The sequence below is a fragment of the Flagellimonas marina genome (assembly GCF_042651185.1).
Taxonomy (GTDB): Bacteria; Bacteroidota; Bacteroidia; order Flavobacteriales; family Flavobacteriaceae; genus Flagellimonas; species Flagellimonas marina.
Genome location: NZ_JBHSCL010000009.1, coordinates 517,604 through 628,481, shown reverse-complemented (window position 1 = coordinate 628,481; position 110,878 = coordinate 517,604). Strand labels below are relative to the sequence as shown.

Here is a 110,878-nt window from a genome sequence, read left to right as displayed (position 1 = left end):
CATCGATGAGCGTCAATATTCCGTCACGCTCAATCAAGACACAATGGCCTATTGCCGGACCAAACGGTGATTCAATTTGGATACAATTTAAATGAAATGCTTTCATTGTTTGATGTTTATAGTTGGAAACAAAATACTCGGGCAAAATGTTAGAGTTCACCCTTCAGAAATGACTCCGCAGTTTTTAAAAAAGTATCCGCCCACCGCTCATCCCATATGGGCAAATGTCCACCATTCGGGATAATCCATAACGATGATTTTGGAATTGCTCTTGACATTTCAAAAGGAATCTCCAAAGGGAAAAATTCGTCAAGCTCCCCATGAACGATCAAGGTGGGGCATTTAATCTGAGAAAGGTAGGGCGCTGTAAAGTTCATGTCGTCATAGGAATGTTGCATACCGTTAAATTGTTGTAGCAATTTTTTGATTTGTTCATCGCCACCGGGTTGATGGTTTCTCATATCCAACATCCAGTCTTCCGGTACTGTCTCGAAAGTGGAATTTCGCATGATTTCCCTACAGGGCACCCCAAAACGTGATGTTGCACCTACCAATATCATGGCTTCGATTCTGGTAGAATCCATGGTCGCCATGTGAATCAAGGTCATGCCGCCGGAACTGGCGCCGATTGCCTTGAACTTTTTAATTTCCAATGCATCCATAAGTCCATAGATATCCTTGGCAGAGGTGCTATGTGTAAATACATTCTCAGGATTGGTGGATTTGCCATGTCCCCTCAAATCAGGTACAATTAGTTTGTGGTTTTTTGAAAGCCTTTCAATAAAAGGCTCCCAGAGCTTGTGACTGGATGTAAAACTATGCAATAAGACAAGGGGATCCCCTTTACCATAAATTTCATAATAGATTTCAACTCCATTGACTTGGGCGTGGTTTTGCTTTTGAGCAAATACTCCATAATGCAGGCAGATAAAAACTGCGATAATCGCTGCTCGATTCATTTTAAATTGTGTTTTTAATTTTCATTTGATATGTCCCTAAAAAGAAGCATGTCTTTAACCTTATTCGATGCATCCAGATAGAACCCTGTTTCATATTCAAGCTTAGGATTCTTGAAAGTTCCAAAAAGGATGTCAAACAACACTTAAAGAGGTATAGGTAAGTTTTCAATGATCTCTTTCATGTCATTTTTTCTATAAAACTTATTGCTAAATTTTTGCGCTTTCTAACAAGTCAAGATGCATACTTCGAATTGGGTGCCAATCATATCGTCTTAATTTTTGAATTAAGGTAAATCTGTGAATTCTTATTATAGTAGTGCTTTTGTGGAACCATAATTTTAAGGAAAGACCGTACTTCCTAACTATAGGTTGACTGAATAACGGTCGTAATGCTCTTTCAGAAATTTTATACAAAATTAGGATTGCGACAATAGCCAGAATAGAACTCTAGCGACATTTGGTTTTAACATTCAAGTAGTCGTACTGGAGTAAAAAAATCTTCTTTGTCGAAGGATATATGTTTGTTTAGTAACCCGTTCTTGAGAAATCTATTTGGGGTTAACCCCGAAAAATATTTAAAATCCCTTATGAAGTGTGACTGGTCTGAATAACATAGCTGATAAGCGACATCACTTAGCTTTTTGAAATCACCTCTAAGAAGTAAATGAATGGCTTTTTGAAATCTGAGAATTCTATAATAGGTCTCAGGATCTACACCTACATGCTCTTTAAATTTTCGCTGGAACTGTCTTCGTGAGATTCCTAAATCTGAGAATATTTGATTGGCTGAAAGGTTTCTGATACCTCTCACAGAATGATTGAGGTACTTGTCAAAGAAGCCCGTATTTTCTGGTCTAGATTTTAAATTTAAAAATCTCTTACTGAATAGCTCAATGATATGAATAGGAGATTTAGCATTTAACAAGATATCCTCAATGTCCGAAGAAAAGAAATGCTGAGAGTCTATTAGTTGATTACTTATCATTGTGGCATCCATACCAAACAATGATTTAAATGCCGTGGGACGTAAACTTACTCCAAATATGAAGGGTTCTCCCGTAATCAGGTTGGTACAATGGCTGGTATTCTGACCATATAAAAATGTTATTGGCAGTTGCACTCCATTTACATTTGAAACCGCAGAATTTCCATTGGAATGTTGAAAAATGATTCCGGGCAAACCATCAGCTAAAATTCTATATGTTTTGGCAGAGTTATCTGGATTTTTGAAATCGGAATACCAAAAAAAGCTCACCAAGTCTTTCAGATGTTTTGGTGGTTTGACCTTTACCGCATTCATTTTTTAATTGAGATTAGTGGTTTGTTTTTTTGATTGATGGAAGTACTTAATAACTATTACCCAAATTTGGTTGCACGCCAGAACTCTCAGGTGCTTCGGAACCATTATTAAAAGTAAAATTAATAAAACATTCACCACCCTTTTTGGCAAAATACTATGCATCATAGAAAGGGTACGAATTATAAGTAAAAATTGATGACCAAGACTATTGATTGAGAACTGTCCCTTTTCCTGTTCCTTATTAAAAAACAAATCCCTCTAAATCAATGACTTAGAAGGATTTTACGTGGTCCCACCTGGGATTGAACTATTTGCATATTTGACTCATTTTCAGATGATTATAAATCAATAAATCTGATTACTCACCGAAAAACTCACCAAAACTATGTCGGATTTTAAATGAACGTGTTCACTATCAAATATCTTGAAATTATATGAGATATTAATCATTTCTGTCATAGTTCCTTAAAAAATATTGTACATCCATAATGGTATTATTCGTTACGCCAAGCAGGAAAACTTTGTCTCCATATAAGCCGTTTGGTAAGAAAACCATTAGTTGAAAAAAATTGTATAGATAATTAAATTTGGGGGTTGAATCTAGATACACATCTATTATTTTAGACCTTGTTCAAACTTTATTTCCTTAAATGATTAGTAATAAATTAAGAGTTGTTGAATTATTTGCCGGAGTTGGTGGATTCCGGCTCGGGCTTGAGAAAAGCAACTACAAAGTTATTTGGAGTAACCAATGGGAACCTTCCACAAAAACACAGCATGCCTCCAAGGTATATGAAGCAAGATTTGGCAAGGAGAACCACTCAAACCAAGATATTTCAACTGTACCGACTAATGATATTCCGGACCATGATTTGTTATGTGGTGGTTTCCCTTGCCAAGATTATTCTGTGGCAACCACTCTTAACAATTCAAGAGGGTTAAAAGGAAAGAAAGGGGTTCTTTGGTGGTCAATTCATAGAATATTGGAAGAAAAGAAAAACAAGCCTAAATATCTTTTCTTAGAAAATGTTGATAGACTTTTAAAATCCCCAGCCTCTCAAAGAGGGAGAGATTTTGCAGTTATGTTACAAAGTTTAAACCAACTAGGGTATGCTGTTGAATGGAGAGTGATTAATGCTGCAGAATATGGAATGCCGCAGAGACGAAGAAGGGTCTTTTTCATTGGGTACCACAAATCAACAGAGCTTTATTCAAGACTTAACAAGTCAAGTAAGCACGACTGGATTTTGGAAAATGGAACAATTGTAGATGCTTTTCCCGTAAAAGAGAAAATATCCCCTTCTTTCAACGAATTTGAATTGAAAGGTGACTTAGTAAAAATCACGAACAATTTCAATAAAAAAGGTGGTCTCACTCCATTTGAAAACACTGGTGTGATGATTAATGGGATGGTTTATACCGTTAAAACCACTCCCAGTTATAATGGTCCTTATAAAGTATTGGGAGATGTTTTACAAAATGGAGAGGTTACATCAGATTTTTTCATAAGTGATGATGATAAACCTAAATGGAAGTACTTAAAAGGGCCTAAAAAGCAAAAACGAACGACTAAAGATGGTTATGAATATAACTATAGTGAAGGTGGAATGATTTATCCTGATGCATTAGATAATGCCTCAAGAACAATTATAACTGGAGAAGGTGGAAAATCTCCGTCAAGATTTAAACATGTAGTTGAGTCAGAAAGAGGGTTAAGGAGATTGACGCCAATAGAATTGGAAAGATTGAATATGTTTCCAGAAGATCATACCAAGCTTGAAGGCATTTCAGATTCTAAAAGAGCTTTTTTTATGGGAAATGCTTTAGTGGTGGGAATTATTGAAAAAATAGGAGAATCACTTTATAACAAAATTAAAAGTGAATGGCCGGCTACCTGTTCAGCATAGGGAAAAAGAACAATAAACCAGATTTTGATACTCTCTACGAGTTCATAAATAGGGGTGTCTATTCAACTAATATTTCCAATCCTCACCGGATATGGAAACCGCATCAGGAAGGTACATTTGCCGATTACTTTTCTATGAATGAAGGAGATAATATCTATTTCTTTATTGATAGAAAAATTTATGGTATTGGTCGACTAATCAATATTAATGGTCATTGTAAATTTTTGAATTATCCAAATTCCAATCAGCCAACCATTCAAAGGTATCAGGAGATTCGTCCTTTATTATTGTATGATAACGGGGTGAGGGCAATTAATAATAGGTTTTTGTGCACATTTGAAGCCTCACCACATTTCTTTCAAAATGGAATCGATATGGATGAGGTTCTATCTTCTGCTCCTGAAAAATTTAAAATATTACGAGCTTTTCAAAACTTAAGTTTTATTAAATTTTCAGACACTGAAAATCAAGGGTTTAAAGACATAATTCTTAGAAGGAATATTGCTGCTATTAACACTCCAAATGAAGACAACATATTCAACCAAAATATTGAAGAATCACACAGTGAAATTAGAGAAAAAACAAATGGGAACGATCATTATGTTGTAGAAATTGCCCCATTTCTAAATACTATAAATAATCCAAATGGAAGTTTAAAACATGAAATGGCCATTGAAGCAGCATTAATATTTCAGTTAAATTATAACAAATCTAACGCTAGGGAAATTTTTGGGGCTTGGGATTATCTTTCACATCAAGTTATTGCCTCTCCATTTAAACCCCTTCACTATGTAGATAAAATGGATGTTTTTGGATACAATTTTATACCAAATCAAAAACCAACCATTTGTGATTTTCTTGTTGTCGAAATCAAACGAGGAGAAATATCCTCTCAAGATATTTTGCAACTTATGAAATATGTTGATTGGATAAAAAATGAATATGCATATAGTGACTATAGCATGATTAAAGCCTTTATGCTTGGGTATAGTTATACCCAAGAAGCCCTTGAAAATTTTGCTGAGAATATTGAAAGAAAATTCATTAAGGGTGTGCGACCCTCTGTATCAACAGAGTGGAACAATGTAACGCTTGTTCAATATAGGTTTAATGAGGATACTCAATTGTTAGACTTTACTAATGTCACTCCTAATGGGTAAAAAACCAGAATTTGATCCAAAATCTGCAGATTCAATTCTTGAATTCGCCCAGAAACTAAAGAACAAAACTTTACGGCAAGCTTGTGAATCTGAAATTGAAAAGCATGGGTACAAAGGAAAAGGAAACTTTGGGCAGATTCTTGAAAAATTCTATTTTGGTTACAGCCCGAATTCCGATACAGAACCTGACTTTATAGAGGCTGGTCTCGAATTAAAATCTAGCCCTCTAAAACTTCTTAAAAAAGGTCAAATCCGTTCCAAAGAAAGACTTGTACTTAATATTATAAACTACTTAGAAGTACATAAAGAAAGTTTTGAAACCAGTTCTTTCTGGAAAAAAAATGCTCACTTACTTCTGGTTTTCTATCTACATGAGGTTGATGCCGATTTATTGGATTATACGATTCTCTTAGTAGGTAATTGGAGATATCCAGACCAAGACCTAAAAATCATAAAACGAGATTGGGAAACAATTAACCAAAAAATCAAAGATGGAATAGCTCATGAATTATCTGAAGGTGATACTTTTTACCTAGGTGCTTGTACCAAAGGTTCAACCGCTGCTAAATCTTTGCGTAATCAACCATTTAATAAGGAAAAAGCCAAGCAAAGGGCATATTCTCTGAAACAAGGTTACCTAAATCATATCATTGCCAATATTGCTGATGTGAAACAAGGGGCTTACGGAAAAATAATTACGGCTCCTGAGATTCTTGATAAGGCAGATACTATTGAAAACATTGTTATTAGCAAATTTCAACTGCATTATGGAAAATCTGCTGATCAGATTGTAAATGAACTTGGTCTTAAGGTGAACAAAAATGCCAAAAGCTATTTTGCCAATTTGACCAATGCAATACTTGGGATTGAATTGGACAGAAAAATTGAAGAGTTTGAAAAAGCCGATATTCAAGTAAAGACAGTAAGGTTAAAAGAAAATGATTTGCCAAAAGAAAATATTTCCTTTCCCACCTTCAAATACACCGAATTAGTCGAATTAGATTGGGAAGATTGTGCCTTTAAAAACATATTAGAAAGCAAGTTCTTCTTCGTATTTTATCAGTTCGATAATGACAAATTAATATTAAGAAGAGTGAGATTTTGGAACATGCCTTACTCTGACATCCTTGAAGCAAAGGAGGTGTGGGATAAAATGAAGGATACTATTTCAAAAGGAGAAATAGTAAAGGAAGTAACTGCTAAGGGAAAGAGAATGACCTTTTTTCCGAAGAAATCGGAGAACAGAATAAGCCATGTAAGACCGCATGCCAAAGATGCTAAAGACACTTATACTTTGCCTCTTGCAGATAAGCTAACTGGCTTAACGGAATATACAAAACATTGCTTTTGGTTAAATGCTAATTATGTAAAAGACGAAATTTACCTCGGCTGACTTATTTAATTTACAGCCTTTTTTATTTTGAATCTAGAGAGGCAATCTCTTTCTCAATCATTTTGAACTTATCCTTAATTTCCTCTCCCATATAAAAATCCAACAAATCTTTTTTTGTAAGTGTCCCTGTTTCCAAAAATTGACTCAAATACTTCTGGTTGAATTCCATCATTAGAATGGACTTTTCAATTTGTTTTAAGATTTCATTATTGGTTTCGATATTCCTGTCTACTAAGGATTTAATTGATTTTATTTCTTCAACATCTTTGATAATACGAGTTATTATAATCGAGAGTATTTCTTTATCTATTTCTAGCGTTTTTGCATTAAGGGCTATATCCCTGGCCAGCATATATGCGATTATCAAATTACCATAATCTCCCCTTTGTGAGTCAATTATGGCTATAAAACCGATATTGGGTATATAGCCAACATTTTCACTAAATCTCAAAATAGAATTATCCACTAAGGAAATATCAAATACTATTAGGCTTACTCTTGAATTTCTATTTGCATCCGCTTCGATAAGTTGGCTCCAAGCTGTGTCGCTTCTTCGAGTAAATATGTCTTTATCCTCAATATCTCCAAGTTTGATGCTTTTATCAAATTTACATTCTATTGTAATTTTCAAATCTTCGTTTCCGTTAACTCTACAGACAATGTCTCCAGTTTTGTTTCGGGGTAATGTTCCAGCGGCATTACCTGTAAGTGTCGCCCTGTCATTGATTTTTTTACTTTTAAAATACTCGTTCAAATAGTCAGCAATCTCATCTTCTGCTAAAGAACCCTTAATGGTAGATTTGTAAAAAAGCTCCTTCTTCATATCAAAAATCATTTTCAGACTTTCCAATTCTGTCCCCAACTCATTAGATGTTTTTGATAAAAAAGAAGATATACGGTCTTCCATTAAGGCTAATACCCCGATGTAAATAGCTCTAATTAATTTTTCGTCTCGTTCAGCAGCTGGGAGATTGTCGAAATAATTGAAAACGATTTCGTTGTCCAATTCGAATCTTTGAATTTCGACACGTTTTAATTTTTGATTTAGTTTGATATTGCCCATCTCAGAATACTTCCTTTAGAATTTTGTTTTCAATCAATTTTTTCCAATTTTCTCCAACCCCATTCCAACCATTTTCTTCTTTCCAATTTTCTTGTATGAATTGAAATGCAGTGTAAGGTTTATTATTAGATGGGGCCTCGTATCCAAGAACATCCTCTAAACAATTTTCAAGCATAATTCGAGATTCTTCATTCCCTAAAGCCTCTAGAATGGGCTGATTAAATTTGGTTGCTCCTTCGCTCTCATCTTTGTCATGTACCACAAAAGGTTGAAAGCCCATCGCTTTGAGATACTTCACTAAAGATATTATTGTGGCTTTTCCTCGAGCTTGAACAAATTGGTATTCTGATTGAACTTTCTTACGTTGAATTTCTGGTAATCTCCTAACGGTTTCACGGAAAACAACCTCTTCTGTGTTCCCCTCAACAATAACAATATTTTTGACAAAGAAAATTCGAGCTACATAATCATCAATTTTTAAAAGAAATTTAATTTTATCTCTTTCATCGTTAATTAAGCTCTCGTATGCTTCTGTAGAATTGAAAGGAATTGAATTAGTATAAGCTATTCCTTGTTCATTAAAGTTAAGTCGCAATAGATTTAATATCTGCTTCGGAAATTTTGGTTTGTCGATATCTTTCCCTAAATCTATCATATAAGGTGAATGCGTAGTGCAAATTATTTGTGATGTGCTTGAAACCGCAAGATTATAGATTTCATCTCTCATATTATTTGCGGCATTGGGATGAAGATAAATTTCCGGTTCCTCAAAGCCAATAATTAGATTTCTCTTAGTCATAGCTTTTCGCTCAAGGAAGTTTTCCCTGTATCGGAGTAAGGCAAATGCAGCCGATCTAACGGAACCCGTACCTTGCCTTTCAGGGTCAGTTCGTATATTACTTGACATTTCGATGTTAAAATGTGGGTGTAGTATTTTATTAGCATCACTAAGTTCGGTTTGAACATGCAATCCTGTTTCGGGAAATACGTTACCTACAATCGAATTAATTTCTCCTAGCATTTTACCAAAATCTCTCGTTGGGTCCTCTGGATCTAATTCTTTAGATAATTCATTTAGGTACTTTTGGGCGTTCGCAAAATTTTCTGAAGCATCTCTTACATCTTCAAATAGGGTTTTCATAATATTTTGAAGAGCGCCTGTCTTACCATCGATATCATTTTTACGGTCTTCAGCAGGAATAAATAAAAACCTTGGCAGCCTTGAGGTTATGTTTCCAACAATTCCTCCAGGGCTTTGAAACCACTCACTATTTTCGTAATCAAAATCCCAAATTGATAGAAGTTCTTCCAAGTCTGATTCATACTTTTTTACAGTAATGTTTGTATCCAAAGAAATATCACCGAATACATCTATTATTTCTTCTTTTTTTATTCCCTTTTCAATGAATTCTTGCGCTTTTTTGCATCCATCATATTCTGCTTTTCGGCTCTTTTGATATTGTTTTAAATAATGTAATCCTTTGCCATCTTTTGGAAATTCCTTTTTGAAAAGGATATATTTTTCTTCATTACCTTCTGCATTTTTTCTTTTTAGAACTCTGCCCTTAAATCCTTTCCAGCTTTCTGCTTCTTCAGGAAGGTCAACATATTCCGCTTCCATAACTACTTTTTCCGATGTAAAATCAGATTTCTCGTCATGAAAAAAGTCTAAATCTTCCAGTTTAGGATCTCCAGAATGAAATATTTGCAAAGCATTTAGAATAGCACTTTTGCCAATATTATTTTCTCCGATAAGAAACGATGCGTCTCCAATAAGAAATGACGCATCAAGAATTCTCCGAAAACCTTTAATATCAAATCGTTTTAATTTCATACTTATCAAATTTCGTTGACAGGTTTTATAATTCTTGATACCTATAATCATTTCTGATATTGGCGGAAAAATATACTCCATGAGAAGGTGCGTCCATTAATTCGTCGTATACTCCTTCTGGCACACCAAAATATTGGTAAACTCCACCATTTTTAAATTCTATTTCTAAAATTTCATTATCTGCATCATATCCAATTGATGCTAAGTTTGATGAACTTACTTTTTGTCGTTCCATGATTGTATTTCTAGTTTTAATCAAATATTTAATCTCTTTTTTTGCCTTATTTCTAGGTCCTCTTCACTAAAGTTTAGTATTCGCGCCTATAATGATTCAATTCCCTGCCTTCAGATTTTAACCTTTGACATAAGTAATTCAAACTTCCAATGTTGGGGGGAAACGGATTCGTAAGATAATTCCTAAGATAGGGATATTCTTTTAATGAAAAATGTGGAAATCCGTAATCGTTTCTTAAATATATTAGCTACGGGATGTTGGACTCCAATTCCGTTAGGCTTTATTAAAGACTATCATTGTGATTTAATGGGATTGGAAGTTTGAAAATGTACTCTTATGAATTAAGAATCAAAAAAGCAAGCGAAACTTGGTTTCGCGCTGCAAGCGTCCCAAATACTTACACAAACTAATACTACTGAGCGAGGCAAAAGTTCCATTTTAAATTGAAAATGGGTCAACTTTTTTCTCTGTTTATAGGACTTTTGAGAGGATTTGACCCATTTTGCCCTAATATTCCATCAATAAACCCGGGGATTTATCTGGAAAAATAAAAATGAGATAAGAGTTATAAAAATTCAAAACTCTTATACTGATTGTGACAATTCTTTACAATGTTTATAGGGGGTTCAAGCGGATTTGTCACAATTTACTTTTAGTTAAGTGCTGTTGCAAACCCACACAAAAGTACTAGGTTTACTGGTCTTTTAGCCAGAATTTGGACAACGTAGCACCGCTTTAGCGTGCTACCCTCTCGCTGTACAAAATTGGCCTACTTCGTATCCCAATTTCGCACACTGCCAGACCAACTATCCAGATTCAAAAAATAGGTTGTGCGCCCTATTCCAATTTTACTTTACGCTTATCTTTCCGAATGCTATAAAATTGGAACAGGATCCATGCGCAAAGTTTTTGGGTAAGATTTGGGGGTTAAAAACAAGTAGATAATTTTTTTAGAGATTAATCCCCACATTTAAACGGCTGCATATTTCATCCTGACCAATTCCATGTCCTCCATAAGTTTTTTGTCAAGCACCTTGGCGTATATCTGTGTGGTCTTTATGGACTGGTGCCCGAGCATCTTGCTCACCGATTCGATGGGCACTCCATTTGATAGGGTAACCGTAGTGGCAAAGGTATGTCGGGAAAGGTGAAAAGTTATCCGCTTTTTTATCTTACATAACTGTGAAATCTCTTTTAGGTACTGATTTGTTTTTTGGTTACTCAATACGGGAAGCAACAATATGTTTTCAGCTTTTGGCGAGTTCTTTTTATACTTCTCCAATATTCTTTCCGCCATTGGTAAAACCGGGACGGTGCTCTTGACCTTGGTCTTTGTCCGCAAGATCTTTATCCATCGCCTACCATCTATTCCTATTGCAATATCGTCTCTTGTCAATTTTTTGACATCAACATAGGAAAGACCTGTAAAGCAGCAAAAAATAAAGACATCCCTTGCCCTTTCCAAACGCTTCGATTTGAATTCCTTCTCTATCAACGTTTGTAGTTCGGTCTCGGTCAGTACCTCCCGTTCGGTTTTCTGCCATTTGGCCTTCCAATGGAAGAAAGGGTCAGAGACAACCCAATTGTTGGCAAATGCCATTCGCACTATCTTCTTGAAATTGGTCACATATTTGGTAATCGTATTGTGGCCTCCTGCACCGATCATATGTAGATAATGCTCAAACCGGGTAATAAACCCTAGATCTACATCCTTGATAAAAAAATCCTTCTGTCCATACTCTTTTCGGATGAATCCCTCCAAATGGTTTCGTGTTCGTACGTGCCGTCTATAGGTGCTATAAGTATAATCCTTTCCCATCAAGCTTTTCATCTTGGCATTGTGGCCATCATAAATGGACAGTACCGTTTTGAGTTCATTGCCCTTATTCAACAACCGTTCTTTAAGCATCGATGCCGTATAGGGCTTTTCCTGTGCTACAAACTCCCCTTGGATGCGTCGGATTCGTGTTCTCAGTTCATCCAGATAGCCATTAATCTCTTCTGGTGTCTGTCCCCTTCCCTTGACCTTGCCCGAATTTGGGCACCAATCATTTGGATCCACTTTTCTTTTTAAGCTGAGTTCCACCCTTTTTCCATCAACTGTAATGCGAAGAAAAAGAGGGGACATTCCGTTCTTGTCAGAGTCTCTGGTTTTTGGGTAAAAAAGGATGGAAAATGTGTTGCTTGCCTCCATAACTTTGTTTTTTGGATTTTTAATTTCGATTACAAATCCGAATAAAGAATTGACAATCAATTCTTTAACATAGTTTTGGAAGCATTTTTATGAATAAAAAAGTACTCACCGATTTACTCACCAGAAGGGTTGATTTCATATGGTTTTATATGAAATCAATGAAAATGAAAAAGCCTGAAAACAGTTCATTTTCAGGCTTTTATAGAAATTTTGAAATCTCCCGGTGGTCCCACCTGGGCTCGAACCAGGGACCACCTGATTATGAGTCAGGTGCTCTAACCAACTGAGCTATAGGACCAAATTTTTGCGGATGCAATATTAGTGTTTATTTTGCTTTACCGCAAGGTTTTAACGCAGCTACCCCGCTTTTATTTCCTGACAAAGCTCCACCAACACCCCGTTTGTACCCTTGGGATGCAGGAAGGCCACCAGTTTGTTATCCGCCCCTTTTTTGGGTGTTTCGTTCAAAACCATAAACCCCTCTTCTTTCAATCGAGTGATTTCAGCAACAATGTCATCCACCGCAAAAGCAATATGGTGAATGCCCTCGCCTTTCTTTTCCAGGAACTTGGCAATAGGGCTTTCTGGGTTTGTGGCCTCCAGCAGTTCCACTTTATTGGGTCCCGATTTAAAGAACGAGGTCTTTACCCCTTCCGAAGCCACTTCTTCCATTTTATAATGTGGAACACCCAAAAGTTTGGCGAACAAACTATTCGATGCTTCCAAATCCTTCACGGCAATACCGATGTGTTCAATTTTGTCCATGGCCTTTATGTTTTGTTGTTTCTAGTTGCTTTCAATCACGGCACCGTCTTCCCGATACAAATCCACTTCCCCATCCAAAAGAAGGGCAAGCACCGTCATGTTTTCATCCAAAACATGATCAGGTACTTTAATATACTTGATTCCTGGATATTGACTCCAATAAACCTTTCCCACCACCTGATGTTCCAATTTGGCACCCTGACCCACTACCCAAATCCGGTTAATGTTGTTTTTAAGTCCCCGGAGTACCACTTCACCATTAGGGTTTCCTTTTACAAAAAGATACAAAATCTGTTTGTCCTTGGACAAAGTTGATGGACCATAAAAATGTTCTTTGGGAATGCCGGACACGGTTTCATAAATAGCTTCGTGATGTTTGTGCACCCATCGGCCCAACCCCTTCAGTAAGCTTGCTTGTTCTTCGGGAATGCTCCCATCGGCCTTTGGGCCAATATCCAACAACAAATTGCCACCATTTGATATGACGTCCGAAAAAACACCAATGATTTGGTCTACTGTTTTGTAGTTCTGGTCCGTTTTCTGATACCCCCACGAATCGTTCATGGTCATACAAAGCTCCCAATACTTGTTTTTGGGCCGTGTTATGGGCATTCCTTGTTCGGGGGTCGCGTAATCACCATGTCCTTTTAGCCTTGAATTAAGGATGGTATTTGAATTTTTCTCCAAGAGCATCTCCCTAACTTTTTGGGCTTGCCACTCCTCCGCACTGTGTTCCCAATCTCCATCGAACCAGTATAAATCGGGATTGTATTGCTCCGAAAGTTCCTTAAGCTGACCATGATAGTACTTTAAAAAGGTGTCCCACCGTTTGGGTTCGTCGGAGATTTTATATCGAATTGAATCACGGGTAAAATGGGTATAGTCCAAATACGACCAATCTGGCAGCGAATAGTAAATCCCCACTTTTAGTTCATTGTCCCGAAGCTTTTCAACAAAAGGTGTGAGTACATCTTTTTTGGATGCTGCGCTTTTTACGGCATTTAGGTTTCCATATTTAGTGTTCCACAGCGCAAAACCATCATGGTGCTTGGCCGTAATCACCGCATATTTGGCACCACTCTCTTTAATCAAGTCCACCCATTGGTTTGGATCATACTTTTTAGCAGTAAAGCCTTGGATTTGCTTTAGGTAATCCTCATGCGAAATGTATCCGTTGAAAAAAGACCATGATTCATCTATCCCATCCACAGCATACAACCCCCAATGAATAAAAATACCCAACTTAGCATCCTTGAACCATTGCATTTTTTGTTCTTGGACCAAAATTGAATCATTGGTCTGTGCATTTGTTGTTACTGTCACGAGGACCGTTAACATCGTGAGGAAAGTCTTGATCATCTTGTTTGTTTTGTGCACCAAGGTATTTTCACTTCAAAAAAGACCTGCTAGAGCAAAAATAGTATTGTAGGCAAAATGGCAAAGGTTTTGGAAAGTTTCAATTACTTTCGACGGGCAACCCTTAAAAAACCATGAAAATAGGTATCTTGAGTTAACAAAGCTATGGGATTGGGGCTGAATTCGGTAATTTTGCGTCATGGAGGAAACACAACGGCAAAAGAAAATAGCGGGAATCATTCAGAAAGACTTGGCAGATATCTTGCAACGGGCCGCCACGGACGGTGGATTAAAAGGAACTTTGATTTCAGTTACCAAAGTGTCCGTGACCACGGATTTGTCCATCGCCAAAGTGTATGTGAGCATTTTTCCCAATAAAAATGCCAAGGAATTGCTGGACGGTATCAAGGAAAATCAGGTTGCCATTCGATATGATTTGGCCCAACGCACCAAGCACCAATTGCGCCGTGTGCCAGAACTCAATTTTTATTTGGACGATTCCTTGGAATACATTGACAAGATTGAAAAATCGCTAAAAGGTGAAGGGAATCCCATTGAGAATCGAGATTTGCTTGATAAACGAAAGAAATCCTGATTTTGAATTTTCCGCTGTATATCGCTAAACGTTATCTGCGCTCAAAGAGCACCCAAAATGCGGTAAACATCATTAATTTCATCACTTTTCTGGTGATTGTCATCGGGTCTGCTGCCTTATTTATTGTGCTTTCGGCCTTTGCGGGATTAAAAACCTTCAGCCTCTCTTTTTCCAACACCTTCGACCCAGATTTAAAGGCTCAACCCACCACAGGGAAGTATTTTTCCATCACAAGGGATGAAGAAAGTGCATTGAAAAAGGTGCCCGGCTTAGCCAATTATTCCAAAGAACTTGAGGAGCGGGCCTATCTCACCTTCAAAGAGAAAAGTTGTATCGCCTACATCAAAGGAATAGATGAAAATTATAGGGCCGTAACCGGAGTGGACAGCACCCTTTACTTTGGTACTTGGGGTGAGATGGAATACAATGGTGTTATGGGGATTGGAATCTACAACCAACTTGGTGTTCCCATTGACAATTACCGAAGTCCCATGACCGTTTTAGTGCCAAAACCGGGTAAGGGTTCACTGGCCCCGCAGGGGCTTAATGCCTCCAAGCCTTACAACCAGCTTTCTTTGGTGCTAAGCGGAGTGTATGCCGTGGAGGAAAATCTGGATAAAAAATATGTGTTTGCGCAACTCCCACTGGTTCAAGAATTATTGGAGCGCGACAGTACTGAAATTTCAGGTATCAATTTTAAATTGGATAGCGAAGCGTCTGTTGATGAAGTGAAAAATTCCATCAACGCCATTTTAGGGGATAAAGTTTTCGTCCTTACCCGACAAGAGCAGAACAGTACGTTGCACCGCATGCTGAAAACCGAGAATCTTGCCACCTACCTCATTTTTACGCTGGTTTTGATCATTGCGCTTTTTAACGTGGTGGGGGCCATCATCATGATGATTTTGGACAAGCAACAGAATTCAAAAACGTTGTTCAGCCTAGGAACTACCCTAAAAGAATTGAGAAGGATTTATTTTATCCAAGGACTTTTGGTTACCTCTTTGGGTGGACTTATTGGCGTTTTGATTGGGTCTTTATTGATTGCTTCCCAATTGGCGTTCAGTTGGTTGAAAATTACGCCTTCTTTAGCATATCCAGTGGAATTTAATATTATGAATGTGCTATTGGTATTGGCCACCATTGTGGTTTTGGGCTTTATCTCATCCAAAATTGCGAGCAGCCGAATTACCAAAAAGTTGATTATGGATTAGGCAAATTGGAAATCGCCAAACTTTTCCAACACCTCATCAAAAGCGGCAAAAACATCAGCAGAATCATCACTGGTCACCATTTTCATCCGATATTCCTTAAAGTGGGGAATCCCCTTAAAATAGTTGGTGTAATGCCTTCTGGTTTCAAAAACCCCTAGTTTTTCACCCTTCCAATCGATGGACATTTGCAGGTGTCTACGGGCAGCTTCCACACGTTCTTCCATGGTAGGTGGAGCCAAATGTTCGCCTGTTTTAATATAGTGTTTTACCTCCTTGAAAAACCAAGGATATCCAATACTGGCACGGCCAATCATGGCGCCATCCAGACCATACTCATCCCGCATTTTTACGGCGGCTTCGGGGGTGTCCACATCACCATTCCCAAAAACAGGGATGCGCATTCTTTGGTTGTTCTTTACTTCAGCAATGGGTCTCCAATCAGCTTCACCTTTGTACATCTGTACCCGGGTTCGGCCATGGATGGAAATAGCCTCAATCCCCACATCTTGCAGTCGTTCAGCGACCTCAACAATTTTAATTGAATCAGAATCCCAGCCCAATCGGGTCTTAACGGTAACGGGAAGTTTGGTCCGCTTTACGATTTCTTCGGTCAGTTTAACCATCAAGGGAATATCCCGTAAAATTCCAGCTCCGGCATTTTTACAGACCACTTTTTTTACGGGGCAGCCAAAATTGATGTCAATGATATCCGGGTTGGATTTTTCAACGATGTCCACCGCTTGAAGCATGGAATCCAACTCCGCACCGAAAATTTGGATGCCCACGGGGCGCTCCTTTTCATAAATATCCAGTTTGATGACACTTTTGGCGGCATCCCTGATCAATCCTTCTGAAGAAATGAACTCTGTGTACACCACATCTGCCCCTTGTTCCTTGCACAAAGCACGAAAAGGAGGGTCGCTCACATCTTCCATGGGCGCAAGCAACAAAGGAAAATCAGGAAGCTCTATGTTTCCAATTTTTGGCAATTCTTTTGTTTTTTGGACTGCAAAAGTACAAAATACCCCAAAATCAACACATTACTCTTCGCGTGCAAGTCGATCTCGTTCTTTTTTCTCGATGGCTCTTTGATTGTCCTGCAGTTTGAAGTTTCCAAAATTATAGGTAAAGCCCACCCGAATAAATTGGTACTCCGCCCTTCTTCGATAGAAGTTGTCCTGATTCAGATAGTCAGAGCGGTAGGTGGCGACCCATCTTTCCAAAAGGTCTTCCGCAGCAATTGAAATAACCGCCCTGTTGTTGAACAACGACTTTCGCAAGCCAAGGGTGAGGTTCAATTGTTCATCCGAAATATAAGATCCATATAAAAAATTGGAGATGTAGGTCATAGTGACCTCTCCGGTGAGGCTTCCATCCTTGGAAAGCGTTACATAATTGGCCAAATAGCCATAGACCCCATTCACCTCATTGGTGTACTCCACATCGCCACTTTCAACGGCCAAAAAGGTTTCTTCTTCATGAAATAGTGAAGTGTATGCGTACACAAACCAAGAGGGTAAAATGGTCTTGCTCAAGGTAAAGTCCAATCCGTAGGATTTGCTTTCCAACACATTTTGCTTGAGCTCCACCAAGGTTTGATTATCGTTGTCCTGAAACACCAGATAAGCAATATTGGCTCCGTTGTCCCGGTAATACACGTCGAAGAAATACTCACTGTTAAGGGTATAGTTCAGGTTAAAGTTGTTGCTAAAGCTTGGCCTTAACCGTGGATTCCCCTCTTCATAATCATTCTCATTGAAGAAAAACCGAAATGGGTTGAGGTCATTGTATTTGGGTCGGTCCACATTTCGTCCATAATCAAAGGAAAAGCTATGCTTATCCGATGGTGAATAGAGCAGATACAAAGAGGGAAAAGGTTCAAAAAAATCTTGGGTGTTGATCTCGTTCAGGGTCAATGAAACCCCTTCCGCTTGGGTAAGTTCGCCCCGCAAGCCCAATTTCATGGACCACTTATCCCAGTTTTTCACAAAGCTGAAATAGGCAGCGTATACATTTTCATCATACGTGTAGTCATCAGAAAGAGATGCATCAACCGTATTGCTGGAGCCATTAAAATTGAAAAAATCCACATTGCTTTCTGAATTGATTGAGGAAATCTTTGCGCCAGTTTCTATGGAGGCATTGCCCATGGGCGTTGAAAAATCCACCTGCCCCGTGTAAATCTGAATGTCCTGTTGTGAATCGGAATCAAAACCAAAATCCCTCAGAAAACTACCATTGGCATCAAAATACTCAGATGCCAAATTTTGAAAAGAACCTCCATCGAAATAGGTGTAATGGCCGTTGAAGCTCAATCGCGCTCCCGGCTTTTTCAACTTATGTACGTAGCTCAGGTCAAACGCCAAATTGGTGTTGTCCATGGTGGCATTGTTCACTGTGGTAAAGGTTGAATCCAACTGAAATTGGGCGTTGCGCATATCATTGCTCAATTGGGTCTGCTGCTCCTGATTGGGATTGAACAATAGGTTGGAGGTTACATTTATGCTGTTGTTATCATCAAAATCATAGTCCATGATCAGGTTGGCGGAATGCGATTGCGTTCTTGTGACCTGATTGTATTGTGTGTCCCAGCGTGAAAATATGGAATTGGTATTATCTATAAAATTGATGCCTTTGTCGGTTTTTCGCAACTCCTTTTGGGGATTAATGGTGTAGTTGGCAAAGAGATTAAGCTTATCCGTTTTGTAATAATGGCTGGTCCCAAAATTGAACTTTGGAAAAACAGCTTGGGTATAGGTTCCGTTGATACTGCCTTTATACCCGGGAATGATATTTTTGCTCGTTATAATGTTGAGAATGGGGCCACCTTCGGCATCGAACTGTGCAGGTGGATTGATCATAACCTCCACCGATTTAATGTTCACCCCGGAAAGCCCCTGCAACAAATCTTGCACCTCCTGACCGGAGAGTTGCACCGCTCTTCCATTCAGGTAGACTCGCGCACTTTCTCCCCTGACCAACAATCGGTCATCATTTACAATGACCCCTGGCGTGCTTCTTAGGATATCCCAAGAGGTGCCTTGGGAAACAATCGTATTTTCAACTGAAAAGACCAGTCTGTCTGGCAATCTTTGAAGCTTTGGGCGTTGCGCCGTAACCACTACCTCGTCCAGCTCATTGGTTTCAAGTGGAATGATCAACGCCCCTAAGGAAACGTCTTGTGCAATATCCAATGCTCTAGGTTCGGAACCACGGCCTACATAACTTGCTTGCAAAAGATATAAATTGGCATCAACTTCCGTAAGTCTAAAAAAACCATTGTCGTCTGCAGAGGTGCCTTTTACAAAAGTGGTATCAGATGCTTGTAACAACAAAATGTTGGCAAAAGGAATTACCTGATTTTGTTCATCCACAACCTTTCCCGTAATCTGAAAGGTCTGCCCACTCAGGTGGTTGACCATAAAAAACACCAATAAAACAGTGTAGGTGAGGTTTTTCATTTGAGGCAAGGTTGAACATCAAATCTAATAAAATATTTTAGAGCGGTGTAAACCCATTCTCTTATTTGCAAAAAAGCATTCGCAGGTATATAAAACAATTATATTTGCAGTTGCTAAGTAGTCCACTATTGTTGACCAGCTGTTGATATGGAGAAGATTAGGAATTTTTGCATCATTGCGCACATTGACCACGGAAAAAGTACGTTGGCAGACCGATTGTTGGATTTTACCGGCTCTGTGACCGAGCGTGAAAAACAAGATCAGTTGTTGGACAACATGGACTTGGAACGCGAACGCGGGATCACCATTAAGAGCCATGCCATTCAAATGGAATATGTGCACGAAGGTGAAACCTATATTCTCAACTTGATTGACACTCCCGGCCACGTGGACTTTTCCTATGAGGTATCTCGGTCTATTGCCGCCTGCGAGGGTGCCCTTTTGGTAGTGGACGCCGCACAAAGTATTCAAGCACAGACTATTTCCAACCTGTATTTAGCTCTGGAGAACGATTTGGAAATCATTCCCGTACTCAATAAGGTGGACTTGCCCAGCGCCAATCCAGAAGAGGTTACGGACGACATTGTGGACCTTTTGGGATGCAAACCCGAAGAGGTGATTCCAGCCAGTGCCAAAACCGGAATTGGTATCCAAGATATTCTCACTGCTATAATTGAACGCATTCCTGCTCCAAAAGGAAACGTGAACGAGCCCTTGCAAGCTTTGGTTTTTGACTCGGTCTACAATCCATTCCGAGGGGTGGAGACTTATTTTAGGGTCATCAATGGAGAAATAAAAAAAGGACAAAAGATAAAATTCGTCGCCACCAAAAAGGCCTATGATGCCGATGAAATTGGAACGTTGAAGCTAAAGCAGGTTCCAAAAAACAAAATATCCGCCGGAGATGTGGGGTATTTGATCACTGGAATCAAAGATGCCCGCGAGGTAAAGGTGGGGGATACCATTACTGATGCTGCCAATCCCACTAAAAATCCTATTGAGGGATTTGAATATGTAAAACCCATGGTTTTTGCCGGAATCTATCCTGTGGATACCGAAGATTTTGAAGAACTGCGTTCCTCCATGGAAAAACTGCAGCTCAATGATGCTTCCTTGGTCTTTACGCCAGAGAGCAGTGCCGCTTTGGGCTTTGGTTTCCGTTGTGGGTTTTTGGGTATGCTCCATATGGAAATCATCCAAGAACGGTTGGAGCGCGAGTTTGATATGACGGTAATCACTACGGTGCCCAACGTTAGCTACCACGCTTTTACCACCAAGGACACCGAAACCCCGGTCATTGTTAACAATCCTTCGGATTTACCCGACCCTTCCACTTTGGATAGGGTTGAAGAACCTTATATTAAGGCAACAATTATCACCAAATCCGATTTTGTGGGGAACGTAATGTCGCTTTGTATTGACAAACGTGGACAAATCGTGAACCAGACGTATTTGACCACGGAGCGGGTGGAGCTTATTTTCGATATGCCCTTGGCTGAAATCGTTTTTGATTTTTACGACCGATTGAAAACCATTTCAAAAGGATACGCCTCTTTTGACTATTCGCCAATAGGTATGCGAGTATCCAAACTGGTCCGAGTGGATATACTTTTAAATGCCCAGCCCGTCGACGCTTTATCTGCATTGGTCCATTTTGATAATGCACACAACATTGGGAAACGGATGTGCGAAAAATTGAAGGAACTCATCCCCAGACAACAGTTTGATATTCCCATCCAAGCTGCCATTGGTTCCAAAATCATTTCCCGAGAAACCATTAAGGCCTTGCGAAAAGATGTTACCGCCAAATGTTATGGTGGGGATATTTCGCGTAAACGAAAACTGCTCGAAAAGCAGAAAAAGGGTAAGAAGCGTATGCGCCAAGTGGGCAATGTGGAAATTCCGCAGCAAGCATTTATGGCTGTTCTTAAATTGAATGACTAGGAAATTCCACGTCAACACTCCAAACCGAATAAACATTCTCTTGTAACAATTAGGGTTTATTATTCCCTAAAAGTATTGTGCAGCAATCCCTGCTGTGCTGGAAATTGACGAATGCACCGATTCAATTGATACATCGATGAAAAGCGTGTCCGGGTTCGGATAGGTTTTAAGCTGGTTCTTTCTCCTCGGCAAATCGTTTGCCCAAATAAACGAGTTTAAAGCCTTCTCCCTTAGGCTGAAAATCCTTGCTGTTGGCAGGAATGATTTCTATGCTTCCATTGGGGTGTTTGGTGAAAACAGGAATGATATCGCCTTCTTCTTGACTAGTATCTATAAGTTTATCGTAGTGTTCCTTGTCCTTTAGGTCAATCTCATGGATGGCAGGATATTTTCTAACCGTATCCATAAGTTTGATGAAATCATCCGTATGTGAAAAGAGTCCTTCCTTTGGATTGTTCTGTGGGTCATTGACCTCCTCGGTATTTACCAATCGGAAAGCCCCGTTTTCCCCAAACTGTTTTTGAAATTTATCAATGGCAAATTTATTGATGTCCGAGTTTCCGGTGAGTGCCATAAGATAACCCATGTCGTTCAGTTCAATATTATCAGCCAAAGTATCAGAAAATATATTGGCCGTAATGGCTTCCAGTCCCAATTTCTTAGCCTTATCCACATTGGTTTGGTTGTTGTCAATTAAAACCACGTGTCTGTTGTTCTTTCGTAAATAATTTGCAATTAAGCGCGATAGCTTAGACGCTCCAATAATCAAAATACCTTCGGACTTCTTCAAGAAAACACCCACCAATTTTGCGAAGATTCTAGCCGTTGTGGCATTCAACAACACCGTTCCCAAAACAATCATAAAGACCAAAGGGGTAATATATTCCGCTCCGGGTTCTCCTCGTAATATCAATTTGGAGCCAAAAAGCGAAGCAATACCCGCAGCAACAATACCACGGGGCCCGACCCAGCCGATAAAAAGTTTTTCATTGAACTTTAAGTTAGAGCCATGCGCACTTAAAAACACGCCCAGTGGTCTAATTATAAAAACGATAACGGCAAATAGGGCCACAGTGTCCCAGTTGTAGATTAGCTCCATATCGCTGATATTGATATTGGCCGCCAAAAGAATGAAAAGGATGGATATGAGAAGCACGCTCAACGATTCCTTGAAGTACAACAGTTCCTTTAAATTAGGGAGGTTCATATTACCCAAAACCATTCCCATGACCACAACAGCCAAAAGTCCTGACTCATGGGCGAACAAGTCTGACTCCACATAAACCAGAAGTACGGTTGAAAGCGAAACCACATTCAATAGGTAATGCGGAATAAAATCGCGTTTTATGGCAAAGGCCAGCGCATGGGCGAATGTAAACCCGAAGGTAGTACCAAAAAGTATGATTTTTCCAAATTCCACCAGGGCTGTTTGCGTAAAGGCCTGCCCTTCACCAACACTGATGAACTCAAACACCAAAACCGCTACCAATGCACCAATGGGATCAATAAGGATTCCTTCCCATTTTAAAACTGTGGAAACATCTTTTTTGAGTGGTATATTTCGTAAAATAGGGGTTATTACCGTTGGCCCGGTAACTATGATCAATCCAGAAAAAAGGAAAGATATCTGCCAAGACAGCCCAAAGATATAATGGGCGGCTACGCCTGCCCCAAAAAATGTCACAACAGTGCCAATTGTAATCAGTTTTGTGATTACAGGGCCCACGTTTGATATTTCGGCCCGTTTTAAGGTAAGTCCTCCCTCAAAAAGAATAACACTAATGGCCAAGGAAACAAAATAATAAAGTCCCTCCCCCGGAAACAACCCTTTATCTCCGTTCCAAATAGGTTCAATAAGTTTTGACCCATCTTCTGTGTACAAAGTGGATATGGGCCCAACCAAAAGACCAATCAATATTAAAGGTAAAATGGCCGGCAATTTAAAGCGCCAAGCCACCCATTGTGCAATAATGCCAAGAATGATTATTCCTGCAAGTTCGAGCATCCGTCAAGTTTTGTTGAAATTTACAGTTTTTCTTTTAGATTGTCCCCAATCCAAAAACTTAGAGTTTTCAAGGATTGGTGTACTAGGTTTCCCCAAGTACGTTTCCCCTTATCAATTTTGTTAAAATAGGGCCAATAAATTCCTATTTTTTAGCCATTTGCATTGTGCTTTTCTTATTTTGCATGCCATTTGCTTTCTAAATGACGATTTATCCTGTAGAGACTGGTAATTTTAAGTTGGATGGTGGTGCCATGTTTGGTGTAGTTCCAAAATCGATATGGAATCGTACCAATCCCGCTGATACCAATAATATGATTGATTTGGGCGCCCGATGTCTTCTGATCGAGGACGGAAATCGACTTATTTTGGTTGATAACGGTCTGGGCAACAAACAATCCGAAAAATTTTTCAGTTACTACTATCTCTGGGGAAATCATTCGTTGGACGGATCTTTGGAAACGTTGGGGTTTCATAGGGATGATATTACCGATGTTTTTTTGACCCACTTGCATTTTGACCATTGTGGTGGTAGCATTCAATGGAACAAGGACCGAACGGGCTACGAACCTGCTTTTAAAAATGCCAAATTTTGGACCAATAAAGACCATTGGGAGTGGGCCACTAAACCCAATCCACGCGAGAAAGCCTCTTTTTTAAAGGAAAATCTGTTGCCCATGCAGGAGAGCGGACAGCTTCACTTTGTGGAGCAACACAAAGATGCCTTTGTTGAAAATTCTGAATTGGGCTTCGGAGTGCATTTTGTTAACGGGCATACAGACAAGCAAATGCTCCCACATTTGACCTACAAAGGCAAGACTATGGTTTTTGTGGCTGACTTAATTCCCACTGTGGGGCACATACCGTTGCCTTATGTGATGGGATACGACACCCGACCTTTGCTTACCATGGAAGAAAAAGCAACATTTCTCAATAAAGCTGCTGATAATGATTGGCTTCTGTTCTTTGAACATGATGCCCACAATGAACTCTGCACCTTAGAGCATACGGAAAAAGGGGTGCGCCTTAACGATACGTTCTCTTTCAATGAAATATTCAATTCGCAATAAAGTTTTACATTCTATATCTTATTATTTATGAATCGCACATATAGCAAACTATCTTTCCTGTCTCTTTCCGCTTCACTTTTCCTGATGGGATGTGGAGCCACGTCTTTGGTTTCAACGCCAGTTGAAAATATTGATGCGGTACCGCTCAAGATTACCGATCTCACCGAAACTGAGAGAAAAAACTGGGGGCATGCCGACCTAATTATGGACACCATACCCGGAATGAGTGTGGATAGGGCGTATAAGGAAATCATCAAAAATAAAAAAGGAAAAACCGTCATTGTTGCCGTAGTCGATTCTGGAATTGATTTGGAGCATGAGGATTTAAATGACGTATTATGGACCAATACCGATGAAATTCCGAACAATGGAAAAGATGATGATGGCAATGGTTATGTTGATGATATTCACGGCTACAATTTCTTGGGTGATTCGTATAATGAACAGTTGGAATATGTGCGAATGCTTCGCCTAAACATTGGAGACGCCTCGGAAAGGGCCCAAGCAAGACTTTTATTGGACAAGGAGTACCCAGAGGCACTTCAAAACAAACAGCAATACGAACAAATTTATCAAGTGGTCAAAGGAGCCGATGCCGCAGTTAAAGAAAAGTTGGGGAAGGAAACCTATACCAAGGAAGATTTAAAATCCATTGAGGCCAAAACTCCGCAAATGGAACAAAGCGTTGCGGTGCTGACCCAAATGTTCACGTATGGCGATGATATTCCAAGCGTTTTGGATGAGCTCAATGAAGGTATTACCTATTTCGCCGACCAAGTCAATTACAACCTCAACAAAGACTTTAATGGGCGAACCCCTGTTGGTGATGACCCTTATGATATTACCGATGTTCCCTACGGGAACGGCAACCCAAAAAACCAAGTTGAGTCTGAAAGTCATGGTACCCACGTGGCTGGAATTATCGCCGCAGAGCGAAACAATGGTTTGGGAATGAACGGTGTGGCCCAAAATGTGGAGATCATGAGCATCCGTGCCGTACCCAATGGCGATGAATACGACAAAGACATTGCTTTGGGCATACGATATGCTGTGGATAATGGGGCTAAAATCATCAATTGTAGTTTTGGAAAGGCATTTTCTCCCGAAGCTGAATGGGTTTACGAGGCCATTCAATATGCGGCTTCACGGGATGTGCTGATTGTGCATGCCGCTGGAAATGACGGCCATGATCTAGACGACCCGGAGAACCCAAACTTCCCCAACGATGCCAAACTAGGCCAAACCAACGAGTTTGTGGACAACCTTATAACGGTAGGTGCACTTACCAGTAGCTATGGCTCAGATATGGTGGCCACTTTTTCAAATTACGGCAAACAAAATGTGGACGTTTTTGCGCCCGGCGATGATATTTACTCCACCCTTCCCAACAATACCTACGATTTTCAAGGAGGTACATCAATGGCAGCACCGGCGGTTGCTGGGGTTTCGGCTTTGGTAAGGTCTTATTACCCAGACTTGTCCGCCGCCCAGGTAAAAAGCATCATCATGCAATCGGGATTGTATTCCAAGGCCTCCGTTATTGTGGCTGGCGATGAAACCAAACCCACAACCTTTGATAAAATCTCAAAATCAGGAAAAATGGTCAATGCCTATAATGCATTAATTTTGGCAGATAATATTTCAAAAGGTAAAATGACCTTGAACAGCAATTCTAAATAAAATATGAAGCGTTTACTATCATTCTTTTTCACGGCAGTATCGGGAATTTCCCTTCTCTTCGCGCAGAACAATTCGTATTGGCAACAGCATGTGGATTATACCATGGATGTTGAAATGGATGTAAAGACCCATCAATATACCGGAACCCAAAAGTTGGTCTATACCAATAACTCACCTGATGTTTTGGACCGGGTTTTTTATCATTTGTATTACAACGCCTTTCAACCTGGAAGCGAGATGGATATTCGTTTGCAGAACATCAAAGATCCTGATAATAGAATGATGGAAAACGGCGTGAGCAGAATTTCAACCCTTTCCGAAAGTGAGATGGGTTACCTTCACGTGGAAACCCTCACCCAAGATGGCCAGGCCGTAACATTCACAGAAGAAGGTACCATCCTTGTGGTGGATTTGGCCAAGCCCATTCCCTCTGGCGGAAAAACGACTTTGGAGATGACCTTCAAGGGTCAGGTCCCTTTGCAGATTCGTCGTTCTGGGCGAAACAGTAGCGAGGGCGTGGCACTATCCATGAGCCAATGGTATCCCAAACTTTCTGAATATGATTTTGAAGGTTGGCATCCTACCCCTTATATCGCTCGGGAATTCCACGGCGTATGGGGTAATTTTGATGTGAAACTTACCTTGGACAAAGAGTACACCGTTGGTGGAACGGGCTATTTGCAAAACCCAGATGAAATTGGGCATGGGTACGAAACTCCTGGAACAAAAGTGAAAACCAAGGGCAAAACCCTTACTTGGCATTTTGTGGCCCCCAATGTCCATGATTTTATGTGGGCTGCGGACCCAGAATACATCCATGATACGGTTAAAATGGCAGATGGGCCAACCCTTCATTTTTACTACAAGAACAATCCAGAAATCATCGAAAATTGGAAAAAATTACAGCCCAAAACAGAGGCTGCCATGCGGTTTTTCAGCAAGAACATTGGCAAATATCCATATGATCAATACTCCGTTGTCCAAGGTGGCGATGGCGGTATGGAATATGCAATGAGTACTTTAATTACTGGAAATCGTGAATTTAGTAGTTTGGTTGGAGTTATGGTACACGAAATGGCGCACTCTTGGTTTCAACATGTACTGGCCACCAATGAGTCTGAACACGAATGGATGGATGAAGGTTTTACCACCTTTATAAGCAGTCTTTGCATGAATGAAATTATGGAACAAAACAAGCAAAATCCGTTTGAAGGTTCTTATAAAGGGTACTACGCCTTGGTAAATTCTGGTTTGGAGATGCCACAAGCCACCCATGCAGATCGCTACACCACCAATTTTGCCTATGGTATTTCAGCCTACAGCAAAGGCGCCATTTTTCTATCGCAATTGGGTTATGTCATCGGTCAGGATAAGTTGATGGAAACCATCAGAACGTATTTTAATGAATTCAAATTCAAGCACCCTGTGCCCAACGATGTTATAAGAACTGCGGAAAAAGTTTCTGGAATGCAGTTGGGTTGGTACTTGACCGATTGGACAAAGACCACCAACACCATAGACTATGGTATTCAAAATGTAGCGGGTGATGGTGATAAAACCAAGGTTACATTGAATCGGATTGGTGAAATGCCCATGCCATTGGATATTTTGGTTGTAGGTGCTGATGGTACCCAAAGCACTTATTACATTCCCCTGCGAATGATGTTCGGGGAAAAAGCAAATCCATACCCAAATTTGGAAAGGACTGTTTTGAAAGATTGGCCTTGGGCGTACCCAACTTATGAATTTACCATAGACATGCCTTTGGAAAATGTAACGGCCATTGTTATTGATCCCTCCCAGCTCATGGCTGACGTGGATGGCGAAAACAATGTTTATCAATCGAACCCATAAGTTTCCCAGCTTTCAAAAGTATTCCTGGTTAGTAATGTCCCCTTGAGGGGACCTTAGGGGTGTTACGTTTATATTTGTTTAATTTGGTACAGCCAATGCCCCCTATGGGGACTTTAGGGATGCCCGGTGAAAAACAAAATCATTCCATATAATCCCAAGCTCAAGGAATTTGCAAGACAACTTAGAAAAAATAGCACATTGTCCGAAGTATTGCTATGGCAGAAAATAAAGCAACGGGCTTTGGGGGTTCAATTTCACAGGCAAGTTCCGTTGTTGGAATACATTGTGGACTTTTACTGTCACGAATTGCGGCTGGCCATTGAAATTGATGGAAAGTCCCATGCGTACACATATAATGAAGATGCATTTAGAGAGGGTCAATTGGACCGATTTGGGGTTCAGGTCATTCGATTTTCAAATGAAGAAATAAAAAATAACCTATTTAGTGTCTTATTGACTTTACAAGAAACTGTGGACAAACTACATCAAGATAAATCTACCCATGCGCTTAACAAAACACCCCTAAGGTCCCCTCAAGGGGACAGCTCTACAAGCCCATTTACGTTCCCAAAAAAAGAAAAGCTCAAGAGCAAAACGCTGTTTGAGTCTCTTTTTAAAGAGGGAATGAGCGTTTCCCATTTTCCTTTAAAGTTGATTTATCTCAACACCTCTTTTGAGGATGACTCAAAAATAAAGGTGGGTGTGGTGGCCCCAAAGAAAAAGTTTAAAAGCGCTGTTGACCGCAATCGCATAAAGCGTCTGTTACGGGAAGCCTATCGACTCAACAAGTCCCTTATATTTAACAACATAGAAGGTAACTTTGCGTTCTTATTTTTATACCTTGGTAATAAGATGCCCAGTTATGTTGACATTGAAAGCGCCATGCAAAAGCTAATGGAAGACTTTCTTAAAAAAGAATCCCATGAAAAAATTGATTAAAAAACAGGTTGTAATTCCCATCTTGGCCGTTGCCATTTTGGTTGGAGCAAGCAGTTTTAGTTTGAAGAGCGATTTCTTTGAAATCGCCAAGCAAATTGAAATTTTCACGACGCTTTTTAAAGAGCTGAACATGAATTATGTAGATGAGACCAATCCCGCAGAACTCATGGATTCTGCCATTAAAAGCATGTTGGACGAGCTCGACCCCTACACCCGTTTTTTAAACGAACAAGATGTAGAATCCTATAAAATCAACAACGCCGGGGAATATTCCGGTATAGGCGCATTGGTACGTTCCTATGAAAGTAAATTGCTCATCGTGGAGCCGTATAAAGGCTATGCCGCAGATAAAGCAGGGCTGAAAGCTGGGGATGAAATCATTAAAATAGGTGATACCAAGGTGTCCGATTTTGATGATGATGCCGGTGAACTGCTCAAGGGTGCCAACAATACCTCGGTAAATGTTACCTATGTACGACAAGGAGAAACCAAAACGGCAAACATTACGCGTGAAGGTGTTGAGGTAGATGCGGTTCCTTTTTATGATATGCTCGATGAAAAAACCGGTTACATTGTGCTTTCCCGTTTTAATCGAAAAGCCTCTGACCAAACAAAATCAGCGTTACGGGACTTGAAAGGAAAAGGTGCTGAGAAACTGATTTTAGACCTGCGCGGAAACCCCGGTGGACTTCTTTCAGAAGCCATTAATGTGACCAATCTATTTGTTTCCAAAGGTGAGCTTATCGTTACCACAAAATCCAAGGTCAAAAAGTTCAACCAGGAATACAGAACCAAAAACCAGCCCGAAGATTTGGATATTCCTCTTGTTGTTTTGGTGGATGGAAAAAGTGCATCGGCCAGTGAAATCGTCTCTGGCGGGTTGCAGGATTTGGACCGCGCCGTGGTCATGGGAGCTAGAAGTTTTGGAAAGGGATTGGTTCAACGCCCTTTAAAACTAACGTATGGAACGCAGTTAAAGGTCACAATATCAAGATATTATACGCCGTCAGGTCGATGTATACAATCGTTGGATTATTGGAACCGTGATGAAGAGGGCAATGCAGTGCGCAATACCAATTTTCACGAATTCACCACCAAAAATGGTCGCAAAGTCTGGGACGGTGGCGGTGTAATGCCCGATGTGGTCATTAATTCTTTAAAAACCAATTCCCTGATCAATTCGCTTCAAGAAAACAATATTCTTTTTGATTTTGCCACGGATTTCTATTATGACCACGATTTTGGTTCTATTAATGATTTCACTTTTTCCGATGCCGACTACGATGCCTTTAAAAAATATGCCAAAGAGCAAAACTTCACCTTTCAAACCAAAACCGAAGAGTTGTTGGAGCAATCCATCAATACCGATGATGCGCTATTGGGTTCAGAAGTGCAAGAGAAGTACAAAGACCTTTTGTTAGCTGTAAATCGTGGGAAAATCACCGCTTTGGACACCTTTAAGGAGGAAATAAAAAAGGGATTGGAAGACGAGATCATTACGCGCTATTTCTACCGTGAAGGGCTTTACAAACATTACTTAAGCCATGATGACGCTATTTTGGCCGCCAAAACACTTTTGGGCGATAGCACCAAGTACAGCGAAATTTTGGAATAGCCGGTTGGGTTTAATCCCAAACAGGTTGTTCATCAATCCGAAACAAGCAATCGTCAAATAGCCGGGGCTTTGTTTTTCCCTGTTCGTTATTTTTTCTAAAAATTTCGAGCATGCTCTACACCATTTTTACCCTAAGCCTTATAGGTCTTGTTTTACTGTTTTGGCTATATAAATTGATTTGCCATTGCTTTTTTAAGCCTTTTCATCTTTGGAAAAATCAGGAGAACAGCTCTGTTCCTTCGAAAGAGGCCACCATACTTTCCATCAAAAAATTAAAAGAAGGCAAGTTTCCCCTATTGGAAATTGAGGTTGTTTTTGAGAATTTTTCTGGATATCCCATCCAGCGAAGTTTACGGTTCAGAGACAGTAAACCCCACTTAAACCGATTCAAAAAAGATGGCAAGGTTCGAATTACGCTTGATGCGAATAAAAAACCCAACCCTCCTTACTTTTTACATTCTGGGAAATATAAGGTTTCATTGATTTTTATTTTACTCTGCAGTCTGTTTACCATTGCCTATGTTGCTGGGTGCTATTTTCTGATGGGAGAGGCTATTTCTCGCATAGTATCCGCTCCAGGATATCATGAAAATCTATTTTCCAATTCATCTGAAACTACCGAAGCTTTGCTGTTTGTCAGTATAATTTTGATCGTTCTCAATTACATTTTCAGAAAAACAGGGCTGTTGACCAGCAAGAGAACCAAATCGCAAAATTGGGATTTGATGTATTATGGGCTGGGAGCAATGGCCACGGTTACCTCCTACGAAGATACCGGTACACTTATCAATGAAAATCCAGTGGTAAAATTCAATTATACCTATGAAGATGAAGCAGGAAATACTCTGGTTGGAAGCGATAAAAAAATAGTGGGGAAACTGGAGATTATTGGGCTGCCGGACATACATGAAATTGAAATCATGTATTTGCCAGACAATCCTCAAGTGTCCAAGTTGATGGAAAATTTGCAAAAACAAAGCTTTCAAAATTTTGTGAATGCAATGTTCCTGTTCTGCTTTTTTATCTTTTCGGTAATCTTGATTGTTTCATTTTGCCGAGATGTGTTCTGACGATACCAAACATGCATGAATTAATGAAGCCAAAACCTTTCTACTTCAATTTAAACCACAATACTGAAGCTGTTTTTGGTATCTTTCCTAAAGTTCAACCACAACCATGGCCAAAATAGATAGAGAAGACATACAAATTGTCTGCAACCACAGCAATTGGTCCGAAGTTGGGGTGCGCAAAACATTGGAAGGTCAAATTTATAGCGGAGTTGTATCTTGGCAACGTTTTCTGAAGTTTTTGCTGTTGGCCTTGGGCGTCTCTTTCACGGCGGCGGGAATCCTATTTTTCTTTGCCTACAATTGGGCAGAACTTCACAAGTTTGTAAAGCTCGGGATAATTGAGGCCCTTATTGCCCTTTTAATTTTAATCGCGGTTTTCGCCAAGACAAAACCACTGATAAAAAAAGTGTTGATTTTGGCCGCGTCCATCTTGGTCGGGGTGCTATATGCGGTTTTCGGGCAAGTGTATCAAACTGGAGCCGATGCTTATGATTTTTTCCTCGGGTGGACCCTCTTTATTACAATTTGGGTGCTATTCTTCAATTTTGCGGCCCTTTGGGCACTTTTTGTTGCTTTACTGAATGTCACGTTCATTTTATATGCCGAGCAGCTCGCCTATGAATGGTCCGAGCTGTTTTTGTTTTGCCTACTCTTTGGCATGAACAGTCTTTTGCTGTTGGGCTTTATTTTGATTCCTAAAATATTTAAAATGACCCCTTTTCCAATATGGTTTATACAACTCGTTGCATTGACCGCAATTGCATTTTCCACCATTGGTATTTCATCTGGTATTTTTGAGAAACCCGAGCCTTCTTTTTGGGCATTGTTTATAATGGCGTCCATCTTTTATGGTGTTGGCATCTGGTATGGGTTAAAGACAAAAAGCCTGTTCTATCTTTCCATCATTCCTTTTAGCGTAATCATTATACTTAGTGCTGCGCTATTGAACTTATCGGGTGAAGCCGGCATGCTGTTCGCTATTGGAATTTTTATTGTGACGAGTATCACCCTGTTGATTAAGATGTTATTGAATTATCAGAAGAAATGGGCAAGCTAGAAGACATTCAGCAACACTTGGCAAACATCAAATCCCTCGAAGGAGATTCCTTTGCATATGATGAACAGGCCATTCTCAAAGAATATGAAAAAAGGAATGGGGAAAAATCGAATTTTATCATAAAAATCCTGTCCATTTTTGGTGGCATCTTGGCTTCCATTGCCTTTTTGGGCTTTCTTTTTATTTTGGGGCTGTATGAATCCGAAGTCGCAATGCTTGTGGTAGGAATCGGGCTCATTGTCGTATCCATTTTCCTCACCAAAACGTTTGATGCGCTCATCATGGACACCATCGGCATTTCCCTTTTTGTCTTGGGGATGGTGCTTTTCATTGCCGGATTGCTCATTTTTGAGGTCAATGAGAACATCATAACCATTCTGGTGATGACCATAGCCTTTGGTAGTCTGTTTGTGGTTCACAATCCCATTTTGTCCTTCTTTGCATTCTTAATCTTGAGTGGTGGGCTATTGACTTTAATCATTTCCAATGATATCTACAGCGTAATTCATCTGTATATCAACCTACATGCCCTTGCACTCGCCTATGTTTTCTTGAACGAACCAGGCATGATTACGTCTGATTTAAAATTGGTGAAATTGTACGACCCTCTTCGGATTTCACTTGTGTTTTCCTTGTTGTTCGGGCTTATGGCTACAGCCAAACAGGGATTCCTTTTTATGTCTCAATCCTATTTTTGGATGTCTTCCTTGGTCTTAATCTTAATTTTAATGTACCTAGTGAGTCTCCTTATAAAAACTTTTAAGGTTGAATCAACAAACACCAAGCTTTGGGTATACCTCTTTAGCGCACTTACCCTGCTGCCTACCTTATTTGCTCCGGCAATTCCCGGGGCTTTGCTTATTGCTTTGTTAAGCTTTAAAGTCAATTACAAAACAGGTCTGTCCATTGGCATTGTGTCCTTGGTTTACTTTGTAATTCAATATTACTATGACCTTAATTATACGCTTTTGACCAAGTCAATTATTCTATTTTCATCCGGATTGGTGTTCCTTTTGTTCTATGTTTTCCTTACCAAAAAACTAAAGTCCAATGAAAAAGTATAGTAGATACATCATTTTGACCAATCTGATTCTCTTTCTAGGGCTTTTTCATTATAGTATTGTACAAAAGGAGACCATTATTGAAGACGGACAGCTGATCCTGATGGAACTTGCCCCCGTTGATCCCCGATCCTTGATGCAAGGGGATTATATGCGATTAAATTATGCCATTTCAGACGAGGTAATTCCCAACGAAATTCCAAAGAGGGGCTATTGTGTGGTCGCCTTGGATTCGGCTGGTATTGCGCAGCCAGGACGTTACCAAAAAGAGATTTCTCCAAAAAATGAAAACGAATACCTTATTGAGTACACTATGGGAGAGTGGAATAGGATAAAAATTGGCGCGGAATCCTTTTTCTTCCAAGAAGGCGAAGGGGAAAAATACGCAGAGGCCAAATACGGTGGCATCAAAGTGGATGAAAATGGCAACAGCGTTTTGGTAGGACTCTACGATTCCAATCGAAAAAAGATAGAATAAATCCTATTTTTGAGCATGCAAAAACTTAAGGTCTGTGAACTTTTTGCCGGTGTTGGTGGTTTTCGTTTGGGTTTGGAGAAAACGGGTCGCTACAAAGTAGTGTGGAGCAACCAATGGGAGCCCTCAACCAAAATGCAGCATGCTTCTCTGGTCTATGAAGCCCGGTTTGGGGCCAATAACCACACCAATTCCAATATAGAGGAAGTTCCAACTTCTGAAATTCCAGACCATGATATATTGGTAGGTGGTTTTCCCTGTCAGGATTATTCTGTGGCCACTTCTTTAAAAAATTCCAAGGGCCTTTTGGGTAAAAAAGGAGTGCTTTGGTGGTCCATCCACCGTATTCTTTCCGAGAAGAAAAATAAGCCCAAATACCTGTTTTTGGAAAACGTGGACCGCCTTTTAAAATCTCCCTCTACCCAGCGAGGGCGAGATTTTGCAATTATGCTCCGCAGTTTGAACGATTTGGGGTATGCGGTAGAATGGCGTGTAATCAATGCGGCTGAGTACGGAATGCCTCAGCGCCGAAGGCGCGTTTTTTTCTGGCCTATCACATATCCTCAGCACTGTTCAAATCCCTTAAAAAATCCAGTCCAAAGGATTGGGTTTTAGAAGATGGGGTAATTTCGACAGCTTTTCCTGTTGAGAAAAACAGTCAAAATATCGTGACTTTTGATTTAGCTGAAGATTTGGTGGGACTTTCCAATCATTTTAATGCTGAAAAGGGACTTTCGCCCTTTTTGAACTCTGGAATATGCGTCAACGGAAAGGTTTCCACCTTAAAAGTGGTGCCTACTTACGATGGAAAGCGTACTGTTCTTTCTGACATTTTAGAAAACGGTTCGGCCCCGAAGAATCTTTTTATTGAAGAATCGGATATACCAAAATGGGAATATCTAAAAGGCACCAAAAAAGAAATCCGTAGGACCAAAGCGGGTTTTCAATACAACTATAGTGAGGGCAGTATGGTTTTCCCTGATGCGCTCGATCAACCTTCCAGAACTATTATTACCGGAGAGGGCGGTAAATCCCCTTCCCGGTTTAAGCACGTGGTCCAGACCAAAAAGGGACTGCGAAGACTTTCTCCTGTTGAATTGGAACGGTTGAACATGTTTCCAGACAATCACACACTATTGGAAGGTATTCCTGATGCAAAACGTGCATTTTTTATGGGAAATGCCTTGGTGGTGGGTATTGTGGAACAGATAGGTTCTGCCCTGTTCCAGAAAATATCCAAAGTTGAAAAGCAAATTCAAGGCTGACCTGTCCAAAGAACAACATTTAGCTCCTTTATTGAATCTTTATTACCAAAAGCATTTAAAGCGGTATTCCTTTCAGCGTTTTGTTGATTTGGAGCAGCAACTTTTAGGCATAGATCTAATTCTCACGAATAAAAAAGATGGCGCAACCTATTTTGTTGATGAAAAGGCCCAGCTGGATTATATCAATGAAAGTCTGCCTACTTTTGCTTTTGAACTTTTCTACTCAAAAAAAGGGATTCAAAAAGAAGGTTGGCTGTTTGATGTCTCCAAAAAGACCCATTTTTATGCGTTGGTGACCAGCATCTTTTCGGATGAAAAAAACCTATTTACCTCTTGTAACATCACTTTTGTAAATCGGGAAAAACTGATTCAGCATTTAACTGGTTTGGGGCTCCACCAAGAACGTTTTCAAGAAATCGCTACTAAACACAATGGGCATCATGGGAAACTGGGGCTCGAAAAACTACATCCGTGGCATGAGGGTTATCTGTTCTTTTCCACCCAAAACAAGGCAGAACAGCCTGTAAATCTCATCTTAAAACTGGATTATTTGATTGCCATTGGGGTTGCAAAGCGGTTGGTTTGATTCAATTCTGTTTCCCTTCGACTTCGCTCAGGGAACGATATGAAATTCCTTTTTTAAAATCATTTTTGTATCATCCGAACATGCGGAATACCATCCTCCAAATATTCTTCGCCTTGAGTCGTAAAGCCCAACTCGGTGTAGAATTTTAAGAGGTATTTCTGCGCGGAAATTTCAATAGTGGTTTTTGGAAATCGTTGGGCGAGTGCCGCCATGGAAACTTGCATGATTTGCTTTCCATACCCATATTTCCGCTGTTTTTGAGCAACTACTACTCTTCCAATACTTGCGTTTTCAAAATAATCACCGGGTTTGAACATTCGGGTATACGCCACAAGCTCACCATCCTTTAAGCCCAAAACATGAAGTGCTTTTTGGTCCATGTTGTCGATATCTTGGTAAACACAATCCTGCTCCACAACAAAAACTTCACTGCGTAATCGGAGAATTTGATACAATTCTTGGGTGGAAAGTTCCTCAAATGTTTTTACAACGGCTTCCATCAATCCTGAACAATTACATGTTTGGAATCACATTTGTCAAATTCAGGTTGAATGTTAACATGATTGATTCCGTGCTTGTGATAGACGTGCTCCTCTATTTCTTCCAAAATGGCATCAAATTCTGATAGTCTGATATCCTCGGTAAAATCAATATGGGCCTCCATGTGTACTTCATCTTCATTGAGCTGCCAAATATGCACGTGATGTACGTTCTTCACGCGATCTATAGTACAAATAGATTCCACAATATCTTGTATTACGATTGACTTTGGGGTAAAGAGCATGAGCACCTTGGTGGATTCCTTTAATAGATCGTAGCCCATGTAAATCAGATAAATGCCTATTAACATGGTCAAAACCGCATCCACCCAATAAATTTGAAAGAATTTCATCAAAATACCTCCAATCAATACGGCTACCGATGCCATCATATCCGTCAATAAATGCAGATATGCCGATTTCATGTTCATGTTGCTCTTTGAATCTTTCTTCAACAAAAGCACACTAAAACCGTTGGCCGCAATACCCAAAATGGAAAGCCAAATGACCAAACCAGATTCAATCGTTTGTGGATCAAATAGGCGTTCCACGGCTTCCTTCATCAAAAAAATAGCGACCACCACAAGGGTTGCGGCATTTACAAAAGCGGCCATAATTTCAGCGCGCTTATATCCGAAGGTTTTTAAGCTCGACGCTTTCTTTTTTCCAAAAACAGTTGCTATATAGCTTATAATCAGTGAAAGTACATCACTAAAATTGTGAAGGGCATCGGATAAAAGGGCCAAACTTCCAGAAATAAGTCCACCTATCACCTGCGACACTGTAATGGCAATGTTTAAAAAGATGGATATAAGTAGATTCCTTCCTTTTAAATCATTGTGCGCATGTGCGTGACCATGATGGTGGTGATGGTGATGGCCCATGTAATCGAATTAACTGCATGGAATTTTCTCTATTCTTCTTTCGTGCCGACCGCCTTGAAATTCAGTATTTAAAAAAGTTTCTACCATTTCCAATGCTTGGGGCAGCGCAATAAAACGGGCTGGAAGACTTAAAATGTTGGCATCATTATGTTCCCGGGCCAGTTGGGTAATCTCTTTGGTCCAACACAATGCACCACGTACTTTTTCGTGTTTGTTGATGGTCATGGTGGCACCATTTCCACTTCCGCAGATAACAATGCCCAAATCTACATTGCCTTCCTCTACATCGGTGGCCACGGGATGTACAAAGTCTGGATAATCCACACTATCGGTACCGTCGGTACCATAATTTATGACTTCAATTCCTTTTGATTTTAAAAGCCCCATAATGGCTAACTTATAATCGGTTCCAGCGTGATCGTTTCCTATGGCTATTTTCATGATTGTTGTATTAATCCAATGGATTACAAAGGTACAATTCTTTTTGAGTGGCCGTGTTGATAAAAAACAACGAATCCTTGCATAGTGTTGTAAAACAACAGATTAACATTTTGCTCATTTTGTTGATCTTTTTAAGAAAACTAAGAGCAATTAAATTTTGTTATTTCTAAAAATAAATCCAGTACACAATTTTCTTAATGTAGAGATGATATTCCTTTAAAAATTAATCAACCTATTGGGAACAAAAAATAGCGATAGTTAACATTAAATCAATATTAAGTTTTCAATAAATTCATGTTGAAAACAGTTATTAAAAATCGTTCATAAAAAATCTAAAGGGTTGATTATCTTCAATATTTGAATCTGAAAAAGTGTGAACAAAAAACTTCACCTGTTCAAAGCAAGAAATAGCAAAAAAAATTATTCCACATTTCAACAGTCTATCATCATCATCATTTTTTTTAATTTTTAAAAGAAAGAAAAGATGTTATTATACTATTTGTTGATAAAACACCTTGTGATACGGATTACTTTACCTTTGTTGGTTAGTCAAGAATTATAATTTGTATTTTTCAAAAAAATAAGGACGTTAATGTCAAAGAAAAAGAAGAGGAACAGGAGTCAGCGGAAGAATGAAATAACCAAAGGCATTTTCACAGTTCTGGAAAAAGAGCCCAACCAAAGCTTTAACTACAAACAGATAGCCTCAAAGTTAGGAATAACGGATACCCAGGATAGAAATTCGCTCATCAAACGTTTAGGGCAACTTAAAGCTACGGACAGAATTGTAGAGGTGGAACGGGGCAAATACCAGAAAAAACCAAGCCTCCATACCTACTTTACAGGTAAGGTAGATATGACCACAAGCAGTAACGCTTATGTTATTGTTGAGGATGTAGATGACGATATCTTTGTCCCCTTCAATAGGATCAATAAAGCATTTCATGGGGATATGGTTGAGATTTTCTTGAAACCCAAACGAAATGGAAAACGACCTGAAGGTGAAGTTTCAAAGGTTTTGGAACGAAGAAAATCCTCTTACGTGGGGATAGTTGACAAGCAAAAAACCTTTGCTTTTGTTCGGCCCACGGACCCAAAAATGTATACGGATATTTTCATTCCTCTGGAAAAGCTTAAAAAGGCAAATGACGGGGATAAAGTCTTGGTACAACTTGGTGATTGGCCCGATGATGCTGATTCACCTTATGGTGAAGTACTAGAGGTACTGGGCAAACCTGGTGAACACAATACGGAGATACATTCCATTTTGGCGGAGTATGGACTACCCTATGAGTTTCCGTACGAGGTAGAACAATTTGCAAAAACCTTGGATACCTCCATTAAAGAATCGGAGATTGCAAAACGAAGGGATATGCGAGATGTGCTCACCTTTACAATAGATCCAAAAGATGCCAAAGATTTTGATGATGCCCTTTCCTTTCAACAATTGGAAAATGGCAATTATGAGATAGGAATTCATATTGCGGACGTATCGCATTATGTAGTTCCTGATACCATTTTGGAAGATGAGGCATTCAATAGGGCCACATCTGTTTATTTGGTGGATCGTGTGGTTCCCATGCTTCCAGAAGTGTTGTCCAACAATGCCTGTTCGCTACGACCCAATGAGGAAAAATATACGTTTTCTGCCATTTTTGAAATGGATGGGAAGGCCAAATTAATCAACCAGTGGTTTGGTAGAACGGCAATCAATTCCAACGAACGCTTTGCATATGAAGAGGCACAGCATATTATTGAAACGAAACAGGCCAAGATTCCAAAAGACATTTCCATTCGAGGGGATGCCTACACGGTTTCTGATGCTGTAAAAGAGGCTATACTCAAGTTTGATGAATTGGCAAAAATTATGAGAAGAGCCCGTATGGATGCAGGGGCCATTTCTTTTGATAAGATTGAAGTGCGCTTCAATTTGGATGAAAATAATGAACCCGAAGGCGTTTACTTCAAAGAATCAAAAGATGCCAATAAACTTATAGAGGAGTTCATGCTATTGGCCAATCGTAAAGTCGCCGAATTTATTGGCAAACAAAAGAAAACCTTTGTTTACAGGGTACATGATGAACCTGATGAAGAGAAACTATTGGCCTTGAACGGCGTTATTTCACGTTTTGGACATAGTATTAACCTAAGGGACAGAAAAAGCATCAACAGTTCGCTGAACCAACTTTTAGAAGATGTAAAAGGAAAAAAGGAACAAAACCTCGTGGATACTTTGGCCATACGCAGTATGAGCAAGGCCATTTATACCACAGAAAATATTGGACACTACGGGTTGGGATTTGAATATTATACGCATTTCACTTCGCCAATTAGAAGATATCCGGATGTAATGGTGCATCGTTTACTGCAGCATTATTTAGATGGTGGCAAACCACCCAAAGAGACCCTTTATGAAGAAAAATGCAAACATTCTTCAGATATGGAACTATTGGCGGCCAATGCAGAACGGGATTCGGTTAAATACATGCAGATCAAGTTTATGGAAGACCATAAGGATCAAGAGTTTTTGGGTGTAATTTCAGGAGTTACCGAATGGGGCATTTATGTGGAAATAATTCAGAATAAATGTGAGGGAATGGTTAGGATTCGTGATATTAAGGATGATTATTACGTTTTTGATGAACGCCAATACGCCATTGTTGGGGAACGAAGAAAAAAAGTATATCAATTGGGAGATGAAGTTTACGTAATGGTCAAGGATACCGATTTGGTAAAACGTCATTTGGACTTTTCGTTGATTGGTAAGAAGGAATGATACTATTTTGGAATAAAATTTGTTATTCTATTGAGAACCAAATTTTTATAGTATGAAAACCTACATAATCCTTTTGTTGAGCCTGTCGTTTCAGGTAGTGATGGCTCAAGAGGAGTTTACCGTGGAGCTTCAAAAGTTTACAGAAGTAAAGGCTTTTGATGGTATTTCGGTACGTTTGATTAAATCCAAGGAAAACAAAGCGGTCATCAGCGGAGCTAACACCCATAAAGTAGCCGTTGTAAATAATGATGGTGTCTTAAAAATTAGAATGGAAGTGACCAAAATGTTCAGTGGATACCGAACGTATGTGGATTTATATCACACCGAAATCCTTAAGGTTATTGATGTGAATGAAGATGCCCGTATTTCGTCAGATGAAACCTATGTTCAGGATATTTTGGAATTGAAAGCGCAAGAAGGTGCCCTATTGGAAATCAATTGCCAAGTAGATCAGTTGTTGATCAAATCGGTTTCAGGGGGAGAGATATTGGCTGCAGGATTTTCCAATAATCAAGATGTTATCATCAATACGGGCGGTACCTATAACGGACGAACATTTAAGACCAAATTTACCACCATTACCGTGAATGCCGGTGGAAACGCTGAAATATACGCCACTGATTATGTAAAGGCCAATGTAAAGGCTGGTGGTGAAGTATTGGTCTACGGAGATCCAAAAAAAATGGATGAGAGTGCTGTATTTGGTGGAAAAATTAAAAGAGTGCAATAAGTGAGATGATCGATGATATACAGGCAGCCATACCGTTAGGATTTTTACTGAGCTTTATGATTGGGCCTGTTTTCTTTGTGTTGTTGGAAACAAGTGCCACAAAAGGATTCAGGGCAGGGGTAAGCCTGAATATTGGAGTGATTTTAGCGGATATTGTTTTTTTGCTCATTGCCTATTTCAGTAGTTTTCAATTATTGGAAAACTTGAGCAACCAACCAGGACTCTTTGTTTTTGGGGGAATGATTCTTTTGGTCTATGGCATTGTACTTTTCGTGAAAAAGGATGGTAAAAAGGCAAGATTACGGGCAAAAAAGGGCACATACCTGACTTTAATGGTAAAAGGTTTTTTATTGAACTTCATCAATATAGGGGTGTTGGCTTTTTGGTTAGGCCTTCTCATAGTGGTGGGACCGAGTTTGGACAACCACCCTAACCGTATGATGGTTTTTTTTAGCACGGTACTTATTGTTTATTTCAGTACAGATTTGATAAAGATTCTATTGGCCAAGCAACTAAAAAAGTATTTGACCAAGGAGCGAATTGTACTTATTAAAAAAGGACTTGGAATTGTACTAATAATGTGTGGTATTGTATTGATTACCAAAGGATTTCTTCCAAAGGATGAGTTCAACATAAAAAGGGGAATACAACGCATAGAACACATGAACCCATAAAAAAACCCAACAGATTTGTTGGGTTGCAGAGGCATCGAGCGGATTCGAACCGCTGTACAAGCTTTTGCAGAGCTGTGCCTAGCCACTCGGCCACGATGCCATTTTGGAGTGCAAAGGTACTACTTTTTTTAGGTTACCCAAACGATTATTTGGGCCTTTCAAACTCTAAAAAAACGGTAACACTTTCCACATCACCCCCTATGGGTGGATTGATTTTTGAAACTTGAACAGCTACTTTGGTAACCTCAATTATTTCCCTGAAAATACGGTCTATGATTCGTTTTGCAACGTGTTCCAAGAGGTTGGAACGTATGGCCATTTCCTCTTTTACAATATTGTTTAAATGAACATAATCTACAGTTTCACTGAGTTTGTCCGATGCCGAAGGAAGGGAAAGATCAGCAGAGATTTCCAAATCTACTCTATAATCACTCCCAATGAGCATTTCCTCTTTTAAACATCCGTGATTGGAATGTATCCTGATGTTGTTTACCCTAATTTTTCCCACACCATTGCTTTAAACAGCGCAAAAATAGGGTAAAACCAACAAAATCAATACATACATCTACAGTTGCTTATGCCTTGAAAAAGATCCATTCCAACGGTAACCACATGGGTTCCTGTACTGTATCCCAAAATTTCATTGGTGATGACTTGGTAGGAGTACCCAAAATAGAAGTTGTTTTTCTTCAATCCAGCGATGGGGGCAATGTATAAAGGTTTACCCAATTGGTCGTTCAAGAAACGATAGGTGGCCCCGATATAATAGTAATCTTCAAAATCGTGAAAACGAAACTTGGCATTCAAATCAGTAACGGAACGATTATCACTTTCAAACCATTGAAAGAAAACGGAAGGCTCCAACTCCAATTTACTGTTTTTGTTCTTGGAAATGCTATATCCGGTATAGACATAGTAATTTCTTAGGGTATTTGGTTCAAAAACGGGATTGAACTGCTCCAAATTCTTGTTCAAAATGTTGGATGCGTTCAAACTGAAATAGAATTTATTATACCGATACAGAACTCCTAGATCAAAATTATGGTTGGTAGTAGCCTTGTCATCAGTAGGAAGCTGTCCGTTGTTTTCCCTAAAATTTTCTACATCAATTCTAAACTGGTTGAAGTTATAGGATATACCGAAGGATAAAAAGATATCATCATACCGGTCTATAGTCAAATGGTGGGCAAAAGAGACCCGCGCCCCCCTTTGTTTGGTTTCACCGTTACTATCATTATACAGAAGCATTCCCAAACCAGAACGATTCCCAATTCGGGCATCCGCTGCCAAAGTCTGGGTATCTGGGGCATCTTCTATCCCAACCCATTGCGTTAACCCATTTAAACGAACCTTTATGTGGTCCCCAATTCCGGCATAGGTTGGGGACATGATAAAGGGGTTATCAGCAATATATTGTGAAAGCTGGGGTATGGTCAACTCCTGTCCTTTGACCGTAAAGGCCAAAAGGAAGAGTAAGACTGATGAATATGCTTTTTTAAACATTGTGGTTCTGCAGGTTAAGCGTTATTGTCGATATAAGGTAAAGTGGCCTATGAACTCGCGATCGTCATTTTCGCCATTAAGACGTATCACGTACCAGTAATCTCCTGTTGGTAACGGTTTTCCATCGTATTCTCCATCCCAACCTTGGGTATCCCGAGTCATCTTTTCCACTACTCTACCATAACGATCATAAATGGTAATTAGTACATCTGGGAAGCCTTCCATATTATCTGGAATCCACATATCATTTAGGCCATCTCCATCTGGAGTAAAAAAGTTTGGCATTTCAATGTCAATGAACTCCATGAATATCTCTGCAGAAACTTCACAGCCATTCTGATCTATTACAGTTACGGTATATGTGTCTGTTCTATTGATGTAGAAAGTATTGTCCGTACCATTGTTACGATCATCAAAATAGAAGGTATACTCTTCCACCCCACCAGATGCAACAGCGGTGATCTGGTTGATGTTGTTGTTTTCAAGAACCAAGGTCAATGGCTCATATCCCTCTATATTGAAATCGTATGTGGCCATACAACCATTTGCGTGTGCTATAGTGATGTAATGGTTACCAGGAGCCATGTTTCTAAAGTCTGAAGACAATTGCATATCCGCTGGATTGGTTGAATCCAACGCATACAACACATCAGCAGAAACAGTTGGGTCTTCAAAAACAATATCCAAGAAATTATCGGGGATATTTCCAGTACACTCATACATGGGTGTAACTATTGCGTTCAGATTAACACCAGGTTCTATTTCCACAAAAACATTGGTCTCACAACCTAGGGCATCACGAACAAACACCACATGGGTTCCAGCGGCCAAATCTTGGAATACCGTTTGATTCGGCACAAAATCAGCATCCGCATTGGAGTTCAAGGCTGTCTCGTACGGAGCCGTACCACCGGTAATCTGCAATTCAAATGCACCATCAGCACTGTTAAAGCATACTTCGTGCATAATGTTGATGGCCTCGGCCTCTAAAGGCTGGGGTTGAATTATCTCAAACTGGAAGGTCATGAAACAACCATTTCTATCTTGAGCGATTACATCGTAAATACCTGGAGCCAAATCCGTGAATGTATTTTCTGTATCAAATTGGTCAAGATTAGGTGAAATGGCATAGAAAATCTCACCAGTTCCTCCGGAAACCTCAACAGTAATGGTACCATCGTCCATACCCGCACAGGTAACATCAGTTGAGCTTTGATTATCAACTTGCAATGGAGCAGGGTCAATAATGAGAATCTCGTTCGACACCTCTTCACAATCCTGACTGGTGACGCGCACAAAGTAGCTTCCGGCTGGGAGATTGTTGAAGGTACCATTGCTTCCTGGACCGCTCAATAGATTGGTCAAGGCGGCATCACCAAAGAGTTCATATTGGTAATTGCCCAGACCTCCAGTAGCTTGGGCCCTAATACTTGCTGTAGACTCACCCATACAGTTGATAAAGGCCGCAGAATCATCTATGTTGATGGTCAATGGCGGAACCATATCGATACTCACCTGATTTGAGATTTGCGAAGTACAACCTCCAGGAATGTCACGGACATAGTATTGGTAAATTCCAGCACCCACTGAAATGGTTGCGGTATTACCTGTCATTGCTGTCCATGTTGTTTGATCTAAGCTGTATTCATACGAACCTGAACCTCCAGCCGCTGTCAATCTGATTTCGGCTTGATTTAAACAGGTCAATGCACTCAATTGAACCAGAGATGCCGATACCTGATTGGGTTCAGAAATGGTAACAGGGAGCGTTTCCACATCACAATTCCAACCATCGGTTACGGTGATGCTGTAGATTCCAGCACCTAAATTGTTGAAGGTATCGGAAGATTGCTCTCCAGAAGTAAATACAATTGTTGTTCCAGTGGCATCATAGATATTTAACTGATATTCATAAACCCCTTCTCCACCGGCTTCATTTTCAGCCCAGATAGATGCAGTGGTATCTCCGTAACAGGTCAACATAGTTGTTGAAGCTGCTATATCGGAAGTGATAAATGCCGGCTGAACCAAAGGTATCGGCTCGTTGATTACACATCCGTTGTTATCTGTAATCTGAACATCAAATATACCTGCGGACAGACCACTAAACAAATTGCTGTATACATTGTTAACAGTATACACTTGTGCAGTGGTTGTGTTGGTCAATACAACATCGTAAGGAGGATATCCGCCTGTAGGGGAGACCAATATTTCCCCTTGATTATTGGTACAGGTAACACTAGCTACTTGCTGAGGAGTTACGGCCAATGGTGCACTTGGTGAAACAATGGTTATGGTATTGGAATCTTCTACACACAATGGATTTGCGGTTTCGGTAACACGAACAAAGTAATTACCACCTACCAAGGCAGGGTCTGTAATGGACAACGGATTGGTTGTGGTATTTGCACTTCCGGTTATACCCGTTGTGGTACCGTTAGAACGGAACACCTCATAATCATAGGTTCCAGAGTACCCAGTTACATTGATTTCAAGGGTGCCAGCACCGCCAAAACACACTGCAGGAGCGGTAGCCGTGGCCACCACATCGATTAGGTCATATGGAGCTATGGTATATGGAGCTGTGTTTACGTAACAACCTGTTGCATTATCGGTTACCCTGAAGGTATATGTACCCGGGTTTGTCAATTCAAAAGTAGCTGTAGTATTGCCTAATATTGTTGGAGCTGATCCGTAAGGATTTCCAATAGGCAACAATTCAAAGGTATAGGTGTTAGCCACATCGCCATTATCTGAAACCGTCAACAACACTTCTTCAGGATTGGCACAACTAATGGCCACATTCTGGGTTACACTTACAGTAAAGGCATTGATTGTAGGAATCATTACGGAAGCCGTTGTGGTACAACCATTGGCATCCCTAACATAGACCGTAATATTTTGGTCAACCCCAGTATCAATCACAGTAAATGTGTTGGAAGCCTGGAAGTTGGTATTGTTCAAACTGTATGCGTAATTCGTTGTACCGCCCACCGGTGTAACGGTAATTGTTGAGGTGCTCACGGAGTTGTTTGGATTACACACAAAATCCGTAGCTGTCGCTGTAGCAGTCAACACCGCTGGTTCTGTAACCGAAGCATCATAGAAATCCTCGCAGGCTCTTGAAGAAATTACACGAACTCGGTAATCTCCAGCAGGAAGGTTATCAAAGATGGCACTGCTTTGTGCAAAACGGTATGGCGTAACCAAATCTGACATTTCATAAAGCTCATAGGTATACACCGGATCTACCACAGAGGCAGGATCCAATACCACGGTCAAACTACCATCAGAACCACCAAAGCAGTTCACAGGGTCCATTATGACATCGTCAATTATGGGGATAACCCTATCGTCCAACTCTTGTGTAACGGTTACCGTACATGGCGTAGCCGTATCGTTATCCGTTATGGTAAAGGTGTATATACCAGGCTGTGTAAGTCCTGTGAACACGCCAGTTGCATTGGTAAGTGTTGTAACAGCGTCTGGGAAAAGAACGTCATAGGTTAAGTTGGATGAACCACCACTCACATTTACGGTGATTCTTCCCCCCGGATCTACGGTACAATCAATAGGTTTTACTACGGTAGTGGTCGCTACCATGGCATCCAAGAGTTCAACTGGCCCAATGGTTGTGGTACAAGTCCATTGATCGGCAATCAACACCTCGTAACTTCCAGCACCCAATCCAGTGAAAACAGGGCTGGTCTGAGGTGAACCAACATTAGACCCATTACGGATAAGCTGATAGGTATAGTTACTGCCTTGTCCTCCTGCAGTTCCAATAACTTCAATCTCTCCTTGAAGGTTGGTACAGTTGTCCTGATTGATTTGCAAGGTTGCTGTGATTGGCGTTGGGTCAGCCAATACAATGTTGTTTTGTACCATTTGCTCGCATCCACTGGAATCCATCACCCAAGCCTCGTATGTGCCAGGAGCTAGCGTACCAAAAGATGGGCTGGCCACATAGTCACCAGGCCCTGAAGGAGCAGAAGTGCCCACATAATAACTGTAACCTCCCCAGCCTCCGGCTACGTTGATAATTTCAATAATACCATCGTTGCCAACACAGGTTATTGGAGTAACTTGAGTAGTTCCGCTGATTGCAGCAGCAGGTCCAGCAATGGTGAATGATTCTGCATATACACAAGCAGAACCAGGAGGGTTGGTGTCTGTAACCTCAATATAGTATGTTCCAGCTGCCAAGCCTGTAATGGTAAAGTTACCATTGGCATCAGAGCCAGTAGTGGTTACATCATCGGCTAAGTTGGCTGGGGTGTTGTTGATGTCGTAATATAAGGTGTAGCTGGTCGCACTTGCATAGGTTACACTTGAAGCGTCAACCAAGTTCAGTTCAACTTCACCATCTGTTGCACCAAAGCAGGTAATGTCAGTAGTGCTTACCACATTTAAATCCAATACCTCAGGATCGGCAACGGTATGTGATACGCCAATGATACACCCTGTTACGGAGTTTCTTACTTCAAAGTTATGTGTTCCCACGCTCAATCCAGTAAAGCTTCCAGAAGCTTGGAACACACCGGCGGGTAACAATCTAAACTCATAATTTCCGGGTGTTGTTGTGGAATTGGTGATAGAACCGGTTGCGGTGATGGTAATATCTTCACCGGTAACGCAGGTAGCTACAGCATCAACAGCAACATTGGCAGATAACAATTGATCGAAAGGAGCAATGGTTTCTGTAGTTGTTCCGACACAGCCATTCTCATCATATACGTTGATGATGTAGCTACCTCCGGCCATATTGGTTTCTGTGTAGACATTGTTAGATCCGGATTGGACCACAACATCATCACCTGTAGCTGGGGTGCCTTGGTCATTGATGAACTCATAGATCACATACGTACCACTTCCACCTGTAATTGAACCTGTGTCCACTGTAATAGTGGAATTGTCCCTATTGTTTCCAGAGGTACAACCAAATTCAACCACACTGGCATTTACGTTAGCGATTGGGTCGGGTTGGGTAATTACCTGTGTTTCAGTTGCAGTACAACCGTTTGCAGCAGTTATCTCAATGGTATAGGTGATTCCGGCTGCGGTTCCTTCCAATCCCGTGAATGTAGCCGTAGTGGCATTGCTCGTGGTTGGGGCAATTGGGAACGAAGCAGAACTACCTGGGCCTGAAATGATTTCAAACGTATACGGTCCTGTGCCATTATCAACAGCAGCCACCGAAATGGTACCGTCTGCATCTCCATTACAGGTAACGTCATCAAAAGAAGTAATGTTGAAGGAAGGTAAAATGGCAGGGGGAACTGACACATTAAATACCCTTGAACATTCTGGAGAATCGGTGTTATTATCGTAAATGGTTATGGTGTAATCCTCAACCGTTGTTGTGCTGAATACAAAAGGATTACTTGGCAGGGTGGTTCTGCCCACTACAACACCTGAACCATCTGAAATTTCGTAATCATAGCTTCCAGCAAATCCTAGAATGTCACCAGAACCTTGAAGTACATCAATGGTAATTTCGGCATCTGGACTAACGGAACAATCCAACAATTTGGTCAATGTTGCACTGGCTTGAAGCAGTGGGTACACCGTAACATTGCTGGTGGCAATACATCCGTTGCTGTCCAAAATGGAAACATTATACGTTCCGGGAGCAATATTGTTGAAAATACCGCTATTGTCTTCGTAGGTGGTACCACCATCCAAAGAATAGAAGATTTGTGGGGCCACACTGGTTGCAGAAATGGTCACTGTAGCAGGTGACATACAGTTATCCACTGTAATATTATCTATGGTTGGGTTTGGGGTCAAATCTAAGATTACATCGCCCAATGGAGTAGCACAACCATATTGATCCTGCATGGAAACAGAATAGGTTCCTGCTGGAGAATTGGCGGGAATCTCAATAGGGTTATCCGATGTGGCCACAATGGTTGTGAAAGGAGCAGGTCCAGTTACAGTGTAGGTATAGATTCCACCACCACCAAGAGGGTTTTGTACCTCAATAAGTCCAGGTGTATCACAACTAATGTCCTGAAGCACATTTGGTGTTCCACTCAATGGGTCGAGCTCTATAAGCAACTCATTTTCTGTTGCACCAACACAGCTATCATTGTTTGAACCGTCAACCTCAACAACTTCTATAAAGTAGTTGCCTGGGGCCAAATTGGTTATGGTAACATCTTGTTGTGGAGTTGAGAAAGGAACTATTCCCCCACTGTCCGTTACAAAAACAGCAGAACCAGAGCTCATGTCGTACAACGTCCATCTAAACTGTGTTTCAAAAGGAGCTTGATTATCGGTTACTGTATAGGTGATACTTCCGTTGTTTGCACCATTACAGCTTGGAGTTATACTTGAAGTAATCTCCAAAGGAACGGTGATGATGTCATTCACATTTACGTTACTTTGACGCACACAGCCCGCATTGTCCCTAACATAGAAAGTATACGTTCTTCCGGGCACCAATCCTGTAAATGTATGGGTGGTTCCCAAAGGTAATGGTGCAGTCCAAGTTGCGGTGGCAGGGTTAAAGTTGGCGGGGTCATCTGAATACGCATATTCATATGGTGCCGTACCGTTCTGTCCCCTTACGGTAACTTGTAGCTCATTACAATTCACAATGATGGGCAATATGGTAATGTCCAAGTCATCCAATGGGTATGGAATAATGAAAGGAGGAAGGTCTGTCTGACAAATAGTATTGTTTGAGCCATCCACAGTTCTCATGGAAGGATAAACAGTTTCACCTGAGGTATAACCTGTAAACTGATCGGAAGTTCCAGGGTTGGAATTGTCGCCAATCCATGTAGCCCCACCATCATCACTAAATTGAATGGTTCCCAAAGTGGTTGGATATCCAGAGAAACCAAAGCCGAAATCATTTGGGTCACCGGTACACGTGGCAGGGGTAACTCCTGTTACAACACCAGTAAGCTCATCTGGATTATTTATTGTCTGTGTCTCGGTAATGGTACAACCCGTTGCATCGGTTACATTAATGGTGTAATCCCCGGGCATTAGGTTGTAATACGTTCTACTTGAAGCCAACACATTGGTATTGGTCTGGTTAGACGCACCTCCGTTATCCACATCAATAATTTGTATGGTGTATGGACTGATTCCTGAAGTAATGTTAACCAAAATGGAACCTGTTCCATCATGACACTCAGGATCCGTTGGGGTAACCGTCATGGTTAATGGAGTGGCTGGGTTCACAGTCACTGTTTCCATAAACTCACAGAAAGGAACTGTAGCCGAGTTGTCGCGAACATACACATCATAAACACCATCATTACCTGCGGTGACAGGGAATACATTGGTGGTGGAGAAAAGTCCGGTTGGGTCACCACCATTCAATACAAAGGCATATTCCAAGTTGGGAACACCTCCTGATGCATTAACAGTGATACTTCCATCTGCACAAGTACTGATGTCAACAACATCCACAGAAGCTTCCAAAGCGTCTTCAATGGTGATGTTTTGTAGGGTGCCCACACATCCAAAACCATCCCTAACATTAATGGTGTAGTTTCCGGAGGCAAGCCCAGCAAAGGTATGTGTTGTGGACGCTGCAGGACTTGGAGTGATCCAAGGGCCACCATTGAGACTAAATTGATAATTTCCATTACCATCCGTAACATCCACTTGTATAGTTCCGTCGTTATTTCCGCTGTAACATGCTGTTGGAGTGGAAGTAAAGGTTATGGTTTCTGGTGGTATAACTGTAATGACAGCATCGGTTGGGTCTTCACAAAGGTTGGTATCCCTGACCCTAACAATATAATCTCCCGCAGCCAATCCAGAGAAAATAGGGGAAGACTGATAGGCCACTAAAACACCTCCAACGTTGTCCTCTAATTGGTATTGATAAGCTGGCGTTCCTCCTGTTGCAGAAGCAGTAATAGTTGCTCCACCATTGGTACACGTCATTACACTGGTAACCGAAGCAGAAGTTACCAATGGATTGGGTTCCGTTAAAGTTTGATTTAAGGTTGTGGTACACGAAGGATCTCTAAGGTCTGTAATGACGATGGTATGAGCTCCCGCAGCCAAACCGTTTATGGTTATTGGACTGGCAAATTGGGCAGCAGAAACCGCACCACCATCTACTTGGTAAGTAAATCCAGTTCCTGGCTCAAAGTTTTCGGCCTCAAAAGTAATGGAACCATCTGCGGCACTGTTACAAGTAAGGTTTGAAAAGGCAGTAATTCCAACATCAAAAGCATGCCCGTCCTCCACATTTACATTAACGGTCAATGTTCCAGAACACACTTCGGGAGTTTGGAAAGCTTCAATATCATCGATGGCTATATCGTTACCTCCCGTTACAGCGGAATTGGTTCGGATTACAATATCCAGATTGCTGTTGGCACCGGGATTTAGGGTCACACTGTAGTTCTGCCAATCGTTGGCACCATTGTTTTTTGGAACTTGGCCCGTAGTTGTACTGGCAATAACAGTTCCTACACCATCCACTAGTTGAATATCAATATCTGGATCAGCACCTCCTTGCCCATTGCGCAATAAATTGAAAGCCCACAAAGAAATGGTGATGTCGCGGTTAGCAACCACTTCAATATTTCTTTTGGCATAGATGATTCCGTTTGGTCCTACTGCACCACCAACGTTCATAGCCAAGAATCTACCGTTGGCCATTCCTGAATGATCATTAGGACTTAACCAACTGCCATAAGGGTTTACAATAAGTTGAGTTACTGAATATTCCCCATCTTGAATATGGGTGTCCGTGCCAAAACCACAAAGACTTGCACTACCATCTTGGGGTTCGTAGCAATAGGCAGGGTCTACTTCTGGAATACTGGTGTTGGGTCCGGTTCCAAAAGTTTCCAGCAACAACACACTTGGGCTTGGGGCTGAATTACTGGTATAGTTTACGGTTACGGTATGGCTTCCAACCGTAACATTGTTGAATACGTTTGAATCTGCAGGGGTGTTTGGAGTTCCATCCAGCTCGTAGGTATAATCAAAATCTGCACTATCTGGAGTAAGTGTCACAGTACCTTCGCCATCACATTCGTAGTCAATGGTAGGGGTTACATTTGGCGGCGTTGGCTCTGGATCTATGGTCACCGTCATCGGGTAGGTACATAGATTGGCATCCCTAATATACACGGTATGGGTTCCCGGTAACAAATAGCCGATAGAGCTTGCACCATAGCTGGTTCCACCATTAAAACTGTACTCGTAAGGAGCAGTTCCACCAATGGCATTGGTGATTCTAACTTCGGCACCCAACCCTGGATTGCACTCTGCCAATTGCGTAACAGCAGCAGATGCGGAAAGAGTCAAGGGTTCGGTAATGGTATAAATTTGATTAACGATACAGTTATTGGCATCCCTAACCCTGATGTTGTAACTACCAGCGGCTTGGTTTACAAAGGTGTTTGAAGCTTGGAAAGTCGCCCCATTGTTGATACTGTATTGATAAGGAGCTTCACCCCCTGAAGCGGTGATGGTAATGGTGGCCTGAGCCTCACCACTACACAAGATTCCTGAATCGGATACAGAAATGGCTAAAGGAGGGTCTTGGGCAACTGTAATATCGTATGAGGCTTGACAATATCCGGCATTACCATTGTTATCACGGACATACACGTCATAATCTCCAGCACCGGTTACCGTAACCGGGTTGGTGGTAGAGAAATCCCCAGCATTAGGGGTAACCCCATCAACAACTACTGCATAGACATAACTTCCATCACCACCAGCAGCGGTAATGTTAATATCGGTGTCAGTGGTACATGCGGTAATGTTTGGAGCGGAAGCAACAACACTCAACTCTGGGTCAATAGTGATTGAAGCTGTGTCCGTACAGGTATTTCCATCCCTAACTTGGATGGTGTACGAGCCAGGTCCCAACCCAGTGAATACGTTATTTGTACCAAAAGGACCACTATTAAGGCTGTATTCATAATTACCATCACCACCAGAGGTAACGTTGGCAGTCAAGGTAAGGCCTACAGCGTCATCATAACAAATATCATTAGGTACAATGGCTAAAACAGGAGGTACGGCATCAATAATATCAAATGTGTCTGTAAAAACACAACCATTGGCATCAGTAACAGTATAGGTATAGGTTCCACCGATGGTCAAGTTGTTGAAGAGACCATTGGCTTGCGGGCCAAAAGTTGCTGGCCCAGCAGTAATTTCATAAGTGTAACTACCCCATCCACCTGAACCGGTAATGGTCACAGACCCCGGTGAAGGACAGGTAGGCTGTGTAACCGACTCACTGGCTGTTAAAGCTGAAGGAGGTGCGTTGATGGTTACATTAGCAGTATCGGTACAGTTGGTAAAGTTGTCTGTAACGGTGATGGTATAGGTTCCTTCCGCCAATCCGTTCAATGAGATTGTATTGTTGGTCTCTGCAGTTCCCGAAAAAGTGGCTGGGCCTGTTACGGAGTAATCATAATCCGTGTTGAAGTTGCTTATGGTGTATAACAATTCACCATCAGAAGCACCAAAACAGGTAATGTTGCCTACAAGTTGACCCACCACGGCAATTTCGGTAACTGGATCTATGGTGAATGATTCATCATAGGTACATCCTTTATCATCTGTTACCCTAAAAATGTATGTATCGGGGGCCAATCCATCAAAATCTGCTGAACCGCCAGAAGTTGAGGTTGCAGCAATGGCAGAAGGCGAGATGATTTCAAAAACAAATGGAGTGTTTCCACCAACCACAGAAACGGTAACATCCGAAGTAAATACCGGGCAGCTTGGGTTGGAAGCCGTAAATGTTAAATCTGTTGGAGGGTTTAATGGATCTAAAGTAATGGGATTTGTATCCAAAGTACATCCGTTGGCATCCCTAACAGTAATGGTGTAGGTGCCACTTGTCAATCCTGTGAAGGTTTCAGCTCCCGCACCGCTAACAAAGTTTACACCATCAATACTGTAGGAGTAAGGAGCAGTTCCCCCAGTTACATTCTGCGCTTCAATGACACCATCTTGCAAACAAGTATAATCCTGAATTAGAGCTGCAGTTCCTGAAATGGCTGTTGCCGGCGCAGAAATGGTGTGGTATTCAAAATAATCACAAGAAGCACTCCCTTTCCTTTGGTTTACCACTATGGCGTAATCACCATTGGACAAACCAGGGAAGTTACCTGAGGTGTTAGTGGCCAAGGCATTGGTAATGTCATAGTTGTTTTCATCAAACCCAGTAGCATCAAACAGATAATAAGTAAGTTGATATCCGTTGTCGTCAACAAGATTAAATTGAATGGAACCGGAAGCATCGCCATTACAAAGCACATGGTTCACAGAAGTTGCATTGTACTCCGCTTCTGGCCTAAGCTCTATGGAAACCGTGTTTGAAATGGAATGACAGTTGTTACGGTCCACCACCACAAAGGTGTAATCCCCTGGATCATAGATGTCAAAAATTTGACTGGTCTGATAGGCCGAACCGGGAACATCGTTTACGGTTGGGTATGAGATTTGCGTGATACCATTCGTGTCCACAAACCTCCAAATCGCATAGGTGTGTGGGGTTTTACCTCCTGTGGACTCCATTAAAATATTCCCTTCTCTACAGGTAATATGCTGTGAGATTCTAGCCTCTAAATCAAGGTCTGTGGTATCCTCTATTGTAACTTGTTCGGTATAACTACATCCATCATCGGTTGTAACGGTTACATCATAGACTCCTGCACCAAGGTTTTCAAAAGTGTAATCGTTGTCCATAGATGGACCAAAATCATCCACGGAGACACCACCTTGAAAAATTTCGTAATAGTATTGGGCCTCTACATTGAGGGCGGAAATGGAAATCTCTCCCAATCCATTACAATCCACTTCTTTTGTGGTCACATCAACTTGAAAGTTTCTGTCTAGAATACCAATATTGTCCAGAACAAAAACGCATCCATCAGTAACGCCTTGTTGCCTCATTTCAACGGCATAGGCACCATTGTTGGTTATGGTAAATGTTTGACCTGTTTGGTATGGAACCAAAACGTTCCCGTTAGTCTGGTCAATCAATCGATACTCATAGTTAGCAGGCATATTTGTAACGGTGATGAATCCATCGGTATCACAAATTATGTCCTCTGAAATGTATTGTGGGTTCAAGGGGTTCTTATATATATTGAAGTAGAACCGGGTAAAACATCCGTTCTGGTAGTTGATGACCAAGCGATATTGACCAGAATTAGAGGCCAAGAAATCGTTTCCGGTATCAACCGTGTTCCAGGTACAGCCCGTATTGGTGTTAGCGCAGTCTTGGGTTGATGCAGCACAGCTGGCTTCATCCAATTGTTCCCAAACAATGCTCTGCGCATCTGGAATGTTTACTTGGATCAACTCGGTATCATTAAGACCGCACAAGAAAATCTCGGGGAGCTCACTTCCGTCATTGGGGCAAACCACAATTTCACCATCAACCGTGTTGGAGGTGTCATTAATTAACGCAGTAATAGGGTTGGATTGGACACTTCCAAAGAGCTCCACAGTAATGATTTCCATAAAATCCTTACAAGGGTCGGCTACTTGTTTATCTACCAAATAGGTCCCGATTTCGGTAACCAATAGGGTACTTGGATCACCATCTGGATCGCCATCGTTGATCACAGTGTCTGTTCCAAGATCTATCTCGCTGTTTCCGTTTTCATCACGGTACCAGATATAATTGTCAAAATTATCACCAGCGTCCAGAACAACACTTGTTCCGCACAATTGTACGGTTCTAGTGAAGTTACATGCACTTAAATCATCCAATAGAAAGTTGGTGGCTCCTGGGGTGGTAAACCCACAATCATCAAAATCGGATACACTGGGATCATCACTAATTTGGTTATCGTTAATTTCACCTTCGTAGGTGGAATACGCCAAGTTTTGAATAACATCAGTACAGGCGTCCACAAAATCAAAACAGTTTTCTGCAACCCGTACCCGCATTCTAATTTCTTCGATACCATCTCCTTCTTCCACTAACCCATCAGGAATGGAAAAGACCACTTCCCGAGTTAATGCATCGTAGGTATAGGTAACACCAGTGGGGACATCAATAGACGTTTCATCCAGGGTTACATTGGTTGGCAGTATATCACGGATAGTATAGTTCACAGCATCGTCATTTCCTGTATTCACGAAGGACAACACATAATCCAAATACTGACCCAAGTTTACTCCGGCACCAGTAATATCGTTTCCTGCAATATCCTCAACCTTTTTTTCCAAAACAATATTGGGCTCTATGATTTCTACCCCGAAAGTCACCAAGAATGCACCAAAGGCATCACCTTGGGTATAAAGCCTAAGGGTTGCATCGGTTTCTCCGTTGTCTATAATACTGTTGGAAGGGTTACTGATTTCAAAGATGTCAGAGTCAAACCCTAAAGTGTTGGTGGCATAGATATCCCGAGTAGTAACATCTACACCATCAATGGTAATGTTAGAGTTGAAAAAGTTGTTGGCGGGGTTTGCCGCATTGGAAAGACTGGTGAACCCTGGGTTCATAGGGGTCTCTATTCTAAAAGCGTCTCCAGTAATCCCTCTATCTCCTTCAACAACACTGGCGCCCAAACGTGCCCTAACTGGACCAACAGGAATGGTATTAAAACCTGAAACGTTGATATCTGCACTGGCACTTCCTGAAACACCGGCATATCCATCAAAAACAGAGATGTACTTTCCTGTAAGCGTGGGGTTTTCATAAATAACAACCAAGGTCCATCCGCCGGCACCTCCAACACTTACTCCTCTAGTTGCCCTAACGTTGGCAACGGTGTATTCCCCTTCTGGGTCTGCGAGGGCCTGTAAATGGTTGGTTACGTTTTTAAAACAGGTATATGGGGAGTCCTTAAAGTTTACGTCATCATGGATAATGGCATCCTCCTCACCTACGGGGTCAGGATTATTATCAGCTACAAGGTCAATGTAACTTCCGCCGGGCACCTTGAATTTAATGGCAGTAAAGTCTAACCTTTGCGTATCATTTGCGGGTAATCCAGAGATTTGGCTGTTGTTCAGCACTTCTTGTTGGTAATTCGCGGACCAGTATAGTCCGGCCCAATAAATTCTAGAACAGTCCGGTACTGAGAGGGTAGAGCTACTGGAACTAAAGGTTGATGGATCGCCATCAATATCTATATAATCCCTATGGAATCCGTTGTTGTTGGAACTACCGTTATAGGGGTCATTGGCATCATTGCTTCCATCCACCCTATTGAGGATGGCATTGGAAAGAAAGGTATAATCACCCTTAATGTTTATATACGAATTGTCTAACCTAGGTGTAAAAGGAACTTCTACCTGGGCTTGACCCGTATAGCCAACTAGCCAAATGCCAAGAAGGCAAATAACTGTTTTAAAGATATGGTTAGTCATGGTTAACTGTTAGTGTTTGGTTTTATTCGCATGATCCACATTTCGTCATCATACGAGGCGTTTAGTTTGGAGTAGTATGAGGTTAGCGCGTTATTCCAGGTTTCGTGTTTCTTTAGGTACACGTACCTGTGGTTATCTTCGGGATTGATAAAATAACTGGCGTTCAACCCCTTGGCGTTTAATTCTTTAACAAATCGATTGGCACTTGAAGCATTCTCAAACACATTGGCGATGATGTAATACCCAGAACCAATACCACCTATTTTATAAGTGCTATAGGCAGCTTTTGATTTGCCCAGCTTGGCTTTGGCTACATTTTTATGAAGTACATCGTCATCGTACTTTGAATCATTTGAATTGGTCATGGCACTGAATCCGCCAAAACCAGTGTTTCCATCATTAACGTTCATTACCCAAGCATCGCCTTGATAAGAACCATTTAAGTTGGAATGATAGGCGCTCAAGGCCTCTTTTTTATCTTTATATCCGTTCAGATAAACGTAGTTAAGGCCATTTTTTGGGTTGGTAAAGTACCCCGCTTCAATACCTTCTGATTGCAATTTTTCCACAAAAGCAGTAGCATTGTCCTCGTTCTTGAAAACATTGGCAATCAAATAATGCCCGCTTTCCACATTTGGAATGGCATGGGATTTAAAATGGGTTTTGGTTGCTTTTTTGGCTCTATAAGTCTTGTCTTTTTTAACTTCTGAGGTGCTAGCCATTCTAGAGTTGGCACCATTGTCATTTAGTCGGATGACTTTTTTGGCGGCAGTTGTGTTGGAAAGACCATGATTGGACAGGGGTTGGTTCTTTGTTGATACTAGATCGGCACTGTCCGCATTGGCAAAATATACTTCTTTGGCTTTTTCCTCTAGCTGAGGATTTTCGCCACGGGTTTCTCGACGCACCATTTTCATCACAGTTTCAAACCTTTTTTCAAGGTCTTGTCGCCTGTTGGTTTCAATGGAGTCTTGGCGCATTAAAAGCTCATCCAAGATGGCATCGTTTTCGGCCAATTTTTCTTTGAGCTGGGCAATTTCAAGGTCCTTGTCCGTAATGTTGAGGCTGTCTTGGGGCACGTTTTCGTTTTCCACAAGCTCCTCCCCTTCTTTTTCAAGCATTACGCGGTCTTCTGTCAGGTTTGGAGTGAAGGAATAGGCCAAGGAAATTTCGTGACTAACGCCAAAATTTTCAAAGTTGTTGGTCAAACCCTTTTCAACGGTATACCCTAGGGATAGGTTTTTGTTCAGATTGAACCCCAAGCCTGCAGATGCTCCATAGAAATCATCGTATCCAGCTTGAATCCACCCTAATTTTGGCAAATCCAAGATGAGGTTTCCGCCCAACACCAGATTCTCATCACCTACTTTACGAACACGCGCCAAAGGCATTAGCCGTGCTTGTTCCATAATCCCCGCTCCGTTTTCAAACTGATGGGTATATTGTAGGTGACCGGAATAGGTTTTCTCAGCAAAATCAGTTACGGATTCACTGTTTTTCAGATTGTAATCAAATAGGTTTTCGGCGAAACCACCAACATCAAACCTCCCAATGGAAAGGTTGAATCCAGGTTGAAAACTTACCAAGGAGCTACTTTCCAGCGTATTCAAGAAAGGGTCATCTTCAACCGCATTGGCCCTGTCTTGATTAAAGGCACTTTGATAATAGGAAAAGTTAGCTCCAAAAGTAAAGGAGGTCTCTTCGCCCAATCGCACGCCATATGCGTAGTTAGCGTGCACACCAAAGTTGTTGAAAAGTCCTTCGCGATTGGTAAATAATGACAAACCGACACCACTTCGATCACTTACCCTACCACTATAACTCAAGAAATATACCTGATTGTTGTCATCAAAAGAAACCGATTGGTTTCTATGAAACAAGTTGATATAGGACTTGTCCTCACGAACCGTTGAAAAGGTTGGGTTCAATAAAAATCTATTGAACTTCAACAGGTTCTGTGAAGGAATGTTATAGGGTACAAAGGGATCCTCCTCTTGTCCGTGAACTAGGTTCGCGGAGAAAAAAAGTAGCAAGAAGGATGTAAGTAATAGTATCGGTTTTTTGGTCTGCATCGCTATTTAATAACAGTTATGGTGCCCTGCTTCAGGGCTTTCCCACCCCGCGTAATCTTGTAATAGAAGATCATACTGGGTTTGTTAAATGCCATTGTGGATTGTGGCCAGTTGTTTTCATATGCCGTTTGACTGAACACTTGTTCACCTCTTTCATTGAAAATGGTTACTAGGACATTCTGGTCTCTGGAATAGGTGTTTGGCAGAATCCACAGGTCGTTTATTCCGTCGCCATTGGCAGTGATTACGTTTGGAATCGCGAACATGTCACGGTAGACAACCGTGATAACGCGACTAACCGTACAGCTGCCAAAGCTGGCCACAAGCAAGTATTCACCTTCCTCTTGGAAGCCATATGAATCTTGGGTGGCAATTAAATTGTTGTTGGCATCGAACCACTCATAAGAATCGGCGCCACTGGCGGTAATGGTTCCCGTTTCACCCTCTATTATAATAAGGTCTTTGGGTTTGTCCAGTACAAGCAAGGATTCGTCGAAAGCCCGTATGGCAACCTCATTGGAGATTATTGGGCAGTCGTTGGTTCGTATAATTAATTGGTATGTACCAATTTCGTTAGCAGTGAAACTTTCTGATGAGGTATCAACAACTTGACCATCTTTCAACCACTCAAAAGTTTGATCCGTTAAGCTTTGAGAACTTGTAAGAACAATGGCTTCACCACCTTCACATAGTATTGTACCGTTGGCAGAAACGGTCAAGTTTTGATTCGCTGAAAGCTTTACGTTTAAGGTGTTGGATGTTGCGTTAAAACCATCCAAGGTACCATCCAGCTTGTATGCTCCATTGTCTTCTTGATTGGAGACTGTGATGGTTTTAGAGGTTTCGCCGCTAATAGTGGCACCATCAAGCTTCCATTGGTAGGCAAATGATGTTTCTAACTCAGCAGTCACATCAGTTTTGGCACCAGTATCGCTAACGGCCTTAACTGCAGCCAGACTGATTGTGGCATCGGTGTTTTCACAATCAGTGTATGCGCCAATAAACTCAATCTCCAACTCAAAGGAATCAGGTGAAACAATGGTTGTTATTTCTGAGGTTTTTGGCCCAGCTGAGCAACTGCCGCCATTGTCAGTAACTTCGGCGTAGTACTCACCTACTGTATTCACAACCAATGAGCTGTTGGTGGCATCGGCAATTGGAGCACCATCTTTGTACCATTGATAGGTCGGTGAGCCAGCGGTTGTGCTAACGGACAGTGTTTTGCTTTGAGAAGGTAATAGAACAATATTTTCTTCATTCTGTCTGGATACTTCAAAAGAACCAGCACTTCTTAACGCTACTTTCGATGATCGCTCGGTGCAGGCCGAAGGACCACTAATTTCAACCTCGTAATCACCTTCAAACCCGGAAATGCCGGTATTTACAGCAAAGGTGGAACCCTCTAAAGTTGGACCACTAATTACGTCGCCATCTTTTAACCATGTATAGGTAAGACCCATGCCGGAAATGCTTGCCTCTAGCGTGTAAGGGTCGCCCGGACAGAGCTCCACATTACTATCACCATTAATGGCAATGCCCAAACTGCTACCATTGCTTATTTCAATGGTATTTGACAGCGTGTTGGCCGAACCAGAGCAAATGGAACCATAATCCAATTCCACGTAATACATTCCTGGTGTTGAAACCGTTATGCTTTCCGTTTTTTGGGCAAGGAGTGTACCGCTTCTGTACCAATTATAGAGATAAGTTCCTGCATTGGGGATGTTGTGCGGCTTTAGAGTCACCGAGCCGCCACCACATATTTGTATCAATCCACCAGAGGGGATAGTTCCGCTGCCATTCTCACTTATAAGCAGAGGAGAGTTGTAATCAATATAGTACATAGGATATGCATCGGAAGCCGGGCTTGTTTTGGCCGGACTTGTACTTCGAACCCTGAATTTGTAGCCTTCGCCGCGGATATCATTGGGCAGGGCAAATTCAAACTCAAAGTCGAAAACCGTGTTTTTATCTGAGACACGGGCCAATTCCCTGGGTGAACCAAAGTTTCCATAGGAATCAGAAAGCTCTAAAATGAATTCATTATTGGAATCCACCAAAGGCGGGCTCCAAGTGAAGTTCACAAAATATTCGTTGAAACTGGCGGAAGCACATGCTGCGGTCCAAGCCGAATTACCGGCCAAGTTGGGGTTGTCTGCAGCTATGGGCTTATTGAGCACTTGGGCCGTTAATGAGGTGTTGCCCAGAAGCATCATGGCCATAGCCAGAACGAGAATGCCATACGTTGAACTACTTTTTTTCATCAGCGTTAGTTTTAAGAGGTTGAGGGCAATAATTGCCCGTTAGTTTGTGCCCCTTAATTTCTTTAGTTCATTGCGGCGTTGTTCTGACGCCACGTATTCATATAGCATTCCAATAACAAATATGATTTTAATTTCGTCGAAAGGAAAGATATTGTTGTAGGTGGCACCAAAAGTGTTGTGAAATGGCTTACTTTGTATACACCAATGGCTTAATAATAGCTATGAACACTGGATTTTACTACATTTGCGCTTCAAAATTTGGATATGGCGGAAGAAGCTAAATCATTGAACTTTATAGAGCATATCATTGAAGATGATTTGCGAAACGGGTATGCAACGAACGAATTGCGTTTTCGGTTCCCCCCGGAACCCAATGGATATCTCCATATTGGCCACGCCAGCTCCATTTGCTTGAATTTTGGATTGGGATTGCGGTATAATGCCCCGGTCAATCTTAGATTTGATGATACCAACCCTGCGAAAGAGGAGAAAGAGTATGTGGATGCTATTAAAAACGATGTGTCCTGGCTTGGGTATGAGTGGGATACAGAATGTTATGCATCGGATTACTTTCAGCAGTTGTACGATTGGGCTGTGGACCTCATTAAAAACGGAAAGGCGTATGTAGATAGCCAAACTTCTGAAGAAATAGCGAATCAAAAGGGAACACCTACCGAGCCAGGCACAGAAAGCCCATATCGGAGCCGTTCTGTTGAGGAGAATTTGCAGCTTTTCGAAGGAATGAAGAACGGGGAATTTAAAGAGGGTGCCCATGTCCTTCGTGCCAAAATCAATATGGCCTCGCCCAATATGCTGATGCGTGATCCTGTGATGTATCGAATTCTTCACAAAGCACACCACAGAACCAATACCGATTGGTGTATTTATCCGATGTATGATTGGACTCACGGGGAAAGTGATTATATCGAACAGGTTTCCCATTCCTTGTGTACACTGGAGTTTTTGCCTCACCGAGAGCTATATGATTGGTTTTTGGACCAATTGGTATCGAAGGATAAACTTAGACCAAAGCAACGCGAATTTGCCCGGAGGAACCTGAGTCATACCGTGGTGAGCAAACGGAAGTTGTTACAATTGGTGGAAAAAGGCGTTGTTGAAGGGTGGGATGATCCCAGAATGCCCACCATTTCTGGTTTGCGTAGAAGGGGCTATACTCCGGAGTCCATCAAGAATTTTGCGGACACCATAGGTATCGCCAAACGTGAAAATGTGGTGGATGTTTCCTTGTTGGAATTTCATGTGCGGGAGCACTTAAATAAGATAGCTCCACGGGTTATGGCGGTTCTTAACCCTTTAAAGCTGGTTATTACCAATTATGAAGAAGGAAAAGAGGAATGGTTGGAAGCGGAGAATAACCCCGAGGATGAGTCTGCCGGTAGTAGAAAAGTTCCTTTTTCACGCGAGTTATATATTGAGCAAGAGGACTTTAGAGAGGAGGGTAATCGCAAGTTCTTCCGATTGAAACTAGGGGGGGAAGTGCGCTTAAAGAATGGATACATTATAAAAGCTGAGAGTTGTACTAAGGATGCTGATGGCAATGTTGTTGAAGTACAATGTACCTACGACCCAAAAAGTAAGAGTGGTTCTGGAACAGAAGAAAGTTTGCGAAAGGTAAAGGGAACGCTACATTGGGTTTCCATTCCTCATGCCATTACTGCCGAAGTACGATTGTACGATCGCCTTTTTAATGACCCAACTCCGGATGGACATAAGGATAAAGACTTCATGGATTTCATCAATCCATATTCTTTGGAGAAAGTTACAGGATATTTGGAACCAAGTCTAAAAGATGCAGAAATTGGAGATCAAGTTCAATTTCAACGATTGGGTTATTTTAATGTGGACAAGAATTCCAAACCCGGTAAGCTTATTTTTAATAGAACGGTTACATTAAGGGACACTTGGGCCAAATTGGAGCAAAAAGACTAGTATAAGTTTTTCTTATTTATCATAAGGCATACCATTTGGTTTTCTTATTTAAAAGGACTCATTTTAAAGCGTTTTAAAGGACTTTTGTGAAATGGAAATCCGTTCCCAAGCATGTTTCAGCGAGCTTTCAATATAACGCATGTATTAAAGAAATTTGTTGGCAAGAATCAATCTAAGGCATCTAAGTAAGAATTATCTGTAAGAAAGTAAAAAGGGAGCCAATTGGCTCCCTTTTTTTAGTGTGGTGTAATATTGAGCCTACCTTTGTCGGCAGACTCGAACTGACATTGTTTATTCCTCTTTCTTTTTGTTGTGTTGTTTCATGGCCTCACCAATTTGATTACTTGCGGTAAACGATGCCACCATATTGTTCAACATATCGCTTCCGGCTTGGGGTGAGTTGGGCAACAGTATTAAATTGGTATTGGTTTCTTCACCAATGGCCTGAAGCGTATCATAATGTTGGGTCACCACAATTAAAGCAGATGCTTCCTGCGAATTTATGCCAACCTTGTTCAGCACCTCGACGGATTCTTCCAGACCTCGGGCAATTTCTCTACGCTGATCAGCAATACCTTGACCTTGGAGTCTTTTGCTTTCTGCCTCTGCCTTGGCTTTTTCTACAATTAAGATACGGGCAGCGTCCCCTTCAAATTGGGCAGCAATCTTTTCACGCTCCGATGCGTTGATACGGTTCATGGCGGCTTTTACCTGTGGATCAGGATCAATATCGGTAACCAAGGTTTTTATGATGTCATAGCCATATTCCAACATGGCATCTTGCAATTCGGATTTAACAGCAATGGCGATATCGTCTTTTTTAACAAAGACATCATCCAATTTCATTTTGGGAACTTCGGCACGCACCACATCAAAAACATAGGAGGTAATTTGGTCATGGGGATATTCCAATTTGTAAAATGCTTCGTAAACTTTTGATTGGATGACCACGTATTGTACGGATACTTTGAGTTTTACAAATACATCGTCCAAGGTTTTGGTCTCCACAATGACATCCAATTGTTGGATTTTTAGGCTCAACCTGCCAGAAATACGGTCCACAATGGGTATTTTCATTTGTAGACCCGAGTTACGGATGCTTTGAAATTTACCGAACCGTTCCACAACAACGGCAGTTTGTTGCTTCACTATAAAGAAAAATTTGAACAGAATGATTAATCCGATGAATACAATCGGTATGAATAAATAGTTGCCCATGGTTTTAGATTTTTATGTTAGAAATGGAAATTACAAAACTCTCCAACATGTTAGTCAGCATCCGTCAAGTTTTGTTACACATTCGTCAATTGGCAAGTGCCGAAATTGCATTTTTTATTCGCTGAATGCTTTCTTCTTTCCCAATGAGCTCCAAGATATCGAACAAATGAGGTCCTTTCATATCACCTACAATGACCAATCGGAACGGAGGCATTACTTTTCCGAAGGAAAGCTCTTTTTTGCCAATCCAGTCTTTGATGATGGTTTCTATATTGGCAGAGGTAAAATCAGTGATGCCTTCCAAAACTGAGGCCACTTCTTTCATGATTTCAGGAGTATCTTCCTTCCACTGTTTTCTAACAGCCTTTTCATTGTATTCAGTTGGTGTTTTGAAGAAGTAATCGGACAATTCCCAAAAATCGGATACAAATGTTGCCCGTTCTTTAATCAAGGAAACGACCTTGGTGACGTAGCCTTTATCGTTCAAAGTTTCGAGTCCGCTCAACCTACCATCATGGTTTTGAATGAAGAGTTCTGCAAGCTCCTCATCATTCTTAAGCTGCAACCATTGCTGATTATACCAATTGTTCTTTTCTGGGTCAAAACGCGCTCCAGATTTGTTCACCCGTTCTAAACTGAAGCTGTTGACCAATTCCTGCAAGGAAAAGATTTCCTGTTCCGTCCCCGGATTCCATCCTAAAAGCGCCAAAAAATTAACGACGGCTTCCGGAAAAAAACCCGCTTCACGATAGCCTTCCGATTGGTTCCACGACAATGGGAAAACCGGAAAACCTCCTTTTTCTCCATCTCGTTTACTGAGTTTTCCTTTTCCGACCGGTTTCATGATCAAGGGCAAATGCGCAAATTGGGGAGCATTCCATCCAAAGGCATCATACAACAGTTGGTGCAGTGCCAAAGACGGTAACCATTCCTCACCCCGAATTACATGGGAAATCTGCATGAGGTGATCATCAACAATATTGGCCAAATGGTAGGTGGGCATGCCATCGCTCTTAAAGAGGACTTTATCGTCCAAAATGTTGGTGTCTATTTTTATTTCACCACGGATGATATCGTTTAAAACCAATTCTTCATCTTGCGGGGATTTAAAACGAATAACATAATCCTCCCCAGCATTTAATTTGGCTTGTACTTCATCTGAAGATAGCGATAGCGAATTGGAAAGTTTTAAACGGTTATGCCAATTGTAGATAAAGGTTTTGCCCTTTTCTTCATGGTCTTTTCTATGATAATCCAATTGTTCGGCAGTATCAAAAGCGTAATAGGCTTTCCCTTTTTCAACAAGTTGCATCGCATAGTTTTTGTACATATCCTTGCGCTCACTTTGTCGATAGGGGCCAAAACCGTCCTCTTTCCCTGGTCCTTCATCAAAAGGAATTCCACACCAGTTCAACGCTTCAATTATATAAGCTTCAGCACCTTTAACATATCTATTTTGATCGGTATCCTCTATACGAAGTATAAACGTACCGTTATGTTTTTTAGCAAACAGATAATTGAACAAGGCGGTTCGTAGACCACCAATATGCAAAGGCCCAGTTGGGCTGGGGGCAAATCGTACCCGTACGTTTTCACTCATGGTTTATGCGCTTGAATGGCAAAGATACATTCCCTTGCATGAATGGGAAAGGGAATCAGAACCGGTTTTTGTTACCTGAACGGGTTGATATACCAAGGTTTAACAAAAATTTTTCCAATGATTTCCCCAGTATCGGGTATCTTGGTAATAAATATCATTGATTTTGAGTGGTTACCAAGACATTTTAAACAAATTGGAAGGCTTCACCAAGAAGTATTATACCAAGCAATTGATTAAGGGTGCATTGCTTTTCCTTACCCTTGGATTGTTGTTTTGGTTGGCTATCATGTCATTGGAATACTGGCTGTGGTTAAGCAATAATGGACGGCTGGCTTTGTTCGTTGTGTTTGTAATTGTTGAAGTTTATCTGCTCTATACGTTCATCGCTGTCCCTGCTTCCTATTTATTCAAAATACGAAGGGGTATTGATAACAGGGAGGCCTCTAAGCTTATTGGAAAACACTTTCCTGAAGTGGATGACAAACTTTTGAATTTGTTGCAACTGTCTGAGAACACCCAAAAATCTGATTTGTTACTGGCGAGCATTGAGCAACGTGCACAAAGTTTGGGTCCCGTTCCTTTTGCTGATGCTATTAATTTTAAGGAGAGCTATAAGTACGCCAAGTATGTTTTGATTCCTGTTGGATTATTGGCCTTTATTTGGATTTCGGGCAATATCGTTTCATTCTTCAATTCGTATGAAAGGGTGGTCAATTATGATTTGGCCTTTGAAAGACCTGCTCCGTTTTCCTTTAAGGTTTTAAACGACAAACTGGATGTTTTGGATAATGAACCACTGACGATCAGGGTGGCAACGGAGGGCACTATACAACCGGAAAGTGTTTCTATGGTCATCAATGGAGAAGAACTTTTATTGAAGAAAGAGGGGGATGTTTACAACTATACCTTTGAGGCCCCAGTGGCCGAGAGCACTTTCTATTTAACTGCAAATGGATGGAATTCCAAATCCTATTTCATCAGAAGTTATAGCACACCTGCCTTGGTCGATTTTCAAATGAAGTTGAGTTTCCCCAAATACCTTAATCGAACATCTGAAATTGTAACGGGAACAGGCAATGCCGTTGTGCCCGAAGGAACCCAAATTGGTTGGAGTATTGAAGGAACCAGTGTGGATAGAATTAATATGAATATGTCCGATACAAGTGTTGTATTTGATCGCAGCGGCAATCAGTTTGCACACACAAAAAGGGTATTCAAAGATTTGGATTATGAGCTGAGTACATCCAATACCCACGTAAGCGATTTTGAACGTTTGGCCTATGGAATTGATGTCATAAGGGACGCTAAGGCAACTGTTCAAGTTACTCAAGTTTTAGATTCTTTGAACCCAAACCAGTCCTTTTTTACAGGACACGCTGCTGATGACTACGGAATTAGTCAAATACGCGTGGTTTGCTATCCTGCGGATGATAATCAGAGTATCCAAAGAATTGATCTGGAAAGACCGAACACTAATGTATATCAGTTTTACTACACATTTCCGTCTGGTTTTCAACTTGAGGAGGGCAAAAATTACAAATTGTTTTTTGAAGTGGTTGATAATGATGGTATTAGAGGTGGAAAGGTGACCAAAAGCGAAACTTTTGATACCAACTTGTTTGATGATAACCAATTGAAAGACAAAGAGTTAGAATTTCAAAATACTACTTTGTTGAAGATGAATCAGTCGCTGGAACAGTATAAGGACCAGAAGGAGGAACTTTCCAAGCTCACTAATCTTCAAAAAGAGGAAAGGGCACTTACTTTTGAGGATAAAAATCAAATTAAGGATTTTCTCCAAAAGCAAGAACGCCAGGAACAGTTGATGCAAAAGTTCAGCAATGATTTAAAGGAAAGTCTAAACAAAGATAAAGGTGATAAAGAGTTCAAGAAGCTGTTGCAGGAACGTTTGGAGCGTCAGGAATTGGAAGCGAAAAAGAATGAGAGATTACTTAAGGAATTGAATGAAATCTCAGATAAGATTAAGAAGGAAGAGCTTCAACAGAAGCTGGAGGAGTTGGGTAAGAATCAAGGAAAGAATACTCGAAATCTAGAACAGCTGTTGGAACTCACCAAGCGTTACTACGTAACCGAGAAAGCTTCGCAATTATCAAAAGAACTTGAAAAGTTAGCAGAACGACAAGACATTTTATCAAAGCTTGATATTGGAGAAAAGTTCTCTAATAAAGAGCAGGAAAAGCTTAACGAGAACTTTGAGCAGTTATCCAAAGAATTGGAAGAGTTACTGGAGGACAATAAAGATCTTCAGAAGCCGATGTCCATGGATGTCTCCGAAAAACAATCGGAAGATGTGAAGAGTGATCAGAAGGAGGCATTGGAAGAAATTAATAAGCATCAAGGTAACGATCAGTCTTCAGATAGTCAAGAACGAATGCAGTCTGGAAATAAGATTACCCAAAAACAAAGGTCGGCTGCCCAAAAAATGAAAGAGATGAGTGAGGCCCTTCAACAAGGGGCTATGGGAGGAGGGGGCTCACAGGATACTGAGGATGCTGAAATGCTACGGCAGATTTTGGACAATCTGGTCACTTTTTCTTTCAAACAGGAGAATTTGTTTGATAAAATTGAAAGTGCGGATGTGGATATTGCCCAATTCTCTAAAACAGTAAAAGACCAGAATGAATTGCGAAGGTTATTTGAACATGTGGATGATAGTTTGTTTGCACTTTCATTGCGTAGGGTAGAACTTTCGGAATTTGTCAATGAGCAGATTACGGAGGTGTATTATAACATTGACAAATCTTTGGAAAGTATAACCGAAAATCAAATTTATCAGGGCGCATCGTATCAGCAGTATGTTATCAATGCAACAAATGCTTTGGCCGATTTCCTTGCAAATATTTTGGATAATATGAAGCAAAATATGAAGGCCGGCCAAGGGCAGGGCGAAGGTTCAGATTTCCAACTTCCAGATATAATTAAAGGACAGCAAAGCATTCAGGAAAAAATGCAGGGTTCAGGTCAGAAAGGTGAACCGTCACAGAGTGAAGGTGAGCAAAAAGGGGAAGGTCAAGGAAAGCAAGAAGGAGAGGGCCATGGCGAAGAAGGACAAAAAAGTGGACAACAAGGACAAGGTGAGAATGGGGAACAAGAAGGTTCTAATGGAAATGGCCAGGGTGAAATGGGGTTGAACGAGGTATATGAAATCTACAAACAACAGCAGTTCTTAAGACAGCAATTGGAACAGCAATTGCAGGACATGATCAATAAACAGGATGGTGATTTGGCCAAAAAATTGTTGAAGCAAATGGAGGACTTTGAGAATGATTTACTGGAAAACGGAATCACAGAAAGAACAAGGAGCAAGGCAAATACCATTCAACATGAACTGATGAAGTTGGAAAATGCAACCTTGGAACAAGGCAAGAAGAAAGAACGTGAAAGCACATCGAATAGCAAAGTTTTTACAAACCCCATAACAACCCGCCCGGAGCTCCTTAAAGATTACCAAAACGACATTGAAATATTAAATAGACAAGCACTACCTTTGCGGCAAAATTACGAGCAAAAGGTCAAGGTGTATTTTAAGAATGATTGAGTTCCATTTTAAGTCTGATTTGATATTGAATAACACAGCCAACTATTCCGATTGGATTACTAGAATTTTGGAATCGGAGGACTACACATTGGGGCAATTGGATTATATATTTTGTACTGATGATTACTTGTTGGAGTTAAATAAGCAGTATTTAAATCATGATACGTTAACGGATATAATCACCTTTGATTATTCAAATGGCTCTACCATTTCTGGGGATGTTTTTATCTCCACGGAGAGGGTGTCTGAGAATGCAAACAAGTACGGAGTCGATTTTGAAAATGAACTGCTTCGAGTGATGAGTCACGGTGTTTTGCACTTGATGGGTTATGGTGATAAAACGGATTCAGAGGTCAAGTGGATGCGTGAAAAGGAAGAAGAAAAGATTAAAATGTTCCACGTGGAACCATAGATATGTTTGAGAAGGAATATGATGTTATAGTTGTTGGGGGAGGTCACGCTGGTGCGGAGGCAACAGCGGCTGCTGCCAATATGGGCTCTAAGACTTTGTTGGTTACCATGAACCTTCAAACCATTGGACAAATGTCTTGCAACCCTGCCATGGGCGGAATAGCCAAGGGGCAAATCGTTAGGGAAATAGATGCGCTTGGCGGGTATAGTGGCATTATTACCGATAAGTCTGCCATACAGTTTAAGATGCTGAACAAATCCAAGGGACCTGCCATGTGGAGCCCAAGGGCACAGAATGATCGTATGCGATTTGCAGAGGAATGGCGATTGGCTTTGGAAAATACCCCTAATGCGGATTTTTATCAGGAGATGGTTTCTGGTTTGTTGGTGGAGGGAGATAAAGTGGTTGGTGTTCGCACTTCATTGGGCATAGAAATTAAAGCAAAGGCTGTTGTGTTGACTAATGGCACATTCCTAAATGGACTTATTCATATTGGTGAAAAACAATTTGGTGGTGGACGCGCAGGGGAAAAGGCAGCTACCGGTATCACGGAGCAGTTGGTTGATTTTGGTTTTGATAGTGGCCGAATGAAGACAGGAACACCCCCACGAGTTGATGGTAGGTCCTTGGATTATTCCGTCATGATACCTCAACCTGGGGATGATAAACCGGAGAAGTTTTCGTATTTGGACACACCCGTTTTGACCACTCAAAGGGATTGTCACATGACGCATACCAGTGCTTTGGTTCATGATTTGTTGCGTGAGGGTTTTGATCGTTCACCCATGTTCAATGGAAGAATTCAAAGTATTGGGCCACGATATTGCCCCTCCATTGAGGATAAGATTAACCGATTTGCTGATAAAGATTCGCATCAAATTTTTGTTGAACCCGAAGGGTGGCATACCGTAGAAGTTTATGTAAATGGCTTCTCTACTTCCTTACCAGAAGATGTTCAATATAAGGCACTGAAATCAGTAAAGGGTTTTGAACATGTGAAGTTTTTTAGACCGGGCTATGCAATCGAATACGATTATTTTCCACCTACCCAATTGAAGCATACGTTAGAAACCAAGTTGGTCAATAACTTATATTTTGCTGGTCAAATTAATGGGACAACGGGATATGAAGAAGCTGCTTCTCAAGGATTGATGGCCGGGATTAATGCACATCTAAAAATCAATGAACAGGAACCATTTGTGTTGCGTCGAGATGAAGCTTACATTGGAGTTCTGATTGATGATTTGATTACAAAGGGCACTGAAGAGCCGTACCGTATGTTTACGTCTCGTGCGGAGTATAGAACATTGTTGCGACAAGACAATGCCGATTTTCGACTCACACCGAAAGGATACGCCATTGGTTTGGCCAAAGAAGAACGGATGCGAAGAATGGAAAGGAAGCAGGAGAAAGCCGAAAGCTTTATTTCATTTTTTAGAAAAACCAGCTTTGATCCTGATGAAATAAACCCAATTTTAGAATCTTTGGATTCGGCAACCGTGCGTCAATCTGACAAACTTTTTAAAGTATTTTCTAGACCAAAGGTTACTATGGACCACATGCTTCAATTGAATTCTGTTTCTGAATTTGTATCGGAGAATGAACTTAATTCTGAAGTAATGGAGCAGGCGGAAATTGAAGTAAAGTATTCTGGTTATATCGAAAAGGAAAAGAACAACGCAGATAAACTTCAACGATTGGAAGGTGTGCGAATTCCGGATAACTTTGATTATTCCAAACTTAAATCTCTTTCGTATGAGGCCCGAGAAAAATTGGAATCCATTCGCCCTGTAACCATATCTCAAGCGTCAAGAATTAGTGGTGTCTCTCCAGCCGATATCAGTGTACTTTTGGTTTATTTGGGAAGATAAGAGTCTTTTTTGTTCCACGTGGAACAAAAAAATTTCAACTAATTTTTTTATCCGATAAAAATAGGATGTTCAAAATAACACGTTACCCTATAAAATTGCGCCTTATCTTCGGCAATTAAAAAGTAGTATTTGGTCATCAAAAATATCATGAAGTTGTATTTGAAAACGAAAGACTTTTCTGTTTCAGGTGAATCTTTTGAACTGCATTGGGATCCCTCTTTAGATATGTTGGTTACGAAACCAAAACCAACAAATCTTGCTCCATATTATGAAAGTGAGGATTACATATCACATACCGATGCGCAAAATAGCTTTACAGATAAATTATACCAGTCCGTTAAGCAAAAAAACCTCAAAAATAAGATTCAAATAATTGATAATCAGAGAATTAAGAGCAAATCAATCTTGGATATAGGTGCTGGAACGGGTGATTTTTTAGTAACAGCCCAAAGAGCAGGATATACAGTGACAGGAGTTGAACCCAGCGCAAAGGCGAGAGCGTTGGCAAAACAAAAAGGAGTGGAGCTACTTTTTGATTTAGGCGAGCTGAACGAAAAGCAATTTGAAGTGATTACCCTTTGGCATGTTTTGGAACACCTTCCGGATTTGGAACATCAGATAAAAACAATTATTTCTAAACTGACCAACGAGGGAACCTTAATCATTGCAGTTCCCAATTTTAAATCGTTCGACGCCAACTATTACGGAACGTATTGGGCGGGATACGATGTGCCCCGACATCTTTGGCATTTTTCCAAAACGGCCATCACCAAACTTTTTCAACAACATGATATGGAAGTGATTTCAATTCGCCCCATGTGGTTCGATGCTTTTTACGTTTCCATGCTCTCAGAAAAATACAAAGGCAACAAACGCTATTTGATCAGTGCCTTTTTTGTGGGATTGTGGTCAAACCTTAAGGCAATCTTTACCAAAGAACATTCTTCCCTTATTTATATCCTGAAACGTAAAAAATAGGGTCATATATCCCCGTAATTGGGCTTTATAGCATTATCACACACAAATCCCTTCAAGGAAAAAGAAACGTGCTCAGAGGCGGGTTTCTGTCCGTCTTCAAAATATATAGAATCAATAGAAAAAGAAAGAAACCATAAATTTTAACTATAGTATGGGTTTTGACTTTTTTCAGTTCACAAAAAGATAATGGTCCGCATTCCAAAAGCTTTCCTATTTTTGCGCATCAGTAAAAAGACAAACATGAAAAAATTAATGGTACTCGCCATTGCTTTTGTTGCAATGGCATGTCAGCAGAATAAGATTGGATATGTGGACAGTGCAAAGTTGCTGGACGGTTATCAAGAGAAAATTGATGTGGAAGCGCGCTTTAAGACCAAGGCAGATGCTATGACCAAAAAAAGGGACAGTATCTCGCAAGCGTTCCAGATGGAATTGCAAGCCTTCCAGACCAAGGCCGAAAGAATGTCGCAAAAGAATGCGCAAGAAGAATACGGACAATTGCAGCAACGTGGACAATTTATTGGACAGCAATTGCAACAAGAAGAACAACAATTGCAACAGACGAGCCAGACCGAAATGGATTCTTTGGTTAAAAAGGTTAAAAGGGAAATCAAGGAATATGGTAAGGCCAACGGATACACCTATATTTTAGGCGGAGGTGATGGTGGTGCCGTTTTGTATGGGGAGGAAGCAAATAACCTTACGGATGTCATTCTAAAGATATTGAACGACAAGTACGACAAATAATCATTAGGTAACAATAAACCGAAAAGGCCCAATCTTAAGATTGGGCCTTTTTAGATGCTTCGTATGGCCGAAAGGTAAACCCACACTATAAAAAGGATCTGTAGTGGAATTCTTTTCCATAGATATAAAGTTCCAGGGCCGTCCGGGTTTCCAGTCTGGTAGTTAATGTTTTCCAAGGAGGCCTTTATGTTGGCAGGTAGTATTAATAGAAAAAAAGCAACCAAAACCCAACCAATAACAGAGGAATATTTGGGCACCAACAGCAGGATGGCAAACAATACCTCTAGAATTCCTGTAACAATAACTACTTGTGCCTTAAAAGGAACAATACTGGGCACCATAGCGGCCATCCCTTTTGTAAATGCAAAATGTCCAATTGCCGTAAAAACCAACATAGAGGACATGGCAATTTTACCAGCCAGTTGGTAATCAATCTCTTTTGTCGCCAATTTTAGGACTAGGCCCGAAACAATAAAAGCTCCTAAGAGAATATAAAATGCCTTCATAATATCTTTTTTGCAAAGATGGATTCCACTAAGGAACGAAACAATGAACCTAGGTTAAGAAATTCGACTTCGAATTCTACTTAGGGCCTGTGGTGTTATTCCAATATAGGAGGCGATATATTTCAATGGGATTTGTTGAATGATTTCTGGCCTCTCGGTGAAAAGTTTCAGGTAGCGCTCCTCAGCAGAATCTTGCAGTAGTGATAGTTCTCGTTGCGATTTTTTTAGAAATAATTCCTCGCTGGCCTTTCTACCAATAAAGTTACCAATATCAGTCTCTTTGTATACAGTTTGAAGGTCTTGGTAAGTCAATCGCCAAAGAACAGTGTCTGTAACGGTTTCCACAACATAGGTTGATGGTGATTGGGTAAGGAACGAATCGTAAGCACTTACAAACCCACCCTGAAAAACAAAAGCAAAAGTAAGCTCCCCGTCCTCTTTGGGCACATACAGGCGGACAATACCATTTTCGATAAAGGAAAGGTACTTTTCCGTTTTTCCAACTTCGAGCAAAATCTCCTTTTTTGAACATTCAACTCTGTTCAACTTAGAAGAAAAGATACTCCAATCCGCCTCGGACATTTGAAAATTGGATTCAAAGTAAGCTTTAATTTGTTCCAAGAGTGAATACTTTACATTTACTCGGTGAGCGAAGCTGGATCAGGATAATATATAACCAAAGCAACGAGCTACTGCATCAAATAGACCAAAAACACAGTAGGAATCAAATAGATGACAATGGTTTGTGCCCCAACATAATCTTTGGCAACGCGCTGCCCTAAAAGGAGCATTAAAAGGGTAAGTGATGCAAAAACAGCACCGTAAAACCCTATGTAACTTTGGCCTTCCACTAAAAATTGTACAATTCCAACCGCAGAAAGAACCCCGGAAATAATTTCCATTACCATTACTATTCCCAACAAGAGCGAAACACTGTTCTTAAATGGACTTTTGGAAAAGTGGTCGGTTAACCAACCTAAATTACCCTTCCAATCCAGCACCTTATCAATACCACTCTGCAAAAAGGTGATGGTCAAAAAAATGAGTAATATGATTTGGGTCGCGTTAGGTAAAACATGCTCCATGGCTCAAAAGGGTTTTAACGTCCGTATAAATATAAACGTTAGGTAAAGATTATAAAGTCTTTTTTCTTTTTTTAGGCATGGTTTGTCAAAATAAAGCACATCGTTTTCAGCAAGAGTTGTGCAGGAAAGAGCAACCAAAGTGTGGCTGACTCTTGTTTTTTTGGAATCCAATCCCTACATTTAGGGTCAACCTCCTATTTTTTTCACTAATTTAATCTGTCCCAAATGAAAGCAGACAAGCTATTGCCCATGCTGGCATCGGCCTACTTGTTTGGTCTAGTTTTTGGGTGTACAGCCGAAGAAGAACAGGTGGTGCCCCAAACAGAGACCGTTGAAAATGAGACCAAAGGCCCTTTTGAAAAAGCATTTACCCTAGAACATTTTAAGGAAAAGGAAAGCATCCTGAACGGAGAACTGACCGTGGATTGGAATTCCCCGATTACAAAAGAAATGGAAAACGGCAAGACCCTCCATGAATTCAGGGCAAGCCCTGTTGCCCCCAGTTTTTTGGAATCCGAAATACAGCTCCCGGACCAGATTCTGGTCATGGGAGAACTGGAGGGGAACGGCAAGGCCCACACCTGGATCGTAAAGATAAAGCCGGACATTACTGCCGCGCCCATAGAACACAGCTATTTGTTCCTGGAAGGCTACAGCGGCAGCATCTACCATTACGATTTGCAGGGCAACGTGCTGCGCATGGAGGCCTGGCAAAAAGGAAAAGGAATGAGTTTGGTGGACAATGTGGATCAGGCACAGGAGCAACTGCCAGACCACAGGGCCGCCATCTGCCAGCAGCGGACTTCGCTGACGAGCATGAACCCCTTGGCCAACCCTTTCGACCCCTGCCCCGGTGGAGGCGGGGGCTCTTGGAGGCCGGTATACACAGACCACTATACGGATTGGTACCTGGATCGGGGCAATAACGCCTTGGAGTACAGCAACACCCAGTACAACGGCAGGACCACCGAATGGGTTTGGGTGGCCAATGGCGGCGGGCAGGGCTTTTACCAAAACCGTTACCAATACTATAGGTATAACCTCAACAATGGAAACTCGCAAAGGTTGAATTCTAGGCCACAATTACCAGTACCGGCTAGAATAATTTCGGAAGAACTTACGGGGAAAGCAGAGTGTTTAAATGGACATTTGACCCTTCAAGGTTTCCTTGGAAACTTATTGGCAAACTTTGAAGGAGAATCGGAGTTTGATATTAAGATTAAATCTATGAACACAGTTTTTTCAACGAAAAGAAATATGTATGTAAATGGCCAAACAAGATATACTATCGGACAAGATACTATTTACATTGATATTAGTACGGATAAACTTTCTACTATGCCGGCACTAGCGGCGGCACGAACTTTGATTCATGAGTATATACATGCAGATATTTTCAGAAAATTAAACACAAAAGACCCAACCAACGGAGAATTAGATTTCAAAAACACATTTGGAAAATATGAAACAGAAAAGCATCATAATGCTATGGCAGAATCTTATATTAATACTATAAAAGACGCATTAAAAGGTTTTCATAAAAATGTTTTGGAAGGAGATTATAATTATTTGACTAATAATGGAGCAAACCCACTTCCAGATAGTTTTTATGAAGCTCTTGCATGGCAAGGACTAAAACAGAATAATGTTAAAGCTTATACAGATTTATCTGATGCTCGGAAAGCTGAGCTAACAAATAGTTTGAATGCATATTATCATAGTACGACCAAGAACTGCCCTAATTAACAGATATGAAAATTTTTTATTTAGGTATAACTGCATCTTTTTTTTTTATTACTGGTTGGGCACAAGAAGTGTCCAAAGACACCTTGCATTTTAAGTTTGATCCAAATTATATGGTAATCACCAAAAATTATGAAGGCGTTTACGCATTTATGTTCAAGGAGGAGAAGCTGGTTACATCAGCTTTTGGAAATATCAAAGAGGAAGAATTGTTCTTTTTTACTCAATCAGGTTTTCCACCAAAAAAATATAACTTAAAGCCAAATAAGATTTATTGCTTTCAAAAATTTCTTAGAAAAAGGCGGGGATTTTTTAGAGATACTTCCACTGGAAAATTGGATGCATATAAAATGATGAAGTATTTTGATAAACATATTGTGTTTTTCGCTGTGGGCAATGATTTTATTAAAGTTGATGTTCATACTTCACTAGCTGAGTAAAAGTAAACCATAGTTTTTGACTTTTTCCGAATTAGTTACCAAAACTATACGGTAGATACCCCGATCTTTAGGACAGGTGTGCTACAACATACATTTTCTATAGTGTCGATGATAATGGGGACATTAATCATATTAAGTCAATTTTTGGGTCGATTTCCTAAAGATAATACTGGAGAATCCTAAAAAAAAGACTATGAAAATAGAAGCATGGTTGAAATAACCCAATAAAGAAAAACAGAACTTGAAGAACTTGCCTTAAGAGGTGGTTTTTTGACCAATAGTATTTGTCCAAACCAGTAAAACAAAACTATGAGATTCATCATTATGCTTAACGTATTTTTCGTTTCTTTTTTAGGAACATTATCAGCTCAAGAGAAATGTAAGGACACATTGTTTTTTAGATGGGATGAAAGCTATTTTAGAACATATGAAGCAGCTCCAAAGGATATCTACGTAGGAGAAAAATGGGCAGATGAAACCTTTTTCTTTATTCAAATAGGGGAAATAAAAAAAATAAGATCCCTGAAAACATATTCATTGAAAAGGTATATCCGAAAGTTAAATTGTAATCCCAAGAAAAAGAACAAGCACATAGTCGACGCTTTAAAGCTTTCAGGCCATTTTTCAGAGTATTGCATATATCTGGTAAAAAAAGGAAAAAACAAGGTCATTGAGGTTGCAGTTGCAGTTGAGATAGAGTGATGTTTTTTATGAGCTGCTCTACAAAAGGCCCATGCTAAAGGATTAGAATGCAATTGAGAAAAGCATGAGAAAAAGAAAATACTTTATAATAGCCATACTTGCCTTCTTCGCAATTGCTGCTTTAATCATTTTTAAGGTTAAAGATTGGAATCGGCAAGAAATATATGTACTAGTTGATAAAACGGATTCATTTCCATTCAAAATTAAACTTTATGATAACGAATTTTTAGAATTGAGTCCTGTTGAAAATGTGGAAGGATATCGCCTTGATTCAAAATCGTCTCACTCCATGATTACTCCAGATTCTTTAGCACAAATTTTCAGACAAAATTCACCCTTGAAAATCACGGACTATAGAATATACATCGTTCAAGAAAATTTAAATGGCGAGAAAAGAACTATTCCAACGAACTTGGTATACGTACTTATAGATTGATTTCACTATTAAAAAAGCCGTAGGCCTAGCTTGGTGAGGATTGGACGAAACAGTTGCATTTAGCAAGCTTGAGCCAGAAATGAAAACACTAATTGAATGGTCTAATCAATATGAAGCATCAGGAGATGAAATTTTTGCAGAGGGCACCCCATGTAATTAAGTACGTATGCTTGGTTGCTCTAATATTCTTGGCTTTTATACAAAAAGCACATTCGCAAGATGTTGAGCGACAGGCATACTATGCCGTAATCGCAAATATTATAGGACAAGATACAGTGGTCAAGGATTTTACCCATAAAATTTTGGACAACAAGATAAAGGAAGGAAAAATAACCCCGAGGGATAGTGCGGAGTACGTTCAAAAAATAAGAGAAAGAGAATTGGTTCTTGACAAACATATTCCGAATTCATATATAAGAAGAGTATTTCATGAAAATCTAGTTCAAAGTAAAAAAGGAAAAAACACTATGCTTTTTAATGCTTTCGAAAGGCATGGCATAAATTTAGAACAGATTTTAGGTAAAATACCGAACGACAGTTTACATAATCCTGTTTCGCTAAAGCCGGGGATAAAATTGCTGGAAGAAGCAAGGCGTTCAAAGTATTCTCATTCATTTTCATCGCCTATTGAAATTGGCAACAATAAATTTTTGGTATACCATTCCTATTACGGCGGGGCTAATCTATTTCGGGATAATTATTTCATTTACAGTATAGATGAAAACGGCAATTTTAAAGATTTAACTTGGGTTTATGGATACCATTCATAATGGATCTTAATGCTTCTGTTGCATGTATGGTTATGCAACAAGAGATTAGAAACAGATAAAAATTGTACAATATGAGAATGTTTGCTTTTATAGTGACTTTTATAATGGCATATTGCAATATATCCGCACAAACTGAAAAGGAAACCGTATTTGTAAATTTTGACATTGACAGCAATGAAAAGTGCACCATAGATGTTGAGGGCAAAGGATATTTACAAGTCAAAAAATATAGAAAAACAATGCTTCAAGACAAGGTCCGGTATCTAATATGCGACCAGAAGTTTGATTTGATGGACAAAAGCTGTGTGGTGATGGATTCAACAAAAATAAAAACACTACATCTTTCAGAGTTGGATTATCTATTGAAAAAAAAACATGAAGGTATCCTGAGGCAAAACCCATTCAATGCAATCTTCTTAATCGAAAAAATACACGAGAACAAGTTTGCTAAACACAAAGTTTACTGGACAGATGAATGGAGCGAAGTTGATTAAAGATAGAAATAGTTAGGCCGCCTTCGTATGCAACAACCGTGTTAGTTTAATAGATAAATCCGTAAAGATGATCTTGGAATTACCATTTCGTTCCACGTGAAAAATGGCTTTTTCCAGCTCTTCCACAATATCCATAATATTGTTTTCGTGCACAAAAGGGGCAAACTTGTTCAAATCAAAACCTTCTACGTGAATTTTGGTATAGACTAAATCCGTGGCCTTATAGTTCAACAAAAGGGCTTGTCGCATTAAAGTTAGGCAGTAATTCAAGAACTGTTTTTGGACTTCCCGGCCTGTTTTGGCCACTTCATCACTCCACAAAATTAATTCTTGGATGGCCCCTTTATTGCCCTTCGCCTTAAAAGCACTGCGTACCCATTGCACAAACCAGCGTTCAAACACCAAATCCTCAGAATCTTTGTTCATCAAGTCCAAGGCCTTGTTAAAGTTGCCATTGGCCTCTTGTGCAATGTTGTGGGCCACACTTGTGCTTAGACCCCTGTTGACAAGGGCATCAGTAATCACCTGTTCCGTCAATGGCGGAAAGTGTAAAACCTGGCATCGTGAACGAATGGTATTGATGATTTGCTCTTCCTCTTCCGCCAAGAGCAGAAGGACCGTTTTCTGAGGAGGCTCCTCTATCAACTTAAGGAGTTTATTGGCTGCTGAAATGTTCATTTTTTCGGCCATCCAAAGGATAAGCACCTTATACCCACCTTCATACGATTTTAAGGACAATTTTTTTACCATGTCCTGCGCCTCATCCACCCCAATTTGGCCTTGCTTTTTTTCAATGCCGATGTGTCGGTACCAATCAAAAAGATTGCCATAGGGTTGCTCCTTCACAAATTGTCGCCACTCTTCCAAGTAGTGGTCGCTCACAGCATGAGATTTTACCTTATCCGAATTGGCAACTGGAAAGGCAAAATGCATATCAGGATGCGTCAACGAATTGCATTTAGTATTGCAAACCGTGTTTTCCCCCTCATTTTCCCCTCCCGCATTGCCGCACAACAGATATTGGGCATACGCCAAGGCCATTGGAAGCACCCCGGAGCCTTCGGGCCCAACGAACAATTGGGCGTGGGCCACTCTTCCCGTATTGGCGGTGGTCACTAAATGGTTTTTGATATGTTCCAGCCCTAAAATGTCTTTGAACAACATAAGCCAAAGATACATTTTTTAACGTCCCTGTCTTTGAATGGAATTTCAATGTAGGCCTTTACGTTTACCGTCACCCTGAGCTTGTCTCAGGGTCCCATCAAAAAAAACAAGAAGAGGCAAGATAAAACCAAAATATAACAAAAGCACTCTGGGCAAAACACAGGAAATCTTTACTTTTGGGCTTCTCTTAAAGACACACTACATGAAGACGATAGACGATTACAACTTTGAAGGAAAAAAAGCATTGATTCGTGTTGATTTCAACGTTCCCCTGGATGGTGATTTCAATGTAACCGATACCAGCAGGATTGAAGCAGCAAAGCCTACCATTCTAAAAGTGTTGGAAGATGGTGGTTCTGCCGTTCTTATGAGTCACTTGGGAAGGCCGAAAGGCAAAGTGAATCCGGATATGTCCCTTTCCCATATTGTTGAGACCGTTTCCGAAATCATTGGGGTTGAAGTAAAATTTGCAGAGGATTGTGTCGGAAAAGTGGCAGAAGATGCTGTTGCCAAACTTGAGGACGGCGAGGTGCTTTTACTGGAAAACCTTCGTTTTCATGACGAAGAGGAAGCCGGGGATGAAGCCTTTTCGGAAGCCTTGGCAAAACATGGTGATGTTTATGTGAACGACGCCTTTGGAACTGCTCACCGAGCCCATGCCTCAACCACCATTGTTGCTCAATTTTTCCCGAACAACAAATGCTTCGGATATCTTCTTGCCAAAGAAATTGATGCCATTGCCAAGGTGATGCAAACCGGAGAGAAACCCGTGACCGCCATTTTGGGAGGTGCAAAGGTGTCTTCCAAAATCACTATTATTGAGAATATTTTGGATAAGGTTGATAACCTCATTATCGGTGGTGGAATGACCTATACCTTCATTAAAGCACAGGGAGGGAACGTTGGGGATTCCATTTGTGAGGATGATAAAATGGAGTTGGCCCTTGATATACTTAAACAAGCCAAGGCCAAAAACGTGAACGTTTATCTGCCCGTTGATGTGTTGGCCGCGGACGATTTCAACAACAATGCAAACACACAGTTTGTGGATGTCGACAAAATCCCGGATGGATGGCAAGGATTGGATGCCGGACCCAAGACCTTAGAAATCTTTCATCAGGTAATCTTGGGCTCTAAAACCATCTTGTGGAACGGACCCGTAGGCGTTTTTGAAATGGAAAGCTTTGCTAAGGGGACCATTGCCGTTGGAAATTATATTGATGAAGCCACCCAAAAAGGCGCATTTTCCTTAGTGGGAGGCGGAGATTCTGTAGCTGCAGTAAAGCAATTTGGCTTTGACGAAAAAGTAAGCTATGTGTCTACCGGAGGAGGCGCCATGTTGGAAAGCCTTGAAGGTAGAACCTTACCGGGAATTGCTGCAATATTGGACTAGTTTACACGTTATGGATTATTGGGGAAGGAGTTAAAATTCAGCACGTTTTATAGCCGAAATTTTATTATTTCAGAAAAAAACGCCATTTTAGTTCGCCCCAAAAACCAAACCTTGTCCAAATGAACCAAAAATTGAATACAGCTGTTTGCGCAGCACTTCTTTTTGTTGCCGCAATGGTCACTGCCCAAGACATTGATTCCATTCAATTGGCGGTGCAAGACTCCACATTATTACAGGCTGATGAAACCCAGAAAATCAATATTACCAATGTGAATATTGATGGTAAGCCCATGGAGTTGGAAGTGGATAAAAAAGGGGAGTTCCAATTAGTGGATTTGGAAGAGGCCCGAAGATATGATAGTCTTTGGTTAAAAGAGCTTCATAGCAGTGCCCAGTTGTTCAGTGATATGCTGTTGGAAATCCAGAATGGACCCGGGAACGATTCCATTGTTGTTGTGGACTTACCCACAGACACCTTAAAAGCCCGTTTGGCCTTGATGGATGAAAAGACTCCCTTTAACATTACCTACAATCCTTCTCTGGAGAGTGTAATCAAATCCTTTTTGACCCGCAGAAGAGACTTGATGCAGCGTATGATGACCGCCAGTCAATTCTATTTCCCTTTGTTTGAACAGGAATTGGACAACCAAGACATTCCTCTTGAAATTAAATACTTGGCCATTATTGAATCCGCATTGAACCCAAGAGCACGGTCAAGAGTGGGTGCCAAGGGGCTCTGGCAGTTCATGTACAGTACAGGTAAAATGTACGGATTGGATGTCAGCAGTTATGTGGATGAACGCCATGATCCCATTTTGGCCACAAAAGCAGCTAGCAAGTATCTGGCCAAGCTCTACGAAATCTTCAATGATTGGGATTTGGCCCTGGCTGCCTACAACTCTGGCCCGGGGAACGTGAACAAAGCCATCCGCAGGTCTGGAGGATATGAGAACTATTGGAACATTCGCCCATTTCTTCCACGTGAAACAGCAGGGTACCTTCCAGCATTTTTGGCCACCATGTACATTTTTGAATACGCCGAAGAGCACGGACTTCAATATAAAAAAGCAGACCGCCCTTATTTTGAAACGGACACAGTGCATGTAAAAAACCTCATCACGTTTGATCAAATAGCCAAATTGGTGGACATCAGCACTGAAGAATTGGAAATGCTGAACCCAGCCTATAAACTCAATGTGATTCCAAAAGTAAAAGGAAAGGATTATGCGCTTCGATTGCCCAAATCCAAAATTGGAAAGTTTGTGGCCAATGAAGAGCAGATTTATGCCTATGTAAAAAAGGAAATGGATTCCCTTGAAAAGCCGTTGCCGCAAATGATTGCTGCCGAAAGTCAAATTCGCTATAAAGTGAAAAGTGGTGATTACTTGGGCAAGATTGCAGAACGTTACGGTGTAGGCGTGAGCCAAATTAAAAGTTGGAACGGTTTGCGAAGCAATAACTTACGAATAGGGCAACGGCTGACCATTTTCCCGAGAAAACCCTATATCCCAGAAAAAACAGTTGCCAAGTCCAACACCTCAAAATCGGCTGCTGGTACTGTGGCGGGCAATTCTAAAACACATACCGTCCAACCTGGTGACTCACTCTGGACCATTTCCAGAAAGTATCCCGGAGTTTCCATAGAAAATTTACGAGAATGGAACGGTCTTAGCGGCAATAACCTAAAACCGGGCACAAAACTCAAATTGTGCGATTGTTCTTCGTAAATTTAACTCGATATGAAAAAAATTGGAACACTATGCAGCGCCATTTTGGTAATGGTGCTATGGTCTTGTAAAGATTCAGGACCAAAAGAACGATTTCTTCCACCATCCACGGGTGGCGTAAATTCGCTAATGGTGGTGATGGACACGGAGCTTTGGAGAAGCGATGTGGGTGATAATATTCGTGAACATTTTGCAGCTCAAGTATTGGGTCTGCCCCAAGCGGAACCTATTTTTACCATTGTACAGGTTCCCCCAAAAGTTTTTAAGGGAACCACTACCTACTCTAGGTCAATTTTGTACGTGGAACAGGATTCTTCCTCATTGGCGCATATTAAAAATGATGCCTATTCCAAACCGCAAAGGGTTGCCGTGGTAACTGGGCCAACGCATGAAGTGCTGAACCGTAATCTGGATTCTTTGGCACCAAGGGCGATAGAGTCATTCAAACAATTGGAGCTTTCTGAAGCCCAAAGGAGATTTGAACGCTCTTTGAATAAGGATAAGGCCCTGCAAGAAGAATTCGGAATTAGCATGAAGGTTCCATCGTTGTACAAAGTGGGTAAACGGGACAACAAATTTATTTGGATGGACATACAAATCCCCAAAGGAACCATGAACATCATTGCCTATGAAATGCCGGAGGATAGTTTTTCAAACGACTCAACCTTTGTTCAGGATATTGTGAAAATGAGGGACTCTATTGGGAAAAGGTATGTTCCAGGGCCGTATGAAGACACCTATATGAAAACAGAGATGGCATTTGCGCCTTATGTTTTTCCAGCAGAGATTGGAGGAAAGAAAGCTGCTGAGGTAAGAGGTATATGGGATATACAAGGATACCCCATGGCTGGTCCGTTTTTAACCTATATTATCAATGATGAGGAGCACAACAGAAAGATGATCTTGGAGGGGTTTACTTTTGCCCCATCCGCAGAAAAAAGGGACTATATGTTTGAACTGGAAGCCATTTTAAGAACAGTGGACTTTAACCCTACAGCCTCGGAAAAGTAATCCAAGAATAGAAATAAAAGCAAAAAGGCCCGGATTTCTCCGGGCTTTTTTGTTCTTTAAATACTTACGGGGGTTTAGTCAAATGCGAAGCCGGTAGCTATTCTGTACACAAAGGCGTAAAGCACAATGAAGAACATTACAAAGCTAAACCAAGCAAATACTTTAAAATATTTTTCAATAAGGTAGTGTCCTAAGTTTCGGAACCCTTCAATATAGATTTCTTTAATGAGTACAAGTTTCTTCATAAGTCAGATTTTTAAGATTTAAAGACATAGCAAAGATTGGGTTTTGCTAAAGGGAGTTAAAAACAATAGGACAAAAAGCACAGAAAGTGGGATAAAAGCTTTGTTGGAATCCAGCCTTTCCATAAGAGAATCCTTTTTATCGACAAACGACAAATTGTTGGTTACCGTTCAGCGGATGGAAAACCCGATGTACTGCAAAAACAGAAGGCTTTGAACACAAAAAAACCCCTTTAGGGGTTAATTTTATTGTGAAACGATGTGAAACTCCGACCTGCGATTTTGACGGTGTTGGTCTGGGGGACACCGTTGTCCATCGGCACAATCGTTAAGGAGTCGCTCTTCCCCGTAGCCAATAGCGCTAGCAATTCGTGAAGGATCAACACCTTGGGAGATAATATAGTCCCGTGTTGATTTGGCGCGCCTGTCCGAGAGATATTTGTTATAGGCGCTACTTCCAATAGCATCGGTATGGGACTCTATCTTAATGACCATGTCTTCATATTCCTTAAGAACGGCCACAAGTTTATCCAGCTCTTTGGCTGCTTTTGGTTTGATGTCGAACCGGTCAAAATCAAAATAAATGGCCTCCGGTTCAAGGTTAACCATTCTTTTTTCGTTATCTATGATTTCTTTGATGGGTTCCAAGGACTGATTGGCTTCAATGGTAATGTTGTGCTTAGTTCGTATATCTGAATCTTTTTCAAAATAGCCTTTCTTGGTGATTTTTAGGACATAATCTGACGTTGATTCAAGGCCTTCAAAACGGTAGTTTCCGTCAGTACCGGAATCGACTTCAGCTAAAAGAAGCTTCTTGTTGTTGTACAGCATAACTTGGGCACCTTCAATAACTTCCCCTGTTTTGGCATCTTTAATGGTTCCAGAAATGGCATTACGGTTTTCTATGGATGTAAAGGAATAAATGTCATCATCACCCTTACCCCCTTTTCTGTTGGAAGCAAAATAGCCTTTTTCCCCAGATGCATCCACTATATAGGAGAAGTCATCCCTTCTGCTATTAATGGGCTCGCCTAGATTATGTACGGCACCAAAGACATTGTTGTCGTATTTCGCCTTATAAACATCCAAACCACCTAAGCCCATGGCTCGGTTGGAAGAGAAATAAAGCATGTTATCTGTGATATATGGGAACATTTCCTTTCCGCTGGAGTTGATTCCCTCTCCCAAGTTTCTAGGCTCTGAGAAGTTGCCATTTTCAAGAATGTCCACCACATAGATATCGGTTTGACCGTAACCTCCCGGCATATCGGAAACAAAGTACATTTTTGTACCATCTGGACTTACACTGGGATGGCCAGTGGAGTAATTTTCACTATTGAAAGGAACTTCCACAGCATCGGCCCAATCGCCGTTAATCAATTGTGACTGATATATTTTTAAGTGGTTGATTCCATTCTTTCCACGCTTTAACCTTTTGCCATAGTTGTTCCGGGTAAAGTATATGGTTTTTTGATCGGGGGAAAAAGCCACGGAAGCCTCATGGTACTTGGTATTGATTTTCCTTGAGAATTTTTTTGTGCCAAATAGACTCGCGCTCCCATCATCCTTGGTCTTGGCAACATATAAATCTAAAAAAGGCTGGTTGGTCCATCTATAGCGCCTTGTTGTTAAAAAGGAGGAATCTCGTGCCGAAGCAAAAACCACTTCGGAACCTTTGTGGTACATAGGCGCAAAATCTGAATATTTTGAATTGATTGCTAAATTCTTGATTTCAACCAGAGCTGTGCTTTTCCATGTGGGAGTGGCCACATTTTCTAGCTCTTCCAACGGTTCGTCCCTTCTTTGCCGAAACAGTTTGGTGAGTTGGGCAGCACGTTGATATTTTCCAGTACCTTTTAGGGTATGGGTATATTTAAAAAAGCGATCGTCTGAAAATTGGTCGGGATAGGTTTGGTACAGCTCATGGTACCATGTATAGGACTTTTCAAGATTCCCATTGTAATAATGAGAGTCACCCGCCTTTCCCAGTAGTTCGGCGGTATGTTTCTCATCACTTTTCTCCAAAACGATGTCATAAATCCGTGCGGCTTCGGCATACCACATCTTATCAAAGTATTCATCTGCTTTTTGAATAAGTTTGGCCGCGACGCCTTTTTTTCGAACAAATTGCGAAAGCTTTCGGTCACTAAGACCATCAAGATCCTTTATAAAGTCTATTGGGGATGTGGTGCCGGCACTATTTTGGGCAATAGCCGTGCTGCTTTCGTCATCAAATTGCAAAAGCGATACCTCTTGGGAATGTATCCCAAGGGCAAACAGCATAAAAAAAAGCAAGATCGGTTTATTCATTACCACTCCTTCTGCACAAATAACCAATTATTGATTATTTGAGGGCTAAGCAAAGAGAGCTTAACATCAGTTTCAACCGCTAAAATAGAATAAGATAAAGCGGATGATAACTTTTTGTTGTGAAAGGGTTGATTTATGGCGTGTAGGTCAAAAAAATGTGGTTCTTTATCGAAAATCCCTTTAAACATAGGGTTTCATAAAGGAGCTTTAAAATGGATAAGAACACTGGAAATTAAGACTTGGACTCGCTGCCACCTTCCAATTTCTCCTCTTCTTTAGAGGCGTCTTTAAACTCTTTGATACCACTGCCGAGGCCTCTCATTAATTCAGGAATCTTTTTGCCTCCAAAGAGCAAAAGAACAATAACTACGATGAGAACGATTTGCCACGGTCCAATCATACCAAGAAACATATTTTGGGCAATCATAATGTCTAAACTTTTAATGAAAAGTAAAAGTACTAAAAAGAACTGTAAGTGACCATGGGATTAACGAAAATTAGCATATAGTATTGTTTTATGTACGGAAACAATAGATTGGTATTTTAAAAAGCTTAACACCAATATCAAAATCTAAGATTATCTTTGTTCATTATGGCGAAGGACCGAAAGAAAAGAAAAGAAATAAGGCGCAAGCTATTGCACAAGTATCGCTTGGTCATTCTAAACGAGAGTACCTTTGAGGAAAAAATTTCCTTTAAGCTCAATAGGCTGAACGTTTTTGTTACAGGGACCCTTTTTATTATCGTCCTTATTGGAGTGACCACATTGATCATTGCTTTTACCCCGCTCAGGGAATATATTCCAGGGTATTCTTCCACAAGGTTGAAGCGACAAGCCACAGAACTAACCTATAAAACGGACTCTTTGGTGACTGTTTTGAACTATACCAACCGGTATTTAGACAACGTACGACTCGTACTCCGTGGGGATATTGAAAATAACCAAGTAAATCGGGATTCGCTATTTGAACAATACAAATTGGATCCATCAACCGTTGATTTGACCCCAATACGTGAAGATTTGCTCCTACGCGAAGAAGTGGAACTTGAGGATAAGTACAATCTCTTTGAAAGGAACATAGAAAACATGGGTACCCTGCTTTTCTCCCCCATCAATGGTACTTTGGTTCAAGCGTTTGATGCCAAAACCAAACATTACGCGGTGGATTTGGTAGCGCCGAAAGACACTCCGGTGAAATCCATTGCGGATGGAACCGTACTATTCGCGGAGTGGACGTCTGAAACGGGTTATGTCATTATCATTGAACACCAAGAAGGCCTTACTTCAGTCTACAAGCACAACGGGTCATTGAGCAAATCTCAGGGCGACCTTGTCAAGGCAGGAGAGGTAATTGCCTCAATCGGCAACACTGGTGAACTTACAACGGGCCCTCATTTGCATTTTGAACTTTGGAGAAAAGGAAAACCTGTAGACCCTCAGAATTATATCGACTTCAATTAAATGTCATTAAAATCATTTGCAGCAAAGATATTTGCCAAAAGGATTGCCCAAAAAAATCAGAAGTGGGTGAATAACCCTGTGGCAATCCAAGAAAAGGTTCTCAAAGATTTGGTGGCTTCGGGTATGCAAACCAAGTTTGGGAGAGATCATGATTTTTCAAGCATTAAATCGCATGAAGATTTTGTGAACAACGTACCTGTTAGGGATTATGAGGAGCTGAAAGACTACGTTCAGGAAATCATTAACGGCGACCAAGATGTTCTATGGCCTGGGAAACCCATTTATTTTGCAAAAACCTCTGGCACCACATCTGGGGCAAAGTACATTCCCATAACCAAGGCATCCATTAAGCATCAGGTTGAGGCATCCCGAAATGCCATTTTAAACTATATCCATGAAACAGGCAATGCCGATTTTGTCGATGGAAAGATGATTTTTCTTCAGGGAAGCCCAATTTTGGAAGAGAAAAATGGAATAAAACTGGGAAGACTTTCTGGGATATCTGCACACTACGTTCCCAACTATCTACAAAAAAACAGACTGCCCAGCTGGGAAACCAATTGTATTGAAGATTGGGAGACCAAAGTGGACAAAATTGTAGAGGAGACCGAAAATGAGAATATGACGGTTATTGCGGGCATACCGTCTTGGGTACAGATGTATTTTGAGAAGCTCAATGCCAAATCTGGGAAAAAGGTGGGAGAACTCTTCAAAGAGTTTCAATTGTTTATCTACGGAGGAGTAAATTATGAACCTTATCGCGCCAAATTTGAAAACTTGATTGGCAGGAAAGTAGACAGTATTGAACTGTTTCCTGCAAGCGAAGGATTTTTTGCCTATCAAGATTCGCAGAAGGAAAAGGGCATGTTGTTGCTGTTGAATTCTGGTATTTTCTATGAGTTTATAAAAGCAGATGAGTTTTTTTCCGATAATCCAAAACGATTGACCATTGCTGATGTGGCGTTGGATGTAGACTATGCCATGATTATTTCCACCAATGCGGGATTATGGGGCTATAATATTGGAGATACCGTTCGGTTTATTTCAAAAGACCCCTATAAGATTGTTGTTTCTGGACGGATTAAGCATTTCATCTCCGCTTTTGGAGAGCATGTGATTGCCAAGGAAGTGGAAGAAGCACTAAAACTGGCCGTGGAACAATCTGATGCCGTGGTAAATGAATTTACGGTGGCTCCCCAGACCAGCCCCATTGATGGGGAGCTACCCTATCATGAATGGTTCATTGAGTTTGAAAAGGAACCTTCGGAGACGGCAAAATTCTCCCAAACGATTGAGGAGAGTATGCAGAAACAGAACAGTTATTATTACGACCTCATTTCAGGTAACATTCTTCAACCGTTAAAAATAAGCACCATCAAACGTGGTGGCTTTCAAGAATATATGAAGACCATTGGCAAATTGGGGGGTCAGAACAAGGTACAACGACTGTCCAACGATCGCAAGGTGGCGGACGGACTCCAACCGTTCAAAATTTAGATTGCCAAAAACAGCTCAACTTTCATAGGAATTCATGTATTTTTGCCTCAATATGATGGCAACTGAAGTAAAACAACCGACCAGGGCCCAGGAGTCCACCAACGCCATTGAGCGCTTGTACATAACCATGCGCCACTTACTCAATCGCGGTTTTTACAAACCTTCCGGGGTATCGGGCAACGCGTTGCGCAGTGCACTTTTGTTGTTGCGACCAGAAATTTATGGCACAATCGCCGAGGACAAATCAGAATTGAACGGTTTGATCTATGTGTTGGAACGGTTGCCCGAAGGTATTGAGGAATGCCGCTTTATCAATCTAACCTCAGACGAAGGTTTTTCCAAATCGCATTTAAAGCCTATTATCCCTCCAAAACGTAGACGTAATTGTTATCGCATTGATGAGGTGCAGATGAATATTGAAATTACTAGGGGAAGAAGCGATATCTATGATATTTTGACTCACTTAACCTTTTTGTTCATTGAATCTGGCAAAATCTGTAAAAGGGTTTTGGTTGAAAATGGAAATGCAACCATTCATGATTGGGATAAACTGGAGCGTTTTGTCCACACTAAGGACAAGAAAGAAAGTGAAAGGGAAGTTGCCTTGATTCATGCAGCCAACATTCTAGCACGCACTTTTGATGAGGTTACAATAATTTATAATAAGCTCAAGAAACCTAGTGATCCAGACCGTTTTTTAAACGTAATTTATTGGTTGGGTAAATTGGCCATTGAGGAAGAGACCACCGGAAATAAACGGACCATTACCTTTAGTCCTTTGTTGCGGGAACGTCTGGGTCACCATATTCATGGGGAACGGTGGGCAGACATGATCAAGAAAACGCTAATTGAGAACGGATTACTGCATCGGCCTATACATATTATAAGTGCCAATATGCACAGCGTGATGAATTCCTTGTTTGCCCGTAAAGCTTTGGCAAAAGAGTTTCCTAATGCCAAACCTTTGGAAATATTTGAAACGCTGAGCGCCACGCTCAACAATAACCTTCATGAAAAGGTTCGTAAAATGGCAGAGAAGAACGGAATGCTATTTTTGGATGATACATCTGGAGCCAATATAGATGTTCAGATTTTTGATACGGCCAAATTAGGAAAGGATGCCTGCTGCTATGATTTGCCCAAAGGAACCCAAGACGAGGAAAAACCCGTTATATTTGTCATGGACTATGCGTTTGGGGAACAGGCCTATGAGACTATTGACGAGCTCTTAAAACCATTGGAAGAAGGTGAACAAAAGCAATTTTTAAACGTAGATTCCGTATCAATTATGGGTAAAGCCGGTATTTTGGAAGGAGGTAAAGGGGATTTAATGATTCCTTCGGCCCATATTTTTGAAGGCACGGCGGATAACTACCCTTTCCATAACGAATTAAGCGCTGCGGACTTTGAAGGTCATGGGCTAAAAGTATTGGAAGGCACCATGGTAACAGTTTTGGGAACTTCGTTGCAGAATAAGGACATCCTTAAATTTTTTTACGAGTCCACTTGGAATGTGATAGGTTTGGAAATGGAGGGCGTACATTACCAAAAAGCGATACAGTCCGCTTCCAAGATACGGAAGAGCATCAAAAAGGATGTAAAGGTACGATACGCCTATTATGCTTCTGACAACCCTCTGGAAACAGGAAGTACATTAGCTTCGGGTGGACTGGGAACAACAGGGGTAAAACCGACCTATTTGATTACGGACCAAATATTAAAACAGATATTCAATTCATAAACATATGGCAGACCAACCTGTACATCAGAACTCTTCGGACGAAATAGATTTGGGACAACTTTTCCAAGTCATAGGAAGAGGACTTCAGAAATTCTTCAATTTTATCGGAAGCATTTTCAAGGGGATTTTTCACCTATTGATTCTCACACTGATCTTTATACAGAAGAATATCATAATCATTGCTGCCGCCTTGATTATCGGAGGAATTGGGGGATACGTTTTGGACAGTATTTTCCCCAAAAAATATGTTTCCAAGATGGTGGTTGAACCCAACTTCAACAGTGTTCAACAATTGTACAACAACATTGCTTTTTATAACGATTTGGCCAAGGCCCAAGACTCAGTGGCTTTGGCAACTGCATTGAATATAACGGAACACGAAGCTGCCACGATAAAGGAAATATTTTCTGATTCCTACTCTGACGAGAACCAAAAGATTAAGTTGTTTGATGAATTCATACGTGAGCTGGACACGACCACTGTAAAGACCATAGATTTTGAAAACTATCTGCAAAACTTCAACTCTTTGGATGCCAGATTTCATCAAATATCCGTTATAAGCACGGACAACAGAGTGGCCAAAAAGATGCAGCCCGCCATCATCAACTCCATATCAGTGAATGATTACTTCAAATTGCAGAAAAAAATCAATGATGAAAACCTTGATCTTCAGGAAGAGATTTACAAACAACAGTTGATCGAGATTGACTCTTTACAAAGTTTGTATAGGACGGTTTTGGTAAAAGAGGCGGATAAACCTATGCAGGGTACCAGTATAAATATGGCAGAAGGTGGCAAAACATCTAATAGAGAACTCGCATTGGTTCAAGAAAAGGATGTCCTCAAAGAAAAGTTGGTCGACTTGAATGAGGAACGGGCCAATAAGTCAACGATTATAAATGTAATCAGCGACTTTCCAACGAGAGGAGTTGAACAAAAAGGGATTTGGAACAGCTATAAATTCAAGCTCCCTATATTTTTATTGGCTTTAGTACTTGGTGTTTTAGCTCTTCTTGAGGTCAACAGGTTTTTGAAAACTTACAATAAGGAATAGATTGGCAGATGAAAGGGCATAAATTGTGCTTACAAGACTGACCCTATTACCGAGTCCAATATTGTTTCATGAAAAAAGTCATTGTTACGGGAGCAGGAGGTCAATTGGGCCTAACGTTAATGGAGGGTGCGTCTACCTATGACAATCTTTATGTTGAGTCCAAAACAGCTGATGAACTCAATATTACCAGTTTGGAGAGCATCCAAAAAGCCTTGAAAAACGGAAACTATGATTTCTGTATAAACTGTGCTGCATATACCAATGTGGAACAGTCGGAGAAAACTCCTGATATAGCCTTTAAAGTAAATGCAGAAGGTGCCAAAAATTTAGCTTTGTGCTGTAAAGAGAATGACACTGCTCTAATTCATATTTCCTCTGATTACGTTTTTGACGGAACCAAAAGTGGACCATACACCATTGATGACCCCACAAATCCCATCAATGAATATGGAAAATCCAAGCTGAAAGGGGAAGAGTACATTCGTCAAATATGGGATAACCATTTCATTATTCGGACCTCATGGCTCTACAGCAAAAAGTATGGCCAAAATTTTTACAGAACAATTGTACAGAAGGCAAAAGAAGGATTGGAATTAAGGGTGACCGATGCCCAAATAGGGTGCCCTACGAACACAGAAAGCTTGGCGAAATTTATTTTGGGAGAAGTATTGCAGGGCAACCATGCTTACGGCACTTACCATTTTACGGATGGAAAACCAATGACATGGTACAAATTTGCCCAGCAAATTTTAGAGGAAAACAGTTTGATGGGTAGTACAAACCTTGTGTTGGATAGGAATTATCGTACTTTTGCAAAAAGGCCAAAAAACAGTGTTCTTTCGTAATCATTGAAATACGCTAACGACCTTAAGGGCGCTTTAATGGAAAAAAACATCCCAAAAAATATTTTAATTACGGGTGGAGCCGGGTTTATAGGATCTCATGTGGTTCGGCGACTTGTTTCCAAATACCCTCATTATAAGATTTTCAACCTAGATGCATTGACCTATGCGGGAAATTTGGAAAACCTAAAAGACATTGAAGAAGCACCCAATTACGATTTTATTAAGGGGGACATTACAAATGCAAACTTCGTAAATGACCTTTTCGCGAAACACAAGTTTATTGGAGTGATTCATTTGGCGGCCGAGTCCCACGTAGATCGCTCTATATCCCACCCACTATCCTTTGTTCAAACCAACATTTTAGGTACGGTTAATCTATTAAATGCCTCATTGGAATTGACCAAGTCCAACCCAGATTTCCTGTTTTACCATATAAGTACGGACGAAGTTTATGGAAGTTTGGGTGAAACCGGATTTTTCACGGAGACCACGGCATACAACCCAAATTCCCCCTATTCCGCGTCTAAAGCTAGCTCAGATCATTTTGTAAGGGCTTATGGGGAAACCTATAATTTACCATTTATTATATCCAATTGTTCCAACAACTATGGCCCCAATCAATTTCCAGAGAAATTGATTCCGTTGTTTATCAACAATATCATTAAAAATAAGCCGTTGCCCGTATATGGCGACGGGAATTATACCCGGGATTGGCTTTATGTTATTGACCATGCAGCGGCCATTGATTTGGTTTTTCATCAAGGTAGAAAAGGAGAAACCTACAATATTGGAGGTTTTAATGAATGGAAAAACATAAAGTTGACACAACTGTTATGTCGATTAATGGATAAAAAATTGAACAGGCAAACAGGAACATCAGAAAAGCTTATAACTTTTGTAAAAGATCGCCCAGGGCACGATTTAAGATATGCCATTGATGCCACCAAGATTAAACAACAGTTGGGCTGGGAGCCTTCAGTGACATTCGAGGATGGACTTGAAAAGACAATAGATTGGTATTTTGAAAACCGGCAATGGTTAAATCATGTTACTACTGGAGACTACTTGGAGTATTATAAAAAACAATATCAACAATAGAATACAATGAAGGGAATCATTTTGGCAGGAGGAACCGGAAGCAGATTGCACCCACTGACCCTTTCAGTGAGCAAGCAGCTGATGCCTATTTACGACAAGCCAATGATTTACTATCCACTTTCCACATTAATGTATGCGGGCATAAAAGAAATATTGATTATTTCTACTCCAAAAGACCTTCCATTGTTCAAAGAACTATTGGGCGACGGAAAAAAGTATGGTTGCTCTTTTTCCTATTCGGAGCAGGACGCGCCGAACGGTTTGGCAGAAGCATTCATCATTGGTGAGGATTTTATTGGAAATGATAAGGTTGCCTTGATTCTTGGGGACAACATTTTTTACGGAACGGGACTTTCAAAATTATTACAGTGCAACAATGATCCAGACGGAGGCATTATCTATGCCTATAGAGTAAATGACCCTCAACGCTACGGTGTTGTCGAGTTTGATGATGAAGGGAAGGCCATCAGTATAGAAGAAAAGCCAAAAGAACCAAAGAGTAATTATGTGGTGCCCGGCATTTATTTTTATGATAACAGTGTAGTCTCTATTGCAAAAGCCATAAAGCCAAGTTCTCGCGGCGAATTGGAAATCACCGATGTGAACAAAGAATTTTTAAAAAGAGGGAAATTGAACGTTGGTATTATGGACAGGGGAACGGCATGGTTGGATACAGGGACCTTTCAAGCCTTGATGCAGGCGTCACAATTTGTTGAAGTATTGGAAGAACGCCAAGGGATGATCATTGGTTCCATAGAGCTTGCGGCCTATGAAATGGGATATATCAATACAAATCAATTTATGGAATTGGCCCAACCCTTGATGAAAAGTGGATATGGGAAAAGACTTTTGGGCATTTTGAACAAGGAGGCATGATCAAGGCTATTGAGACTAAATTAAAAGGGTGCTTTATATTGCAGCCCCAAATATTTGAGGATGAAAGAGGTTATTTCTATGAAAGTTATAACCACAAAGATTTCTGTGAAGCAATAGGAAGAGAGGTGACTTTTGTGCAGGACAATCAATCCTTTTCAAAGAAAGGGGTGCTCAGAGGACTTCATTTTCAGAAAGGGGGGCATGCCCAGGCCAAATTGGTGTCGGTTTTACAAGGTAAAATCCAAGATGTTGTGGTAGATTTGCGAAAAGATTCTCCCACATTTGGTCAGCACTTATCCATTGAATTGAGCGATGAGAACAAAAAACAGGTGTTTATTCCTAGAGGATTTGCCCACGGTTTTTTAACGCTAAGTGAAACGGCCAAAGTATTTTATAAGTGTGATAATTATTATAGAAAGGAAGCTGAAGAGGGAATTAAATTTGATGAGGCAATAATCGGAATAAATTGGAAAATAAATAAAGAAAAAATTATTACTTCCGAAAAAGACAAGACTATATATTCAGCTAAGATCTTTAAATAAGAAAGTTGAAACAATTAAGAAGTTAAAATAAACAACAAGATTTGTGGCACTTCTCTTAAATGAAGGGAGTTGGATTTTAGTCTTTCTAAAAAAGAGTTGCTCTATTTTAAGATTACCGTAAACCATATTATAATGAAATTTGAAGGAAAATCAGTTTTAATAACCGGTGGCACAGGGTCATTAGGAAAGGCATTGACTTCTCACATTTTTGCAAGGCATCCAGAGGTAAGGAGGTTAATAATCTTTTCCAGAGATGAACAGAAGCAATTCCAAATGGCGCAAGAATATCCAAAGGACAAATATCCACAAATACGATTTTTTATTGGTGACGTAAGGGATAGAGATAGGCTGATAAGGGCTTTTAGGGGAGTGGACTATGTTATCCATGCTGCAGCAATGAAGCATGTACATTTGGCAGAATATAATCCAGAAGAGTGTATAAAAACAAATATCGGAGGAGCACAAAATGTTGTTGACGCTTGTTTTGAAAGCAATGTACAAAGAGTGGTAGCTTTATCTACGGATAAAGCTTGTGCCCCCATCAATCTTTATGGAGCAACTAAATTGACTTCAGATAAACTTTTCATAGCAGCAAATAATATTAAAGGCGATAGTTCAATTCGATTCTCAGTGGTAAGATATGGAAATGTAATGGGCTCTAATGGTTCTGTAATACCATTTTTTATTAATAAAAAATATACCGAAGGAACCCTCCCTATTACTGACCCAAACATGACAAGGTTCAATATATCATTGCAAGGCGGCGTTGATATGGTGATGCACGCATTGGAACATGCTTGGGGAGGTGAACTTTTTGTCCCTAAAATTCCATCGTACCGAATAATGGATGTCGCTGAAGCTATAGGACCAGAATGCAATAAGCCTGTGGTTGGAATAAGACCAGGGGAAAAGTTGCACGAAGAAATGATTACAAGTTCAGATTCCTTTTACACATATGATCTTGGAAGGTATTATGTAATCTTGCCGACAACTCATAGTTGGAAATTGAAGGATTTTATTGAAGCGTTTAAAGCAACTAAAGTGCCTGAAGGCTTTAAGTACAATTCTGGGGAAAACACTGAATGGGAAACTATTGAAAACCTTCGTTCGCTAATTAGGGAGCATGTTGATGAAACTTTTAAAGTATGAGCGTAAATAAAAATATTCCTTATGGACGTCAGGCAATAGATAAAACGGATATAGAATCAGTTATTGATACATTGACCTCCAACTTTTTAACCCAAGGGCCTAAGGTTGCAGAGTTTGAAGAAAAATTTTCTAAATATGTAGGCTCAAAATATGCAGTAGCAGTTAGTAATGCAACAGCAGGCTTGCATTTGGCTGTATTGGCAATGAATCTTAAACCTGGAGATAGGGTTATCACTACTCCAATTACATTTGCCGCTACTGCTAACTGTGTGAGGTACGTCAAAGGAGAGGTCTGGTTTGCGGATATCAACCCCGACACCTATTTAATTTCCTATGAAAAAACCAAGGAACTTATTGAAAGTAAACCCAAAGGATTTTTCAAGGGAATCATTCCAGTCGATTTTGCAGGATTGCCAGTAAATTTGGAGAAGTTCAAAGAACTGGCAAAGGAGCATGATTTATGGATAATTGAAGATGCTTGCCATGCACCGGGGGCCTATTTTACCGATTCAAATGGAGAAAAGCAACACTGTGGAAATGGTAATTACGCGGATGTTAGTGTTTTTTCATTTCATCCAGTAAAACATATTGCATGTGGGGAGGGAGGTATGCTGACCACAAATAATGAGGAGTTGTATAAAAAAATGATGTCGTTGAGAACACATGGGATTTCAAAGGAAAATATGCTTGAAAATCATGGGGGGTGGTACTACGAGATGCAAGAACTTGGGTATAACTATAGACTTACAGATATTCAATCAGCCCTTGGAATTACGCAACTAGAGAAGAATAATCTAGGGGTGTTAAAGAGAAATGAAATTGCTAAAAAATATAAAGCAGCGTTCAAGGGAAAAATCAAATATCAATCACTATCGAAAGGAGATTTGAACGCTCATCACCTTTTTGTTATAGAAGTTGAGAATAGAAAAGGCTTATATGATTTCTTAATAAAGAACAAAATCTTTGCTCAAATTCATTATATCCCTGTGCATACCTTGCCTTATTATAAGAGAATAGGTTATGAGAATGCGGATTTAAACAATGCACTTAGATATTATGGCAGCTGTATCAGTTTGCCAATGTATCCCTCTTTAAAGGATAGCGAACAGGATTTTGTGATAGAAAAAACGCTAGAGTTTAATGAATAATTTGGCAATCATACCAGCAAGGGGAGGTAGCAAAAGGATTCCGAGAAAAAATTTAAAACATTTTTTGGGGAAGCCAATAATGGCCTACTCCATTGAGTTGGCAATTCAGAGCAACCTCTTCACTGAAGTGATGGTTTCCACTGATGACGTGGAAATAGCTTCGATTGCTAAAGAATTTGGTGCAAGTGTCCCATTTTTGAGGTCAACAAAGAATTCAGATGATTTTTCGACCCTCTCTGAGGTAATCGATGAAGTGTTATCAAAGTATACCAAAGATTTTGATTTTATTTGCTGTATTTTACCGACAGCACCACTAGCAAGTTTGGATGTATTGAATGAAGGGTTAAGTGTGCTCCAGAAAAATCAATATGATTCGGTTAGGCCCGTCGTAGAATATTCCTATCCTATACAAAGAGCAATAAAAATTGATGCTGACAATAGGATGCACTTTTTCTTCCCTGAACATTACAAATCAAGATCACAGGATTTAGAGCCTTCATATCATGATGCAGGACAATTTTATTGGATGACCAGCAACGAGAGGCTACATGGAGCCAAAAAGGGTGTTGTAGTCGTTAACGGCAACCAGGCTCAGGACATTGATACAAATGAAGATTGGGAACTAGCGGAATTGAAGTATAAATTCAATCAGCAAAAGCAAAAACAGTAAGATAGTTTACAAATAGAAGTTGGCGCCATGCAAACGTTTTTCTTTATACCAGCAAATAGGATAGACAAGCTGCTCCAAATTAAAGAAAAAGGGGTTACTGAGATTATAATTGACTTAGAAGACGCTGTTAAAGATTCTGAAAAAGCTGGTTTGTTGGAGCAAATTCTAAAATATCCCAAGGAGGATATCCGAAATTGCTTTTTCAGAATCCCATTGATAGATCTTAAGGGAAGGTTTAATTTTGAAATATTTGACCGGTTACTTGAAAATGGCTTTACTCGCTTTGTTTTTCCAAAAATGGCAAGCTTTAATGATTTTACAACTTGTTTGCAAAGAACAAAAATAAAACTGGAGGTTATTCTGCTTGTTGAGACACCCCGATTATATATTGAATGCTTTACACAGATTTACAATTATTATGAACACATATATGGATTGGCCTTGGGGAGCCATGATTTTATAGCTGCCATACATGCAAAGCATACAGTGCAAAACCTAGAGGTTTTAAGACAACAAATTTTGTATTTTTCTAAAGCATATGACATTTTATCAATTGATATTGCATCAATGAATATTAAGGATGAAGACAACTTTAGAGAAGAGTTGATGGATGGATTTAATAAGGGCTATGACGGAAAGTTTATAATTCATCCAAATCAATTGGAAATCGTTAATAAAACCAAGTTCTATAGCAACAATGATTTTGCGTGGGCATTGAAAGTGCAAGAGAAATTAAATAAACGTGGAGGAGAAAATGAATTTGACCCTATCTTGATAGATGATAAAGTTGTGGAAAAACCCCATATAAAACTTGCCAAAAGAATAATTAATGAATTCAGAAAATAATATGGCTGTAACAAAATTTGGAAGATACTTTGAGGATTTCATTATAGGCGAAGAGATTTTGCACGAAGGGTCTAAGACTATTTTTGAAAGTGACAATAATTTTTTCTGTTTACTGACAATGAATCATCATCCAGTACACATTAACATAGACTATGCGGAACAGAAGCAGCATAAGCAGCTACTTGTGGTAGGCACATTAGTTTTCAGCTTAATTGTTGGAATAACCGTTCCTGATATAAGTGGAAAGGCGATAGCCAATTTAGAATATGAAGAAATTAAACACTTAACCCCTGTTTTTATAAATGACACGCTTTATGCGAAAACCAAAATACTAGCCAAGAGAGAATCCAAGTCTAAAATTGATAGAGGCATAGTTCATGTTGAAACAATTGGATACAATCAACATAAACAAAATGTTATCAGTTTTAAAAGAAAAGTTTTAGTCCCTAAGAATACCTAAGTAGAACCTTATGAAAGATGTTTTGATGAGGAGCTTAATGTTTGTTCCCGCCCATAGTGACAAGCTTATGCAAAGTGCTAGCAAGGTAGACGCCGACATATTGCTTCTTGATATTGAAGACTCGGTGCAGCCAGTAGCAAATAAACAAGTCGCCAGAAATAAGATTATAGAGTATGTAAAAAATGGGATGTTCAAAGGGCGGATAATTTTTCCTAGAATTAATGACAGAGAAAGCGGACAATTACTAAAGGATGTTAGTCAATTGACTATACCAGGTATTGCAGGGTTTATGTATCCGAAAGCGAAAAGAGGAGAAGACATATATTTTTTTGACAAACTCTTGGAAACAATAGAGTTCGAAAAGGGATATGACATTGGGTCTTTTAAAATTATAGCATTGATTGAAACGGCCTCGGCGGTAATGAATGTTCAGGAAATTTGTGCATCTTCCAACAGGGTGGTGGCCATAGCTTTTGGCTCTGAAGACTTTATAACGGACTTGGAAGGAATACATGACCAAGAACATCTGAGTCTTTTTAGCCCAAGGGCAATGATTGCAATGGGGGCCAGGGCACAAAATGTGATTCCAATAGACACTGTACATGTTAGGGTCAAAGACCTTGAAGATTTAGAAAAAAACCTTCAATTGTCTGTTAAATTAGGTTTTGAAGGAATGCTGGTTTTAAATCCCATTGAGATTCCTCTTGTGCATAAATATTATTCCCCATCAAAAGAGGAAGTACAACATTCCAAAGAGATATTAATTTCAGATCAACTAGCGAGAAAAGAAGGGGTAGGGGTCGCTATAATCAATGGCAAATTTATTGGCCCGCCATTTGTGGCAAAAGCAAAAAAAATTCTTGAAAAGGATAAGTTGATTAAAAGTAAAAAGCAATGAAAAAGATTATTATCATTGGAGGATATGGTAATGGAACTGTGGCCTTGTCAACAATTGAAGATATCAATAAAAGGGATAAGACATGGGAAGTCTTGGGATTTTTAAATGATAATGAAACGGAACCCATTAACGGTTATCCAATTGTTGGTAAAATAAACAAAACCGTTGTCCAAAAATATATTGAACAACCTGAAGTATATTTTTTCTACTCGTTGATTTCCGTTAAACTTAATTTTAAGTTTCTTTCAAAACTTCATGAACTTGAAATTCCTAAAGAGAGATTTGCCACACTGGTACACCCAACAGCCGTTATTTCCAAATTTAGCAAGATAGGATACGGCACATGTATTCAACCTTTCGTATCAATTGGCCCAAATACTGAGATAGGTAATCATGTTCAAATTTTTGCCCAATCTCTAATTGGTCATGGAGCAAAACTGAATGATTACAGTTACGTTGCCAATAATGCATGTATTGGTGCAGATGTGGTTTTAAAAGAGGGAGCCTATTTAGGCACTAATGCAACTACATTAGAGTTTGTTTCATTAGGCAAATGGTCGGTGACAGGAATTGGGGCGGTAGTATTGAAAGATGTACCAGATTATGCTAAAATGGTAGGAAATCCGGCCAGACAAATTGGAACAGTGAATTAATTTAGAATGATAAGAGGCAAGAGGATACTTTTTAGAGTAGATGCTGGAGAACAGATAGGCCTAGGACATTTTTTTAGAAGTTATCATTTAGCAAAAGCTTTAAGAAGTAAGGGTTTTTACGTAGCTTTTGTTCACACAGAATCCTTGTTCTGGGGTCAATTGCCAAGTTTTGAGTTTGAACATTACAACCTGAAAAGCGGCAAAGAAGAGGATCAAACCGTTGAAATATGTATTGGCGGTGACTTTGACCTTCTGTATGTAGACGCAATATGTTCCTTTAGTGAGGAAAAATTGAAAAAAGTTAAACCAAGGACGAAAGTTGTTTTCTATCAAAATTTAACCGAATCGAGGTTTTTATCAGACATTTTCATTTTACCATCAATTCACCAAAACGACTCTTTTTTTGAAGGTTTTATTAAGAGTGGAACAAAAGTATATCAGGGTCTTGAATATTCGATTTTAAACGAAAGGGTGAATGAGGCCAAACAATTAGGCAAGAATTGTGGTCTAAAAGTCAATGAAGTTGGTATAATTAGCGGCGGAAGTGACCCCAGAAATGTACTGGGGGCAGTATATAATTTGCTGGATTTTGATAGATGGCAAGAAATAATTTTTGTTTTTTATTTCGGAGTGAATTATTTACACCATGGGAGTATTCCGCCTTCTTTACCCAATAATGTCAGTTTTAAGGAGTTTGATTTTGATAAAGTAATTGAATCAGATGTGGTAATAGCTGCTTTTGGAGTAAGCACCTATGAGTTGCTGAGTATAGGAATGCCAGTAATCAGTATTGGTCACCAGAAATCGAACACGATCGCCTCGGACTTTCTAGCCAATAGGACAGGTGCACTTTACCACCTTGGGCTAATAGACGACATAGATGAAGGTCAGCTCAATCAAGCAATAAATACATTCTTGGATGCGGACTTTAGAGAAAAACTAGGAAATAGGGCAAAAGAAATAGTTGACCATAAAGGGGTGAGCAGAGTAATAAGAATAATTGAAGAAACATTATGAATAAAGATACTGAAAACGGCGTGTTCATAATCGCTGAACTTTCCGCAAATCACAATAATGATTTGGATCTTGCAGTCAGGACCATTGAAGCGGCCGCAAAATCAGGTGCGGATGCAATAAAAGTTCAGACCTACACAGCAGATTCATTAACCCTAAATGTAAACAATGATATTTTTGGGCCCAGAAAGGATGGCTTATGGAAAGGAAGAACGTTATATGAACTTTTTACTGAGGGCAGTTTGCCGTATGATTGGCATCCCGTCCTGAAAGAAAAGGCGGAAGAACTGGGGATGATATTTTTTTCTTCACCTTTTGATAAATCAGGGGTTGATTTTTTGGAAACTTTGGACGTTCAGCTGTATAAAATTGCCTCCCCGGAAATTACCGACATTCCACTTATCGAATACGTTGCATCTAAGAACAAACCGGTTATCATTTCTACTGGAATGGCATCGCTGGCCGATATAGAACTTGCTGTTAACACTTGTCGCAAAATGGGGAACGATGATATTACCCTTTTAAAATGCACCTCAGAGTATCCTGCTGTTCCTGAGATGGCTAATCTAAAGACCATTCCAAACCTAAAAACCACATTCAATGTTAAAGTAGGCCTCTCGGATCATACAATGGGAGCAACAGTTCCCATTGTTTCGGTTGCATTGGGAGCAAGGGTTATTGAAAAACATTTCATAATGGATAGAGGATTGGGAGGTGTTGACTCGGCGTTTTCAATGAATCCAGATGAGTTCAAGGAAATGGTAAGTGCCGTAAGGGATGCGGAAAAATGCCTGGGAGAGATAGACTATTCCTTGACCGAAAGGAATAAGTTGAGAAGAAGGTCATTGTTCCTGTCCAAGGATGTCAAGGCCGGGGACATAGTCACAGAGGAAAACCTTCGTTCTGTAAGACCAGGTTATGGACTTCACCCTAAGTACTTAAGTGATGTATTAGGTAAGAAGCTAAACAATTCATACAATGCGGGTACTGCATTAACATGGGTAATGCTTTGTTAAATAAAGATTTATATAACAAGTTACTTACGGTTTCATGCAGATTGTTGGGCCTTGGCTCTCGATTTTTGCTGACATTTTTGTTGACCAAGGAGATATCTCTTGAATTCCAAGGGGAGTATACCCTGGTCAGTACTTCTGTGGCATTGATGATAATTCTGTTTGGCTTCGATTTTTATGTATACGCAAATAGGTTGTTGATAAAGCAAAAAAACAGGGATGTGTTCTTTTTTAAAAACTCTTTGGTTTTTTACTCTTTTTCGTACTTGCTGTTGTTTCCTTTTATTTGGTTTACAACTAAGAATTTTGATGTAATTGATGTTGGGTCGTTTTGGACACTTTATTTTTTAATAGTTTTTGAACACCTTGGTCAAGAATTGTTCAGGTCTTACATAGCGATGAGAAAGCCACTATTCGCCAATTTATTATTGCTTCTAAGAACGGGTAGTTGGGCAGGAATCATAGTTTTTGCTCTTTTTTTTATCCAAGGTTTCCAAATAAGCATACCTGAAATATTAAGATTATGGTTGTTTTTTGCTATTTCAACGTGTGTTTTGGGTATTTCGTTTTATCCTAATATTAAGTCTTTTGTACAAGAGAAAATTGATTTTAAGTGGATTAGAAAAGGAATAGGGGTTGGCCTAACCATGTTCATGTCAACAATCTGTTTGAAAGTTATTGAGTATTCCGATCGGTATTTAATTGCTTTTTTTCTGGATAAAACTGAATTGGGGATATATGCACTCTATTTTCAGTTGGCCAACCTCATTAATGTTATCATATTTACAATGTATATTTCTTTCATTTATCCCGATATAATTCAGGGAGTACATGAAAAAAGCAGGGATATTACATTAAAAGCAATGAAGAATATTCAAAAAAAAACATTTTTTATCATACTCTTGTATGCGATTTCATCAATTGTTTTAATACCGGTTTTCTTAAAATATATAGGTCGGAGCGAATTGTATCCCAACATACCTATATTTTACATATTACTTACAGCTTTTCTGTTTTTAAACCTTAACTTTTCATACCATTTTGTTATTGTGGGTTTTGAGAAGGAAACTCTAATTTTCAAAGCGACTTTTTTAGCCTGTGTGTTTAATATTTTATTGAATACCCTTCTAATTCCTTTGTTTGGAATTTATGGTGCAGCTTTTGCACTATTGGCAGGAAATTTTGTTCTTTTTCTTGTCAAGAGAAAATATGGCAAAAACCTTATGGATCAATGGAGGTAGAAAACATTGTAATAGTGCTTACACCCTTTCAAAAATACATGATAGGGTCTGTTGATAAGAACCTCTTTGACTTAGAAACAACCTTGGTCTTTCATAGTAAACATGTTTCATTTGAAAATTGTAATTGCAAAACGGAGAGAATAAATGGTTTCGAGTTCTCCAAAAGAAGATTGTTTAGATTGGACCTGAGCTATTTTAAAGAGGCAAAACATGCCATTCAAAGAATTCGAGGTGAGATATCAGAATACCAAACACAGTACTCATTAACGAACGGACTTAATGTTTTCATAGGAAGTGAAAAGGATGTTTTTTCCCAAATGTTGCTGGCCACACCCTCAGTGAACCTTAAAATATCGAATTTGATTGCGGTGGAAGAGGGTATTGGATATTATAAAACAGGCAGGACATTTAATACACAACTGACAAAGATTGCTTACAAATTGCTTACGCCAATTCTATTTGGCGAAAGGATAGATTACGTGTATACTTTGGGTTTGGACCCTAGAATTAAGATTGTTTATGCAAGAATGCCGAAACTGTTGCCAAAGAAAAGAAAAGGTGTAGAGTATTTACAGCTTCTTGGCCCTGCCAGAAAAGGGAAAAGAATTTATTCTGCCTCCACAAAAAAAATTCTTATTTACTCGTTCCCGAGTGAGGACTATGGCATGAAGGACCATGAAAAAAAGAATATATTTAAAATCTTAATCAACGCCTTCCCACAAAAGCAGATCGTTATAAAGCCGCACCCTAGGGAGAATGTTGATTTGTTTAACAATGAAATCAGGAATAACAATGTTACCTTGCTGGATAAGGGATTTATTGGAGAGGGAATTGATTATTTTGAATTTGAGAAAATTATAAACTTCTCATCCTCAGTAGTAATTGATATTTTAATGGCAGGGTATCCTAAAGAGGAGATATACACTATATTTTTTGATAAGAGCCCTAAAATATCTTTTTTAAAGGAAACCAAGTGCTTAAAGCTGGCTAACCTAAATATGAAGAATTTTGAAGATTAAGTTTGGGAATAGACTTTTACTGTCATCAATTTTGGGTTATCCGGTTCTTTTAGGAGCAATCTTTTTTTTTGACCTTGAGCCGTTTCGAGTTACTGCTCCATATTTTTTTATAATTCTAGTGTTTCTTTCTATTAAAGCTATGAAGCAGAAGAAATTGATGGTTTCACGGCAAGATTTACCTAACCTTCTGCTCACCTTGCTAGTAATTTTGGTTTCAGCAGCGAATTTTAGCTCGGTACGCTATAGTTTTCCAATCTTATTTGCAACATATTCATTCTTTCTTTTTTTGTATTTAACTACTATAGAATCCGGGTTTATTCTTAAAAACAAAATAGTAAGAAGATATTTGGTTATTTACTTTGTATTTTCCGTAATGTTTCTTTTTGTTAGCCATGCTTATATGGAAGTTGGCGAAAGATACATTGGATTTACTGGATCCCCCACGACTTTTTCAGGCCTTTTAGTAGCCCTTTTTATATTATTTGACACGTTGTCCGACCAAAAGAGATGGATAAGGATATTAATGTTTCTTTTTGTTTTTCTTTTCGTGGCATTGTCAAAAACAAGATTGGTAATGATTTTTTTGATCGGGTACCCTTTTTTGACCTACTTTATAAATAAGAAAGCCCTTAACAAAGGAGGTGTTTTTATGGTTTTCTTCTTGACATTATTTTTTGTTTATTCTTTGTACGGCTTGGTTGTGGAGAAATACCCTGAACTAATTACACTGCGTTACAAAGATGCAAGGGATGCGTCGTTTGGTCTTAGATACAGGCTTTATGAAATTGTTGAAGAAAATTTTGTTTCTGGAAATAAATGGGAGATGCTGTTTGGCAAAGGAAATGAATATTCTAGGAATTTAATTATTGAAGAAATCGGATTGGACATATTCCCACACAATGATTTTATTCGATTGATCAATGATTGGGGCATTGTTGGTGGAGGAGTTTTTTTTGTTTTGCTTTACAGGCTTGCCCTTAAAAACATAACTTCGCTTTTGATTGCCTTGCTCTATATTGTTCTCTGGTATTCAAATATGATTTTCAATTTGTACTTGTTCTCCATTTTGATTATATCATCTTTTCACCATGGAAATATGGGTGGCGCTAGGTTAAGTAAATAAATTTTCGATGTCTATTTCAACGCGTATAATGAAATTAAATATAATACCACATCTTGAAAAAAATGCGTTGGCTTTTGCAATTTATTTGTTTGCATTTTCTTTTTCTTTGACACCGTTTTTTTCTTCCATGTCCTTGCTTCTGTTTTCAGCCACCTCCCTGTTTTACCTTAAAATCAAATTGCCTAAAAGGAGTGATTTATTATTTCTGCTATCATACAGCTTTATTTTCTTGATGTATTTGGTCGGAATTTTTTTTACAGATTTTCAAAATAGGGCATTAGAGTTGATTGTAAGGACCTCACCAATCTTATTTGTTCCGTTTTTGCTTTTGTTTACAAAAGCCTCTATAAAAATCAATTATTTTAAATTAAAGCTTTGCTTTATTTCAGGAGTGTTTGTTTCATGTCTTATCTCGATTATTTATGGTATATTTAGGGTTTTACGAGACGGTGACTTACAACATATTTTATATTTTGAGTTTGCAGGGATTTTAGACCTGCATCCTTTATACTATTCAATTTATATTATTACTGCCCTTGTATTTCTCAACAAAATTGTATTTAAACCTTTCTACAAGGCTTTTGGATATTTTGTTTTTGGGACCTCCATTCTTTTGTTACAATCTAAACTGGGAATTTTAATATTAGTTTTTGTCTTGGGGCACTTCGTTTATATAAGCGTCAAAAGAAAACACTATACATATCTGTTTATTGGCATTACATCTCTTTGTTTCATCTTTTTTTCTGCTTTTGCATTTGATGGTAATCGACTGAATGAACTTTTTTCAAGCAGGGAAAGAAATGAACTCGGTACAAGCAGGGAAGATGGAGTTACCCAAAGAATATGGCTTTGGGAAACGGCTACTAAACAATTACAGGAAAATCCCTTATTCGGCTTTGGTCTGGGTTCAAAAAAGGATATGTTTAAGTGGAAGGTTGAGAAAGACATTTTGATGAATAATTACGATTGGCCAACCATTAGGGCTATGAAGTTGATTTCAACCTGGAACCTGCACAACAACTATTTGCAGATATGTTATGAATTTGGAATACTAGGGTTAATCTACTTTTTAGCATCCATTTTGGTATGCATTAGACTGGCTATGTTGAGGTCAAAGCCGTTATTTTTATCGGTTTATACCTTGATATTGGCACTTCTTTTTGTTGAAGTTGCACTGAATAGACAAATGGGAATATATTTTTATGCTTTCATACCCCCACTGCTATTTTGGGAACCAAAAGTAAGGCAATGAGCAAATACCATTTTTTAGCTGTTCTAGTATATTTATTTCTTTCTTGCCAAAGTTCTGAAAAGAAAGGTGGCGTAAACTATCAAGTTGTTCAGGCTAAACTTGACGAAGCCTTTGTCAATGGATATTTTGAAAAAGTCAGAGACGAAACTTATGTATTAATCAACACAAACTCGATATATTATTTTTTTAAGGAAAGAAAGGAGTTTCTGCGTTACAAAGTAATGTTACACTTGATTAAAAAGGACAATACGTTTGATAATGAAGATTTCTTTCCAAAGAAGGAAAAAATATCCCAGTTAACAAAAATAGGGCTCGGTGATTTTGATACAATTTCCATAAAGATTGAAAGTAAGGGCTTTGTTGGTGTAAGGACGGGCCAATTCAGAAGTACTGAAAGTGGTTCAGCCAAAAACCTATGGGCTAAACAAATTCGATTTTCGGAAATTAACACCAAAAACAATAATGCTACCAAAGAAAAATTCTTGAAGACCACTGGATTGAACAGTCTTAAAAATTATTTTGCTAAAAGACTCTTTGAAGGAACATTTTATAAAAACTCATTTGGATTTTATGTTTTATTGGCAGATAATGAATTGTTTCTAATAACAAAAAATCAAGTAGCTACTAAGAATAAGATAATGG

General features: G+C 40.1%; 84 protein-coding genes, 2 tRNA genes and 1 pseudogene (1 of these 87 only partly in view). 57 read left to right on the top strand and 30 right to left on the bottom strand.

The features are described from left to right. Nucleotides 1-149: 149 nt before the first annotated feature. Nucleotides 150-959, bottom strand: a complete 810-nt coding sequence (locus ACFOWS_RS16625) for an alpha/beta fold hydrolase (protein ID WP_379767033.1) — start codon at nucleotides 957-959, stop codon at nucleotides 150-152. Between the two features lie 463 nt (nucleotides 960-1,422). Further along, entirely contained in the window at nucleotides 1,423-2,259 is an 837-nt protein-coding gene (locus tag ACFOWS_RS16620) for a DUF6597 domain-containing transcriptional factor (protein WP_379767030.1), read from the bottom strand. Between the two features lie 650 nt (nucleotides 2,260-2,909). On the opposite strand from ACFOWS_RS16620, the gene dcm (ACFOWS_RS16615) reads away from it, so the two are divergent. From dcm (ACFOWS_RS16615) to ACFOWS_RS16605, 3 genes are read left to right on the top strand one after another with little or no spacing between them, the layout of a single operon-like run. After that, nucleotides 2,910-4,166, top strand: coding sequence for a DNA (cytosine-5-)-methyltransferase (gene dcm / locus ACFOWS_RS16615; RefSeq protein WP_379767027.1), 1,257 nt, complete (start codon nucleotides 2,910-2,912; stop codon nucleotides 4,164-4,166). Next, nucleotides 4,142-5,326: a hypothetical protein gene (locus ACFOWS_RS16610; protein WP_379767024.1), complete on the top strand. Its 1,185-nt coding sequence runs from the start codon at nucleotides 4,142-4,144 to the stop codon at nucleotides 5,324-5,326. Before dcm (ACFOWS_RS16615) ends, ACFOWS_RS16610 begins: the two co-directional genes overlap by 25 nt. After that, nucleotides 5,319-6,719, top strand: a complete 1,401-nt coding sequence (locus ACFOWS_RS16605) for a Sau3AI family type II restriction endonuclease (RefSeq protein WP_379767021.1) — start codon at nucleotides 5,319-5,321, stop codon at nucleotides 6,717-6,719. The genes ACFOWS_RS16610 and ACFOWS_RS16605 overlap by 8 nt, the downstream gene beginning before the upstream one ends. A 22-nt stretch (nucleotides 6,720-6,741) precedes the next feature. Here the strand turns inward: ACFOWS_RS16605 and ACFOWS_RS16600 are convergent, their stop codons facing one another. The 7 genes from ACFOWS_RS16600 to ACFOWS_RS16570 all read right to left on the bottom strand — a co-directional run bounded on the left by ACFOWS_RS16600 (nucleotide 6,742) and on the right by ACFOWS_RS16570 (nucleotide 14,169). Then, on the bottom strand, nucleotides 6,742-7,782 hold the full coding sequence (locus tag ACFOWS_RS16600) for a hypothetical protein (protein ID WP_379767018.1): 1,041 nt from the start codon (nucleotides 7,780-7,782) through the stop codon (nucleotides 6,742-6,744). Nucleotide 7,783: 1 nt separating this feature from the next. Further along, nucleotides 7,784-9,616: an ATP-dependent nuclease gene (locus tag ACFOWS_RS16595; protein WP_379767015.1), complete on the bottom strand. Its 1,833-nt coding sequence runs from the start codon at nucleotides 9,614-9,616 to the stop codon at nucleotides 7,784-7,786. A 25-nt stretch (nucleotides 9,617-9,641) separates the two neighbouring features. Beyond that, complete coding sequence (locus ACFOWS_RS16590; protein WP_379767012.1) at nucleotides 9,642-9,851, bottom strand: KTSC domain-containing protein; 210 nt, start codon at nucleotides 9,849-9,851, stop codon at nucleotides 9,642-9,644. A 970-nt stretch (nucleotides 9,852-10,821) separates the two neighbouring features. Beyond that, nucleotides 10,822-12,045, bottom strand: a complete 1,224-nt coding sequence (locus ACFOWS_RS16585) for a site-specific integrase (RefSeq protein ID WP_379767009.1) — start codon at nucleotides 12,043-12,045, stop codon at nucleotides 10,822-10,824. Nucleotides 12,046-12,269: 224 nt separating this feature from the next. Then, nucleotides 12,270-12,343 (bottom strand) — tRNA-Ile (locus ACFOWS_RS16580). 59 nt (nucleotides 12,344-12,402) lie between these two features. Then, entirely contained in the window at nucleotides 12,403-12,810 is a 408-nt protein-coding gene (gene mce / locus ACFOWS_RS16575; protein WP_379767006.1) for a methylmalonyl-CoA epimerase, read from the bottom strand. 21 nt (nucleotides 12,811-12,831) lie between these two features. Beyond that, nucleotides 12,832-14,169 carry an alpha-L-fucosidase gene (locus ACFOWS_RS16570; RefSeq protein ID WP_379767003.1) on the bottom strand — a complete coding sequence of 446 codons (1,338 nt, stop codon included), beginning with the start codon at nucleotides 14,167-14,169 and terminating at the stop codon, nucleotides 12,832-12,834. Nucleotides 14,170-14,365: 196 nt separating this feature from the next. Here ACFOWS_RS16570 and rbfA point away from each other — a divergent pair, with 196 nt between their 5' ends. After that, nucleotides 14,366-14,761, top strand: a complete 396-nt coding sequence (gene rbfA, locus ACFOWS_RS16565) for a 30S ribosome-binding factor RbfA (protein WP_379767000.1) — start codon at nucleotides 14,366-14,368, stop codon at nucleotides 14,759-14,761. 2 nt (nucleotides 14,762-14,763) lie between these two features. Further along, on the top strand, nucleotides 14,764-15,975 hold the full coding sequence (locus ACFOWS_RS16560; RefSeq protein WP_379766997.1) for an ABC transporter permease: 1,212 nt from the start codon (nucleotides 14,764-14,766) through the stop codon (nucleotides 15,973-15,975). Here ACFOWS_RS16560 and dusB read toward each other — a convergent pair. Both dusB and ACFOWS_RS16550 read right to left on the bottom strand, forming a co-directional pair. Further along, a complete protein-coding gene (dusB, locus tag ACFOWS_RS16555) occupies nucleotides 15,972-16,964 on the bottom strand; it encodes a tRNA dihydrouridine synthase DusB (RefSeq protein ID WP_366585862.1) in 993 nt (330 codons plus the stop codon). The two genes, ACFOWS_RS16560 and dusB, sit on opposite strands and share 4 nt — an antisense overlap. A 51-nt stretch (nucleotides 16,965-17,015) precedes the next feature. Beyond that, entirely contained in the window at nucleotides 17,016-19,436 is a 2,421-nt protein-coding gene (locus ACFOWS_RS16550) for an outer membrane beta-barrel protein (protein ID WP_379766994.1), read from the bottom strand. A gap of 147 nt (nucleotides 19,437-19,583) precedes the next feature. Here ACFOWS_RS16550 and lepA point away from each other — a divergent pair, with 147 nt between their 5' ends. Beyond that, nucleotides 19,584-21,380, top strand: a complete 1,797-nt coding sequence (gene lepA, locus ACFOWS_RS16545) for a translation elongation factor 4 (protein ID WP_379766991.1) — start codon at nucleotides 19,584-19,586, stop codon at nucleotides 21,378-21,380. A 166-nt stretch (nucleotides 21,381-21,546) separates the two neighbouring features. Here lepA and ACFOWS_RS16540 read toward each other — a convergent pair whose 3' ends face one another. Continuing rightward, nucleotides 21,547-23,385 (bottom strand): cation:proton antiporter, encoded by a 1,839-nt coding sequence (locus tag ACFOWS_RS16540; RefSeq protein WP_379766988.1) that lies wholly within the window; start codon nucleotides 23,383-23,385, stop codon nucleotides 21,547-21,549. A 200-nt stretch (nucleotides 23,386-23,585) separates the two neighbouring features. Between ACFOWS_RS16540 and ACFOWS_RS16535 the strand changes: the two genes are divergently transcribed. The 11 genes and pseudogenes from ACFOWS_RS16535 (at nucleotide 23,586) to ACFOWS_RS16485 (ending at nucleotide 36,054) form a co-directional block, all read left to right on the top strand. Then, a complete protein-coding gene (locus ACFOWS_RS16535; RefSeq protein ID WP_379766985.1) occupies nucleotides 23,586-24,452 on the top strand; it encodes an MBL fold metallo-hydrolase in 867 nt (288 codons plus the stop codon). Between the two features lie 27 nt (nucleotides 24,453-24,479). Further along, nucleotides 24,480-26,132: a S8 family peptidase gene (locus ACFOWS_RS16530; RefSeq protein ID WP_379766982.1), complete on the top strand. Its 1,653-nt coding sequence runs from the start codon at nucleotides 24,480-24,482 to the stop codon at nucleotides 26,130-26,132. 3 nt (nucleotides 26,133-26,135) lie between these two features. Continuing rightward, nucleotides 26,136-27,986 (top strand): M1 family metallopeptidase, encoded by a 1,851-nt coding sequence (locus tag ACFOWS_RS16525; protein ID WP_379766979.1) that lies wholly within the window; start codon nucleotides 26,136-26,138, stop codon nucleotides 27,984-27,986. 126 nt (nucleotides 27,987-28,112) lie between these two features. Next, the gene (rnpA, locus tag ACFOWS_RS16520) at nucleotides 28,113-28,925 is read left to right on the top strand and encodes a ribonuclease P protein component (RefSeq protein WP_379766976.1); all 813 of its coding nucleotides are present in this window, start codon (nucleotides 28,113-28,115) and stop codon (nucleotides 28,923-28,925) included. Next, a complete protein-coding gene (locus tag ACFOWS_RS16515) occupies nucleotides 28,909-30,540 on the top strand; it encodes a S41 family peptidase (protein ID WP_379766974.1) in 1,632 nt (543 codons plus the stop codon). The genes rnpA and ACFOWS_RS16515 overlap by 17 nt, the downstream gene beginning before the upstream one ends. Before the next feature lie 110 nt (nucleotides 30,541-30,650). Beyond that, nucleotides 30,651-31,610 (top strand): hypothetical protein, encoded by a 960-nt coding sequence (locus ACFOWS_RS16510; RefSeq protein ID WP_379766971.1) that lies wholly within the window; start codon nucleotides 30,651-30,653, stop codon nucleotides 31,608-31,610. 106 nt (nucleotides 31,611-31,716) lie between these two features. Beyond that, nucleotides 31,717-32,667, top strand: a complete 951-nt coding sequence (locus ACFOWS_RS16505; RefSeq protein ID WP_379766968.1) for a DUF2157 domain-containing protein — start codon at nucleotides 31,717-31,719, stop codon at nucleotides 32,665-32,667. Next, entirely contained in the window at nucleotides 32,655-33,731 is a 1,077-nt protein-coding gene (locus ACFOWS_RS16500; RefSeq protein ID WP_379766965.1) for a DUF4401 domain-containing protein, read from the top strand. Before ACFOWS_RS16505 ends, ACFOWS_RS16500 begins: the two co-directional genes overlap by 13 nt. Then, nucleotides 33,718-34,206 carry a GDYXXLXY domain-containing protein gene (locus tag ACFOWS_RS16495; RefSeq protein WP_379766962.1) on the top strand — a complete coding sequence of 163 codons (489 nt, stop codon included), beginning with the start codon at nucleotides 33,718-33,720 and terminating at the stop codon, nucleotides 34,204-34,206. Before ACFOWS_RS16500 ends, ACFOWS_RS16495 begins: the two co-directional genes overlap by 14 nt. Before the next feature lie 15 nt (nucleotides 34,207-34,221). Next, nucleotides 34,222-35,468: pseudogene (dcm, locus tag ACFOWS_RS16490) on the top strand (DNA (cytosine-5-)-methyltransferase). Next, a complete protein-coding gene (locus tag ACFOWS_RS16485; protein ID WP_379766959.1) occupies nucleotides 35,446-36,054 on the top strand; it encodes a hypothetical protein in 609 nt (202 codons plus the stop codon). Before dcm (ACFOWS_RS16490) ends, ACFOWS_RS16485 begins: the two are co-directional and overlap by 23 nt. Before the next feature lie 59 nt (nucleotides 36,055-36,113). Here the strand turns inward: ACFOWS_RS16485 and ACFOWS_RS16480 are convergent, their stop codons facing one another. Genes ACFOWS_RS16480 through ACFOWS_RS16470 form a run of 3 tightly spaced genes read right to left on the bottom strand, consistent with a single transcriptional unit; the run spans nucleotide 36,114 to nucleotide 37,918 of the window. Then, nucleotides 36,114-36,554: a GNAT family N-acetyltransferase gene (locus ACFOWS_RS16480; RefSeq protein ID WP_379766956.1), complete on the bottom strand. Its 441-nt coding sequence runs from the start codon at nucleotides 36,552-36,554 to the stop codon at nucleotides 36,114-36,116. After that, on the bottom strand, nucleotides 36,554-37,477 hold the full coding sequence (locus tag ACFOWS_RS16475; RefSeq protein ID WP_379766953.1) for a cation diffusion facilitator family transporter: 924 nt from the start codon (nucleotides 37,475-37,477) through the stop codon (nucleotides 36,554-36,556). Before ACFOWS_RS16475 ends, ACFOWS_RS16480 begins: the two co-directional genes overlap by 1 nt. A gap of 9 nt (nucleotides 37,478-37,486) precedes the next feature. Continuing rightward, the gene (locus ACFOWS_RS16470; protein ID WP_366585898.1) at nucleotides 37,487-37,918 is read right to left on the bottom strand and encodes an RpiB/LacA/LacB family sugar-phosphate isomerase; all 432 of its coding nucleotides are present in this window, start codon (nucleotides 37,916-37,918) and stop codon (nucleotides 37,487-37,489) included. Nucleotides 37,919-38,510: 592 nt separating this feature from the next. Here ACFOWS_RS16470 and rnr point away from each other — a divergent pair. From rnr to ACFOWS_RS16455, 3 genes are read left to right on the top strand one after another with little or no spacing between them, the layout of a single operon-like run. Then, nucleotides 38,511-40,694, top strand: a complete 2,184-nt coding sequence (rnr, locus tag ACFOWS_RS16465) for a ribonuclease R (RefSeq protein ID WP_379766950.1) — start codon at nucleotides 38,511-38,513, stop codon at nucleotides 40,692-40,694. A 52-nt stretch (nucleotides 40,695-40,746) separates the two neighbouring features. After that, nucleotides 40,747-41,424: a head GIN domain-containing protein gene (locus tag ACFOWS_RS16460; protein WP_379766947.1), complete on the top strand. Its 678-nt coding sequence runs from the start codon at nucleotides 40,747-40,749 to the stop codon at nucleotides 41,422-41,424. A 5-nt stretch (nucleotides 41,425-41,429) separates the two neighbouring features. Next, entirely contained in the window at nucleotides 41,430-42,098 is a 669-nt protein-coding gene (locus ACFOWS_RS16455; protein ID WP_366585904.1) for a LysE family translocator, read from the top strand. A 29-nt stretch (nucleotides 42,099-42,127) separates the two neighbouring features. On the opposite strand, the gene ACFOWS_RS16450 is transcribed toward ACFOWS_RS16455, so the two are convergent. The 6 genes from ACFOWS_RS16450 to ACFOWS_RS16425 form a co-directional block, all read right to left on the bottom strand. After that, a tRNA-Cys gene (locus ACFOWS_RS16450) sits at nucleotides 42,128-42,198 on the bottom strand. 45 nt (nucleotides 42,199-42,243) lie between these two features. Next, nucleotides 42,244-42,606: a dihydroneopterin aldolase gene (folB, locus tag ACFOWS_RS16445; protein WP_379766943.1), complete on the bottom strand. Its 363-nt coding sequence runs from the start codon at nucleotides 42,604-42,606 to the stop codon at nucleotides 42,244-42,246. A 44-nt stretch (nucleotides 42,607-42,650) separates the two neighbouring features. Then, nucleotides 42,651-43,601, bottom strand: coding sequence for a PorP/SprF family type IX secretion system membrane protein (locus tag ACFOWS_RS16440; protein ID WP_379766940.1), 951 nt, complete (start codon nucleotides 43,599-43,601; stop codon nucleotides 42,651-42,653). 21 nt (nucleotides 43,602-43,622) lie between these two features. After that, on the bottom strand, nucleotides 43,623-57,941 hold the full coding sequence (locus ACFOWS_RS16435) for a T9SS type B sorting domain-containing protein (protein ID WP_379766937.1): 14,319 nt from the start codon (nucleotides 57,939-57,941) through the stop codon (nucleotides 43,623-43,625). Between the two features lie 2 nt (nucleotides 57,942-57,943). Beyond that, entirely contained in the window at nucleotides 57,944-60,013 is a 2,070-nt protein-coding gene (locus tag ACFOWS_RS16430; RefSeq protein ID WP_379766934.1) for a PorP/SprF family type IX secretion system membrane protein, read from the bottom strand. Nucleotides 60,014-60,015: 2 nt separating this feature from the next. After that, a complete protein-coding gene (locus tag ACFOWS_RS16425) occupies nucleotides 60,016-62,277 on the bottom strand; it encodes a T9SS type B sorting domain-containing protein (RefSeq protein ID WP_379766931.1) in 2,262 nt (753 codons plus the stop codon). A gap of 264 nt (nucleotides 62,278-62,541) precedes the next feature. On the opposite strand from ACFOWS_RS16425, the gene ACFOWS_RS16420 reads away from it, so the two are divergent. Beyond that, the gene (locus ACFOWS_RS16420; protein WP_379766928.1) at nucleotides 62,542-64,227 is read left to right on the top strand and encodes a glutamine--tRNA ligase/YqeY domain fusion protein; all 1,686 of its coding nucleotides are present in this window, start codon (nucleotides 62,542-62,544) and stop codon (nucleotides 64,225-64,227) included. A 291-nt stretch (nucleotides 64,228-64,518) separates the two neighbouring features. On the opposite strand, the gene ACFOWS_RS16415 is transcribed toward ACFOWS_RS16420, so the two are convergent. Both ACFOWS_RS16415 and gltX read right to left on the bottom strand, forming a co-directional pair. Next, on the bottom strand, nucleotides 64,519-65,445 hold the full coding sequence (locus ACFOWS_RS16415; protein WP_379766925.1) for an SPFH domain-containing protein: 927 nt from the start codon (nucleotides 65,443-65,445) through the stop codon (nucleotides 64,519-64,521). An 85-nt stretch (nucleotides 65,446-65,530) separates the two neighbouring features. Next, the gene (gene gltX, locus ACFOWS_RS16410) at nucleotides 65,531-67,045 is read right to left on the bottom strand and encodes a glutamate--tRNA ligase (RefSeq protein ID WP_379766922.1); all 1,515 of its coding nucleotides are present in this window, start codon (nucleotides 67,043-67,045) and stop codon (nucleotides 65,531-65,533) included. Between the two features lie 163 nt (nucleotides 67,046-67,208). Between gltX and ACFOWS_RS16405 the strand changes: the two genes are divergently transcribed. From ACFOWS_RS16405 to ACFOWS_RS16385, 5 genes are all read left to right on the top strand, one after another. Next, on the top strand, nucleotides 67,209-70,604 hold the full coding sequence (locus ACFOWS_RS16405) for a hypothetical protein (protein ID WP_379766919.1): 3,396 nt from the start codon (nucleotides 67,209-67,211) through the stop codon (nucleotides 70,602-70,604). Then, nucleotides 70,597-71,016, top strand: coding sequence for an rRNA maturation RNase YbeY (ybeY, locus tag ACFOWS_RS16400; protein WP_379766916.1), 420 nt, complete (start codon nucleotides 70,597-70,599; stop codon nucleotides 71,014-71,016). Before ACFOWS_RS16405 ends, ybeY begins: the two co-directional genes overlap by 8 nt. A gap of 2 nt (nucleotides 71,017-71,018) precedes the next feature. Next, a complete protein-coding gene (gene mnmG / locus ACFOWS_RS16395; RefSeq protein ID WP_379766913.1) occupies nucleotides 71,019-72,887 on the top strand; it encodes a tRNA uridine-5-carboxymethylaminomethyl(34) synthesis enzyme MnmG in 1,869 nt (622 codons plus the stop codon). A 147-nt stretch (nucleotides 72,888-73,034) separates the two neighbouring features. After that, on the top strand, nucleotides 73,035-73,865 hold the full coding sequence (locus ACFOWS_RS16390) for a class I SAM-dependent methyltransferase (RefSeq protein WP_379766910.1): 831 nt from the start codon (nucleotides 73,035-73,037) through the stop codon (nucleotides 73,863-73,865). A 240-nt stretch (nucleotides 73,866-74,105) separates the two neighbouring features. Next, the gene (locus tag ACFOWS_RS16385; protein WP_379766907.1) at nucleotides 74,106-74,612 is read left to right on the top strand and encodes an OmpH family outer membrane protein; all 507 of its coding nucleotides are present in this window, start codon (nucleotides 74,106-74,108) and stop codon (nucleotides 74,610-74,612) included. A gap of 50 nt (nucleotides 74,613-74,662) precedes the next feature. Here ACFOWS_RS16385 and ACFOWS_RS16380 read toward each other — a convergent pair whose 3' ends face one another. From ACFOWS_RS16380 to ACFOWS_RS16370, 3 genes are all read right to left on the bottom strand, one after another. Continuing rightward, nucleotides 74,663-75,118 (bottom strand): DoxX family protein, encoded by a 456-nt coding sequence (locus ACFOWS_RS16380; protein ID WP_379766904.1) that lies wholly within the window; start codon nucleotides 75,116-75,118, stop codon nucleotides 74,663-74,665. A gap of 54 nt (nucleotides 75,119-75,172) precedes the next feature. Then, nucleotides 75,173-75,739, bottom strand: coding sequence for a Crp/Fnr family transcriptional regulator (locus tag ACFOWS_RS16375; protein ID WP_379766901.1), 567 nt, complete (start codon nucleotides 75,737-75,739; stop codon nucleotides 75,173-75,175). Between the two features lie 68 nt (nucleotides 75,740-75,807). Continuing rightward, the gene (locus ACFOWS_RS16370; protein ID WP_379766898.1) at nucleotides 75,808-76,203 is read right to left on the bottom strand and encodes a DoxX family protein; all 396 of its coding nucleotides are present in this window, start codon (nucleotides 76,201-76,203) and stop codon (nucleotides 75,808-75,810) included. Nucleotides 76,204-76,428: 225 nt separating this feature from the next. Here ACFOWS_RS16370 and ACFOWS_RS16365 point away from each other — a divergent pair, with 225 nt between their 5' ends. The 6 genes from ACFOWS_RS16365 (at nucleotide 76,429) to ACFOWS_RS16340 (ending at nucleotide 80,788) form a co-directional block, all read left to right on the top strand. Continuing rightward, complete coding sequence (locus ACFOWS_RS16365) at nucleotides 76,429-77,949, top strand: hypothetical protein (RefSeq protein WP_379766895.1); 1,521 nt, start codon at nucleotides 76,429-76,431, stop codon at nucleotides 77,947-77,949. A gap of 5 nt (nucleotides 77,950-77,954) precedes the next feature. After that, the gene (locus tag ACFOWS_RS16360; protein WP_379766892.1) at nucleotides 77,955-78,386 is read left to right on the top strand and encodes a hypothetical protein; all 432 of its coding nucleotides are present in this window, start codon (nucleotides 77,955-77,957) and stop codon (nucleotides 78,384-78,386) included. Nucleotides 78,387-78,695: 309 nt separating this feature from the next. Continuing rightward, nucleotides 78,696-79,088 (top strand): hypothetical protein, encoded by a 393-nt coding sequence (locus ACFOWS_RS16355; protein ID WP_379766889.1) that lies wholly within the window; start codon nucleotides 78,696-78,698, stop codon nucleotides 79,086-79,088. 64 nt (nucleotides 79,089-79,152) lie between these two features. Continuing rightward, on the top strand, nucleotides 79,153-79,524 hold the full coding sequence (locus ACFOWS_RS16350; RefSeq protein WP_379766886.1) for a hypothetical protein: 372 nt from the start codon (nucleotides 79,153-79,155) through the stop codon (nucleotides 79,522-79,524). Between the two features lie 110 nt (nucleotides 79,525-79,634). Then, nucleotides 79,635-80,294 carry a hypothetical protein gene (locus ACFOWS_RS16345; protein ID WP_379766883.1) on the top strand — a complete coding sequence of 220 codons (660 nt, stop codon included), beginning with the start codon at nucleotides 79,635-79,637 and terminating at the stop codon, nucleotides 80,292-80,294. A 71-nt stretch (nucleotides 80,295-80,365) separates the two neighbouring features. Further along, nucleotides 80,366-80,788 carry a hypothetical protein gene (locus ACFOWS_RS16340; RefSeq protein ID WP_379766880.1) on the top strand — a complete coding sequence of 141 codons (423 nt, stop codon included), beginning with the start codon at nucleotides 80,366-80,368 and terminating at the stop codon, nucleotides 80,786-80,788. Nucleotides 80,789-80,800: 12 nt separating this feature from the next. On the opposite strand, the gene ACFOWS_RS16335 is transcribed toward ACFOWS_RS16340, so the two are convergent. Next, complete coding sequence (locus ACFOWS_RS16335; protein WP_379767057.1) at nucleotides 80,801-81,952, bottom strand: DNA polymerase III subunit; 1,152 nt, start codon at nucleotides 81,950-81,952, stop codon at nucleotides 80,801-80,803. 202 nt (nucleotides 81,953-82,154) lie between these two features. Between ACFOWS_RS16335 and ACFOWS_RS16330 the strand changes: the two genes are divergently transcribed. From ACFOWS_RS16330 to ACFOWS_RS16320, 3 genes are all read left to right on the top strand, one after another. Then, on the top strand, nucleotides 82,155-83,345 hold the full coding sequence (locus ACFOWS_RS16330) for a phosphoglycerate kinase (RefSeq protein WP_379766877.1): 1,191 nt from the start codon (nucleotides 82,155-82,157) through the stop codon (nucleotides 83,343-83,345). A gap of 119 nt (nucleotides 83,346-83,464) precedes the next feature. Next, complete coding sequence (locus ACFOWS_RS16325) at nucleotides 83,465-85,072, top strand: LysM peptidoglycan-binding domain-containing protein (protein WP_379766874.1); 1,608 nt, start codon at nucleotides 83,465-83,467, stop codon at nucleotides 85,070-85,072. 12 nt (nucleotides 85,073-85,084) lie between these two features. Continuing rightward, on the top strand, nucleotides 85,085-86,083 hold the full coding sequence (locus ACFOWS_RS16320) for a DUF4837 family protein (protein WP_379766871.1): 999 nt from the start codon (nucleotides 85,085-85,087) through the stop codon (nucleotides 86,081-86,083). Between the two features lie 74 nt (nucleotides 86,084-86,157). Here ACFOWS_RS16320 and ACFOWS_RS16315 read toward each other — a convergent pair whose 3' ends face one another. The 3 genes from ACFOWS_RS16315 to tatA form a co-directional block, all read right to left on the bottom strand. After that, nucleotides 86,158-86,328, bottom strand: a complete 171-nt coding sequence (locus tag ACFOWS_RS16315) for a DUF6747 family protein (RefSeq protein WP_379766868.1) — start codon at nucleotides 86,326-86,328, stop codon at nucleotides 86,158-86,160. Nucleotides 86,329-86,571: 243 nt separating this feature from the next. After that, complete coding sequence (locus tag ACFOWS_RS16310; protein ID WP_379766865.1) at nucleotides 86,572-88,635, bottom strand: OmpA family protein; 2,064 nt, start codon at nucleotides 88,633-88,635, stop codon at nucleotides 86,572-86,574. A 232-nt stretch (nucleotides 88,636-88,867) separates the two neighbouring features. Beyond that, on the bottom strand, nucleotides 88,868-89,062 hold the full coding sequence (gene tatA / locus ACFOWS_RS16305) for a twin-arginine translocase TatA/TatE family subunit (protein WP_366585947.1): 195 nt from the start codon (nucleotides 89,060-89,062) through the stop codon (nucleotides 88,868-88,870). Nucleotides 89,063-89,227: 165 nt separating this feature from the next. On the opposite strand from tatA, the gene ACFOWS_RS16300 reads away from it, so the two are divergent. The 22 genes from ACFOWS_RS16300 to ACFOWS_RS16195 form a co-directional block, all read left to right on the top strand. Continuing rightward, on the top strand, nucleotides 89,228-90,097 hold the full coding sequence (locus tag ACFOWS_RS16300; RefSeq protein ID WP_366585949.1) for a M23 family metallopeptidase: 870 nt from the start codon (nucleotides 89,228-89,230) through the stop codon (nucleotides 90,095-90,097). Then, complete coding sequence (locus tag ACFOWS_RS16295) at nucleotides 90,098-91,594, top strand: GH3 auxin-responsive promoter family protein (protein WP_379766861.1); 1,497 nt, start codon at nucleotides 90,098-90,100, stop codon at nucleotides 91,592-91,594. Nucleotides 91,595-91,646: 52 nt separating this feature from the next. After that, nucleotides 91,647-93,335 (top strand): DUF6909 family protein, encoded by a 1,689-nt coding sequence (locus ACFOWS_RS16290; RefSeq protein ID WP_379766858.1) that lies wholly within the window; start codon nucleotides 91,647-91,649, stop codon nucleotides 93,333-93,335. Between the two features lie 4 nt (nucleotides 93,336-93,339). After that, on the top strand, nucleotides 93,340-94,389 hold the full coding sequence (locus ACFOWS_RS16285) for a hypothetical protein (protein WP_379766855.1): 1,050 nt from the start codon (nucleotides 93,340-93,342) through the stop codon (nucleotides 94,387-94,389). Nucleotides 94,390-94,457: 68 nt separating this feature from the next. Next, nucleotides 94,458-95,234 carry a dTDP-4-dehydrorhamnose reductase gene (gene rfbD, locus ACFOWS_RS16280; RefSeq protein ID WP_379766852.1) on the top strand — a complete coding sequence of 259 codons (777 nt, stop codon included), beginning with the start codon at nucleotides 94,458-94,460 and terminating at the stop codon, nucleotides 95,232-95,234. A gap of 36 nt (nucleotides 95,235-95,270) precedes the next feature. After that, nucleotides 95,271-96,332: a dTDP-glucose 4,6-dehydratase gene (gene rfbB, locus ACFOWS_RS16275; RefSeq protein WP_379766849.1), complete on the top strand. Its 1,062-nt coding sequence runs from the start codon at nucleotides 95,271-95,273 to the stop codon at nucleotides 96,330-96,332. 6 nt (nucleotides 96,333-96,338) lie between these two features. Beyond that, complete coding sequence (gene rfbA, locus ACFOWS_RS16270; RefSeq protein WP_379766846.1) at nucleotides 96,339-97,208, top strand: glucose-1-phosphate thymidylyltransferase RfbA; 870 nt, start codon at nucleotides 96,339-96,341, stop codon at nucleotides 97,206-97,208. Continuing rightward, complete coding sequence (rfbC, locus tag ACFOWS_RS16265; protein WP_379766843.1) at nucleotides 97,205-97,750, top strand: dTDP-4-dehydrorhamnose 3,5-epimerase; 546 nt, start codon at nucleotides 97,205-97,207, stop codon at nucleotides 97,748-97,750. Before rfbA ends, rfbC begins: the two co-directional genes overlap by 4 nt. A 132-nt stretch (nucleotides 97,751-97,882) precedes the next feature. Then, a complete protein-coding gene (gene pseB, locus ACFOWS_RS16260; RefSeq protein WP_379766840.1) occupies nucleotides 97,883-98,899 on the top strand; it encodes a UDP-N-acetylglucosamine 4,6-dehydratase (inverting) in 1,017 nt (338 codons plus the stop codon). Beyond that, entirely contained in the window at nucleotides 98,896-100,047 is a 1,152-nt protein-coding gene (pseC, locus tag ACFOWS_RS16255) for a UDP-4-amino-4,6-dideoxy-N-acetyl-beta-L-altrosamine transaminase (protein WP_379766837.1), read from the top strand. Before pseB ends, pseC begins: the two co-directional genes overlap by 4 nt. Continuing rightward, nucleotides 100,040-100,717, top strand: a complete 678-nt coding sequence (gene pseF / locus ACFOWS_RS16250; RefSeq protein ID WP_379766834.1) for a pseudaminic acid cytidylyltransferase — start codon at nucleotides 100,040-100,042, stop codon at nucleotides 100,715-100,717. Before pseC ends, pseF begins: the two co-directional genes overlap by 8 nt. A gap of 27 nt (nucleotides 100,718-100,744) precedes the next feature. Beyond that, nucleotides 100,745-101,563, top strand: a complete 819-nt coding sequence (locus tag ACFOWS_RS16245) for an HpcH/HpaI aldolase/citrate lyase family protein (RefSeq protein ID WP_379766831.1) — start codon at nucleotides 100,745-100,747, stop codon at nucleotides 101,561-101,563. Beyond that, complete coding sequence (locus ACFOWS_RS16240) at nucleotides 101,547-102,023, top strand: MaoC family dehydratase (RefSeq protein ID WP_379766828.1); 477 nt, start codon at nucleotides 101,547-101,549, stop codon at nucleotides 102,021-102,023. The genes ACFOWS_RS16245 and ACFOWS_RS16240 overlap by 17 nt, the downstream gene beginning before the upstream one ends. 10 nt (nucleotides 102,024-102,033) lie before the next feature. Next, entirely contained in the window at nucleotides 102,034-102,921 is an 888-nt protein-coding gene (locus tag ACFOWS_RS16235; protein WP_379766825.1) for an HpcH/HpaI aldolase/citrate lyase family protein, read from the top strand. Further along, nucleotides 102,918-103,574 (top strand): acetyltransferase, encoded by a 657-nt coding sequence (locus tag ACFOWS_RS16230; RefSeq protein WP_379766822.1) that lies wholly within the window; start codon nucleotides 102,918-102,920, stop codon nucleotides 103,572-103,574. The genes ACFOWS_RS16235 and ACFOWS_RS16230 overlap by 4 nt, the downstream gene beginning before the upstream one ends. Nucleotides 103,575-103,580: 6 nt before the next feature. Then, nucleotides 103,581-104,591, top strand: coding sequence for a hypothetical protein (locus ACFOWS_RS16225; protein WP_379766819.1), 1,011 nt, complete (start codon nucleotides 103,581-103,583; stop codon nucleotides 104,589-104,591). Beyond that, complete coding sequence (pseI, locus tag ACFOWS_RS16220) at nucleotides 104,588-105,604, top strand: pseudaminic acid synthase (protein ID WP_379766816.1); 1,017 nt, start codon at nucleotides 104,588-104,590, stop codon at nucleotides 105,602-105,604. The genes ACFOWS_RS16225 and pseI overlap by 4 nt, the downstream gene beginning before the upstream one ends. Then, on the top strand, nucleotides 105,586-106,842 hold the full coding sequence (locus ACFOWS_RS16215) for a lipopolysaccharide biosynthesis protein (RefSeq protein WP_379766813.1): 1,257 nt from the start codon (nucleotides 105,586-105,588) through the stop codon (nucleotides 106,840-106,842). The genes pseI and ACFOWS_RS16215 overlap by 19 nt, the downstream gene beginning before the upstream one ends. Further along, entirely contained in the window at nucleotides 106,833-107,861 is a 1,029-nt protein-coding gene (locus ACFOWS_RS16210; RefSeq protein WP_379766810.1) for a glycosyltransferase family 52, read from the top strand. The genes ACFOWS_RS16215 and ACFOWS_RS16210 overlap by 10 nt, the downstream gene beginning before the upstream one ends. Nucleotides 107,862-108,000: 139 nt before the next feature. Continuing rightward, entirely contained in the window at nucleotides 108,001-108,984 is a 984-nt protein-coding gene (locus ACFOWS_RS16205) for an O-antigen ligase family protein (protein WP_379766807.1), read from the top strand. Between the two features lie 28 nt (nucleotides 108,985-109,012). Next, nucleotides 109,013-110,236: an O-antigen ligase family protein gene (locus ACFOWS_RS16200; RefSeq protein WP_379766804.1), complete on the top strand. Its 1,224-nt coding sequence runs from the start codon at nucleotides 109,013-109,015 to the stop codon at nucleotides 110,234-110,236. Then, nucleotides 110,233-110,878, top strand: the 5' portion of a protein-coding gene (locus ACFOWS_RS16195; RefSeq protein ID WP_379766801.1) for a hypothetical protein. 260 nt of this gene lie beyond the right edge of the window; 646 of the gene's 906 nt are visible here — the first part of the coding sequence; the start codon lies at nucleotides 110,233-110,235; the stop codon falls past the right edge of the window. The genes ACFOWS_RS16200 and ACFOWS_RS16195 overlap by 4 nt, the downstream gene beginning before the upstream one ends.

Excerpts from the sequence above, each read along its gene's own strand:
- ACFOWS_RS16570 (WP_379767003.1), bottom strand. The coding sequence starts at position 14,169 with ATGATCAAGACTTTCCTCACGATGTTAACGGTCCTCGTGACAGTAACA.
- ACFOWS_RS16620 (WP_379767030.1), bottom strand. The coding sequence starts at position 2,259 with ATGAATGCGGTAAAGGTCAAACCACCAAAACATCTGAAAGACTTGGTG.
- ACFOWS_RS16455 (WP_366585904.1), top strand. The coding sequence starts at position 41,430 with ATGATCGATGATATACAGGCAGCCATACCGTTAGGATTTTTACTGAGC.
- gltX (WP_379766922.1), bottom strand. The coding sequence starts at position 67,045 with ATGAGTGAAAACGTACGGGTACGATTTGCCCCCAGCCCAACTGGGCCT.
- ACFOWS_RS16415 (WP_379766925.1), bottom strand. The coding sequence starts at position 65,445 with ATGGGCAACTATTTATTCATACCGATTGTATTCATCGGATTAATCATT.
- ACFOWS_RS16380 (WP_379766904.1), bottom strand. The coding sequence starts at position 75,118 with ATGAAGGCATTTTATATTCTCTTAGGAGCTTTTATTGTTTCGGGCCTA.
- ACFOWS_RS16310 (WP_379766865.1), bottom strand. The coding sequence starts at position 88,635 with ATGAATAAACCGATCTTGCTTTTTTTTATGCTGTTTGCCCTTGGGATA.
- ACFOWS_RS16440 (WP_379766940.1), bottom strand. The coding sequence starts at position 43,601 with ATGTTTAAAAAAGCATATTCATCAGTCTTACTCTTCCTTTTGGCCTTT.
- ACFOWS_RS16205 (WP_379766807.1), top strand. The coding sequence starts at position 108,001 with ATGAAGCAGAAGAAATTGATGGTTTCACGGCAAGATTTACCTAACCTT.
- ACFOWS_RS16245 (WP_379766831.1), top strand. The coding sequence starts at position 100,745 with ATGCAAACGTTTTTCTTTATACCAGCAAATAGGATAGACAAGCTGCTC.
- ybeY (WP_379766916.1), top strand. The coding sequence starts at position 70,597 with ATGATTGAGTTCCATTTTAAGTCTGATTTGATATTGAATAACACAGCC.
- ACFOWS_RS16230 (WP_379766822.1), top strand. The coding sequence starts at position 102,918 with ATGAAAAAGATTATTATCATTGGAGGATATGGTAATGGAACTGTGGCC.
- ACFOWS_RS16345 (WP_379766883.1), top strand. The coding sequence starts at position 79,635 with ATGAAGCATCAGGAGATGAAATTTTTGCAGAGGGCACCCCATGTAATT.
- ACFOWS_RS16625 (WP_379767033.1), bottom strand. The coding sequence starts at position 959 with ATGAATCGAGCAGCGATTATCGCAGTTTTTATCTGCCTGCATTATGGA.
- ACFOWS_RS16240 (WP_379766828.1), top strand. The coding sequence starts at position 101,547 with ATGAATTCAGAAAATAATATGGCTGTAACAAAATTTGGAAGATACTTT.
- ACFOWS_RS16460 (WP_379766947.1), top strand. The coding sequence starts at position 40,747 with ATGAAAACCTACATAATCCTTTTGTTGAGCCTGTCGTTTCAGGTAGTG.
- ACFOWS_RS16425 (WP_379766931.1), bottom strand. The coding sequence starts at position 62,277 with ATGAAAAAAAGTAGTTCAACGTATGGCATTCTCGTTCTGGCTATGGCC.
- ACFOWS_RS16365 (WP_379766895.1), top strand. The coding sequence starts at position 76,429 with ATGAAAGCAGACAAGCTATTGCCCATGCTGGCATCGGCCTACTTGTTT.
- ACFOWS_RS16540 (WP_379766988.1), bottom strand. The coding sequence starts at position 23,385 with ATGCTCGAACTTGCAGGAATAATCATTCTTGGCATTATTGCACAATGG.
- ACFOWS_RS16335 (WP_379767057.1), bottom strand. The coding sequence starts at position 81,952 with ATGTTGTTCAAAGACATTTTAGGGCTGGAACATATCAAAAACCATTTA.
- ACFOWS_RS16340 (WP_379766880.1), top strand. The coding sequence starts at position 80,366 with ATGAGAATGTTTGCTTTTATAGTGACTTTTATAATGGCATATTGCAAT.
- ACFOWS_RS16390 (WP_379766910.1), top strand. The coding sequence starts at position 73,035 with ATGAAGTTGTATTTGAAAACGAAAGACTTTTCTGTTTCAGGTGAATCT.
- ACFOWS_RS16355 (WP_379766889.1), top strand. The coding sequence starts at position 78,696 with ATGAGATTCATCATTATGCTTAACGTATTTTTCGTTTCTTTTTTAGGA.
- tatA (WP_366585947.1), bottom strand. The coding sequence starts at position 89,062 with ATGATTGCCCAAAATATGTTTCTTGGTATGATTGGACCGTGGCAAATC.
- mnmG (WP_379766913.1), top strand. The coding sequence starts at position 71,019 with ATGTTTGAGAAGGAATATGATGTTATAGTTGTTGGGGGAGGTCACGCT.
- rfbC (WP_379766843.1), top strand. The coding sequence starts at position 97,205 with ATGATCAAGGCTATTGAGACTAAATTAAAAGGGTGCTTTATATTGCAG.
- ACFOWS_RS16320 (WP_379766871.1), top strand. The coding sequence starts at position 85,085 with ATGAAAAAAATTGGAACACTATGCAGCGCCATTTTGGTAATGGTGCTA.
- ACFOWS_RS16480 (WP_379766956.1), bottom strand. The coding sequence starts at position 36,554 with ATGGAAGCCGTTGTAAAAACATTTGAGGAACTTTCCACCCAAGAATTG.
- ACFOWS_RS16210 (WP_379766810.1), top strand. The coding sequence starts at position 106,833 with ATGGAGGTAGAAAACATTGTAATAGTGCTTACACCCTTTCAAAAATAC.
- ACFOWS_RS16500 (WP_379766965.1), top strand. The coding sequence starts at position 32,655 with ATGGGCAAGCTAGAAGACATTCAGCAACACTTGGCAAACATCAAATCC.
- ACFOWS_RS16605 (WP_379767021.1), top strand. The coding sequence starts at position 5,319 with ATGGGTAAAAAACCAGAATTTGATCCAAAATCTGCAGATTCAATTCTT.
- ACFOWS_RS16610 (WP_379767024.1), top strand. The coding sequence starts at position 4,142 with ATGGCCGGCTACCTGTTCAGCATAGGGAAAAAGAACAATAAACCAGAT.
- ACFOWS_RS16535 (WP_379766985.1), top strand. The coding sequence starts at position 23,586 with ATGACGATTTATCCTGTAGAGACTGGTAATTTTAAGTTGGATGGTGGT.
- ACFOWS_RS16290 (WP_379766858.1), top strand. The coding sequence starts at position 91,647 with ATGATGGCAACTGAAGTAAAACAACCGACCAGGGCCCAGGAGTCCACC.
- ACFOWS_RS16475 (WP_379766953.1), bottom strand. The coding sequence starts at position 37,477 with ATGGGCCATCACCATCACCACCATCATGGTCACGCACATGCGCACAAT.
- ACFOWS_RS16370 (WP_379766898.1), bottom strand. The coding sequence starts at position 76,203 with ATGGAGCATGTTTTACCTAACGCGACCCAAATCATATTACTCATTTTT.
- ACFOWS_RS16285 (WP_379766855.1), top strand. The coding sequence starts at position 93,340 with ATGGCAGACCAACCTGTACATCAGAACTCTTCGGACGAAATAGATTTG.
- ACFOWS_RS16515 (WP_379766974.1), top strand. The coding sequence starts at position 28,909 with ATGAAAAAATTGATTAAAAAACAGGTTGTAATTCCCATCTTGGCCGTT.
- lepA (WP_379766991.1), top strand. The coding sequence starts at position 19,584 with ATGGAGAAGATTAGGAATTTTTGCATCATTGCGCACATTGACCACGGA.
- ACFOWS_RS16420 (WP_379766928.1), top strand. The coding sequence starts at position 62,542 with ATGGCGGAAGAAGCTAAATCATTGAACTTTATAGAGCATATCATTGAA.
- ACFOWS_RS16505 (WP_379766968.1), top strand. The coding sequence starts at position 31,717 with ATGGCCAAAATAGATAGAGAAGACATACAAATTGTCTGCAACCACAGC.
- rbfA (WP_379767000.1), top strand. The coding sequence starts at position 14,366 with ATGGAGGAAACACAACGGCAAAAGAAAATAGCGGGAATCATTCAGAAA.
- ACFOWS_RS16595 (WP_379767015.1), bottom strand. The coding sequence starts at position 9,616 with ATGAAATTAAAACGATTTGATATTAAAGGTTTTCGGAGAATTCTTGAT.
- dcm (WP_379767027.1), top strand. The coding sequence starts at position 2,910 with ATGATTAGTAATAAATTAAGAGTTGTTGAATTATTTGCCGGAGTTGGT.
- ACFOWS_RS16435 (WP_379766937.1), bottom strand. The coding sequence starts at position 57,941 with ATGACTAACCATATCTTTAAAACAGTTATTTGCCTTCTTGGCATTTGG.
- ACFOWS_RS16235 (WP_379766825.1), top strand. The coding sequence starts at position 102,034 with ATGAAAGATGTTTTGATGAGGAGCTTAATGTTTGTTCCCGCCCATAGT.
- ACFOWS_RS16600 (WP_379767018.1), bottom strand. The coding sequence starts at position 7,782 with ATGGGCAATATCAAACTAAATCAAAAATTAAAACGTGTCGAAATTCAA.
- ACFOWS_RS16350 (WP_379766886.1), top strand. The coding sequence starts at position 79,153 with ATGAGAAAAAGAAAATACTTTATAATAGCCATACTTGCCTTCTTCGCA.
- ACFOWS_RS16510 (WP_379766971.1), top strand. The coding sequence starts at position 30,651 with ATGCTCTACACCATTTTTACCCTAAGCCTTATAGGTCTTGTTTTACTG.
- rfbA (WP_379766846.1), top strand. The coding sequence starts at position 96,339 with ATGAAGGGAATCATTTTGGCAGGAGGAACCGGAAGCAGATTGCACCCA.
- ACFOWS_RS16385 (WP_379766907.1), top strand. The coding sequence starts at position 74,106 with ATGAAAAAATTAATGGTACTCGCCATTGCTTTTGTTGCAATGGCATGT.
- rfbD (WP_379766852.1), top strand. The coding sequence starts at position 94,458 with ATGAAAAAAGTCATTGTTACGGGAGCAGGAGGTCAATTGGGCCTAACG.
- pseF (WP_379766834.1), top strand. The coding sequence starts at position 100,040 with ATGAATAATTTGGCAATCATACCAGCAAGGGGAGGTAGCAAAAGGATT.
- mce (WP_379767006.1), bottom strand. The coding sequence starts at position 12,810 with ATGGACAAAATTGAACACATCGGTATTGCCGTGAAGGATTTGGAAGCA.
- rnr (WP_379766950.1), top strand. The coding sequence starts at position 38,511 with ATGTCAAAGAAAAAGAAGAGGAACAGGAGTCAGCGGAAGAATGAAATA.
- ACFOWS_RS16530 (WP_379766982.1), top strand. The coding sequence starts at position 24,480 with ATGAATCGCACATATAGCAAACTATCTTTCCTGTCTCTTTCCGCTTCA.
- pseB (WP_379766840.1), top strand. The coding sequence starts at position 97,883 with ATGAAATTTGAAGGAAAATCAGTTTTAATAACCGGTGGCACAGGGTCA.
- ACFOWS_RS16430 (WP_379766934.1), bottom strand. The coding sequence starts at position 60,013 with ATGCAGACCAAAAAACCGATACTATTACTTACATCCTTCTTGCTACTT.
- ACFOWS_RS16470 (WP_366585898.1), bottom strand. The coding sequence starts at position 37,918 with ATGAAAATAGCCATAGGAAACGATCACGCTGGAACCGATTATAAGTTA.
- pseI (WP_379766816.1), top strand. The coding sequence starts at position 104,588 with ATGAATAAAGATACTGAAAACGGCGTGTTCATAATCGCTGAACTTTCC.
- ACFOWS_RS16550 (WP_379766994.1), bottom strand. The coding sequence starts at position 19,436 with ATGAAAAACCTCACCTACACTGTTTTATTGGTGTTTTTTATGGTCAAC.
- ACFOWS_RS16295 (WP_379766861.1), top strand. The coding sequence starts at position 90,098 with ATGTCATTAAAATCATTTGCAGCAAAGATATTTGCCAAAAGGATTGCC.
- ACFOWS_RS16315 (WP_379766868.1), bottom strand. The coding sequence starts at position 86,328 with ATGAAGAAACTTGTACTCATTAAAGAAATCTATATTGAAGGGTTCCGA.
- ACFOWS_RS16215 (WP_379766813.1), top strand. The coding sequence starts at position 105,586 with ATGGGTAATGCTTTGTTAAATAAAGATTTATATAACAAGTTACTTACG.
- pseC (WP_379766837.1), top strand. The coding sequence starts at position 98,896 with ATGAGCGTAAATAAAAATATTCCTTATGGACGTCAGGCAATAGATAAA.
- ACFOWS_RS16225 (WP_379766819.1), top strand. The coding sequence starts at position 103,581 with ATGATAAGAGGCAAGAGGATACTTTTTAGAGTAGATGCTGGAGAACAG.
- ACFOWS_RS16325 (WP_379766874.1), top strand. The coding sequence starts at position 83,465 with ATGAACCAAAAATTGAATACAGCTGTTTGCGCAGCACTTCTTTTTGTT.
- ACFOWS_RS16585 (WP_379767009.1), bottom strand. The coding sequence starts at position 12,045 with ATGGAGGCAAGCAACACATTTTCCATCCTTTTTTACCCAAAAACCAGA.
- ACFOWS_RS16495 (WP_379766962.1), top strand. The coding sequence starts at position 33,718 with ATGAAAAAGTATAGTAGATACATCATTTTGACCAATCTGATTCTCTTT.
- ACFOWS_RS16525 (WP_379766979.1), top strand. The coding sequence starts at position 26,136 with ATGAAGCGTTTACTATCATTCTTTTTCACGGCAGTATCGGGAATTTCC.
- ACFOWS_RS16300 (WP_366585949.1), top strand. The coding sequence starts at position 89,228 with ATGGCGAAGGACCGAAAGAAAAGAAAAGAAATAAGGCGCAAGCTATTG.
- rfbB (WP_379766849.1), top strand. The coding sequence starts at position 95,271 with ATGGAAAAAAACATCCCAAAAAATATTTTAATTACGGGTGGAGCCGGG.
- ACFOWS_RS16360 (WP_379766892.1), top strand. The coding sequence starts at position 77,955 with ATGAAAATTTTTTATTTAGGTATAACTGCATCTTTTTTTTTTATTACT.
- ACFOWS_RS16330 (WP_379766877.1), top strand. The coding sequence starts at position 82,155 with ATGAAGACGATAGACGATTACAACTTTGAAGGAAAAAAAGCATTGATT.
- ACFOWS_RS16590 (WP_379767012.1), bottom strand. The coding sequence starts at position 9,851 with ATGGAACGACAAAAAGTAAGTTCATCAAACTTAGCATCAATTGGATAT.
- ACFOWS_RS16200 (WP_379766804.1), top strand. The coding sequence starts at position 109,013 with ATGAAATTAAATATAATACCACATCTTGAAAAAAATGCGTTGGCTTTT.